Raw genomic sequence first — 115343 nt, 5'->3', positions numbered from 1 at the left:
CGTCCTGTTGTGCCTTGCGCTGCGCTGCCTTCACGATGTCGGCGGCGGATGCGATCTGTTCTGCCTTGATCGGCTTCAGGCGTAGAACGTCTTGATGACGATCAACCAGCGCCTGGAGCCGTGCGGGATTATCAAGCGCACTCCACTCTGCATGAAGTTCGCTGATTCTTTGCTTCTCGGCTGAAATCTTTCGATCTAGTTCACCGATTGCTCGCGCATCGCGCTCAGCGTCTTTCTTCATGATGAAGACAGTGGACGCGCTGACGGTTGCTGCGGCGAGCGCAAGCGCCAGAACGAGGCTTCTCATGGAGCGTTTCATGACGGGACCCCTTTCAGGCGAACGGCCGGAACGAGCGTGGCTGGATCGAGTGGAATGGATGGAGCGCCGGTGCGCAGCGCGGCACGCAGCTTGGCGGACCGGGCGCGCGGGTTGACGCGCGTCTCGTCCTCGGCCGGCAGGAGCGCCTTGCGGGTCAGCGACGAGAACGGCGGCTCGGCGGGATTGGCGACCGGGGCGTGGCGGGACCCGGCCTGCACCTTGGTGCGGTCGGCGAGGAACCGTTTCACGATCCGGTCTTCCAGGCTGTGGAACGAGACCACCACCAGCCGCCCGCCTTCGCGCAGGATCTCCTGCGCGGCGCGAAGGGCGCTGGCAAGCTCGGCCAGTTCGTCGTTCACCGCAATGCGCAGCGCCTGGAAGGCGCGCGTGGCGGGATGGATCCCGTCACGGCTGGCGCGGATCACCCGCTCGCAAAGGCTGGCAAGCTCCAGCGTCGTATGGAAGGGCCGGTCGGCGACAATGGCGCGGGCAAGCGCGCCGGCGCGGCGCTCCTCGCCGTAGGTGCGGAACAGGTGCGCAAGGCCGCTCTCGTCGGCATGGTTGACGAAGTCGGCCGCACTCGGCCCCTCCCCGCCCATCCGCATGTCGAGCGGCGCATCGAAGCGGAAGGAGAAGCCGCGGTCGGCCTCGTCGAACTGGAACGAGGACACGCCGATGTCGAGAACGATGCCGTCGACCTTGTCGTGCCCCGCCGCCCGCGCCAGATCGTCCAGCGCGCCGAAGCGACCTTCGGCCACGGTGAGGCCTTGCATTTCGGTCGCAAGCGTCGCGGCGCGCGCGATGGCGGCCGGGTCGCGGTCGATGGCGATCACGGCGGCACCGGCGGCCAGAATGGCGCGGGTGTAGCCGCCGCCACCGAACGTGCCGTCGACAATGGTCTCGCCCGGCTGCGGCGCCAGGGTTTCCATCACTTCACGCAGCATGACGGGGGTGTGGGCGCCCGGTGGGGTGATTTCCCATGTCATTGCGGAACACCGCCTGCGGGACCGCTGAAGGACTGGAGGGCGCGCTTCATCGCCTCGGCGCGATGCGCCTCGAACCGCTCCGGATCCCAGATCTGAAACTTGTAACCCTGACCGACGAACGTCACCTGCTTGGTGATTCCAGTGAGAGCGCGAATGTCTTCGTTCACAAGAAAGCGCCCCTCTGCATCGATCTTCATAATATCGGAGGCGCCGTACAGTGCGGTCGCCATCATGTCGTACTCGATCGTCAACTTCGGCAGACTGCTGAGCTTCTGCTCGATTTCCGCCAGCAGCGCATTACCTCCCGCATCAAGAGCCGGGACGTGCGGAGACCTGAAGGTATACAGACCCTCGAAGCCATCCTTGGCCAACGCAGAACGAAAGGACGCCGGGATTGAGACCCGCCCCTTCGCGTCCAGTTTGTTGGTGAAGTGCGAGACGAACCCATGCACCGCGGTCACCTCTTGCGGGATGAGCTGGGATACCATGGGCTTTCATGGGGCGTCAACGACTGATCAACCATATGGGGTGGCGGCGGATCCACTCCACAGCGCAGCCTGACTGGCAGCAAAGTGCCGCCCTCACCCTAACACACTGTTAATAAAGGCCTTGGAATGGCATGGCTGGGAAGTGGGGCAAAAGCCCAGCCCCGGACATTAATTTCCAGCCGCATTGAGCGGCGGCGCGCGCCCACACGGTGGGGCGGCGGCCCATGGCCCGGCAAGGCGCCAGACGGTACCGCCGGACGAAAAAAAGCCCGAGCGGTGAGCCCGGGCCTTTTGAGGGTGATGGCCCGCACCGAAGCGCGGGCCATCTGATGCCATCCGGACCGGAGTTCCGGCCCGGGGAGCCGCACCCAGGGGCACGGCTCCCTTTCTGGAAGGCCCGGGCGGGTGGCCCGAACCATTCTCAGCCAGAGGCCTAGCGGAACAGCGCCAGGACCTGGGTGTAGTTGGCGTTGGCCACCGACAGCGCTTCCACAGCGAGCTGCTGCTTGGTCTGAAGCGCCGTGAGGCGGGCTGCCTCTTCCTCCAGATCGGCTTCGACCAGTGAGGCAATCGCCGCTTCCTTTGCGTCGATCACCGCCTGCACGAAGTCGCCCTGCGACCCGATGCGGCTCTGGGCCACACCGATTGCGGTCTCTGCCGAGATCGCATCCTCGATCGCTGCATCGACGATCGAGATCGTCTCCGTCAGCGTCGTGATATCGGCCGCAGCGTCGGTCAGCGCACTGATGTCGATCGTGAGGACATCAGAGCTGGTACCGCCGACCGTCCGCGACAGGTCCAGGAACCCGTCACCAGTGGCATCCATTGCCGCGGTGACCGTCACGTCGAGGTCAATCGTCGAGACCGTCAGCGTGCCGCCCGCATTGTTGGCGACACCCGCCACGGTCGAGTACGTGGCGCTGTAGGACGCCGCCGCATTGTCGACCGACAGGAGGTTCGTGCCGTTGAAGTCAGCACTGTTGGCCAGGGTCTGCATCTGCGAGATGAGGCCGTCGACCTGCTCCTGCAGTGACGCACGGTCCGCCCCCATGGTGAGGCCGGAGACCAGCACGTCACGCAACGTCTGGAGGTTTTCCCTCACACCAGCCGCCGCGGCGGCCCCGACATCGAGTGCACCCTTGCCGGATGCAAGCGAGGTCTTGACCTGCCCGAGGATACCAACCTCGGAGCGGGCGGTCTGCGCAATCGACCAGTAGGCGGCGCCATCACTGGCGTCGGCGATCTTCATCTGGGTTGCGATGCGCTTGGTGGTGGTTTCAATGTCGTTATTGAGGGACCGAAGGGCAGTGAGCGCATTCATCGCGCCGACAGAATTGTTCATCGTCTGTTACCTTACTCTACGCATGGACGTCACAGCGCCCGTTTCTGATATGAGTGAATAATCATTTTCACCCGCTCAACTTTATAGACACCGGCCTACACGCCGGTATCTGCAGACAAAGCTGTCAACGCCTGGTAATACTTCATGTCCCCAGACATTATAACGGAACAAAGCAATTGGATGCGCTTTGTGGGTGATACGCTTCGCATCAGCGTCGTACACATACAACCACAAAGAGAGCAGTTTGTTTGGTGGAATTTTCGCAGTTCTGCGCGAAGCAGCTATACGCAGTGACTTGCCAACATTCAGCAGAAATACTGGCAGCAACGTTCTCAACACATGCAAAAATGCGATAGGAGAACGAAGCTAATGGGATGGGAGGGTGCCAGCCGGTCTGTAAGCCGGGTTTTGTATGGCTGGGGCGAACCCCAACGTGACGGCCATTCATCTGGGACGTTCGTTGCCGAACGCCTCACGCGACCTACCCGAGTGGCATCGGCCGGAAACAGCCTACCACCCCTATGCGGTCTTGCTCCCGGCGGGGTTTACCATGCCGCGTCCGTTACCGTCCGCGCGGTGGGCTCTTACCCCACCGTTTCACCCTTACCGGCACGCGAAGGAACCGGCGGTCTGTTTTCTGTGGCACTTTCCCTGGGGTCGCCCCCGCCGGGTGTTACCCGGCGCCGTGTTTCCGTGGAGCCCGGACTTTCCTCCCCGGCGACCTTTCAGCCCTTGCCGGAGCGGCCGTCCAACCGGCTGGCGAGTGGGTTCTGACTGGCCGCGCGGCAAAAGGCAATCGGCCACAAGCTGCGATGCCGGCAGAATCGGGCGGCTGACACGAAAAAGGGGTCCGGCGCTAGTGGCCGAACCCCAGTTGAGGGAGGAGCAAGCAGATATTCGCACAAATGAGTGAGTGAGGGGATAACAGAAAGCGAACAATCCTCCGTTGCTGCAAGTTTGACACAAGCTCCAAAGAGGCAGCACCCGATCGCGCAGTAATCTCAATATATTGCAACCGGGGATAACTTTCGGGTTGCGCCCGGTTTTTCCACTCAGTCTGTCAGAAACGCGCTGATCCGGCCCATTGCGTCGCGCAAACTGTCTTCGCTCCGTGCAAAACAGATTCGCACGAAGCCTTCACCGTTGGCGCCAAAGGCTGTGCCGGGGGCAGTCCCGACCTTCGCCTCGTCGATCAGTCGAAACGCAGCTTCGCGCGCATTGGTCAGCCCTGCAACCTTGATGAACGCGTAAAACGCACCGTCGGGTGCTGCGTAGGTGATGCGGTTGTTGCCTTCGAATGCGCTGCTCACCACGCTGCGCCCTGCCCGGGCGCGCGCGATGGTGTGTTCGACGAACCAATCGCCCTCGTTCAGCGCGACCACGCCAGCGCGCTGCATGAAGGGCGCCACGCCGGAGGTCGAGTATTGGATCAGGTTCTCGATGGTCTGCTTGAGCTCCACCGGCGCGTGGATCCACCCCATCCGCCAGCCCGTCATCGCCCAGTTCTTGGAGAAGGTGTTGACGTAGATGATCTTCTCATCGCGCTCCGCAATGTCGAGGAACGAGTCGGCGCGTGGCGCATCGCCGTAGACGAAACGGGCATAGATCTCGTCGGCAATGATCCACAGGTCGTGCTTGCGGGCAAACGCCAGCACCTGCTCCAGCTTGTCTCTGGTGGCGGTCCACCCGGTGGGGTTGGCCGGAGAATTGAGGAAGATGGCACGGGTCGCCGGCGTCAGCGCCGTTTCCAGATCCTCGATCACCAGATGCCAGACCGCATCCTCCTCGCGCATGGGCACCGGCACCGGCCTTGCACCCAGCGCGAAGGCTGCGCCCATCACGTTGGGCCAGGTGGGCGTCGGCACAAGGATCTCGTCCCCCGCCCCGGCCGTCAACGACAGGGCAAGCGCGATCGCCTGCATCCCCGAGCCGGTGACGAAGAAGCTGTCCGGATCGAACGGGCGGCCATAAAGGCGCTCGTGATAGGCCGCCAGCGCCTCGCGCAGCGGCGGGATGCCGCGCTGGTGCGTATAGAAGGTTTCGCCGTCGGCCAGCGCCTTCTGCGCCACTTCCACGATGAAGCGCGGCGTGGGCAGGTCGCCCTCGCCGGCCCAGAGGGGAATGACGCCCGGCTTGTCGCGCCCATGGTTCACCGCATCGATGATGCCGCTGACCGGAACCCCACGCGCTGCCGGACGTAGGCCGGCCAACAGATCGCCCATCTTAGTCTCCAACTTCATGCTGCCGCGGCCATTACATGCCGAAGGCGCCAAGACAACGCGGTGTTCACCGCTTCTTCACCTTGGGGAATTTAGCATTACATATGTTCCGGATCCGCCGCGATCCTCGCAATTGCGAAGAACTGCGGTGCACACGCAAACATTATCCGCTACGCTGCGCTGCAGGACAGTGAAGCCCATGGCGCGAAAGGAGACCCGGTGAGGCGTTTGCTATCGGCCGCATTCGTGCTGTCTCTCGGGACCGTCGCCTTTCTGGCTCTCGCGGTGCCGCGCCTTTCCACGGGCATTGACGAGCGGGCCATCCGCGTCGAGCTGCAGGCCGCCACCAGCGGCGACACGCTGGACCAGCGTGTCCGCGCTGCCCTCGACGAAGGCGACGTCGACGGGGCCGAGCAATATGCGGCGCTCGCCGGCGAACTGGGCAAGCCGCTGGCGCCAAGCACCGAAGACGCGCTGTTCGAAGCGCAGGGCACCATGGCGACCATCTTGCGCAACGCCACCGATTTTGCCGGCGCCTACGTGACCGGCAACGCCGACAGCGGGGCTGGCCTTGCCGGCGCCGTCGTGTCCGACCTTACCGTTGTGGGCGATGTGCGCGACATCATCTCCGAGGGCGGAAAAGCTGCCACCGGGCAGGAATATTCGGAGTTCCTGCTGGCGCTCGCCACCATCGGCATCGCGGCCGAAGGTGCGGTCATTGCCACAGGCGGCTCCTCGCTCGTGTTCAAGGCAGGCGTTTCGGTGCTCAAGGTTGCAAAGCGCACCGGCAACCTCACGCTGGCATTCTCCCAGCGCCTGGTGCGTCTTGCACGGGCAGCAACCGGCCCGGCCGCACCCGCCGTGGTGCGCACCGGCGGCAATGGCGCAGGCCTGACCCGAACCGCGGCACGGGCCGAGCTTTCCGCCACCGTCGGCGCGGTCAACACCATGGCAGGCAACGCCGGTGCGGCCAATGCGGTCAAGCTGATGCGTTTCGTGCGCACCGGCGATGATGCGAAAAACCTTGCCACCTTCACCGGCCGTTTCGGGCGCCGCTCGCGCGCCGTGGTGGAGCTGACAGGCAAGACGGCGCTGCGCAGCTTCCGCGTTGGCATTCGCGGGCTGCGGCTTCTGATTGCGTTCCTGTGGAGCATGGTCGCCTGGCTTGCCGGGCTCATTGGCCTGCGCATCCTGCGCGGCACCGTGATGGGCGTGGTCAATCTTGTTCGTGGCACGGTCTTCGCTGTTGCCCTTCCGGCCCGGTAACGGGTTTTCTGCACAAGGCCTCCAACGCCGGTTCCCGATGGCCCCTGATCCTTTCGTCCGATGTGTGGTGTGCTGCCCGCGGCGCAGCGCGTTTCATCCTGCCCATGCCGTGAGCATCTGATGGCGCTCTATCTCCCCATCGCGGAAATGCCGATCGGCATCCTGATGATCCTGGCGATGGGGGGCGCCGTTGGCCTGATCAGCGGCCTTTTCGGCGTCGGCGGCGGCTTCCTGATGACGCCGCTCCTGATCTTTTCCGGCATCCCGCCGGCTGTGGCGGTGGCCTCGGTGACACCGCAGATCGTGGCAAGCTCCACCTCCGGGGCACTCGCCTATTTCCGGCGCGGGCAGGTGGACCTCAAACTTGCGGCCATCCTCACCCTCTCGGGCGCCGTTGGTGCCTATGCGGGCGCGGAGCTTTTCGCGCTTCTGGGCTCCCTTGGTCAGCTGACGCTGGTCATCGCGATTTCGTACACCGTGTTTCTCGCCACAATCGGCGGGCTGACCCTCAACGAGTCGGTCCGCGCCATGTTGCGGGCCCGCGCCGCCAAGCGCCGCGGCGGCGTCCAGCCCCCCGCACGGCGGGGCGGCGGTCATGGCTGGATCCATCACCTGCCGCTCAAGGTGCGCTTTCGCCGCTCGCGCCTCTACATCTCGGTGCTGCCGGTGATCGGCCTCGGGCTCAGCATCTCGTTTCTGGGCACGCTGCTCGGCATCGGCGGCGGGTTCATCATGGTTCCGGCGCTGATCTACGTTCTGAAGGTGCCCACGTCGGTGGTGGTGGGGACGTCGCTGCTGCAGATCGTCGGCGTCATGAGCATCGCCACAGTCAGCCATTCGGTCGCCTCGCAGACGGTGGACGGCGTTCTGGCGTTCATCCTCATGATTGGCGGCGTGATCGGTGCGCAGATAGGCGCGTCGCTGGGTCAGGCCATCCGGGGCGAGCAGCTGCGCGCGCTCCTCGGCCTTCTGGTGCTGGCGGTGGGGGTCCGCTTTGCCCTCAACCTCGTGCTGCCGCCCTCCAGCCTGTTCTCCATCACGGTGCTCGGCCAGTGAGGCGCTGGCTTTCCCTGCCTGGCCCACGGGCCGCCTTTGCCGCGGCCTTTTTCATGATGGCCGCCCCCGCAGACGCGGAGCAGCTGGTCGTTTCGCTGTCCAATGATCTCGTCAACATCAGCTCCGAGTTTCAGGGCGCCAACATTTCCCTGTTCGGGGTGATCGAACGCGACGCGACGACCGTGTCGCGCGCCGGCGGCTACGAGGTTCTGGTGGTGGTCAACGGCCCGCCGCACGACGTGCTGGTGCAGAAGAAGGCGCGGCGTTTCGGCATCTGGATCAATTCCGACGGCGCCACCTTCAAGGCCATCCCGTCCTACTATGCGATGCTGACCACCGCCGGAACAGAAGCAATGGTGGCCGAATGGATCGAGGCATTGCCGCGGCAGGAGGGCGTCGCGGTCCCCGCCCGCCCCGTCACCGGCCGCAGCGCCGTTTTCTACAACGCCTTTACCGAAAAGCAGGCCGAGCAAGGCCTGCACCTGAAGCGGATCGGCGCCGTCGAGAAGCTGACCCGCACCTTCTTCCACACCAACATTCCCATCCCGGGCGTTGCCGACAACGGGGACTACCAGGTCGCCATCTACCTCCTCGCAGACGGCGTTCCGCTGGACGTGGCGCAAACCGGCTTCACCCTCGCCAAGGTCGGCGTCGAGCAGCGGGTGTTCGAATTGTCGCGCCAGTCGCCTTTGGTTTACGGACTGGCGGTGGTGGTCCTCGCGCTGGTCACGGGCTATGTGGGCGGTGTCGTCTTCCGCAGAAATTGAGGACCCATGTCCCGGCCAATATTGCCCATCGCCATCGGCCTTTCCGGACTGCTGCCCTTCATTGCCGCGGCCGTGGGCGTCGCAGTGCTGCCGCCGTTCCTGCAACCGATCGCCTTTTACACCGCCCTTGTGTACGGCCTTGCCATCCTGTGCTTCCTCGGCGGCGTTCACTGGGGTATCGCGCTCCAGGGCGGCAGTGGGGCGCGCTACATCTGGTCCGTGGTGTCTCCGCTTCTGGGCTTTGTGGCCGTGTTCGCGCCGCGGCCAGTGGCCCTGTTCGCGCTCGCTGGTGCGTTCATCATGATCGGCATCGTCGACATCGCGATCTTCCGGCGCACCGGGCCAAGGTGGTACGCCGGCCTTCGGGCCGTTCTCACGCTGGTTGTTTCGGTCTGCCTGATCTTCGTCGCGTCGCAGGCTGGCGATCTGCGGGTCGACCCGTTCGGCTCTATCGTCCGCCCGGCCTGAGCGCGCTTTCGTAAAGCGCAAAGGCGGCGCGCGCCGTGACGGTGAGGCTCGGCGCGGCATTTCCCAGCGCGTCGTCCAGTGTTTGCGGCCCCTGCGCGATGGCGAAAGCCGCGGTCACGCCGGCTGCACCCAGCGCATCGGGCTGAGCGGCAACGCGGCCTGCAAACGCAAGACACGGCACCCCGGCGGCCATGGCCATGCGCGCAATGCCCACCGGCCCCTTGCCGCCGAGCGATTGGCCATCCAGCGACCCTTCGCCGGTGACCACCAGATCAGCGCGGCGAATGGCCTCTTCCAGTTTGTGGTGGGCCTGCACCAGGGCGAACCCATCCGTCGCAGTGGTGGGTGAAATGGCGCTGAGGCCGGTCATCATCCCGCCTGCGGCGCCTGCAAAGGGCTCGGCCGCGTAGCTGCCCCGGCCAAGCGCTGCAGCCACCATATCGTCGAAATGGCCCAGCGCCGCATCGAACGCCGCCACTTCCTCCGGCTTCACGCCCTTCTGCGGCCCGAACACCGCGGCAGCCCCGTTGGGCCCGGTCAGCGGATTATCCACGTCGGCCGCAACGATGATGCGCGCGCGGCCTGCCCTCGGATCGAGTCCCGAAAGATCCACGCCGGCAACCCTCGCCAGCGCGCGACCGGCCGGGATGCCAAGGTCTTTGCCCGAAGCGTCGGCGAAACGACCGCCGAGCGCGTGGAGGGCCCCTGCCCCGCCATCGACGGAGATGCTGCCGCCGAGCGCCACCACAATCTCGTGGGCGCCCGCATCCAGCGCGGCCAGAATGAGATCGCCGACGCCGACGCTGCTGGCCTTGTCGGGGTCATAGCCAGCGTCCTTCGCGGCCGCATGTCCGGCGATGGCGGCCATCTCGATCACGGCACGCCCGGCCCCCGCATCATGGGCAAAATACGCCGGCGCGGTGCCGCCGAACGGGCCGCGCGCAACACCCTCGACGCGCGCGGTACCGGGGCCGGACAGGGCATCGATGGTGCCCTCGCCGCCGTCTGCAATGGGAAGGCAGACGAATGTGGCGTGGGCGGACAGCGCGCTTTGCGCAAGGCCGGCCGCTATGGCTGCGTTGGCTTCAGCCGCAGTCAGGCTGCCGCGAAACTTGTCGCAAGCAATGAGAATGTGCACCGCAATAGCCTCGAAGCGCGGCAGCGCGCAGCGACCGCGGGTGGTAAAGACGAGTGACCGGCGAACACCCGCCGCCGCGCCGGATCAGTCTTGCCGGAATATCAGGCTGGAACGCGGTTTGAAACGGTGGACACGGCCTGCGGCATACCGACCAGTGGGATCGACCAGCCGGCAGCCAGATCGTTCAGCATGGATCTGGTCCGGGCGCGGCTATCGGCAGTAAGGTTAACGTGAATTTCGGTGGCGCCGCCCCGGATTGCCCGCAAGATGGCGTCGCCGTGAACGGCGTAAAGATCTTCGCTGATACAGTCTGCCGCGCCGGCCAGAAGCGGTGTCCGCGCTCCATCCGGCTCACGACGAACAAGAATGAACGAACCGCGCTCGCAGCAGTCGAAGTCCTTGAGGCTGAAAACTGAGGTGAGATAGTAATTGCTGCTGTACCCCTGCCACCAGAACAGGTCGAGGGCACGGGGGGATCCCCCATCGGCGGCAGATGTAAAATCGTCGATCAGCATAAAGCCTCCGTTGCCAACTCACGCGGTTAGCGTCTTTTGACACGCTTCATCTTACCGCAATTCTAAAGGGTTGAACGAAGGTGGAACGTCGCCGCATACTTTTTACCAGCTATCCACCGGCTGTGGAAAACGGCGCCGAAATCTTGATCAACCGTGTACATGCTGGCGGATCGAAGACGAAGCACACTGTTTTTATCGGTGAGGACCCACGGAAAATTCATCCAGGCTAAGAATTTGGTAACGTTAAACCCATGCGGACAAATCGCTTTTTCGCCTTAGTGTTTTTCCGGGCGGAAATTCGAATCAGTCCGGCAATGTCAATCAAATCATTTATGCGTGGCCTGTGATTGGCCAGCACGTGTCGCCATGTCGCAACACCGCTCCCCCGCGACCGGAACGGACACGCCGCCAAAGCCTCAGACTCCGGCGGCCGCGTCGCCCGATTGTTTCCGGCAGAACAGTTTGGTGAGGGTCACGCGACACAGGCCTGACGGAAATAGCAGCAGTCCGTCTGGATTTTGAGCGAAGAAAATCTCACGGGCCTGTAATGTTCTTTCCATCAAAAGCGAAAATGCGCACGACTGCGGAACTGTTCCGCAAACCGGGTGCGGTGCAGGACCCTATTGCGCTGCCGCCAGAATTCTCGCAGCCGCGACCGTGGCACCGCTTTCAGCCACGATCTGTGGCGCGGCGGTGCGGATGGTGCGGGCCATCATCCGGTCGGCCAGAACGGCGGCAATGGCCGCACCGCCGCGGCCGCCATAGGCCCAGCGGGGAACCACCCGCGCAACGCCGGCGCGCACGGCCCGTGCGCTGTTGTCCGGCTGGTCGTGCGAGAACGGGACGAGGACCATGGGTGTTCCGGCGGCAATCGCGAGGGCAATGGTGCCGATCCCCCCCTGGTGCACGACCAGCGACGCCCGCGGAAACACCGACTGGTAGGGTGCGACCGCAGCGGCCATCAGATCCGGCCCCAGCGGCAGTCCCGCACTGTTTTCCGGCCGGCCGACAAGGAGGAGCGCCCGTTTGCCGAGCCGGCGTGCATGCGCGGCACTGTGAACGAAGAACCGCCGCGCCGCGTGCGCCGACGCCGACCCCAGCGTGAACACGATGGGCGGCGGGCCGTTGCCCAGAAACGCCTCGATGTCAGGCGCAAGCGGCGCCGCGCCGGTCTGGAGCACCTGGCCGGTCTGCACCGTGCCGGGCGGCGCATCGGCGGGAAGCCCCCCCAGAAGCGGCGAATACAAGGCAAGCACCCCGTCCGGCGAGTGCTGACCGGAAAAGACCGGATGGTCCGGATACTCGCCCAGCCCTTCGGCGCGTCGATAGGCGCGCAGCGGGGCCACCCAGCTTTCGATCCCCTTCCGGGCGCTTTTCAGAAGCCACGCGTTGTAAGAGGGCCGGCCCTTGATGAAGGGGAGCATCGGCAGCCGCGGCGGGTCCTCCGCACTGAACAGCATCGCCGGCTGGAACGCGCTTGAGAGCCAGGGAATGCCGGTGCGCGCAGCAACCAGCGGCGCAGCCAGCGCCAGGGTCACGCTGACCAGCACGTTCGCATCCGCGCAGGCCGCCATCAGGTCCGCATCGCTCTGCGCGATGGCGGGGACAAGATATTCCCTGTAAGCGAACGCCGGCCCCCGGGTGCGGTGCATGAAGCGCGCGTGAAATGTTGCGTCAGACGGGCGGTCCGGCCGCATTGGCGCATGGATCAGGCCCGCACCTTCGACAGCGCCGCGGTGGGCATCGTGGGTCGCAACCACCACGCGGTGCCCGCCTTCGCGCAACACCTTCCCTATTTCCAGAAAGGGCACGAGGTCGCCGAGCGACCCATGGCTGGCGAAGACAACCTTCACAAAAGGCTCCTCACGTCCCGCTCCGGAGCGCGCGCGGCAAAGGCGCCACGGCGCATGGCGTCAGTTGCCGGGAAACCAGCTGGTGTCGATCTGGTGCGAAAAATTATACTCGCAGATTTCACGCATCCGGTCGGGATCCAGCAGGATGATGCGGTTGCCCTGACGGCGCACCAGCCGGTCACGCTCGATGCGCGAAATCGTCTTCGACACATAGACGTTGGTGAGGCCGAGAAAATCGGCAAGTTCGCCCTGGGTCAGCGGCAAGCGGAAACCGTCGCCAACGTCGGGCACGGTCAGCGAAAGCCGGTCCGCAATCTCGAGGAGGAGATAGCACAGGCGCTCGTAAGCGCTGAGGCGCCCGATGGCGCGGATCCGGTCCAGCAGGACGGCCGACTCCTTGACCGTCATCGAGAACAGCAGCGCGGTCAGCCGCGGCGAGCGCACCATCAACGGTTCAAGCCCCGCTTTGGGGAACGGGCAGAGTGTGGCCGCCGTCACGCACTTGATGTCGTGCTGGGCCCGCTCCAGCGCAATTTCCGACAGATCGACAATGTCGCCGGGGTAAAACAGACGCAGAAGCTGGCGGCGTCCATCCGCCAGAATGGAATAGGAGACCAGCCAACCGCTCTTGACCACGAACATTTCCGTCACCGGGTCGCCCGTCCGCCTGACGAGTTGCTCCTTCTCGTAGGAGCGTTCGTCGGTTTCCAGCACCGCCAGAAGACGGCGATCGGCCTCGCTCAACTCGACGAATTTGCTGAGTTTCGAGAACAGGCAGCTTTCAGTCACGGTCGATGGTCTCTCAAACTCAGATGCCTTTGCCGGCAGCACTCACTCACCACACAGAGTAGTCGAAATCCGTTCGGTTTTTCACTGCAATCAACATTGCCCGCTATCGGTTTATCGAGCGGGGGGCGGCGAAGTCAAACGAACCGCGCCGGACACGGCGGGGAGAAACTCCCGGTGCCTTCCGGGCGCGCCCCGGCTATATTCCATTGCCTCGACGAACGAACCCGGTTCGATCCGGCCAGGGCCATAACGCCCGAGCGTTGCACGCTCATCGGCAATCGCTTACTAAAAGAGCTGTCTGAAGTTAAGGGCATTTCATGGCTCGCGCGTTCTTTGCCACCTTGATTGCGACAATCGCGGTCACCACGCTGATGTATATGAACGTGCGTTTAGACCTTTATCCCGAATTCGATATTCTTCAGGACATCGAGGGGTTCAACGCGCGGATCGGCCTGCCGGCCACCGAACAGGCGGTCTGGGTCACGCACCTTCTGATCGGCATCGGCCTTTACGGGCTGGTCTTTGCGCTGCTGGAGCCGATCCTGCCCGGCCGCGGCTTTGCCAGCGGCCTGTGGTTCGGCGTTCTCACGTGGCTGGCGATGATGCTGGTCTTCATGCCCATGTCGGGCCACGAGATCTTCGCGCTCGACCTGCCACCGGTGTTCATCACCATGACGCTTGGGCTCAACCTTCTTTACGGCGGCATCCTCGGCGTCAGCTACGCAGCGTTCGGCGACGAATAGCGCACGAAGCGCGGCCGCCGGCGCTGGATCAGACGGCGTCAGTCGGCAGCCTTGCGCCGCGCGATGGGTCGGGCAGGAAACAGCCGGTCGAGCTTGGCGGCGCCGATCACCGGCCCCGGCCCCTTGTAGGTTTCCACCTGGGCAATCACGTAGCAGCCGGCACGGGGCTGCTTCTCGATGTCGCTCAGCGGAATGTCCAGCGTCAGCGCGCCTCCGGTCCACATGCCGATGGGGCGCATCTCCCGCACCACGTTGTGGTAGGTGAGCTTGCGGCCGCGGTTCTCGCCCCCTCTGATCGGCACGACAACCTTTTCGTCGACAATGAAGACCCAGAGATTGGCCTTGTCGAACTGCGTTTTGGCCGCACCCACGTCCACATGCAAAACCCCGGAACGGATCTCCAGGTCGATGGGCACAGGCAGCGGATTACGGCCGGCGGCGCGCACGACGTCGAGGATCGCCTCGTGGTCGCTGCCGACCACGTCCTCGCGCCCGTTCACCACCATTTGCGGAGTGTAGACGTCGCGGTCGCCCCGTGCTCTCGAATATTCCATCTGGCGCCGGGTGGCCGGCTTGGTGGCCAGCGTGTCTTCCCAACCCAGAAAATCCCAGAGCTGGACGGGCAGCGTGACAGCCAGAATGCCGTCATCCTTTTCCAGCCTGTGCAACAGTGCGTCGGCCGCCGGGCAGGAAGCGCACCCCTGGCTGGTAAAAAGCTCCACAAAGGCGCTCGGCGCATCCGCAGCGTTCGCGGCCACCGGCGTGACGAAGGTGGCCGATGCGACGGTGAGCGCTCCGAGGATGACGTGAATCACGGCGCACTCCTTCCGAAATCGTGAGAGTTGGATGCCGATACGGCGCAACTTGCGCGGACCCGTGCCCGGCCATGACCGCAACTTAGGGGGTTGCGCCGGCGAACGCCAATCACTGACGGGTGATAGAAAATCTCGTCCGGCCGGTGCCGGTCGAAGCCAGTCACAACCGCGCCGTCTCGCTGCCCTCGGGGTTGACGAAGGGGCCGCCCGCCGCCCGCTCCTGGGTCAGCGCCCAGTGGACAGACGGGAACGCCAGATCGTCCCACGGCAACGCATCCTCCGGAAAAAGGCGCACGGCCTCGCTTTCCGGGCCCGGCGCAAACGACGCGGACCCAAGCCGGGCACGGTAGATCAGCTGCACCTGGCCGATCCGCTTGATGGTGTAGACCGCAAGCAGCCCCTCGATGGAAATGTCTGCCGTCGCCTCCTCGAAGGCTTCGCGGGCGGCCCCCTCTTGCGGGCTCTCGCCATGCTCCATGTATCCCGCGGGCAACGTCCATTTCCCGCGCGACGGCTCAATCGCCCGGCGGCAGAGGAGGATCTGGCGCTCGAAGCGCACCACGGCGCCGACCACGATCTTCGGGTTGTCGTAGGCCACATAGCCGCAGTGGTCGCAGAGCTGCCGGGGCAGCGTGTCGCCATCCGGCGTCGCCTCCCGGAATGACGGCTTCATGCGCCCGGAACCGGCGCGGCGTCCGCCAGAAGCGCGCGCATCGTATCGCCGAACGCACCGGCCAGCACCTCCTCGGTGAGCGGCCCCACGTGCTTGGCGCGGATCACCCCGTCCGGCCCGACGACATAGGTTTCGGGCACACCATAGACGCCCCACTCGATCACGCGCCGCCCATCCGGATCGACGCCGATGGCATCGTAGGGATTGCCAAGTTCAGTCAGAAAGTCGCGCGCTGCGGTCACGCGGTCCTTGTAGTTGAGGCCCACGGTCTGAAGGCCCGGCGTTCTGGCAAGCTCCATCAGGTATGGATGCTCCACCCGGCACGGTGCGCACCAGGACGCGAACACATTGACGAGCGTCACCTTGCCGGCAAAGTCGGCGCTGGCGACACCGGGGTGCGCGTCGGACAGCGGCGGAAACGCCGTGTCGGGGGCCGTCTTGCCGATCAGCGCGGACGGAACGACGGTGCGGTCCGCTCCGTCGGTCACACGAAAGGCGAACACGGCGGCCAGCGCAAGAAACAGCACCAGCGGCAGCGCCAGAAGAACGCGCGTGCTAGCGGTCACGGGCGGCACCCTGGCGTTCGGCGGCCCGTTCGGCGCGGGCAAGCGCCTTGCGGGCAGAGCGGCGATCGACCACCACCCAGGCGACGATGCCGCCCAGCGAAGCAGCCCCGATGGCATAGGCGCTGATGACGTAGGCGGCGTATTGCCCGGTCATCGCATGGCCTCGACCGTGCGCAGCCGCAGGCTCCGAGCGCGCCGCCGCAGGAGTTCGGAGCGCATGGCCGCCAGATGCACGGTGGCAAAGAACAGCATGAACGCCCCGCCCATCACGAACAGCGGCACCAGCATGGAGCCATCGATGGTCGGCCCGTCGAACCGCATGACGCTGGCGGGCTGATGCAGCGTGTTCCACCAGTCCACCGAAAACTTGATGATCGGGATGTTGATGACGCCGACAAGAATGGTGATGGCCGTGACGCGCGCCGCCCGCACCGGTTCGTCCACCGCACGCCACAGCGCAATCAGGCCCAGATACATGAAGAACAGGATGAGCATCGAGGTAAGCCGTGCATCCCAGACCCACCATGCGCCCCACATCGGCTTGCCCCAGACCGAGCCTGTGGCCAGCGCTGCAAAGGTGAACACCGCCCCGATGGGCGCCGCCACCTTGGCCGCAACGTCCGCCAGCGGGTGTTTCCACACCAGCGTGCCAAGCGCTGCCGACGTCATCACCATGTAGGTAAACATTGCCATCCAAGCCGATGGAACATGAATGTACATGATGCGTACCGTGGCGCCCTGCTGGTAATCCTCCGGCGAGGCCCACAGCGCATAATAGAGGCCGACGCCAAGGACGATTGCCGTCAGCCCGGCCAGCCACGGCACGAGCCGGTCCGCCAGGCTGGCGAAGCGGCCGGGATTGAGGATCGAAGGCGCGCGCGCGCCGCTGGTGAGTGTGGACATTCCGCCTCCTGTTGCGCCACCATAATGCGGCCGGCCCGGCCGGGGAAGCGGAACGCATTGGCGCACGTCAAACGGTTGCCGTGCCCGGTCATGTTCGCTAAACGGGTGGCCGACGTTGGGGCGTAGCCAAGCGGTAAGGCAGCGGTTTTTGGTACCGCCATGCGATGGTTCGAATCCATCCGCCCCAGCCAGCCTGCTGTTATGCTAATTTTCCCCTGCAATTACAACGGCCTAGCGATCTGGTTAGATTCGCTGCAGACCCATCTGCAGACCCAAGTGCAGACCCACGCATGCACCGCGTCTCAAACGGGCGCCTTGCGGGCATAGCCGAACACGTAGCGGTCGATATCCCCAGCGAGGGTCTCGACGGCGTCCAGGTCGATGTGCGGAGTGCTGAAGGCACGACGGTTCAAACCGTGGACCTCGAACATGGAACGCTCCTCGTCGAGGAAGTTGCGGAGGTGGTTCCAGCACACCATGCAGCGGTACTTGGGGACCATCGAAGGCCGTATGCTGCTGCATCCCGACAGGGGAAAGTGCCCCCCATAGCTGGGGGCGCTCCTAGGTACGAGGGGCACTTCTGGTCCGATCAGGTCGAGCTGAAGACCACTTTACCGACCTTGCCACGCCCGAGCGGGGCGACACGCTCTGCTCCGTTCGCCTCCATCCACTCGACTACCTTGGGCAGAGAGAGCCTTTCGGTCACCTTCCTCCGGGGGACCCTGCAGGCAGCCGAGATGTCGTTGTAGGTCACCTCGGAGACCCCACCGGCCTTCTCGCGGATAAAGAAGCCGAGGAGGCGTTCCAAGATCCCCTTCGCCGTCCGCAGCCGCCCAGTTGAACCCTCGTCATAGGCGATGAACCGCACCGGACGGTGACCGGGAAAGCCAGTCCGAAGGTGACGATCTAGACGGAAGATCTGCCCCGCCACGTACAGCCGCATCTCCCCACACCGACCATCTGCATCCGGGTTGCGGACGTTCCCGCGACTGGCTGCCTGGACCATAGAAGCCAGGAGCTGGCCGTCCTGATAGGCGTCGTAGTCGCCGCGCAGCGAGGGCCCCTGGGCGTCCTTCAGGTTCTCTGCGGTGGGCCGCCGGTCCTCTTCGTCGTCCTGAAGGGCCCGAACGTGGCTGATGTGGACGTCTCGAGGCTGGTGGAACTCCTCGAGCAGATAGACCGCATCGGCCGTCTTCCACTCGTTCGACCCGACATGCTGGCCCCAGTGGATCACCGACAACCTGTCTCCGAACTCCTCCCGCAGGGCGCGGGGGAAGTGGTTCTCCAACGCCTTCGGCAGGACGACCAACCCCGTTGCATGGTCACCGTGCATCGTCGACCGGATCAGCCACAGGACCCAGTCCTTCCAGACATCCAGCGCACCGTCCTCGTTCTCCACGATCTCCTTCACATAGAGCGTCTTCGGGTCGACCAGCGCCTTCGGCTTGTCGACGATGACTGGCTGCAGGTTGCAGTAGTCGATCACCGGGACCTCGGCGCACTCGCTGGAACGCCACGACGTGAACTGGTCGATCCCATCCAGCCTGCCCGTGGCATCAAGGAGGACAATTCCCGGCTGGATCTCGTAGCTGACGCAGTAGCCAACGAACTGGCCACCGTACCCGCGATCCGGCTGGTGCCTCGCCTTCACCACCTGTCCCTTGTCCAGGGCGACGATGAAGCCCATCGCGTTCTCGACCAGCTCCTTGCCCGCCTTCTGCAGCGGGGTGAGGGCCTTGTCTTTCTCGGCGAGCCATCGATCGGCGACACGGCTGACAGCCTCGCTTCGGTCGACCGGCAGCGGCACGTACCGCCCCTTGTGACCAGCCTCGCCCTTCACCTCCGTGTAAGCGGCGTCGATGAGGCCGGAGATCTCCTCAAGGTCGAGCGAGGTCTGGTCGCGGGTCTCCTCGTCGACCAGCATCGTGCGGTCATAGAGGTTGCGGAGCCTGTTGAGGTCGCCGATCGCGAGGGAGTAGTTCTCTACCCGGCCGGTCCACTCGTCGAGGACGATCAGCGACCGGCCCTCGGTGGCCTTCCAGCCGTTCTTGCCAACCCAGAAGCGCTGTGTGGCAATGAGGATCGGCCACTCGGGGAGGCCCAGGACTGCGACCCCCTCCCGCACGGTATCGTTTAAGGCGATCGGCGGATTGGTGGGCCGGATACCGTAGCTCTGGCAATCGGTCTCCCGGCGCCGGGGATCGGTGTCGACCCGATGCATCGACGTGAACACGTTCACGGTGGAGCGGAACGCCTCCTCCTCGGCGAACAGGTGCCGAGCGTCCTGCCAAATGTTCTCGGCCTGCTGGATGGTGTCGACGAGGATTACGGTGGTCTTGCCTTGGGTGCTCCAGAGGTGAGCGGCGTACGCCAGCGTGGCGGTCGACTTGCCCGATCCAGTTGGCGCTGCAGCAACCTGCATCCGCTTGATCCCTGTCTCTGCGTCCTTCTGGGCCTGATTGAAGAAGTGGTAGAGCGCTTTGCCCGTCTTCAGCATGGTGGGCGTCAGGTTTCCACCGCCTCGCCGGGCGTGGAAGCGCCGCGCGAGGTCGAGGAAATTGTCGATATCGGTCTTCATGGGGTGTTGTGCTTTCTCATGCGCGCAGCACGTCGCTCCCCGAAGCCCGATGGGCCGCGAGGTGACGCACTGCGCCGTTTCAGTTGTTGTGTGGGTGTTGTGGTTGCCGCCTTGCGGCGAGCCGTGGTCTTCGCGCGGAGACGAACTGTCGGCGAGCGCCTGCGGGTCAGTCGTCCATAACCAGCGCGAAGTCTTCGTCGAGGATGCCTTCGGCAATGCCGAGCAGCTGGACCTTCTGCTCTGGCGTCATCCGGCTGATGACCTTCTGAAGCGAGGACGTGGTCTTCTTGTCGTCCGAGCGGTCACCATCATCCTCCTTGTTGGAGGGGCTGCTATCGTCCCCGTCCGCGCCCTTCTCGGCTCCCTTCTTGGCCTTGTTGAAGGCGCGGCGGATCTCGCCGGGGGTCGAGGGCATCGCACGGTCACCATGCAACGTCGCCTGGACCTCCTCCCAGTTGTTGGCCAGCCACATGGCATTCGTCCGGTCGTTGCGGTGGAGGTCGTCGAAGCCGTGTTCGAGGCACCACTCGCTGAAGCCACGATTGCTGGCGTGGAGGTCCCGGCCGATCTGCAGCGCACGGCCGATCTTCAACCATCGTTCACGGCTCCTTCCGGCGTTGGCTTTTTCCTCAGCCCATGCCTCGCGACCGGCTTGGATCTCACCGCACTCAGCTTGTTCGCCTTCCTGCTCCTCAGCGGGCTCAGGAGTACGATCATGGGTGACCTCGTCTGCTCCGTCTTCGTCGAGCTTGGTCTCATCCGCCCGTTCTTCCGGGTCATACCGATTGCTCTGGTCCGGCAAGACGATGACGGAGTCAGTCTGACGGCCGGTTCTGGCTTTCTCAATCAGCTCGCTGGCAACGGTCTTGACCTCAGCCAGTTCGTCTTCGGTGGCCGCACCGATGTCGCCGCCATCGTTCTCGAGAAACTGCTTGGCGCGGCTCTTGTGGTAGTAGAAATTCTTCAGCAGCTCGTCGCAGGTGAGCTTTGTGCCGTGGATGTGTGCCATGGGATAGAATCCTTCGCCTTGGCGCCGGACGCGGCCAGAGGGCTGGCGTGCAGGCGCGTTTGATGAGGGCGCGGCCGTGGGCCACGAGATGATGGTGGTGATCCGCATCAAGTCCCCCGGCGCTGATGTCCGGGTGGGCGCGCTCTTGGATGGGCGCCAGGGACGTTGCGACACGTGGGCGGTCGCAGCAGCGGATCGGATTTGGGATACGCGTGAGTCGCGGTCGAGAGTTCGACGTCGAGATCGGACGGGCGGTGGTCAGCGCAGCGAAGCAAGGCCGCTGGACAGCTCCTGCCGCATCAGGATCCGACGCTCCTGCTCGGCTTTCTCCAGGTCCAGCAGCCGCATGCCGAGGGCCGCAAAGGCCTCGATCAACCACTGACCGAAGATCTCGGACTGCCTCACGGGAATGTACGGCGCCTTGGCCGTCTCGTTGCCGTGCCGGTCGAGGTAGCGGTGGCCGCCCTTCGGCACGATCTGTCGGACCAGACGAGCGACCTGGACCCGCATGGCATCGTCGGACTTCACACGCAGGGGCTGTTGCTCCTGCAGCATCCAGGCTGCGGCGACCACCGCCATGATCTCCTGCCAGTGGCAGTCGCGGTCGACCTTCACGATCTCGCGTGCCGCAGCCAATCGGGTCTGGCTCGAAGGACTACTCTGGGTCGCCTCGGTCTGCCGCCGGGCCTCGCGGACTCGGTCCCGCCACATCTGGTCGAGGACCTTCCACGCCCCGGCGTCGGGATTGTTGCGGAGGTACTTGGCGACGATCTCCTCGAACGATGCCAGCTCCTTGCGTCTGATCGCGGTCTGCTCAGGGTGACCCTGTTTCCTCACGGTGGCTCGGTGGGTCGTGCAGTACCGGCTGTAGCCGGCCGTCATCTTGGTGCAGCCGGAGACGGCGCACATGCGTTTGGGTGCAGTCATTGTAGGTGTTCCCCTGAGGTGTTCATGAGGGACGCCGGACCGCCGTGGAGGTGTCCGTGGCGGCCGCTTTGTCCCAAGGGTAGGGAATTGCCGTCTCCGAGGGTTCGTACGGTCATCGGGAGTACGCGTGGGGTACTCCCGTACCGCTCAACAGGAACATGCGCGAACGTCCGTCAGGGCGGACCTGCGGGCCACTCAGGGCTTTGAAGGAGCCGTGAAGGGTGATTGAGGGCATCGAGGTCGCGCACGGTGCGACAGACGCACACGGAAGACATTCGCCGGCATCCGCTCAGCAAGCCGGTTCATCGCGTCATTGAAGCGGGAGCTGTTGCATGGTGACCGTGCAACGGTGATGGCGGTCGCGGACCGGAGGAAGGATTACAGAGAAGTGCCCCCCGTACCTAGGAGCGCCCCCAGCTATCAGGGGCACTTTGTCCAGCGGAACCAGCGGACTCAGCGGTTTGGCACCCGAGGAGATCAGCGCTCGTTGTCAGGCGGCCTCCCAGGCCCTCAGCGCTCTCCCAGCACCCGCTGGATCCTCCTTGATCCTGTAGACAGTCTGTCGCGATACGCGCGCGCGCCGGGCGATCTCTGCCGGAGCAAGGCCCTCAGCCAGCATCCCCACGACGCTCTGGAGCTGTTGACGGTCGAAGCTGGGCTTCCGGCCCCGGTAGGTCCCCCGCTCCCTCGCAGCAGCGATCCCAGCGGCCTGAGCCTCCCGCGTCGTCTCCACCTGGGCCTCTGCCATTGCGGCCATGAAGCTGAGCTGCGCGTCCCGGACAGCCTTCGACATCGGGTCCTTGGCCGACCCGTCGAAGGTCATCGCGTTGATCACCGTCTTGATGGTGATCCCTCGGGCCAGCAGCTCCCGTACGGTCTCCGTCACGTCAGCGTAGTTGCGCCCCAACCTGTCGATCCATCGGACCACCAGCACGTCCCCAGCGCGTAGGACATCGAACAGCCTCCTTCCTTCCGGCCTCTCGTTCAGCGGCACGCTCACACCAGAGACGCCATGATCGGAAAGGACATCATCGAAGGTGAACCCGGCGGCTTCCGCCTGGGTCCGCTGGTGGCTGAGGGTCTGCTCGGTCGTCGAGACGCGGGCATAGAGGACGGTCTTGCTCATGGGGAGGATCCGGTGTCCGTAAGGGCGATGTCCGGTCTTATCAGCGTCCGAAAAGCCTAGGTCAACCCATACGGACGCTATTTCAGCTGCCTTAGGACCGTCCACTGGAGTATGCCCTAGCGGACATTCTTGTGAGGAGGTCTCAGTTAATGGTGCCTAAGCGCTCCTCAATTCGATCGCCATGCCGATGGTTCAGGAGTGGGAGCTGCATGCACGACCGTTTGATCGGTTGGATCCGCCGATCGAGACATCGATACATTATCTGGATCATTCCCCCCGGCTCTACGCCTCGCCGGTAGACATCAGGAAGCGCAGGGGCACGGGGGGGGACACGCGCCAGAAGCTCTTGTCTAGATACCCGCTCGCATCTCTGACCCAAAACTATCGGCTTGTACGTAATGGCGGCCGTCAGTGACCGCTTATATTCCGATATTCAGGACCATTGTAACTTTGACAGCCGATGGGTGTCAGCCGGCTGACGCCACAGCATCCGGTCCGCTTAGCGAACCGTTACGGGCGACACGAATGCGCCGATGGACCTTCCCCGGTACAGGCGTAGAGTAGCATCCCGAGTGGATCGTTGACGTCGGCGAGCATCACCACTTTCAATCGACGGTGTTCGATGTCCAGCAGTCCGAACCGGCTGCCGACGAAACGTGAGACGCGCATTGCCGATGGATTGCCACGGTTCGCCAAGCCCGGCTGACGGGCATAAACTTGGAACGGCGCAGATTGCACCGCGACACCGGGCTTATCGCGCGTATAATTTGACGGCATGAATGGGCAGCACGCAACCGCGATCGAATACATCCGCCTCATCGCGGGCGAACTCGCCGGCATTAAGAGGGCGAAGCATTACGCGCTGTGGCGTGATGGGGCGTCCGCCCGCCTGACTGATCAGCTGGGCCGTGTGCCGCCCTTCAGCTCGCATCGCGACCTCTGGATCCATACGGGCGACGGTAGACATGTACGGGCGACCGCCAGAACGGGCGAATGGGTCATCGACCGACTCGTCGAGAAGATGGCACCGGATGAAATTTTCGCTACCTTCGACGCTCAGGTCGCTACCAACTCCGCTTCCTACGTGGACGCTTCGCCGGTGTTTGGCATCGAGATCGACGCGATCTGCGACCTGGGAAGTGGGATCACCATTGTCCCGACGCTATCGGACGACCCGTTAGAGGCGCTGCGGCTCCTATCGCAGTTCCAGTCGGTCCACCTCCCGACAGGCACGGCCATACTTCGGCAGACCTTCATAGTTACCCCGGCATTCCACGTGCGCAGCACCGATGATCGTGAGTGCCCGGGGAAGAGCGATACCGCACCTCCGTCCCCCGAACGGGATAATGTCCGGGCGCGCGCGCGGTTGGCCTGCCTGCTGGCCAGCAACGGACCGGTCGAACTCCCGCTCACCGTGCTGGAGCCGCACCGTGACGCGCTGTTCGTCGCCCGCGAGAGAAATTCAGCAGGCCGCCCGTTCGCGGCACACCCGAAGTTCTCGCGCCCGGTGGCCGCCCAAGACGTGAAGCGGATCTACGGCGCATTGGCCGCGTTCGACGAACTCGACAGCCTGGCGCGTTCCATCGACCGACTCGGACGCGCAAGGCTGGCCAGCTCGCCCGTCGATCGCGCTCTCGAACTGGGAATCGCGTCCGAGATCGCGCTCATGCACGGGCATGGCGAGGGTAATGCCGAGATAACGCACAAGATCGGGACACGCGCGGCCTGGCTGCTAGGCAGAAACCCATCGGAGCGGGAGACGATCTTCGCCGAGACCAAGCGCCTCTACACCGCACGCTCGCAGGCGGTGCACACTGGCGTCCTTTCTCCCAAGTCAAAGGTCGACCTCGACGCCGCTGATGAGCTGGTCCGCCGCGTGCTGCGCGCAATACTCGAACACGGCCGATTCCCGATCTGGGCCAACCTGACCCTCGGCGGCGACGGGTCGCCTACGCCAATGAAGGCGGCCAAGTCATAGGAGCAGCATGGTGCATGCCCCTACCAGTCCTGATGATCAATCTTGCCGCGATCGCCGTCGCTGTCGCCCGCTCGCTTCAGAAGGTCAATCACAGCGGGTTAAAAGGGGAGCTATGGGAGCTCATGGTGCGAGAACTCCTCGAACTGCTCCTGCCGCCCGGCTGCGCGATAGGCACCGGGGAGATCGTTTCGGCATACGGGGGAACGTCGAACCAGAACAGCGTCGTGGTCGCGGACCGGGGTGTGCATTTGCCCGTGCTGATCAGGGACGCAGGCACATTTCCCCTTGAGGCTTGCGTGCTCACTCACCGCCGAGATCAAGAGCACTCCGACCGGCAAAGAGCTCCGCACGTTGCACGCCGCCGCCGTTCCGCTTTCCGCCGCGCTCACGCTCGGCGCTACCCTCGCCACGATGCCGCATCGTCCCGCATCGACCACCGCGTGATCCGGACGCTCCACACCGTGACGATGCGGGCGAGCCGCCGCCTCCACGGCGCGGACAACATAGGCGAAATGCGCAGATATGAGATCGAGGCGATCTTGGGAGCGGAAACCGGAGCGCGCCGAACGGCCACGTAGCCCGGCTGTCCTGGCTATTCGCGCGGATGGACCAAATCGGGCAATACGAGCTGGTCGACTACGAGGCGAAGCTGAATGCTCGAGTCGAAGCAAGCAGCGGGGGCGCCGACCCGTTGCCAGATTGATACTCTAGACCTTCCGCGTTTTTGCCGCCGAACTCGCGGCGGCCTTGCGCACTTTCGGTGCGATTACGTCCTTTTTCGTCGCTGACGACCTCCGCCCATTCTTGGCGTTGGCGACCCGGCGACGACCGGGGGAGGCATCGAGACCCCGAACGGCCACCTCGATAGGCCCGGCGGAGTTGGACGTGATACCAGCCGCCTCGGCCCGCAGCATCTCGATGGCCTTGCCGAACCGGATCCGCTCGCCGGAGCGAATATCTCGCCAGAACTTCGCGTCGCGGTGGTTGGTGATGACCAGCACCCCATGGCGCCGGCCAGACGGATAGAGGTATCGCTCCGACAGCTGGGTCGCGAGCGCGAACCTGAGGTCCGGCATCGTCCATCCCTTCTCGTTGTGCTTGACCTCAATCGCGACCTGGACCTGCACCTGTGTCGCGGTGAAGGTGATGTCGGGGCGGCGGTTAGCGGCGACCTGCGTCTCTCGATCGCACCGGAAGCGCCCGCCGCCCATGCGGGCGAGCGTCGTGCCGAGCCACTCCTGGACGGCTTCCTCATCCTTGGCCGTCTCGACCACTGCGCGTTCAGACATGTCCGCCTTGCGGAACTCCCAATCAAGGGTGTCCAGAAGCGAGCAGACCAGTGTGAGCAGATCGCTGCCGTTGGCTATCGGCGCTAGTTTCCGGGTCTCAAACGCGCGCACCTGGGCTTCAGTCCAGTTCGGCCGATCAGCCGCGCGTTCGGCGATCTCGCGCGCGCGCTCGCGTATATGGTGCGCGATCCGCGCGATCACCGGCCGCTCCGCGAGACGGACCACCGCGTAGTATGCCTGTTCGCCCTCGAGTCTCACGAGGCTCGAAAGCAACGCCTCGCGCGGATCGTGAATGTCGAAGGAACTGTCGTCATCCTCCTCGTCCCCGGACGGCGAGTTGGTGGCCCTTTGCTCGAGCAAATACGTCCGTTCGGCGAGCCTCGCGAGCACGTCCGGGCCCAGCACGGCCGGATCGACCACCGACCCGCGGTGCCGGTCGAACAGCGACCGCATCAGGGAGAACGCTTCGTGCCAGTGCTTGCCGGCCTCGAGATTGCCCAACAGGTCTTCGAGTGTCGCCACGCCGGCGGCAGGATCGAGCCGGAACCGCAGACGCAAATACGGACCGATCGAGATCCAGTCGCCCCGCTTACGGAAATTCGCGATGCGGCTGCCCGACAAACGCAGGAGAGCGGATCGTTCTTGCCGCGTCAGATCCAGCCGTCCGACGATCTCGGCAGCGGTTGAGATCCGCGCCACGTCGCGCGGAGCAGGACCTAATATCAGTTCTGTCAGCCCGCGCTGGAGCCGCGCCCCCAACGCCATCCGTTGCGACGCACGCTCGAGGAATGGTGTGTAATTCTGTGACTGCTTCCACTCGTTCGACATCTCGGCGAGCACAATCGGCGCTACCTGTTCGGGATGACATTGCAACAAGGTGTCCAGCCATGCCGGAATGCTTTGCCCATCGCGGCAGGCGTGCTCCGCGGCGCGGACGACCTCGTCGCGCTTCAACGCGTCCGCCCAATCCGGATTCTCCGTGGCCTCGATCCCGATGCCCGCGAAGGAGAGGACGACGTCGTATCGCGATTGATGGCCCTTTCCGTCGATCTTGGGGCGTTCCGAAGGGACCAGTCTCCATAAGAGCGTCATGCCGTCGCGGTAGCCTGTTGCAACTTCGTCGCCGAAAGCCGGTGCGAGCTTTCGCCACTGCAGCGCCGCGCCATCGTAGCCGCTGCCGAACTTCTGGCCGCGCAGCCATTCGGTCAGCCGGGCGAGCGGGTGCGCCCCAGGCCACTTGGCCAGCTTGCCTTCGTCATGCAGCTGACCCGGATCTGCCTGCAGTCCGGCCCGGAACGCCCGGAGTCCATCGCATGCCGCGGCCTGCCGGCGTTCCATTTGCAACTTGGTTTCCGTCATCTGGGACTCACGCTTCAGCATCTCCGGCGTCGGCTCGAACGGTTTGCGCGCGTCGGCGAGAACGGCCGAGAGCCCCGCATCACCGGCGATGCGCCTGGCGAGCGCGTCGAGATCGATCACTGAATTATCTTGGCGCGACAGACGGTAGAGCGCGTCAAGGGCGACCAGACGTTCGGATTCCTCGCCGCTGGCCAGGAGGTCCTCGAGCCAGCCTGCATCGCCGTCATCCACCTGCCAGGCCAGGTGGTCGAACCATCCCAGTTGACCAATGTGCCGGACAGGACGCTTCTCCGCCGCGACTTCAGCCGCGATGTCAGCGAGGAACACCGCGCGCTTGAGCGTGGGCCTCGCCGCGACGAGGGAACGGAGCGTCGGTCCCTCGTGGCGATCCTCGCGCTCCATCGCCACAGCGCGGATCAGGCTGATCAGTCCCGGGCGATGCGGTTTGCCGTCGAACGCGAGGATCGCGGCGCGGACAAGCGGTCCCAGTTGCTCGACGAGGGTAGCGTAACGCCTGGATACGGCAGGCCAGTCACCTAGGGGCGGCTCGAACGCTAGAGCCGCAAGCCCATCCACGAGCGTCTCCTGATCGGCGAGCAATCGGCAGGAGTCGAAGATGCTGGCCAGCTCGTCACGGAAGCCCTCCACCTGATAACGCCGCGCCGGACGCGTCCGCATAACGACCGTCAGCACCTCGTCTATAGTCAGGTGTTTGGGGAAAAGCGCCTGCGCGAACGCTGGAGCGAGCGTGCGATCGAGCGGGCCGGGGTCAGACTTGAAGCGCATGGCGACCTCCGCGAGCCCGGCATCGTCGCCAATGATGCCGAGCGCGCTGACGGCGCGGACCCGCAGATAGGGACTGCCGCCGGCATCGTGGGCGATCCGGCGCATGGCGTCCCGGCAACCAGCGATCGCCCCAAGCTCCACAATCTGCACCATCTCGAGCTGGAACTTGGGGCGCCGGTTGGTCTCCAATGCGGCGTTGATACTCGCTGCGAGAGCCGGATCCGCGAACATCCAGAGCGACCGGTGGTCGATGAAGCGAAACGGCGACTGCCCCTTGCGCTGCTGCTCCGCGAAGGTCTCTAGCAACTGGACACGGTCAGGTATCGACAGCGACCCGGGGTCGCCGGCCGCCAGCAGGACGAGAGGTTCGCGCTCGAGCAGGTGGTCGCGCAGACCAACGTGCTTTCCTGCGATCCACGCGGCGGCCGCGCGCAGAGATGGAGGAACCGTCGAGATCCCGAAGACCTCCGCGAGGAAGATTGCGTAGAGCTCGGAATCCGGCAGGTCGAGCTTCAGGAACCAGCAGGCGGCGAGATACTCCTGGGCGGATCGGTGATAGAACCGCAGCCTGCAGAACGTCGCCGGTGCGAAGACGCCGCGAAGCAGCAGACCCGTGACGTCGTCTGGCCTCCAGTCCGCGAGCACTGCGTACGGATCGACGCCGTCGCCGGTGTCAGCTTCGTCCGTAGGAAGCACGAGCTCCATCGTCTTGGCCAGTGTCATCGCCGCAGCCAGCCGCTCGACGCCAGCGCGGGCGTCCACGTCCGTGACGAGCCTGGCCGCCTCGCGCATCCTATCATGCTCGATCAGCCGCTCAGAGATAGCGAACTCGCTCATGTCGGTGAGTGATCCGAATTTGCCGTACCGTGCCCAATAGAGAGCCAGCGCGCGCAGGTCGCCCGGACGTTCAGCGTATCGCTCCAGTCCCTGCTTCACGATATCGTCAAGGAAACGGCCGGGCTCGACGTTCTTCAGCCCCGAGACGAAGGTAATGCGCTGGGCCGCGCTGAGGCTCGACATCGCGACGACGAGCACCTGGTCGTGGAGGCTGCCCGCGTCATCCTCCCCTTTATGCACGACGTCTGAGTTGCCATTGTCCGTCGGCTTTGCGAATAGCGCCTCGTCGGGATCGACCGGAACCGGGGCTACATGGTGCGCGATAACCGGAAGCGTGTGGGTGAATCGCTCGAGGTCCGCCGTTCCCTCCCAAGCCGATCCCCGGCACGATAGTAACACCCGTGCCCTGTCGAATCCGGCTCCGAGCGCGATCGCGAACCTGTTGAGCGCCGTATCGATGTCACGATGATTGATCCGTGCCTCGTCGACGGAGTCCAGAAAGAACCACCCCGGCGCGTCACTTGCCTGCCAAGCTGCGAACCGTCCCCGCTCGGTGATGTTGAGCGACGCCTCCACTCCGTCGCTCGCCAATCGCTCGATGGTCAGGAACTGTGCGAACGACCCGGCGCCGCGCAAAACGCTGACGCGCTCACGGAACTCCTGGGTCTTGCCACTCTCGGCGCCCGCGAGCACCACGACGCGCTTACGCTCCAGCAGATTGGCCCACTTGAGGGCCGACGACCCCAGCAGACCAAGCATGTCCAGATCGTCCAAGCCGTATCGGCGCGCGGCGTCGAGCGACACGAAGTCGCGATCGAGCTCGATGAACTTGGGTTTGCCGGTCGTCATGTCCCCAAGAGACTACAAGGCGCCCCATCAAGTTCCAAGCAGGACTGCCTGCATCTCAACGGCCTCGACGGTGTGTGCTCGATAGCAAAGATAATCGCTGGTCTCGCGCTCGAAACGGCTATCGCTTCGTCTCTTGAAGGGACCCCACAGCGGTGCTACACAAAGCCTCCGTCCGGGCATCCAAACCCCGCAGAAACGCTGGAAATAACGGGCACTCCGGGCTAGTCTTCTCCTAAGCACCGTGGCACCTACGGCAACCTAACCGCCTCGACACACGCCCTGCGCTGCTCTAGCGACGGGCCCTTCGAGTATCGGTCAGCAAGTGTTCCCTGCCTGGTGTGGCCCGTGACTGATTCAATGATGTGGAGCGGCTGCCCAGCTTCCTCCGCCTTGGTCGCGAACCATCGACGGAAAGAGTGGAAGTTTACCAGGGAGCGGCGGCGGCCGGGGAGTTGCTCATCCACGCCGACCTTCCTGCGGTAGTGCGTGAAGGCCTTCACCGCCGGCATTGATCGCTCACGAGGGTCTCCCGGCTCAAGCTCTGGATACTCAGGTGACCCATCGGGCTTGGTGAACAGATCCTGCACTGGCGTTTTGCCCTTCACCAACTCTTCAACGATCGCCTCGAGGCTGCTGTGGATCGGAACAAGCCTAGAGGATCTCTCCTTCTTCTGTGGACGGAAGCGGAAACAGCCGCCCTCCACGTCCGACACCTTGAGCTGCACGATCGCATCGATTCGCGCCCCTGTGAGCGCCGCGATCTTCATGAGCGGAAGGAGGGATCCACGTGCGGGGGCACCACTCAACAGCTTGCTGATCTCCGCGTCCGTGAAGGGCCGCTCCACTTGCCCTTCCCTACGCGTCTCCTCCTTGAGTGACTGGCCCCGCCAGATGTTGGCTTTCGCTTGGCCCCGGTTCACCAGCCACATCCAGTAGGACGATAGGCGGGAAATATACTTGTTGCATGTCCGATTGCTGATCCTCGTGCCAGCTTCTTTCTGAGCGCTCGCGGCCAAGGCAGGGAGATCGCCTATGAAGCGACCAGCTGTTCTACGGTCGATATGCGAGATGGTCGGCACGACGTTGTTTCGCTCGCACCACTCGGTGAGGTACTTGATCGCTCGGACATCATCGAGCTTGGTGCGGGCCTTATAGTCCCCGCGCTGTGCGTGATAGTCGGCCAGCAGGCTGTCGATGGGGATCAGCCCCATGGCTGCAATGGCGTGTACCGTCCTCGCCCGTTGATCACGATCTTCGGGATATATCGGATCCCCGTGGCGATCCGTGCCAATGGGCTGACCGAGGATCGCGTCCACGTGGTCGGAGACCACAAGGCTTCGTATCTCGTGTTCGTCGTCGTCGTCGACCGCCTCATCGACCCAGGCCTTCAGTGCCAGCGCGTCCTCGCGAGCGGTCTGCTTCGCGTCGAAAGCTTGCTGGCCAATCCCTTTCCGGGTGGCTTGGAAGAGCGTCAGGATCTCTGAGACGATAGGGCCCTTGAGGCGATTGGCCTCTTCAAGGCTGTCTGTGCGGAGAGGACGCTTCACCTTCGAGCCCAGATGGTCCTTCAAGTCCCTCGGGACGTTGACTGCCACCCTCCACGATCCGCCATGGAGTTCGAGATATCGGCGATCCCTTGCCGCCATGTGAGGCCCTCCACCGGGCCTGCTGAGAATGCTAGTTCAGACCCATTCCAGACCCATAGCGCAGACCCAAATCCGGTTGCAAGCCTTTGATTCTACTGCGTATCAATAGGTTATACGGTTGCAGTCTGAGGCGCCATCCGCCCCAGCCATGCGCACAGAAATCAGTAAAAACAATTACTTAGCCGCAACTCACCTTTTGATGCATAAGCACAGATGGCAGCAATCTCTCTGTCAGCTTGCCGCAACGCTGAATGAAAGGCCGCGGCTCCGCAGCTCGGGGGTCGGAAAAATACCTGTGCGAACCTTTTCTGCGTCACTAAAGTGAAAACAGCGCCTCGCATACTTGAAAGAAACTCAGACTCCAATTAGAGCAAAATAATGCCAATTGTCAGGCTACTCAGCATCTTCCTCAGCCTTTTGGTTCCGACTGTCAGTTGGGCTCAGACCGACCCATGGGCGGTCAATCTGAATTCGGGGTGGGGTTCGGCGGCGTTTACGTGCGATTTAGGTCCGGTAAATGATTTCTGCTTTTTGCTTATATGTCAGCCACCAAAATTATTGCTTGGCTGGTACGGCTCTGGAGGTGCTGGAGATTTACCGGAAGCGGTTTGGTTGATACAAGTCGACAACTTTAGCGAACCTCACAAATTGAAATTCTCTTACCCAAGCATTGCGCTGCCGAATAGCACACTGACTTCTGGTGCGACCCCAGAACTATTGGATCAAATATCAGCCGGCTCTGTTCTTTCAGTGCGATTTCCAGCCACATGCGAGACTAAAAATAGTACTGCCAACGAATGTTCCGATAATGCAACACGAAACTATCTTATGCTTTTCAGCTTGAGCGGATCCCGAGAGGCAGTTGAAACGTTGAGTGCTTCGTGCAGGTGAGAAACACTTTGCATCCACTAACTCTCTTTGTCTGATGTTATGGCCGAAAGCACTTTAAATTAAACTCGAGGCCCGACGCGTTGTTGTTCCGCTTAGAGTCTATTTGGGAATTTCGGTCAGTCGCTAATGCGTCGGAGGAGCAGGCCACCCATCTGGGCATGGATCATGGCGTCGGTGACACAGATGCGTTGCTCGAAACCGCGGCTGGCTGTCGAGCACGCCGGCACGGGGGCCGACTTCGCGACCGGATTGCTCGCGGTCGACCATCAGCGCCGTGTCGTGGATGGTGCGGAACAGCATTAGCCGGATGAACCGGCGAAATTACCAATAGTTCGCCTGCCAGGGCGGGAAGTTTTTAGGCAACATGCGCCAGCCGCCGCCTGAGCGGACCCATGTAGCGGATCGCATTGAGTACCTCCCGTAGGTCCGTCACGTGCTTGCGCCCCCGCCGGCCCTGCGTCGGCAGCAGCGGCACGATCCGCTCCCAACCCGTATCCGTCAGGTCGCACGATATCGCTTGGTCTTGCGTTCGATGGCAGCCAGCCGGCTTCGCGTTCGTTTGGTCCACATCTAGAGTGTGAATCACGAACCCGCGCGAAACGGAGTCCCTTTCTCAAACGGTCTCTGAGTGCGGTGCTGCCTTCGTCGCCACCGGGGATAGAACCGATCAGCAGATCCCGGCAGTGGCTTGAAACCATGGGGACACCGTCGGACTCATTGGGAGCACCCAGCCGCACCGGGCTCTCTCGCCCCGCCCCCGCGCGCCTATCGTTGCTGCAAGGCCCTGAGTGCATCCTTGTCGGCCAGGCGCAAGACCGCGACACCGCATAGAGCAAGACCCATCGCCAGCCCCGCCCCGGCCGCGAAATCGAGCAGCCGCGCGATGGCGATTTGCGAAACAGGCGAATGTTCGCCGATGAAGAGGACGAGCGCGAAGGTGATTGCGGCAGAACCGATAAGCTGAGATCTGGGCATCAAGCGCTGCGTGGCAAGAAAACCGGCAATGGCGGCCACCGTCACCAACAGGGTCGGCGGGTCGAGATCGCTGAGAAGGAATGCCGCCAGACTGCCGATCGCGGTGCCGATCACGCGTTTCAGGGCACGCGTGAAATAGCGATGATGCGGTGGCAGGCTCAGGAGCGCGAGGCACAGCGGGAACCAGAACCCGTGCTGCGTCAGTATGTTCTGCGCAACCCACGTCGCAAAAGCGATGCCGGTGGCGAACAGCACGCCGAACGTGATCGCATAGGTGCGCGACGGCGCTGAATCGGTCTCTTCTCCGGTGGTGCCGAATATCGTGACGACCCCGATGCTCCACAACAGTCCGCCGAGCTGAGCCGCGGCCACTTGCAGGCCATCTTCCGCAGGAACAAGGGAACTCGTGTAGATCGTCCAGACAACGACCGAGAAGATTGCTGGTGCAGAAATCCCGCGTCGGCCCGCAAGGCCGGCGACCATGGCAAGCGCTGCACCGATGGCCGGAGCGAAGGCGCTGAAATGCAGCGTCAGCAACCCCGCAAGACCCGACAGGATCACGAACGGCGCGGTATTGCGCGGGCCGCAGCGTCGCGACCCGATCGTGCCCGGGAGCGCGCCGAGGAAGCCGCCGATCGCCACAGTCGGCCCGAACAGAAAGCCCAGCGCGACCGGAAGCCCGAGGATGGCCACAACATTGATGGCGGCTTGTTTCCAGGGACGCGCATCGCCGTCGATCAACCAGAATTCAAGCGAGCGATAGTCCGGCTTCGGCGCGGGATCGGGACGCGCCCGCGCCACCTCAGAGTTTTTCCTTGAAGCGCTCAAGCGGCTGTCTCCCACAATACCCGCACTTTGCCACCGGCATCATTTCGGCGCGAGGTTTTCCAGCCGGGCTTTGCCCCGCAGCGCCAGGTCGGGGGCCCACGAAACTTCGATGCCGGCGGTCATCGTCTACTGCGCAAGAACCGTGGATCTTGTGAAGGGCCCGCAGGCTTTATGAATTCAGCTTTATGCTTCGCAGACGGCCTGAGCGGGCGGGACCAGGCCGTGCTGCCGCGACGTTTCCATAAGCGCAGTTAACACGAACAAGAATTGCCCTATGCACGTCGTTTTGGAGATTGCTCGAATACCTGTTCCAATCATATTCAACGAAACGAGTATCGCCAGCCCGACATTGTACGGATGCATTAAAGTATGATGGGGCAAGCGGCACATGGTAAGCATTTTAGGGTTCAACTATAGCCCTCTACTTCGAGTCTCCGCCCCAATTCATCAGGAACTGAAAGACAAGGGGCGTGATGCTCCGTATTCTTTATTGGCGCCGACAGATGTCGCGGAAACTTCGCGAAAATTTCTGGCGCCGTCGGACGCGAAAAGCGGGCCGCAGAGCTTGTTGACATCGGCAGGGGCCGACCGAGAGACAGATCCGCTGCAGTCTTCCGCCAGGTCGATGCTCCGCACGGCGGCGTCTGCACACGGACCTGAGATCCAGGTCGCAAAGCCTCAACCTCGCAACGAGTTTGCCAACATCCTGGCGAAAGGGGCTGTCGATACCGCCAATGCGGCGAAGGCGAACGGCCAATCCGGGATCGCCGGCGCATCGCAGGACGTCGTCGATCTGACGGAACACCTTCGGTATATCGAGGGTGCAGAGGTGACGCTCTACAACGCCGCCCAGGAAGTCCTGACCCTGTTCGGGATCGAGGCGCAGTACCGCGACCAGGCTCAGTTCGCGACAGACCTCTCGGACGAACTGATCATCCGCGGCGGATCCAGCGATACGTCCCAACTTTGGGACGGCAAGGGCAACTATAGCTACTCCGGCAACACCGTCGATGCGTCGCAGCACGGCGGGCCTCTCGACATCGTCTTCACCGGCGACAGCGAAGGCACGATTGACGGCGGCGCAAAGCCCGTGACCTTCATTGACATTGACGCCTTCACTCTGACGGGCGGCGACGACACCGTCGATGGCGCGGCCGACACCGCAGGCTTCACCATTTTCGCCGGCGCCGGCGACGACGCGGTGACGGGCGGCTCGGGTGCGGACACGCTGGCAGGCGGCCTGGGCGCCGACACGCTGAACGGCGGCGGCGGCGACGACACCCTGATCCTCGCAGCGGGCGACACTGCCACGGGCGGCGGCGGCGACGACCTCTTCAGCTTCGACCCCACCCTCACCGAGGGCGTCGGCACGATCACCGTGGCGGGCGGAAACGATGCAACGAACGGCAGTCCCGCCGATGCCGCGAATGGCAATGCCGGCGACATCCTCGACGGGACCGGCCTCACCAACCTCTATATCATCGGCGACGCCATCGACGACGGCACCGGCTCCTACTCCGGCACCTTCACGTACGAGAGTGCGGACGGCGACACCGTCACGGTGAACTATTCCGGCATCGAGAACTTCGTTGGATTTGCCGACGGCATTGTCGACGGCACCGCGGCAGCGGACGAAATGATGCTCGGCTACACCGACCCCTACGGCGACGCGATCACGACCGGGGACGACGTCATCGACGGCAAGGGCGGCGACGACACGATCAACGGGGACGCGGGCAACGACGTCATCTTCGGCGGCGACGGCAATGACAATATCGGCGCCGGTGACGGCAACGACACCGTCTTCGGCGGCGCGGGGGACGACTTCGTCGATGGCGGTGCGGGCAACGATTCCATCGACGGCGGCGACGGTGCTGATGCAATCCTCGGCGGTGCGGGCAACGACACCATCGGGGGCGGCGCGGGCAACGACGCTATCGACGGCGGCGAAGGCGACGACGCCGTCACAGGCGGCGAAGGCGACGACCTGATCTTCGGCGGCCTGGGGGCCGACACTGTCGGCGGCGGCGTAGGCGACGATACAGTCTACGCGAACGAAGGCAACGACTCCGTCGATGGTGGTGACGGGAATGACGAAATCTACGGCGGGGACGGCAACGACACAGTGAGCGGCGGCACTGGCGACGACTACGTCGCAGCCGGTGATGGCAACGATTCAGTCGACGGCGGCGACGGTGCGGATGAAATACAGGGCAGCGCCGGTAGCGACACCATCAACGGCGGCATAGGCAACGACACCATCGACGGCGGCGCCGACGACGATCTCATCTCCGGCGGCGACGGGGAAGATTTCCTGATCGGCGAGGCGGGTGCCGACACCATCAACGGTGGCGAAGGCAATGACGCCATTTATTCAGGCGACGACGCCGACACGGTCGACGGCGGCGCGGGTGACGATTTCGTGGTCGCCGGTGAAGGCAACGACTCCGTCGACGGCGGCGAAGGCGCCGATGAAGTGCAGGGCGGCACCGGCAACGACACCATCAACGGCGGCATCGGCAACGACACCCTCGACGGCGGCGCCGACGACGACCTCATCTCCGGCGGCGACGGGGAAGACTTCCTGATCGGCGAGGCGGGTGCCGACACAATCGATGGCGGCGATGGCAACGACGCCATCTACGCAGGCGACGACGCCGACACGGTCGACGGCGGCGCGGGTGACGATTTCGTGGTCGCCGGTGACGGCAACGACTCCGTCGACGGCGGCGAAGGCGCCGATGAAGTCCAGGGCGGCGCCGGCAACGACACCATCAACGGCGGCATCGGCAACGACACCCTCGACGGCGGCGCCGACGACGACCTCATCTCCGGCGGCGACGGGGGAGACTCCCTGATCGGCGACGCGGGTGCCGACACAATCGACGGCGGCGAAGACAACGACACCATCAACGGCGGCGAAGGCAACGATTCCATCGACGGCGGCAACGGTCGGGACTTCCTGATCGGCGGGGCGGGCGACGACACCGTGGCTGGCGGCGCGGGCGATGACCGGATCTACGCACTCGACGGCAACGATTCCGTCGACGGCGGCGACGGTGCGGACCTGACATTCGCCGGCGACGGCGCTGACACCGTCCTCGGTGGCGCTGGCGACGATACGATTTATGGGAATGCGGACAACGATTCCATCGATGGCGGAACGGGCAATGACACCCTTGGCGGCGGCGACGGCGACGACGTCATCAATGGCGGCGCAGGAAACGACAGCGTCGACGGAGATACCGGGAGTGATACCATCTATGGCGGATCCGGCGCCGACACGATCAACGGCGGAGACGGCGACGACCTTATCGTCTACGACGTGGCCGGCACCGACGGCGACGGAAGCCGCATCGACGGCGGCGCCGACAACGACACGCTGGAGCTGAACTTCTCGGCCGCCTCCGAAGCCGGCGACCAAACCTCAGTGGAGGCACAGCTTTCGGACTGGGTCTCGAACGGCACCTCGTCCGGCACGCTGAGTGCGATCGGCCTTTACGTCGAGAACATCGAGACGGTGGAACTGACACGCGAAGACGGCACGGTCCGAACCTTCACGCTTTGAGTGTCCGACCAAGAGAGGTCGCCCGCGTCGTCAGCTGATCCGCCGGAACGCCGCCCTGGCGTATTCCGGCGGAACGAGGCTCGGAGTTCATGTCCGGCGGGTGACGGTGACGTGGATACAGACGGCGGCGAGGACACCGGACGCCAGTCGGCTCTGGCAAGTGGCAGTGCGGCGGAAGGCCTTGAGGCGGCCGATGTGCTCGATGGCGTTTCGGCCGCCGCAGCGGAAGGGCGGGAAGCATCTCTCCCACCGCCCGCGCACCGAGCGCGGCTGGCACACCGCGGCCGGATCACGCGATCGGTTGCGCGCCGATGAGGTGCCCGAAACGCTCAGGATCAGCCGCATAAACCGGCCGCGGCACGCCACCCACCGTGATGCTTTCGCGCGGCTTTGCGGCGTAAGCCTTGTAGAACCCCTCCACCACCTGGCGCAGATCCATGAAGTTCGCGTGATTCTGGTAAAGCTGTGTCGATCGATATTTGAGTTCGAAGTGAGCCGCGACAAAATCGTGGATTGGCAGCACCTGCCCCGCCTTCAGGACATCGCGGATCCCGGCGGTGTCGACCCGGCGATGGCGGATGCCAAGGTGCCTGAGCAGCGCCATCATATAGCGTGACACCAAAAACATCGTCGGATGGTTCATGGTGTAGAACAAACGGTCGGTGGTCAGGAAACGGCGGATGATCGGCACGATCTTCACCGGCACCTGTGCATCACGCGCAGCAAGCTCCGCCAGCGCCTCTTCGTGGACATCGAACAGCCGCAGGTCGGCAAAGCCCTCCGGACTGAACAACTTCAGGCAGTCGGCCACCGAAAGCCCGCGCTTGTAAGCGTCGATGATGACGGAGCTGTGGTAGCTCATCGGACCGTCCACACGACCATCCCGCTGGCCGACATAGCAGCAGTCGGGCGTGAGGCCCGCGTAGTGCATGTTCGAGACAAGCAAGAGACGGTCGCCGAAATTGGCTTTCAGCGCCGCGGGCGACAGCAGCGGCTGCCGCGTTCGCTGGGCGAGTACCAGATCAGCCGTCGCAACCCGGTCGAGAAAGGCCTCCTGTGCCGCGGGATCGTTCCAGCCCACCACGTCGAGCCTGAATTGCTCGATCTCGGGATTGCCGAGCGCTTTCGTCAGAAATTGAGCAGTCGGACCCGAATGACAATTCTGAATTGTGGCGATCTTCAAACCGCGGTCTCCGGCAACAAGCGCGACAACGACAAACGGCGCCGCGAGGAACACAGCGCCCTCGCCCGCCACCCTAGCGGCTCGATCCGGAACAGGAACCCGAACGCGCGCTCAATGTCTTCCCGTGCGCCACAAACTGGTGGATTGCCGCTCTTGCACCACGCACCGCCGGCGCCCGGATCAGCGCCTCTGGCGGCATCCGGCCAACGAAAACCGCCCCTCAGTCCTGCCGGACAAAAGGGGCGGTTGGTATTTTTCGATCTGGTGTGGTGCGGGCGCCGTGGCGGATCACCGCCGCAAGCCGCGCCCGGCCCTTAGCGGATCCGCGGGACAACCGAGAATGCGTGCTCGTCGGCAATCCGGGCGATGTCGCACCGGAAGAAGCCGAGCTCGGCGAGTTCGCGATCGTTGAGCTGGGCCAGCTCGTTGAAGCACTGGTTGCGCACCATGCGGCGCTGCCTGGCGACCTCATAGCGCTCACGCAGCGAAGAGAGGCTCCAGCCAGCAAGGCCCGTGGGGAGTGTGGCGACGTTCAGTCGAGTGTTCATAACAAAATCTCCGTCGGCTTGAGGTCCCCTTCCGACCCATGGCCGAAAGACAAATTCCCCAGTTATGTGCAACGCAGCAATCCGTGCTGCTATGCACACAAGCTAGGAGACGGAGAGGGATTCGTCTTCGCCTGAAAATTCAATGGAGCCATGCATTCAGCGCAGATGCAGCGGCGCCACACCGTCGTTCAGCTGTCACAGATCCATGCTGCAGTGCATCAGGGCGCCAGAATAGGCATTGCATAAAAGCAATATGCGATTAAAGTTTAGGCTGGCATACGTCTTAGGCAGAGCGCTGATTTCCAGCCGTTGCGAGGCCACAGCACCATAGGAGCTGCGTCCCAACCGGTTGTCTATTTCATGGTTGCCAAGAGATCAGGCAGGTCTGCAACGCTGTCGATCACATGCCGTGCACCGGCGGCTGCGAGCTTCTCAGCGGCAACATCGCGCAGCTCGGAAACTGTTTTTGCCGGAAGCGCGGCCAGTTCCGCGTCAGATTTACCCACAAGGTTGCCCGATAGCGTCACGCCGATGCTGATGCAGCCCGCCGCAACCCCTTCCCGGATGCCGACTTCGGTGTCGTCGACCTTGATCACCTGCGACGGCGGATAGACCCCGAGCTCCACCAGATTCTTGTAGATGCCGAGGGGCGCCGGCCGGCCTTCGCTCACCTCGTCGGCGCAGACGCACGCATCCACCGTCAAACCGTGTTTCGCCGCCACCGGAAGCACCTTCGCCATGATCGAGCGGGTGTAGCCGGTGGTGGAGCCGATCTTCATACCCGCAGCACGGAAGCCATCGACGGCCGCCACAGCGCCTTCTATGGGAACCGCGTAGTCGGCGGCGACAGCCTCGTTCAGCGGCAGGAAAACGGCGTAGAGCGCATCGATATCCGCGTCGCGCGGTGCATGGCCGTGCGCGGCCTCGAAGGCGGCGGCAACGCGAGGCAACGCAAAGATTGCGGCAATGTGGTCGCGCTTTGCCGCGCCCATCGGACCGCGCGCCTCGGCAATGGTGATCTCCACGCCAAACTTGCCGAATGCATCGACGAACGCCCCCATCGGCGCACGGGATCCGAAGTCGACCAGCGTGCCCGCCCAGTCGAAGATCACGGCCTTGAATTCGCTCATCACCCTGCCTCTTGTGCGCCGAACAGCCCGGCCAGTGTTTCTTCTGCGATGCCAAACGCGGTGGAGGCGCCGCAGCCGGCCGCAACCACCACCACACGCGTTGCATCGTCCGGCGCCGCACGGTTGAGCCATGCCTTGCCGGAGGGATAGATGCCGATCCACTGCTCGGTGATACGCCGCGGGCCTGTGTTCACCACTGCGTCGAGTTCGCCCAGCATCAGCGTGTCGATGGCCGAGGAGCGGAACGGCTCCGGCGTCGGTGCATATTCGTGGCTGTCGCCGACCACAAGGCTCCCGTCGGCGGACTGCACCGCGATGAGATGCACCCCCATCGCGCGGTGTTCGGCCTGCTCGGCGTCGAGCCTTGCCGCCAGCGCACGGGACGCTTCAAGCTCGGTGTAGCCATGATAGCGCGCCAGGCCAAGATCGGACATGATTGCGGTGCCAAGCGGCACCCGCCGTTCCGGCGCCACCCGCAACATCTGGAGTTTGCACGGCATCGCCGCCATCGCCGCAATCTCGCGGTCGAACAGGGACAAGGCCTCGTTGCCCGGGCACACGATTACGGTTTCGGCCTCAAAAACGCCGGCCGTCGTCTCGATCCGCGGCGCCGCAACCGCCTTCACCTCGGCGCCGAACACGAATTTCACGCCATGCGCTTGGGCAAGCCAGCGCGTGAGCTGGCCGATGGCGGTGCGGCTCTCCACCCGCACTTCCAGCGGCGAATAGAGCGCGGCGGTGACATTGTCCGTCAGCACCGGGCATTTTTCGCGCGCCTCGCCGAGCGTGAGCCGCCGGCAGCCTTCCGCCATATCGGTGTCGAGGAACGCGTCGATCACCGCTTCGGCTTCCGGGCGGCGGGCGGTGACCAGCAGGCCTTCGTGCAAAATGGGAATGGCTGCCTCTGCGGCCACCTCGACCCACACGTCGCGGGCACGGCGGGCGTGGCGCCAGCAATCGCCGGACGCCTGCCCGGTGACTGTGATGAACCCGAAATTGCGGATGGATGCACCGACAGCCGCATGATCGCGCTCGACGACCCGGACGGTACGGCCACGGCGCACGGCAGCCAGCGCATGCGCGAGGCCGACAATGCCGGCGCCGACGATCAGAACATCGGTGGTGTCATTCATGCAGCGGCGCGGGGTCGGGACAGGTCGAGTTCCTCGGCGTGATGGCAGGCAACAAAATGCGCAGGCTCCAGTTCGCGCCACGCCGGCACCTCGGTCCGGCACCGCTGCGTGGCGTAGGGGCAGCGTGTGTTGAAGCGGCAGCCGGCCGGCGTGTCCAGAGGGGACGGCACCTCCCCTTCCAGCAAGACCGGATCGTAAGGGGCATCTGGGTCCGGGTTGGGCACGGCCGACAGCAGCGCGTGGGTGTAGGGGTGCCGCGGCGCGAAGAAGAGTTTCTCCGTCGGCGCGTACTCCATGAACTTGCCGACGTAGAGCACCGCAACCCGGTGGGAAATCTGCGCGACCACCGAAAGGTCGTGGGCAATGAAAAGGAACGCCACGCCAAGTTCTTGTTGCAGATCCTTCAGCAGGTTCACGATCTCGGCCTGGATCGAAACGTCCAGCGCCGAAACGCTTTCGTCGCACACCACAAAGTCGGGCTTGGCGACCAGCGCACGGGCAATGCAGATGCGCTGGCGCTGCCCACCGGAAAAGGCGTGCGGAAAGCGCCGCAGGTGCTCGATGTTGAGCTTGCAGCGGGCCGCGATCTCGCGCACCCGCGCGTCAATTTCGGCGCGTTTGTGCATGATCCCGCCTGCCGTCAGCGGTTCGGCGATGATGTCGCGCACCGTCATGCGCGGGTTGAGCGAGGAATACGGGTCCTGGAACACGAGGCTCATGTTGGGCCGGAAGCGCCGTAGCGTTTCACCCGAGAGCGTCGACAGGTCCACCGGGGCAGTCCCCTCCCCGTCCTGCTTGTGAAAGATGATCTGGCCGCCGGTGGGGTCGACGGCACGCAGGATCGCGCGGCCGACCGTCGTCTTGCCCGAGCCGGATTCGCCGACGAGACCCACCGTCTCGCCGCGCCTCACGTCGAAGGTGACGTCGTCCACCGCGCGCACTTCCGCGGTCACGCGCGAAAACAGGCCCGGCATGCGGACCGGGAAGCGGACTTCGAGGTTGCGGACCTCGATCAGCGGGCTTTGTTCAGCGCTCATGCGGCGACCTTGTGGCCGGCGCCCTCGCCATAAAGGTGACAGCGCACCGCGCGGCCGGGTTCGGGATGAAATTCCGGCGGGGCGGTGCGGTCGCAAAGGCCGGGGACGGCCTTGTCGCAGCGGGGATGGAAGGCGCACCCCGTCGGCCGCTGGGAGGGGTTCGGAATGTCTCCGGGCACGGGCTTCATTCGCGCGTCCAGCGCATCCATCCGCGGGATCGCGCCCAGAAGCCCTTGCGTGTACGGATGTTTCGGCGTGCGCAGGACATCGTGCGCGGCGCCGCGCTCCACTATGGTGCCAAGGTACATCACCGCCACATCGTCGGCGACCTGGGCGATCACGCCAAGATCGTGGGTGATGAAAAGCATCGCCATGCCGTGCTTTTCCTGAAGGCTGCGCATCAGCCGCAAGACCTGCGCCTGGATCGTCACGTCGAGCGCGGTGGTCGGCTCGTCGGCAATCAGGAGCCGGGGCTCGGCCGACAGGGCGAGCGCGATCATCGCGCGCTGCCGCATCCCGCCCGACAGCTCGAAGGCATAGGCGTCGATCCGCCCCTCGGGATTGGCGATGCCGACCTCCTTCAGCATCGCGATGGCAGCGGCGCGGGCGTCCTTGCGGGAAAGGCCGCGGTGGAGGCGGATGGTTTCCACCATCTGCGCGCCGACGGTGTAGACCGGCGAGAAGCTGGCCATCGGCTCCTGAAAGATCATGCCGATCTCACCGCCGCGCAGCTCCCGCATCCGGCGGCTTTTCACCGGAACCTTGGTGATGTCGAGCACCTCGCCATCCTTGGCGCGGTAGCGGATGGCGGTTTCCGCGCCAATCTGTGCCGAGCGCGGCAGAAGCTGCATCAGCGCCTTGGTGGAGACCGACTTGCCGGACCCGGACTCGCCCACAATGCCCAGCGTCCGCCCCTGCCCCACCGAGAACGAAACATCGTCCACGGCCCGCACCGCGCCCTCGTCGGAGCGGAAGGTGATGGAGAGGTTCCTGACGTCGAGCACGTTGTCCATGGCGGCGGCCCTCAGTTGTTTTCGCTGTAGGGGTCGGCGGCGTCGCGCATTCCGTCGCCGATCACGGTGAAGGCGAGCACCGCCACCACCACGAACACCGCTGGAATGAACAGCCATGGCGTCTGTTCCAGAACCCGGACCGACTGCGCCTGCTGGAGAAGCACGCCCCACGACACCTCAGGCGGCCGAAGCCCGAGGCCGACGAAGGAGAGCGCCGTTTCCGACAGGATCATGTACGGAAACGAGATCACCAGATCGACGATGATGAAGCTGGTGAACGAGGGCAGCATGTGCCGCGCGATGATGACCCGCGAGCGGGCCCCGGCGAGGCGGGCGGCGACCACATAGTCCTCATCGCGGATCGACAGGAGCTGCGAGCGGATGCGCCGCGCCAGCGTCGGCCAGCCGAACAGGCCGAGGATCAGCGTCATCGCGAAATAGACCTGCGTCGACGACCATTCCTTCGGCATGGCGGCAGCAAGCCCCATGTAGAGCGGAATGATGGGGATCACGCGGATCACCTCGGTGATGCGCTGGATCACCATGTCGATCGCACCGCCAAAATAGCCGGCGACACCGCCGATGATGAGCGCCAGAACGAACGAGATCATCACGCCCATGATGCCGATGGAGAGGCTCGTCCACGTGGCATAAAGGATGCGGCTGAAGACATCCCGGCCGATGGAATCGGTGCCGAACAGGTGAAGGCTGCCGGGCGCGTCGATCCCGAAAAGGTGCGTCCGCGTCGGGAAGAGGCCGAGCACCTTCACCGGCTCCCCCTCCACCAGAAAGCGGACGTAAAGGCGCGTTTCAGGGTCCGGCACGGCGATGGCGCGGAGGGTCACGGGGTCGCGCTCGGTCTTCACGCCGTGGATGAAGGGGCGAACGGAGCAGCCGTTTTCGTCGCAGAACAGCGGCATCTGCGGCGGGCCGTCGAGATACTGGGTGTCGCGCGTTGTGGGGCCGTAGGGGGCAATCACGCTGGCGAACATTCCGAGGAGCAGCATCGTGAGAAGGATGAATGCACCCGCCATCGCCGCCCGGTGCTTGCGAAAGCGCCACCACACCAGCGTCCACTGGCTGGCCGAATAATAGCGCAGGCGCTTCTTTTCCTCGCGCGCCCGCTGCCGCGCCTCGCCGGGGGTCAGCAGCTCCCCCTCGGGTGCTGCAACCGTTGCGCGGGCGCGGTGGGCCCGCAGCAGAACGAACAGCGTGAGGCCAAGGACGAGCGCCACAAACATCTCAGCCCCCCAGTTTGATGCGCGGGTCGAGGACCGCGAGGAGGATGTCGGAAACGAAGTTCATCACCACGATGATGAAAGTGAGGAGGAGCAGGATCGCGCCCGCCACATACATGTCGAGGTCGAGATAGGCCTTGAGGAGCAGGCCGCCGAGCTCGGTGAGGCCGAGCACGGCCGCGACGATGGGAAGCTCGGAGAAGATGCGGTTGACGTCGAAGCCGATGGTGGAGACCACCGGATTGATCGCGACCCGCGCCGGATACTTGATGAGAAGCCTGCGCTCAGGCACCCCGCGCGCCCTTGCTGCCACCACGGAGAGCTTGTTCAGCTCGTCCGACATTGTCGCCCGCACAGTCTGCAACTGGTAGGCGACCGCGGACCAGGCGAGGACGAACGCCGGCAGCCACAGGTGCGTGATGAGGTTCCACAGCTTGGCGAGCGACCAGGGCGCCCGCTCGTATTCGCGCGAGAACAGACCGCCGATGTCGGCCCCGAACCAGCGGTTGGCGAAGTAGAGAAGGACCAGCGCCAGCAAGAAGTTGGGCAGCGCAAGGCCGAGGTACGAGAAGATCGTGAGCCCGTAATCTGCCGCCGAGCCGCGTTTTACGGCAGCGTAGATGCCGACCGGGATCGACACCGCGTAGGTGATGAACAGCGTCATTCCGACCAGCATCAGGGTCAGCCAGATCTTGTCGCCAATCACGTTGGTGACGGAGGTTTCGAACGCGAACGCCTGCCCGAAATCGCCTTCGAGGACGATGCCGCCGATCCAGTTGAGGTAGCGCTCGGGCGCCGAGACATCGAGCCCCAAATCAACGCGGATCGCCTGCACGTCCGCCGCGGTGACGTTGACGCCGGTGCCGGAATATTTGCGGAAGGCGTAGCGGTCGGCGTAGTCGCCCGGCGGCAGCTCCATGATGACGAACACCATCATCGAGACGAGCACCATCGTCACCACCATGCCCAGGAGGCGCTCGATGATGAAGCGGATCATCGGGGCACCGTCATCTCGGCACGCGGGTCAGCGTCAGCTCTGCCACGCCTGCGGTGTCGAACAGGATGAGGCGGTTGTCGTCGAGCTCGATCTCGAAGGCGCCGACCTTTGCCAGAGCGTCCAGAAACGCGCGCTCGGCGTCCATCAGCGGCGCCGGGCAGGCGCGGCGGGTCAGGCGCGGGTTGCCGATGCTCATCTCGTGGCCGTCGACGCGGATGCCGGTGCTGAATGTGTTGCAGCCCGTGCTGCCGCGGACCGTGCCATCCACCGCGAAGGCAAGGGTCTGCTCGGCGGCGGCGGGGTTACCCTCGATGGTCACGACGCGGAATGTCTCGTCGATGAGATAGCCCACCGAGTGGGCGGCGACGCAGGTGGCCGCGAACGCAACGATGGCCGCGCCGAAAAGAGTGGCCGAAAGCGTCAAGGCGCCGTGGTGCATGGGACCCCTTCCCCCTCGGGCCGGTCGTTTATGAAGGCAACCGGTTTGCCACGGCTGCACAGCAAGTTTGCGGCCAGATCGGCCGGCAATCTGCAACAAGGGTGCGGCGGCCGCAGAGACCGCCGCACCTGTCAGTGTTGCCGTCGCCTACTTGGCGTCAGACAGGAACCACTGCTGCGGACGGTAGGGGTACGCCCAGTAGTAGTCGTAGGTCTTCGCCAGCAACGGCTTCACGTTCTTGAGGTCGTTGGAGTGCATGAACGGCCCGACGATATCGCCCACGGTGCCGATCTTCAGGAGGTTGTCGACGTGGATGTCGACGATCTTCGCACCGATCTCGCTGGACTCAGGCGACCCGAGCGGCTTCTGCACGAACTCGGCGGAAAGCTCGTAAAGCTCCTTCACCCACTCCGGCGGCTCGGTGCCTTCCGTGCCACCCGACGTCTTCCACGCTGCCCAGGCAAAGCCGTTGCCGGGGTTGAAGAAGTCGCCGAACGGCGGGACGAGGCCCATGGGGTTCTGCGCAATGGTCGGCCCGACCGAACGGTCGTACTTCCAGACCGTGAGGTCGAGGTCGTTGTTGTTGGCGGCGGTGCGGTACTCGTCCGACGTCACTTCGCGCAGGTCCACGCGGATGCCGACATTGCCCCAGTAGTCGCGCACCAGCTCGTGCATCTGCACAGGCGCGCCCTGGTTGGAGTAGGCCATGCGCAGGACCATCGGCTTGCCGTCCGGCCGCTCGCGCACGCCGTCGCCATCGCTGTCCGTCAGGCCCATCTCGTCGAGAAGGGCGTTGGCCTTGTCGGGGTCATACTCGGTGAAGGCGTTGAGGTTTTCCTCGGTGACGAAGTCCACCGTCTTCGGCTCCGCCGGCACGCCCTGCATCGGCTTGCCCTGGCCCAGATAGACGATCTCGTTGATCTCGTCGCGGTTCATCGCAACCGACATTGCCTGGTTGAAGCGCTTGTCGTTGAAGACCTCGGCCAGCACCGGGTCCTTGTGGGTGCGGTTGAACGAGTAGAACACGTTCTCGCCGAAGGTGGGCGCAAACGCGATCGTGTAGTCGCCCTTGCCCTCGTTCTCCTTCAGGAGCGGGAAGTCTTCCAGGAACAGACCCTGCTGCTTCCAGTTGATGTCGCCATTCATGATGGCGAGGTTCTGGACTTCCTTTTCGGGCGCGTAACGCTCGTCGATCCGGTCGATGTAGGGGAGCTGGTTGCCCTGGGTGTCGACCATGAAGAAGTAGGGGTTGGCGACCATGCGCCGGCCGTCCGAGCTGTCGGCGATGACGATGTGGCTCTCTAGCGTCGGCGTGACTGCGCGGCCGGTCGCCTTCGCCTTGTCGGCGTCCTTCAGGAGCGGGGTCGGAACGTCCTTCCAGTCCGAACCGCCATAGTACCAGTTGAGCGCCTCGGCGGTGTCGGCGAAGCCGGCTTCCTCAAGGGCAGCCTCATAGTCCGGGTTGAACTTCTCCATGAACTTGCCGAGGAGATGCTTGGGCTGGAACGGCTGGCTGAAGTCCACCGCAAAGCGGGCAAGGAGGCCGGGACCGGGCACGGGGAGCGTGAACGTCACCGTCTGGTCGTCGACGACGGTCACCTTCATCGGCTCGCCCTGGAAGAGCCAGCGGTCGGGCGTCGTCTCGTAGACGTCCTTGTTGAAGATGATGTCGTCGTACCAGAACGCGATGTCCTGCGCGGTGAAGGGCTCGCCGTCGGACCACTTGTGGCCCTTGCGCAGGTGGAAGGTCAGCTCGGTGCCATCGTCGTTGACCTCGAACGCCCTGGCGACGTTGGGCACCAGGGTCTGCAGGTCGTCCGAATAGCGCACGAGGTTGACGTGGCGGACCGAAAGAAGGTCCGACGTGCCGGACTCGGTCGCCTTCGACATGCCGCGCAGCGTGCCGCCATAGGTGCCGATGGCATCGTAGGGCGCGACCACGAGGGGCTCTTCGGGCAGGCGCTCTGCCAGCGGCGGCAGGTCTGCGTTGCCGAGGATCTCGCCGTTGAGCGCGGCGATGTCCGGGTTGGCGGCGAAGGTCAGCTCGCAGCCGGCCTTGTCCTCGAACTCCTGAAGCTCGAATTGCTGCGGATAGTCCGGCGTGAGGCCGTTCATGTCCGCCACGGTGACGGGAGGACACGCCGCGAAGGCGGTGGCCGAGAGCGCAAGGCTCGCGACGCTGGATAGCAAGACGGTTCGGATGGTATTCAAGTTTTCTGCTCCAGACGAGAGTCGGATTCTAATGCCACTTCGGCCGTCTTATCACGACCTTGTTTGACAAACTCATGACGGTCGGTCGCTGCAAGCAATGACCGGGCCGCTTCACTCGAAGGGCTATGAAATATTGCGTCCGCGGACGCATGTTCCACCACCCTGCCCTGTTCCATGACCACGATATAGTCTGCGAGGGTCCGCACAAGCGAAAGGTCATGGGCAATGAAGATCAGCGCTATATTCTGGCGCCGCGTCAGATCGTCGAGAAGGCGGATAATGTCGGCCCGCAGCGCCGCGTCGAGCGCAGACACCGCCTCATCGGCAATGAGAACGCGCGGCTCGGCAATCAGCGCGCGGGCAATGGCAATTCGCTGACGCTGCCCGCCTGAAAAGGCGTGGGGCCGGCGCTCCAGCGCATCCGGCAGGCCAACGCGGCGCAAAATGGCTTCCGCTCGCGCCCGCTTTTCGGCTGCCCGCAGCGGCAGGCGGTGGAGCGGTTCGGTGACGATGCGGGCAACCGTGTGGCGCGGATTGAAGCTGGTGGCCGGGTCCTGAAACACCATCGAGACGGCACGGCGAATTGAAGGCGCGCCCGGCGGCACGGGCTCGCCGTCCAGCATGATGGTGCCTTCCGCGGACAACAGGCCAAGGATTGCCCGCATCAGCGAAGTCTTGCCGGAGCCCGAGCGGCCGACAACGGCAAGCCGCTTGCCGCCGGCCACATCGAGCGCGGCGTCATCCACCACAACACGGCCGCCGCGCCGCACGGTCATGCCCGTGGCCGAGAGCACCGTGGTTCCCGAACCAGCGTCGCGCGGTGGCAGGACGATCCGGTTGCCGGCGGCAATGGCTTGGGCGGGCGCCGTGCGCGGGGTTGTCACCACCGCGGCCCCGCCCTCTTCGACAATTTTCCCGCCGTCCATCACCGCGATGCGGCTGGCGCGGCGGGCGACATTGGTGTCGTGGGTGATCAGCACAAGGGCCGCCCCGGCGTCCCCGGTCAACGCGAACAGAAGGTCCAGCACCTGGGCGGCGGCGACCGTGTCGAGCGCGCTTGTGGGCTCGTCCGCCACCACCACGCGCGGCGACAGCGCCAGCGCAATGGCAACCGCAACCCGCTGACGCTGCCCGCCGGACAATTCGTGCGGATAACGCGCCGGGCCGACCCCCGCCGCCGCAAGCCCCGTGCGGTCCAGAAGGTCCGCCACCCGCGCCGACCGTTCGGCGCTGGTGAGGCTGGTGTGAATACGCAGGGGTTCGGCAATCTGCGCACCGATCCGCATGACCGGATTTAGCGCGGTGGCAGGCTCCTGAAACACCATGGCAAGGGCCTGTCCGCGCAACGCAGTGCGCGCCTTCTCTCCCATGGCAAGAAGGTCCGCCCCCTCGAACAGCACCTTGCCGCCATAGCGGATACCGCGCGGCGGAAGGCCGATAATCGCCCGCCCCGTCAACGACTTGCCGGAGCCGGAGGCCCCCAGCATCGCAAAGGTCTCGCCCTCCCGGAGAGAAAACGAGACGCCGCCCACCAGCGCAGGCCCGCCGGCATGGGCGGTGAGGCTTTCCACCCGCAAGATTTCAGGCACGCTCATCGGCGCGCCGCCTGCGGGTCGAGCCGGGCCCTGAGGGTTTCGCCGAACGACGTGATCGCGAACACCGAAACGGCAATGGCAAGCCCGGGCCAGATCGCCAGTTGCGGGGCAAGCGCCACCAGCGTTTGCGCTTCGGCCAGCATCCGGCCCCAGGAGACTGTCGGCGCCTGCGCGCCGAGGCCGACGTAGCTGAGGCTGGCTTCTGCCAGGATCGCCACCGCCAGCTGGGTGGCGCACTGGGTGAGGATGATCGGCGCGACATTGGGCGCCACGTGCTCCAGCGCTATCCGCGCCTCGGACTTGCCGGCAAGGCGCGCGGCATCGGCAAAATCGCGCGTGAAGAGCGGCCGCGCGCTGGCAGCCGTCAGCCGGGCGAACACGGGAATGTTGAAAACTCCAATCGCGATGATCGCCCCGAACACGCCGGGACCGAACGCAGTTGCAAGAATAACGGCAATGATCAGCGCTGGAAATGCGAACACAAGGTCGCTGAACCGCATGATGGCAGCGTCCAGAACACCGCCGGCTGCTGCCGCCAGAAGCCCGAGCGCCGCCCCGACCGAAACGCCGATTGCAATGGATGCGGCCGCCACCCCGAGCGACGTTTTCGCCCCGGCCAGCAGCATGGACAGCACGTCCCTGCCATATTGATCGGTCCCGAGCGGGAAGCGTGCCGAAGCCGCGGCGAAGCGGTTGGCAATGTCCACTCCGTCCACCGGATGCGGCGTCCAGAACGCGGCCACCAATGCGGCAATCGCAAACAGCGCGAGCACGGAACCGGACATGGAGCCCTTCAAGACGCCCACCTCACGCAAACAGACCGTCAGCGTTCGTGCGCCTCCTGGGGTCGCACCAGGCGGCGAGCGCGTCGCACAGCGCGTTGACCAGCACGACCGCAGCCACCACCACAAGCACCACCCCTTGCACCACCGGCACATCGCGCTGCGCGACCGCCTGGAAGAGAAGACGCCCCAGCCCCGGCAGCGAAAACACCGTTTCGATCACGATAGCGCCGGCAGCCAGAAAGCCGAACTGGAGGCCGATGATGGTGAGTATCGGCGCCCATGCATTGCGAAGTGCGTGGCGGCGAACCGCCTTTGCGTGCGACAGACCCTTGGCCCGCGCGAGCGCCACATAGTCCTGATCCATCGCCTCCACCACCGCAGCGCGCACGATGCGAGTGAGGATCGCAGCTTGCGGCGCCGCCAACGCAATTGCCGGAAGGCAAAGCGCCGTCAGCGCCGGGCCGGGCCCATTGTCCCATCCCGGAAAGCCCCCCGCCGGCGCCACCCCGAGGACAATCGCGAACACCACAATCAGCATCAGGCCCAGCCAGATGTTGGGAATGGACAGGCCGATCTGGGCGCCCGCTCCCACCACACGATCCCGCCAGTTGCCGCGGTTCGTTGCGGCCCACACCCCGGCCGGGAGCGATATTGCCACCGAAATCAGCACCGCAATCAGCGCGAGGGGGACCGAAACCGCCGCCCGCTCGGCAATGAGCGCGGCCACCGGCACATCGTAGGTGGCGCTGCGGCCAAGATCGCCGGTCAACACACCGCCGGCGAAGGCAAAGAATTGCACCGCAAGCGGCCGGTCGAGCCCCATTTCGGCCCGAAGCGCGGCAAGTGCTTCGGGCGATGCGTTGATTCCCAGAAGCACTGCCGCCGGATCGCCCGGCAGCACCTGCATCGCCAGAAAGATCAGAAGACTGGCCGCAAACAGCGTGGCGACCAGCCACAAAAGACGGCTGAACGCAAAAAGCACGGGGCTACTGATGCCAGGAAACATCCGAAAGATCGTTGGCCTGGATCGGAGAATTGGCCCAGAGACCCTCGATTCTGGCGTCCCAGACACCGACCTTCGGCAGCTGGAACAGGAATGCGTTGACGGCATCGTCGGCAATAAGCTGCTGCGCTTCCTGCAAAAGCGCCGTCCGGGCGCTTTCGTCGCTCTCGCTGGCAAGCGCGTCGATCACCGCGTTGAAGCGGGCGTTCTCGACGTGGAAATAATAGTCCGGCCGGGCGTAGATGTTGATGTCCTGCGGTTCGGTGTGGGCGACGACGGTGAGGTCGAAATCCTTTCCCTTGAACACCTTCGACAGCCATTCGGCCCACTCCACGGGACGGATCGAAGCGTCAATCCCGACCGCACGCAGCTCGGCGGCAATGATCTCGCCTGAGCGGCGGGCATAGGACGTCGGCGGCAGAACCAGTTCGACCGCAAGATCGGTCGCCCCCGCCTCGGCCAGCAAAGCCTTCGCTTTTTCAGGGTCGTAGGGATTGACGCCGGTGAGATCGACATAGGCCGGATCGTGCGGCGGCATGTGCGATCCGATCGGCGTGGCGGTGCCGTACATGGCGCCATCCACCAGCGCCTGGCGGTCGATGGCAGCGGCGATGGCGCGGCGGACGCGCACATCGTCAAACGGCGGCCGGGCTGCGTTGATGGCGAGGATGGTTTCGCCTTCCGTCGTTCCGATCTTCACGGTGAATTTCGGGTTCGTCTCCAGAACCGGCAGCGATTCCGGTGAGCCGAAAATGGGAAAGGCGTGCACGTCACCGGCCAGAAGCGCGGCAAGGGCGACGGTCGCATCGGTGACGAAGGCGAATTCGGCCCGTTTCAGATGAGCCGGCGGGCCCCAGTAGCCGTCATTTCGAGTCAGGACAACGCGGTCGCCCCGGCGCCAGCGGTCAAATTGGAACGGGCCAGTGCCAACGGGAGTCTGCTTGTTGGTGTCCGCGCTGTCTGGATGAACCATCACCGCATCGCCCCACCCCAGCGCGTAGGGCAAATTCGCGTCCGGACGGGACAAGGTCAGCGTCAGCGACGTGGGGGAATCGGCCGTGACGTCGCTGATTGCGGCGAAAAGCTGGGGCTGCGCGTTCTCCGCGCCCTCTGCCCGCGCCCGGTCCAGCGCGAATTTCGCGACGGACGCGTCGAACGGCTTGCCGTCGTGGAAGGTGACGCCTTCGCGCAATCCGAATGTGACGGACTTTCCGTCCGGCGCGACGGTCCACCCGGTGGCAAGGGCCGGTGCGACGGTGCCGTCGCTGGTGATCCGCGTCAGCCCTTCGAACACGTTGGCGTAGAGAATTTCGTCGATGGCGGCCGCGGCGCCGGCGGTCGGGTCAAGGTGCGGCGGTTCGAGCCCCATGCCGATGACAATGCGGCCCGTTTCCGGTTGCGACCAGGCCGGAGCGGCCAGTGCGAGGGCGAACGGCAGCGCAAGGGCCGCCAACAGAACCGGACGTTTCATTCAAAGCTCCCAATTGCACCCTTTTTGGCCGGTGCCGGGGGAGTGACGCCGCAAACGGCCGCAATTTCAAGCCCCGCGAGGCTGATGAACGCAAAAATGCGCCACTTCGGGCGCGTTTTTGATCATTGGGTGCTGCACAAAAGAAAAGCCCGGCGGAATGAACCGCCGGGCTTTCCCCATCCGAGAGAGTGGATGGATCTTAGAAGTCGCGCTGCAGGCGGATGTAGGTGCCGAGGCCCTGGCCGTCCTGCGAGTTGGTCACGTCAGCGTAGCGGTATTCAACACCGGCTGCGATCAGGAAGCCGGACACCGGGGTGTAGGCAAGCTGTGCGTTGACGTTGAAGTCGTTGACTTCGCGGATGGTGTTGTCGTTCTGGAGGTTAACCCAGCCACCAGCCAGCGTACCGGCGACGGTCGGCGTGAAGGCGGAGGTCAGCGAAGCGCCGATGACGAGAGCTTCAGTCTTCTCGAAGTCGTTGCCATTGACGTTACCATTCTGGCGGACGCCCGTGCCGCGGTAGATACCGTCGGTGAAGAGCAGGTTGCCACGACCGCCGAAGCTGGCGTTGGTAGCACCACCGGAGAGGTAGCGCGTTGCACCCTGGCCGTAACCAGCGCCGATTGCGAACGAAGTAGCAGCACCGAAGGGCACGTTCACAGAGACGTTACCAGCAACCGCCCAGCCGAGCTCCTGCGTGGAGTCGATGAAGGTGGAACCAGCCGGGCCGTTGATCCGACGAGCGACGTCGAGCATGCGCAGGACACCGGAGAGCGAAGCGGAGCCCCAGCCCTGGTCAACCGCGAGGGTTGCGACCAGATCGGGAACCTTTGCACCAGCGTAGTGACCGGACAGCGACTGGCGGGGGCCAACACCGTTACCACCAGCGAAGAAGGTGGTGATGTTGCCGATGCCAGGGCGGCGGCGGGTCGTGTCTTCGATAGCAACCGCTGCGGAGAGACCATTGCCGAACTGAGCAATGTAAGCTGCCTGCAGGATGTTGGGGTTGTCACCAGCCGTGTCGAGGATGACTTCCGGGCCGCCAACAACGGAGACGAAGTTGGAAGCGTTACGACCAACGAGCAGGCCGCCGAGCTGGATGAAGCCCTGGTCGAGCAGCACGTTGTCGGTCGGGGTGCCGTCGATGCCCACGCCGCTGTCGCGGTTCATCTGCAGGTTCACGAAGGTGCGGAGCTGACCGAATTCAGTTTCGGTGAAGTGGTCCAGGGAGATCTGGCCACGTGCCTTCCACTGATAACCGGTGTCAGCGATATCGTCGTAACCGCGGTTCGCAAGGACAACACCGTTGTTGTCAAGGTCGAAGCGGTTGGTGAAGTCCACACGGACACGACCGCGGATGCGGAGGCAGCCTTCGGTGCCGGGGACGAAGAAGAAGCCGTCGCCGTAAGCGGAGCAGATCTGCACGTAGTCAACAGGCTCGACAACGACCGGAAGGTCTGCTGCCTGCGCCCCGGTCACCGCGAGAGCACCCGCAGCTGCACCGAGGACAAGACGTTTAATGTTCATGTCTCGATCTCCAAAGAGGTTCATTGTTTAGATCCTTTGACTTTCATTCCGGCGGTGACCATCGGGCCGAAAGTCGCCGGATCTTACTCGATTTGTAGGAAGCTGCTGCGCCCGTCCAAACCCGCGACCGGTTCGTTCCCCCGTCGCCCAGTGACATTGCGCATCAGGACCCCCGGCAGCAACGGAAAGCGTGAGGTTGAAAGTCCCTACCCCCCTCACATCGCTCGGCTTGTTGCATGGACAACACAAAATTGGCTCTGACCGGGCGAATTCTGGGTGTGACGGCAAGGATGGATTAACGATTTGGCCGTTGGGAGGCCTCTGCGCCGCCAGCGATCGCCGGCGGCGCGCCGAATCTGCTTGCTACCAGCTCGTCGCAAAAAGCACTGGAAATTCAGCGAGTTGCGCTTCCGCATCGGCAGAATCGGCAATTTCGGCACCGGTGAATCGCGCGGTCAACGGCCGATTCAGCCGCTCAAGACCCAGTTTTGGCCGCGCAAGCGCAATCCCTTTGCCCAAAAGACGGGACAGGGGCCGCACCGGCACCACCGCAAGCGCCAGATCGCGACCATCGTCACGCACGAAGGCGCGATAGGCAGCGTCGGCAACGGGAATCTCTTCCACCGCGCTTTTGGCAAAAAATTCGAGCCGGGCGTTTCTGGCAGCCAGCCCTTCTGTGAGGACGCGGGCTTTTGCAGCGCCGGAGCGCCAGTCCGCCAGCAACGCTTCCGGCGTCATCGCCGCGGCTTGTTCTGAAAGGGCAGCTTCGGCGGCAAAGTCCACCGGGCGCCGGTTGTCCGGATCGACCATGGAGAAATCCCAGCCGAAGGTGCCCTGGTAGATATCGGGTGCCGGCCGGCCGAAGGTTTTCAACAGCGCCTGGCCCAGACCGATCACGGCGCCGGCGCGGTGGACGTCGTCGAAGGCTTCAAGGCGATGGGTCTCGCGCGCCATCCGTTCCGCAGCGTCGGCAATGCTGGCCTCGAACGCAGCATCCTGCGCAGTCCAGCTCGTCTCTTCCTTGGCTTCGCGGACGGTCTTGATCGCCGCCTCGCGGAAACGGTCCACGAAATCCGGATCGGACCCGAGCGGCGCCGATGCAAACAGCATCTGGCCCAGCGCCCATTTCAGCCGGTCCGCAATGTCGCCGGGCAATGTCGGCCAGAAGGCGGCGAACCGTTCGGCGGCCGCCGGCTCGGTGAGGGCATAAAGGCGGGCGCGGGCATCTTCGCCGCGTTTGGTGTCATGGGTCTGCGTGGCCGCAAGACCGCTCTCGGCCGCAACGGTGAGGAATGGCGCCGTGCCGAATGCCGGGGTGGCGCTGCCGCCCACTTCGTTCAGGCCCAGATGGCGGTGGTGGCGGTAGAAGAGCGTGTCTTCCACAGCCTTGGCCATCAACGGTCCGCTGGTCTGCTGAAAACGCACGGTGAACTGGCGCTGGCTTTCGTGCGGCGACGGCGCGGCCAGAAGCGACGCGAGATCACCGAGGATCGCATCATCCTCCAGACCGTCGGACCGGGCGGCTTCCACCGCGTGGGCCAGGACCGTGCGGTCCGCCTCCGAGGCCGCGGCTTCCGTCACATAGGTGCGGTAGACCGGCATGCCGGCCAGAAGCGCGGACAGGCCCTCGCGCACGGTGAACGGGCCATGATCCCGCTTGACCGTGTCTGCCTTGAAGAGGGTGAGCGCAAGATCGGTCAGCCGCAGTAGTTCGCCAGCAAGGTTGCGGTTGATGATCTCGTGTTTGGCCGCGCGGGTCAGCGCCGCAATGTCATCGCTGGCCAGGGCCCCGTAGCGGGCGGAAAGGCTGTCGATGCCGTCGGGATCGCAAAAGAGCGACGCCATGGCGGCAATGAACTCGTAGCCCGTGGTGCCGAGAACCGGCCATTGCGGCAGCTTTTCGCCGGGCTCCAGGATTTTTTCCACCAGGATCGGTACGCCCGCCGCTTCGGCAAGCTGCTCGAGGTAGCCGGCGGGGTCGGCCAGCCCGTCCACATGGTCGACGCGCAGGGCATGAACCTTGCCGTCAGCCACCAGCTTCAGCGTCAGCGCATGAACATCGGCAAACACCGCAGGGTCCTCGACGCGAACACCCACAAGCCCGGTGATCTCGAAGAAGCGGCGATAGGACAGCCCGTCCCGGCCGATGCGCCAGTGCGCCAGCCGGTAATTCTGCGCTTCGTGGCAGGTGTGGACATCGTCGATGGCTTCGGTGCCGGGCGCCAGCGGCAGGTCGCTGCCCGGAATGCGCAGGACGCGGCCCCATTGCGGATGCTCGGCGAACACGATGTCGCCATCGGCCAGTGCAGTCCCGTAAGGCTTGCCTAGAAGCGGCAGGATCAGCTTGGGCGCCGTCCAGTCAATATCGAAATGGTTGGCGTGGGCGGAAGCCGCGCCATTCGTCAGCACATCGCGCCACCAGCCATTGTCTGACGAGGCCGCCATGTGATTGGGCACAATGTCGAGGAGGATTTTGATCCCCTCAGCCGCCATGGCAGCTGACATGCGGTCGAACGCTTCGGCGCCGCCCAGAACGGGATCCAGCACATTGTGGTCGGCCACGTCGTAGCCGTGGGTGGAGCCGGACGCCGCCTCGAAGATGGGCGAGGCATAAAGGTGGCTGATGCCGGCGCGGGCCAGCTGCGGTGCGAGCCGGGCGGCATCGTCGAACCCGATGCCTTCGCGGAACTGGATACGATATGTGGCGCCGATCATCGGGTGCGATTCATCGTGTGCGGACCTTGGCCATGGCGTTGAAGACGCGGGCGAGACGCGCCGATTGCGCGATCGCCGCAACGTCGAGGGGAAGGGTCTTGCGCCAGTTGGGGTGTTCGCGGTCGGTGCCCGGCAGGTTCACCAGCCGCCGTCCGCCCACAACATCCTCCAGCCGGATGGCGACCATGCGCGAACCGCTGCGAGCGGCGATGCGGTGGATCGCGACGACCAGATCGTCTGTGAGATCCCCTGCAGCGAGGGCTGGCGGCAGGCCGGCAAGGCCAAGCACCAGCGCCTTTTCGGCTTGGCGGTCGCGGGTCGCGCGGGCCATATCGGCGGCGGACAGGCCGCCAAGCTCGCGGCGGATGGCAATGTCGTCGCCACGCCACCAGGCTTCCAGCGGCGCAATGTCGTGGGTGGAAAAACACGCCAGCGAATCGGCGGGGTAGCGGGCCGGTGCCCGCATGGACGTCGCATCCCGCTCGAACGGCACGATGCGCATGGAAAAGATCCGCCGTGCGCCCATCCGCTCGCGAAATCCTTCGGGGACCACGCCAAGGTCTTCGCCGATGGCGATTGCGCTGTGGCGGTGGGTCTCATCCACCAGCACATCGGTCAGTCCGGGAAATTTGACGTAAGCCCCGTCCAGCGCAGAGGCATCGTCCGGAATGAGAAACAGGCGCTCGATGCCCATGGCATGGTCGATGCGCGCAGCACCGGCCGGGCCCATCACCGCGCCCATGACCGCGCGGTAGGGCGCAAAATCGCGTTCTTGCAGGACGGTGGGCGACAGCGGCGCAAGGCCCCAGTCCTGCCCTTCGGACGAGAACAGATCGGGCGGCGCGCCAACCCGTGCACCGCGCATGGCAAGGGCCGGATCGGCCCAGGTGGCCGCCCCGTCGGGCGCGGTGCCGACTGCAAGGTCGAGATAGAGGCCGAGCCGCATCCCGGCGTTTTCGGCAGCCGCCTGCGCCGCGTCCAGCTGGCTGGCCGCCACAAATTGCAGGAAGGTGTGGAACGCCACCTCGTCGGCGTTTGCGGCGCGGAACGCCGCCACCTCCGGGCTGTCGATGTGCCTGTAGGCGGCCGGCCAGGCGGGCCAGCCAGCGCCATGCCCCTTGGCAACCATCGCATGCGACAGCGCCTCGAAAAGCGCAAAGTCGGCCAGCGGCTTGCCGCCTATGGCCCGGTGCGCGGCCGCCGCCTCCCGGTCCGCGTCCGGCACGGAACGCCCGCCAGCCTGCCACACCGCGAAGATCTTGCGCAGGATCGCGAGCTTGGCTGCCGCGGCAGCGGTATAGTCCACCTGCTCGCTGGCGTCTGGAACTTCGATCCCTTCTCGCATGGCCGGGTCGTAGCCGGGCACATTGTCCACGGCCACAATCAGCGGATTGAGGAAACAGCGGTCGGACGGCGAAAAGGGCGACGCCCGCTCCGGCTCAGCGCTGAACAGCGCGTGGAGCGGGTTGAGGCCGATGAAGTCTGCCCCCGCCGCCGCAAATGGCGCGATCAGCGCTTGCAGATCGCCAAGGTCGCCGACACCCAGATTGCGCGGCGAACGCAGCTGGTAGAGCTGAAGCGCAACGCCGAAGATCCGCGCGCTGTCGAGAAATGGCGGAACGTAAGCCTGCCGCGGCTCGGCCGGCTTTTGCGGCGCCGCTTCGCCCAGAAGCGCCACCAGGGCTTCAAGCGTGGCGGCCGGCACGTCCGGCGCGCCGCCCCAGCGCGGTTCGAGCAAAATGCCAGCCGCTTCCGCCCGTGCCTTCAGAGCGGGACCGGCGCTCATCCGTTCACCAGCGTCACCACGCACGAATGCGCAGCCAGATGATTGTTGTCGGAAAGGCTGCCGCGGGCGACGGCGGCGAGCAGGCGGCCATCCGGCCCGGCGCCCTTGTCATCGGCGGTCAGGTTGATGGCCATGGCGAGCGTGCTGCCATCGCCAAGGCGCCAGTTGACCTCGATGACGCCGTCCTCGGCCTGCACGATCTTGCCTGCGTTGGGGCCGATGCCTGCAAGGCGCGGGGCAATCTCGGCCGCACGAACGCCAAGGAGGTGCTTGTAGATCGAATGCCACCCCTCCCCGTGGGGCGTGGCGAGCTTGCCCCAGTCGATCCGCGAGGCATCGAAGGTGGACTTTGCGTTGGGGTCCGGAATGTCGTTGCGGGTGTCGGGGTCGATGAACGCATCGAACTTGGAGAACTCGTTGCGGCGGCCCTTGCGCACCGCGTCCGCCAGTTCGCCGTGAAAGTCGCAGAAGAAGCAGAACGGGTTGGTCTCGCCCCACTCTTCCCCCATCCACAAGAGCGGAATCTGCGGGCCGAGCAACAGGGTCGCGGTCAGCACCAGCACCACGTCGTGCTCCGCCATGTCGATCAGCCGCTCGCCGAAGGCACGGTTGCCCACCTGATCGTGGTTCTGGTTGAAGATCACGAACGCAGTCAGCGGCTGCCCGGTCGAGGGGACGCCGCGCGGCTCGTTGCCATGCATTCGCGACGGCTCACCCTGGAAGATGAAGCCTTCGGCAAGCGCCCTTGCCAGCTTCTTCCAGTGATCCTCAACAAAATCGATGTAGTAGCCTTCGTTATCACCAGTGGCGATCGGGTGGATCACGTTGTGATAATCATCGTTCCACTCGGCGGTGAAGCGCTGGGGCTTGCCGTTCTCGTAGGGATGCAGCGCGATGATGTTGCGCTCGTCTTCGGTGTGGAGGTGGACAGGGCGGTCGAACGTCTCGCGGACCCGCCTTGCCATCGCCATCAGGAGTGGCTCGTCGGACGTGTCGTCGCGCACATGGTCGATGGCGTCGAAACGGAGGCCGTCAAGATTGTATTCGGTGAGCCAGGTGAGCGGGTTCTCGAGGAAGAAGTCGCGCACCGCGCCTTCGCCATAGGCGATGGCAGCGCCCCACGGCGTATGCCGTTCCGGGTCGAAGAATTTCGACGCATACTTGCCGAGATAATTCCCGTCCGGTCCGAAGTGGTTGTAGACGACATCGAGGAACACCATCAGCCCCAGATCATGTGCAGCGTCCACGAATGCCTTGAAGTCGTCCGGCGTTCCGTAGGTGTTGTGCGGCGCATACAGCAGCACGCCGTCATAGCCCCAGCCCCGCGCGCCGCCGAACTGGGCCACCGGCAAGACCTCCACCGCCGTCACCCCGAGGTCCGCCAGATGCGGCAGCTTCTCGATGGCGCTGCGGAAGGTGCCGCCCGGCGTGAACGTGCCGATATGCATCTCGTAAATGACCGTCTCTTCCCACGGGCGGCCCTGCCATGAGGTGTTGCGCCAGGTGTAGGCGCCGGGGTCGACGAGCTTGGACGGACCATGCACATCGCCCATCTGCGCCCGCGCTGCCGGGTCCGGCACCACCGAGCCATCGGGCAGGACGAATGCGTAGGCGCCGCCCACCGGCACCGCGTCGGTGACAAGCTCGAACCAGCCGCCGTCCTGGCGTTCCATCTCGAAATCGCCAGCGTCGGCGCGCAGGATCAGGCGGTCGTCATCGGGCGCCCAGAGACGGAAGCGCGCGCCCCCGTCCGTCAGCGTCGCGCCCCAGGTGGTCTGGAAAATGTGTGCTTGGCTCATGTGATCGCCGGGAGTTGGGCGCGCGGTGCGCCTTCAGATTAGCAGGATTGGTGGCGCGTCCGGCTGCGCTAGCCGAGACGGCCTGCGACAGCAAGAATGGAACGTGCCGGGATCGTGAACGGTGCGGCCCGCTCCGGACCTTCGCCGAACATGTGCACCGTGCCGTCGCGGGTGGAGACAATCTCGCGCCACGTCAGTGTTTCGAATGCATCATCAAGATCGAACGTCGCATCGTCCGCCCCGGCGTTGAGGAAGACGATGGCGCGGCGGCCGCTGGTGGCCGTCAGCATCATGCCGACGCTTCGGGCTTCGCCGTCGTGCCAGTCCGCCTCGGTCATTTCGGCGCCATCGGCCCGCAGCCATAGGACATCGCGCAACTCGTCTTCTTCGCCAAGGTCCAGCGGGGCGCCGTGGAGGAAATTGCGCTGGCGCCAGATGGGCATATTCCGGCGCAGCATGGTGAGCTTGCCGACGAACGCCTCGAAGTCGGCGTCGCGCTGGGCGCTGGCCTCCCAGCCCAGCCAGTTCATCTCGTTGTCCTGGCAGTAGGCGTTGTTGTTGCCGTTCTGGCTGCGGCCCACCTCGTCGCCCATCAGGACCATGGGCGTGCCCTGGCTGAGGAACAGTGTCGCCATGAAATTGCGGCGCATCTGCTCGCGCTGCTTGACGATGACGGGATCGTCCGTCGCGCCCTCCACGCCGAAATTCTGCGAGCGGTTGTCGCCGTGGCCGTCGCGGCCGTCCTCGCCATTCGCCGCATTGTGCTTCTCGGTGTAGCTGACGAGATCGGCCAGCGTGAAACCGTCGTGCGCGGTGATGAAGTTGACGCTCGCCCACGGGCGCCGGCCGCCATGGTCGAACAGATCCGCCGACCCGAGGAGATTGCGCGAAATGCACGGCAGGTGGCCGGCCTCGCCGCGCCAGAAGGAACGCACGTCATCGCGGTAGCGCCCGTTCCATTCGGCCCAGCCACCCGGAAAATTTCCCACCTGATAGCCGTCGTGGCCAAGGTCCCACGGCTCGGCAATCAGCTTGGTTGTGCGCAGGACGGGGTCCTGCATCATTGCATCCAGCCACGCGGCGGACTTGTCGTAGCCGCCGCCATCGCGCGCCATCGCTGGCGCAAGGTCGAAGCGGAAGCCATCCACCTGGCAGACTTCGACCCAGTAACGCAGCGAATCCATCACCATCTGCATGACCCGCGGATGCGCCATGTTGACGGTGTTCCCGCAACCCGTGGTGTCGTGATAATAACGCTTGTGCTCGGCGAGCATGTAGTAGCTGGCGTTGTCGATCCCGCGGAAAGACAATGTCGGCCCAACCTGGTTTCCCTCGGCAGTATGGTTGTAGACCACATCGAGGATGACTTCGATGCCCGCGTCGTGCAGGCGCCGGACCATGTGCTTGAACTCATGATGCTTGGCGCCGGGAGAAATATACCGCGCCGCGCATGCAAAAAAGCCGAGCGTGTTGTAGCCCCAGTAGTTCTTCAGCCCTTTCTGGACCAGAAACCGGTCATCCGCAAAATATTGCAGCGGCATCAACTCAAGCGTGGTGACGCCGAGCTTGACGAGATGGTCGATGGCGTGCGGGTCGGCGAGCCCGGCAAACGTGCCGCGCAGCTTGTCCGGCACGTCGGGGTTGAGGGCGGTGAAGCCTTTCACATGGGCTTCGTAGATTACCGTTTCGGCCCACGGCACGTTGGGGCGGTTGTGGTTGCCCCATGTGACCGCCTCGTCGACCACCACGCATTTGGGCACCACGGGGCCTGAATCGCGGCGGTCGAACGACATGTCCTCGCGCGACGAGCCGAGGCGATAGCCGAACATGGAATCATGCCACCGCAATTCGCCGCGGGTTGCGCGGGCATACGGGTCAAGCAGCAGCTTGTTGGGGTTGAAGCGGTGCCCCGCATCCGGCTCGTAGGGGCCGTGGACGCGGTAACCGTAGGCCTGGCCGGGCCGCACATCGGGCAGGTAGCCGTGCCAGATGTCGTGCGTCTTTTCCGGCAGCGCGATCCGGTCGGTCTCGCGCCGGCCGGAGCCTTCGAACAGGCACAGCTCCACCTTGGTGGCGTTGGCGGAGAACAGCGCAAAGTTCGTGCCCGAACCGTCCCACTGCGCACCGAGGTGGAACGGCGATCCCGTCTCGACCCGCATCAGCTAGTCGTCGGGCAGGAACACGAGGGCGCCGAGCGGCGGCAAGGTCACCTCTGCCGAGTGCGGCTTGCCATGGAACGGCGTCTCTTCCGTTTCGATCGCACCGAAATTGCCGACATTGGAGCCGCCATAGGCCTCCGCATCGGTGTTGATCGCCTCGCGCCACGTGCCGCCCTCAGGGAAGCCGATCCGGTAGTTCGGCCGGACCACGGGCGTGAAGTTGAGAACCACCAGAGCCGATCTCCCGTCCTTGTCGTGGCGGGCATAGACGAACACGCTTGCCTCGGCGTTGGATGCGTCGATCCACTCGAAGCCGGCGGGGTCGCAGTCCAGTGCGTGGAGCGCAGGCGTCGAGGCATAGACCTCGTTGAGGTCCTTGATCACGCGCTGGACGCCCTTGTGCATCGGGTCGACCAGAAGGTGCCAGTCGAGGCTCCGGTCGTGGTTCCACTCGCGGATCTGCGCAAACTCGCAGCCCATGAACAGGAGCTTCTTGCCCGGATGCGTCCACATGAAGGCGTAGTAGGCCCGCAGGTTGGCGAATTTCTGCCACTCGTCGCCGGGCATCTTGCCGATCAGCGAGCCCTTGCCGTGGACAACCTCGTCGTGGCTGAGCGGGAGGATGAAGTTTTCCGAGAACGCATAGTGCAGGCCGAAGGTGATCTGGCCGTGATGATGCTGGCGGTGGATCGGATCAAGCTGGATGTACTCCAGCGAGTCGTGCATCCAGCCCATGTTCCACTTGTAGTCAAAGCCGAGGCCGCCTTCGGGAACCGGACCGGACACCTTGGGAAACGCGGTGGATTCCTCGGCGGCGGTGAATGCACCCACGCCGTCTTCAGCGACACGGGTGTTGAGCGACTTGAAGAACTCGATGCTTTCAAGGTTCTCGCGACCGCCGTGGACGTTGGGCACCCACTCGTCGGCATTGCGCGAATAGTCGCGGTAGAGCATCGAGGCGACCGCATCCACGCGCAGACCGTCCACATGGTACCGGTCCAGCCAGAACAGGCCGTTGGCTTCCATGAAGTTGGCCACCTCGCGACGGCCGAGGTTGTAGATCAGCGTGTTCCAGTCCTTGTGGAAGCCTTCACGCGGGTCTTCGTGCTCGTAAAGGTGGGTGCCGTCGAAGGTGCCGAGGCCGTGCGGATCGGTCGGGAAGTGGGCGGGCACCCAGTCGATCAGGACGCCGATCCCTTCCTGGTGCGCCCGGTCGACGAAGCGGGCGAACCCCTCCGGCGTGCCGAAGCGCGATGTGGGCGCATAAAGGCCGATGGGCTGGTAGCCCCACGAGCCCGAGAACGGATGTTCGGAGACCGGGAGCAGCTCCACGTGGGTGAAGCCCATCTCCTTGACATAGGGGAGAAGCTGGTCGGCGAGCTCGTCATAGGACAGCATCCGCTCGCCATCGGCGCGGCGCCATGAGCCGAGATGCACCTCGTAGATCGAGACCGGAGCGCTGTGCGCGCTGGTGGCGGCGCGCGACTTCATCCACGACAGGTCGTGCCAGTCGTGCTCGACGAGGCCGTGGATGATCGACGATGTCTGCGGTGCCTGCTCCGACGCGAACGCGAACGGGTCCGACTTCAGCGGCAGGACGTTGCCCTGCGGGCCGACGATCTCGAACTTGTAGTAAAGGCCGCGCGGCAGGCCGGGGACGAAGATCTCCCACGCGCCCGCCTCGGTGCGGCGGCGCATCACATGGCGCCGCCCGTCCCAGCCGTTGAAGTCGCCGACCACCGAAACGCGCCACGCGTTGGGCGCCCATACGGTGAAGGCGGTGCCGTCGATCCCGTCCATGGTGGTGAGGTGCGCGCCGAACTTTTCGTAAAGCTTGCGGTGGCGCCCCTCGGCCAGAAGGTAGGTGTCGAATTCGCCGAGGATCGTGCCGAAGCGGTAGGGGTCTTCGGCCTCCCACTCATGCTTGCCGGACTTGTGGCGCAGCGTGTAGTGGCCGGGCGCCTTGTCCAGCACGATGGAATAAAGGCCGTCGGGATGGATGCGCTCCATCTCCTGCGCCTTGCCCTTTTCGGAGACCAGCGTTGCCGTATCGGCGTGGGGCGCGAAGACGCGCACCACGGTCCCGTCACCGAACGGATGCGGCCCCAGAATCGCGAACGGATCACCATGACGGCCGGTGACGATCGCCTCGGACACCTGAGGCGAAAGGTCGTCTGAATTGCGCGACTCAGCCATTGGTGGGCTCCTCGGTGTTGGTCTCGTCGGTCGGCGCATCGGCCCAGGCGCTGACGCCGCGGGGGTCTGCCAGCACATCGAGCACGCCCGCAAGCGGGATGCGCACCCAGGTGGGTCGGTTGGCCAGCTCGTAGCCGATCTCGTAGATCGCCTTGTGCAGGGTAAAGAGGTCGAGAAGCGCGCCGGTCAAGTCCGCGTCCGGCGCCTCGTCGCCCATGGTCGCAAGATACGACGCCAGGAAGCCGCGCCGCGTGCGGTCGCGCCACGCCAGCGCTTTCTCCCGTGCCTCCTCGCCGTGCACGTCGTGAATGTCGCGCCAGCGGGCGAGTGCCATGGCGGCGGCGTAGTCGAACGAGCGCAGCATGCCTGCAACATCGCGCATCGGGGCGGACTTGGCGCGGCGCTCTTCGAGCGTGCGGGCCGGCTCGCCCTCGAAATCGATGATCACGAGGTCGGACTGGGAGACCAGCACCTGGCCGAGATGATAGTCGCCGTGGATGCGGGTCTTGGTGCCGGACGGGGTGGCCGATTTCGCCTTGTTGTAGCGCGCGGCAATCTCGTCGCGGGATGCCAGCACCGCCTCGGCGTCGGCTTGCGCCTCCTCCGGCAGGCTGGCCATGCGGGTGGAGAGGCGCGCCAGCACCTCGTCGGCTTCCCTGATGGCGTTGTCAGCCCAGGTGTCGAGATCGTCGCCGGTGACGGCTTCGGGCTCGAATGCAGCGTTGCCGCCGGCGTTTGCCAGCGCGAGGTGCATTTCTGCGGTGCGCTGGCCTGCAATCTCGCCGATTTCCAGCGGGAAGGTCAGAAGCGGCTCGCTCTCCATCCCGTCAGTGGACATTTCCTGCTCGAAGAGGTCCGCCCCTTCCATGTGGCGCACCAGCGCGTCGAGGACGGCCGCCCACGCATCGCCCTGGTTCGGCACGAACTTGAAGGCCGCTGCCAGAACGGCAGGCTCTGCGCCCGCCCCGTCCGTCAGCTCGATGGTGCCGAGCAGCGCCGGGGTGTTCTCGAACCGCGCAACGTCGGTCAGCTGGCGGGCAATCTCCACGTCCGGCTGCTCGCCCTCGCGAATGCGGCGGTAGATTTTGAGGATGATCTGCTCGCCGAACACGATGGAGACGTTGGTCTGCTCCGCCCCCAGCGGACGCGGCGGGGCCAGCTCGCCAATCTCAGACAATGCGTCGGAGCCGGTGAACCTGACGCTTGCAGTGCCGGACGAACGGGTCTCGTTGCCCTGCATCAGGCGGACGAGTTCGGCGCCCAGCGCCTCGTCATAGGTGCCGTCCAGCAGGGCGCCGAGCTTGGCGACCGAGCGGACCTTGGCGAGCGTATAGGACAGCTTCGGCGCACCGGCGCGGATGTGCTCCTCGCCCCAGCGCACCGAAAGCGGCGCGAGGTAGGTCTGCGCGCCGCCGGCCATCGCAACGTCGAGCTTGGCGATGGCGAACTGGCCGGCATCGTCGAGCGTCGCCAGCGGGGTCAGCTTGACCGACTTGATGGTATCGCCCTTGCCCTGGAACCAGCGCTGCAACGGCAGGAACTGCGGCAGCGTGATTTCCTCAAGCTGCGATTTCTCGCGGCCGTCGAGTGCCCCGTCGATCCGGCCGTTGCGGGCCGTCAGCGTTAGGAAGTCGGGCAGCATCTCGGGCATGGTGGCGTGCCAGCGCGGCGCCTCTTCGGAGCCGGCGAGCAGGAACCAGAAAAAGCCGTAGGCCGGCAGCGTCAGCATGTACGGAAGGTCGCCGACGGGCGGGAACGGGGTGTTGCCGGACAGCTCCACCGGCACCCGGTTGCGGAACGCGGCAAGGTCCAGCTCCACCGCCTGCGCCGAGCGCGACAGGTTGGCGACGCACAGGATCGCCTCGTCCTTGTATTCGCGGACATAGGCGATGATCTTGCGGTTGCGCGGATAGATGAACGTCATCGTGCCGCGGCCGAACGCTTCATGCTGCTTGCGCACCATGATGATGCGCCGCATCCAGTTCAGCAGCGACGAGGGGTCGTGCTCCTGCGCCTCCACGTTGACGGCCTGGAAGCCGTACACCGGATCCATCACCGGCGGCAGGTAGAGCTGCTGCGGGTTGGCACGCGAAAAGCCGCCGTTGCGGTCGGCCGACCACTGCATCGGCGTGCGCACGCCATCGCGGTCGCCAAGGAAATAATTGTCGCCCATGCCGATTTCGTCGCCGTAATACATCACGGGCGTGCCGGGCATGGAGAGGAGGAAGCCGTTCATCAGCTCGATCTTGCGGCGATCGTTCTGCAACAGCGGCGCAAGGCGGCGGCGGATGCCAAGGTTGATGCGGGCGCGCTGCTCGGGCGCGTAGGTCCGCCACAGATAGTCGCGCTCCTCCTCGGTCACCATTTCGAGGGTCAGCTCGTCATGGTTGCGCAGGAAGATCGCCCACTGGGACTCTTCCGGGATTTCCGGCGTCTGGCGGATGATGTCGGTGATCGGGTGCCGGTCCTCCTGCGCCAGCGCCATGTACATGCGCGGCATCAGCGGGAAGTGGAAGCCCATGTGGCACTCGTCGCCCTCGCCGAAATAGGGGCGCGTGTCTTCGGGCCACTGGTTGGCTTCGGCCAGCAGCATCCGGCCGGTGTACTTGGAATCCAGCGCGCGGCGGATGTCCTTCAGCACCACGTGGGTCTCGGGCAGGTTCTCGTTGTTGGTGCCGTCACGCTCGACAAGATAGGGAATCGCGTCGAGCCGCAGCCCGTCGACGCCCATGTCGAGCCACTGGTTCATCACCTCCAGCACTTCTTCCAGCACCTTCGGATTGTCGAAGTTGAGGTCGGGCTGGTGGCTGTAGAAACGGTGCCAGAAATATTGCTCGGCCACCGGGTCCCACGTCCAGTTGGACTTCTCGGTGTCGAGGAAGATGATGCGCGTCTCGTTGTACTTGTCGTCGGTGTCGGACCACACGTACATGTCGCGCTCGGGGCTGTCCTTGGGCGCGTTGCGGGCAGCCTGGAACCACGGGTGCTGGTCCGACGTGTGGTTGATGACGAGTTCGGTGATGATGCGAAGGCCGCGCGAGTGCGCCTCCTTCACCACCTTGGCGAACATCTCCACGTCCCCGTATTGCGGGTTGACGGTGGTGTAGTCGGCAATGTCGTAGCCATCGTCGCGCAGCGGCGACGGGTAGAACGGCAGGAGCCAGATCGCCGTCACACCGAGCGCCTGCACATAGTCGAGCTTGGACAACAGGCCGGCGAAGTCGCCGTAGCCGTTGTTGTCGCCGTCCATGAACGCCTTGATGTGCAGCTGATAGATGATCGCGTCCTTGTACCAGTCGGTAATGGTGCGATCGATGTCGTCGGCGTTGGTGACTTCGGCTTCGGAGACCGGAGCAATAGCGTCCATTAAATACGGCCTGTGGGGTTGATCAGACGCCAGATGAAGTACGGGCGCTGCTGCGGGTCGATGAAGACGTGCTGGATCTTGCCAGTCCACGTGAAATTATAGCCGGCGACAAGATCCTCGACCTCGACGGAGGCGTCGTCGCCAAGGCCAAGCTCCCAGAGCGGAACCTCGAAGTTGCCGCCCTGCCCGTTGTGCGGGTCAAGGTTGACGGCGAACAGCAGGAAGGACGAGCGGTCCGCCGTGCGCTTGCCGTAGTAGAGGATATTGTCGTTCCAGATGGTGTAGAACTGGAGGTTGGTGAACTCCTGCAACGCCGGGTGTGTGCGGCGCAGCTGGTTCATCAGCGCAACGTCCTGGCGGATGTTGCCCGGCCGGTCCCAGTCCCACGCCTTGATCTCGTATTTTTCGGAGTTGAGATATTCCTCCTTGCCGGGGATCGGCGTCCCCTCGCAAAGCTCGAAACCCGAATAGACGCCGTAATTGCCCGCCAGCGACGCCGCCAGCACCAGCCGCGCCTGGAAGCCCGGCCGGCCTGAGGTCTGCAGGTAGACCGGGTTGATGTCCGGCGTGTTGACGAAGAAGTTGACGCGCATGGTGTGGCGCTTCTCGGTCGTCGTCAGCTCGGTCATGTACTCGGTCAGCTCGGCCTTCGTGTTGCGCCAGGTGAAGTACGAGTAGGACTGCGCGAAGCCCACCTTGGCCAGCCGGTGCATGACCTTGGGCCGCGTGAACGCCTCGGCGAGGAAGATCGCGTCCGGATGCTTCTTCTGAACGTCCGCAATCACCCATTCCCAGAACGGGAATGCCTTGGTGTGCGGGTTGTCGACGCGGAAGATCTTAACGCCGTGCTCGATCCAGAACAGGAAGATGTCGCGCTGCTTGATCCACAGCTCCGGCAGAGGCTCGTCGCCTGCGTAGAAGCGGACGTTGACGATGTCCTCGTACTTCTTGGGCGGGTTTTCAGCGTAGCGGATCGAGCCATCGGGCCGCCAGTCGAACCAGTCGTGGTGTTCCTTGATCCACGGGTGGTCCGGTGAGCAGTTGAGCGCGTAGTCGAGCGCAATTTCGAGGCCCTGCTGCCGCGCAGCATCAACCAGACGCTTGAACGCATCGAAGCCGCCAAGCTCGGGGTGGATCGCGTCGTGGCCGCCCTCCTCCGCGCCGATGGCGTAGGGGCTGCCCACATCGTCCGGACCGGCCGTGAGGGAGTTGTTCTTGCCCTTGCGGTTCTTTCTGCCGATGGGGTGGATCGGCGGGAAGTAGAGCACATCGAAGCCAAGACCGGACACGTAGGGCAGCCGGTCGATCACATCGTCGAACGTACCGTGACGGTTGACATCGTTGGACATCGATCGCGGAAAGATCTCGTACCATGCCGAGAACACGGCCGCGGTCCGGTCGACCGTGAGGTCGAGGATCTTGTTGTAGCGGGTCAGATTGCCGCGGTGGCCGGCGCGCTGCATCAGCCCGGCGGTGTCCTCGGTCATCATTTCGGCAAAGCGGGCGCTGTCGTCGGCATCGGCCATATTGGCGGCCAACGCCTTCAGCGCGGCCTGATCCTCGGCCGAACCGCGCCCGGCGCCGACGGACGCGGCCAGAAGGTCGGCGCCTTCCTGCAGCTCCAGAGCGATGGGCACACCGGCGGCATGCTTCTTCGACACCTCGTAGCGCCACATGCCCCACAGATCGCGCCAGGCGATGACGGTGTATTCGTGGCGCGCATTCTCGGTGGGGGTGAAATGGCCGCGCCAGCGCTGATTGTCGAACACGGTCAGCGGGGCTTCCTGCCATGCCTCGTCGCCAGCCTTGCGCCACAGAATTGCGGCGTCCACCTCGTCATGGCCTTCGCCGAAAACGTCAGCCTCGATGATGAACGGACGGCCCACAACGGTCTTTGCCGGAAAACGGCCACCGTCGATCTCGGGATCGATCCCTTCTATCGCGACGCGCTCCAGCGCCATGTTCGCGATCAGGCTGGCTTCGCTGCCCGGCGTGGAGGGCGCAGCCGCTGGCGGAGCGGCCACGGGCGCAGTCGTCGTGCGGTTGTTCATGTGGGAGCTCGGGTTGGTTGGCAGATTCATGTACAGCGATAACGGCGACGCCGCATGTTGGTTCAGTTTAATTTTCGGAACGAACGCATGATAATTCTGGCGCGTCTCGCAACCCGTCATGTTCGTGGCAAGAGGACCGCACCGAGCGTCAGGCTATAAAGCAAATACCCGGCCAGCGCGACCCAGGTCACACCCGTAAAGCTGAGAAATGGCGGATTGCCGGAAACCAGATGCGCCACGAAATAAAGTGCAATGACCCAGAGCACGACGCCGTATGCAACAGCGCCAAACACCCATGAAAGGCCCGGCGCTGCACGCTTGAAAACGGGCAGCACGATGAACAGACATACAGCCGGATAGAGAAGCACACCGCTGATCCAGTGCACGATCTTGCCGTAAAGCAACAGGTTGTCGATGGGGCCGAACACGGCCTGCAGCGCCGAGGCCGACAGCGCCTCAGGCACGAACCGCTCGAAGCCGAGCGCGGGCGCAATCGCCTGCCCGGAGATTTCGAGCGCGATGGTCGCCACCACGCCGCCAACGAGCATGAAAAGGAGACGCTCGACGCCGCTGGCGGGCGCCGGTGACCGGCTGTCCTCGTGGGGAATGATGGGCATCGGCCAAAACCTTTCGCAAGCGGCCCGAAGTGGCCACACCCTGGGCCCGCCTTCGCGCGTTGGTGCCATCATACGCCCTTCTTAGCGGATGTTTCGGCACACCATTCGACGCGACCCGGTTTCCCTTTTGGCGCAGCACGCCATCTCCCCACCAAAGAGGCTGTACTCCAGCCACCCTGCCGCCAGGATGACTCGGCAGAGACCTGCGCAAGAGACATGGAGCGATCAATGAGCGATCCCAATGGCCTGCTGGCCGGCCAAACCGCAATCGTCACCGGCGCCAGCTCCGGCATCGGGGCAGGCTGCGCCGTCGCGCTGGCAGAAGCCGGCGCGGCAGTGCTGGTCAACTATCATTCCGACAAGGAGGGCGCCGACGCGGTGGTCGCCAAGTGCGAAGCTGCCGGCGGCCGCGCCCTCGCCTTCCAGGCCGATGTGGCAAGCGAAGACGACATCGCCGGAATGTTTGCGGCCGCCGTGGAGGCGTTCGGCGCGGTCGACATTCTGGTCTCCAACGCCGGGATGCAGATGGACGCCAGCTTCACCGACCTCACCAAGGCCGACTGGGACCGCGTGATCGCCGTCAACCTCACCGGCGCGTTTCTGGCGATGCAGGCGGCCGTGCGCCAGTTCCGCGCGCAGGGCATGCGCACCTCAAGGGCGCTCGGCAAGATCATCGTCATGTCCAGCGTGCACGATGTCATTCCCTGGGCGGGTCATGCCAACTACGCCGCCTCCAAGGGCGGACTCTCGATGCTGATGAAGACCGCAGCGCAGGAGCTGGGGCAGGAGAAGATCCGCGTCAACGCCGTGTCGCCGGGTGCCATCGCAACCGCCATCAACAAGGAGGTGTGGAGCGACCCGGCGCAGGCCGAAGCCCTGAAGAAGCTGATCCCCTACGGCCGCATCGGCGACGCGAAGGACATAGCGGAAGCTGTCGTCTACCTCGCCTCGGACGCAGCCGACTACGTGACCGGCTCGACCCTGGTGGTGGACGGCGGAATGGAACTTTACCCCGAATTCCGGGACAACGGCTGATGGATCTCGCGCCCGCCCGGACCGACAGCTTCCCCGCCATTGCCGACTATGGCGTGATCGGCAACCTCGAAACCGTCGCCTACATCGCAAACACCGGAGCGGTGGAGTTCTTCGCCTACCCGAACTTCGACTCACCCACCATCTTCGCGGCCATGCTCGGCCGCGAGGCGGGCGCGTTCACCCTGCGCAACGACATCGCGCCCACGGGCACGCAGCAATATCTGCCGGACACCAACGTCCTCGTCACACGATTTGACGACGGTGCCCGCGTTCTGGAGGTGACCGACTTCATGCCGCTGGGTGGCCGGAACGCCTCCAATCAGCTTGTCCGCATTGTCACGTGCCACAAGGGCGAAGTGCGGGTGAACGCCGTGTGCGCCCCACGGCCCGATTATGGCCGCCTGACGCCCGAGCTGAGCCGCGACGAGAGTGGGACCACCCTCTTCACCGCCGAGCGCGGCCCTGCCCTTCACCTTGGCAGCAGTGCGCCGGTGACATTTCAGGACGGGGCCGCCAGCCTGAGCGAGACCCTCGGCCCCGGCCAGTCCCTCGTCCTCAGCCTGATCTGCGACGGGATGGACGCTGAACCGGTGACGCCCGCGCACGCCGAAGACGCGCTGGCCGATACCATCGCCGCCTGGCGGGAATGGGCCGCCAAAAGCACGTATACCGGCGTCTGGCGCGATGCGGTGACCCGCTCGGCGCTGGCGCTGAAGCTGATGTTCTCCGCCAAGCACGGCTCCATCGTGGCGGCGCCCACCTTCGGCTTGCCGGAGGCCATCGGCGGAACGCGCAACTTCGATTACCGCTACTGCTGGGTGCGCGACAGCGCGTTCACCGTCTACGCCATGCTGCGGCTCGGCTTTCGGGAGGAAGCCGAAAATTACCGCGGCTGGATCGGCGCGCGGATGGAAGAATGCGATGAGGGCGCCCTGCAGCTGATGTACCGGCTCGACGGCAGCACCGACGGGCTGGACGAGGAAACCCTCGGTCATCTTCAAGGCTACCGCGGCTCGACCCCGGTGCGGATCGGCAACGCCGCCTTCAGCCAGACTCAGATCGACATCTACGGCGAAATTGTCGACAGCCTCTATATCACCCACAAGGAGCTCGGCACGCTCAGCGACGGCGGCTGGGCCGCCCTTGCGCGCAGTGTGGACTATGTCTGCGCCAACTGGCGCACGCCGGGCGCCGGCATCTGGGAAATGCGCGACACCAGTGATCTCTTCATCGACGCTGTGCTGATGACCTGGGTCGCGACCGACCGCGCCATCCGCCTTGCCGACAAGACCGGCAACGCGCCCAACCCGAAATGGGCCGAAACCCGCGACGAAACCCGGCAGTGCCTCCTCACCGAGTTCTGGGACGAGACGGCGGGCACCTTTACCCAGCGCCCCGGCTCCGGAACCGTGGACGCGGTAACGCTGATGATGCCCCTCGTAAAATTCCTGCCAACCACCGATCCGCGCTTCCGGCGCACCATGGACACCATCGAGGCACGGCTGGTGGATGGCCCGCTGGTGCGGCGCTACGAAACGGAAGCTGCGGCGGACGACGGCTTCGAAGGACCCGCCGAGGGCGCATTCGTCACCTGCTCGTTCTGGTGGATCGAGTGTCTGGCGCGGTCATCGCGAGTGGACGAGGCGAAGGCGCTTTTCGAGAAGATGCTCGGCCACGCCTCCCCGGCGGGGCTTTACTCCGAAGAGCTGGGACCGGACGGGCTGCACCTTGGCAACACACCGCAGGCGCTGTCCCACCTTGCGATGATTTCGGCCGCTATCGCCCTCGACCGCGCCATGACGAACGGCGGCAAGCCCTTCTAGCGTCCGGCGCGCGCAATCGGGCAGGGCTTTGTTTCTCGGGCGACGGCGCTGTGGTAGGTCCAGCTTTGCAATGCCGTAAATTCTTCTGCGCCCGGCATCCGGGCCGAAGGGAGCACGATGGACATCAATCCTGCCCACAACCAGTCCGTCGAAGATCTCGACAGGGACAACATCTTCCACCCGTTCACCAGCCCCAGCGGGCACCTGAACACGGGTCCCCGGATCATGACATCGGGCGCGGGCGTCCGCGTCACCGACAACCGCGGCAATACCTTCATCGACGGCCTTGCCGGGCTCTGGTGCGTGAATGTCGGCTACGGCCGGCAGGAGATTGTCGACGCCATCGCCGATCAGGCCGCGCGCCTGCCCTACTACCACTCGTTTGCCTCCATGGGCACCGAGCCCAGCGCCTTCACCGCGGACACCATCCGCCGCATGGCGCCCGGCAACATGGCGCGCGTGCTGTTCGGCTGCTCCGGCTCGGATGCCAACGACACGCAGGTCAAGCTCGTCTGGTATTTCAACAACCTGATGGGCCGGCCGCAGAAAAAGAAGATCATCGCGCGCAACCGCGCCTACCATGGCGTGACGGTCGCGTCCGGCTCGCTGACCGGGCTCGCGCCGGTGCACGCCGCGTTCGACCTGCCGCTGCCGCAGGTGGTGCGCGTCCGCTGCCCCCACCACTACCACGAAGCCGAACAGGGCGAGAGCGAGGAAGCCTTCGCCGACCGTCTGGTCGCCGAACTCGAAGCCACCATCGTCGCCGAGGGGCCGGAAACGGTCGCAGCCTTCATTGCCGAGCCTGTGATGGGCGCGGGCGGCGTGGTTGTCCCGCCGCCGGGCTATTTTCCCAAGGTGAAGGCGGTTCTGGAGAAGTACGACATCCTCTTCATCGCCGACGAGGTGATCTGCGGCTTCGGCCGTCTCGGCACGCCCTTCGGGTGCGATTATTTCGGCGTCGAGCCGGACATGATCTCGGTCGCCAAGGGCATCACCTCCGGCTACCAGCCGCTGTCTGCCGTGCTGGTGGGCGAGAAGGTGTGGGCCGCCGTGCGCGACAAGTCCGACCATCTTGGTGTGTTCGCCCACGGCTACACCTACACCGCGCACCCCATCGCCTGCGCCGCGGCCAACGCCAACCTTGCGATCATGGAACGGGAAAACCTGTTTGCGAATGCGGGGGCCGTCGGCGCCTATTTCCAGGAGCAGCTGCGCGCCCGCCTCGGGGACCACGACCATGTGGGCGAAATCCGCGGCATTGGCCTGATTGCAGGGGTGGAGCTGGTAAGGAACCGCGCGACGTCGCAGAATTTTGCGGCGAGCGAAGGCATCGGCAAGGCTTTCGCCGCCGCAGCGCTGGAGAACGGGCTGATCGTGCGTGCGATGCTGAACGATTCCATCGCCATGTCTCCGCCGCTGATCCTGACGCGGGACGATGCCGATGCCATCGTCGAGCGCTTCGCTGCGGCGCTTCACGCCATCTCGCCGCAGCTCTCCAGCGCCGCTGGCGCCTGACCCCGGTTCGTGCGGGCCGGCCGCAAGGTCAGGCCCGCACGATGCAAGCTGACTAACCTCCCGTCCGTGGAGGTTTGAGCGCCTGCGATCGCAGCAGGCGCGCGCCGACAACTCCCCGCTGTCACCACCGCCGCCGACGGGCCATGGCCCGCGCGACCTGAGGCGCCTTGCGCCTCACCCATGTCGCGCGCTGCCATGTCCGCCGGCGCCGTGTCATGTCCTGTATTGCGGAGGGAGAACGGCGTGGCGTCCGTGCGTCGAAGTCTTGCCTCGTCCGAGGCCACAATCAACACGCTGCTTTCGGGCACCGCCTGGTCCGGCCCCCTGGGCTTCGGCTTTGCCAGCGGGTTCGGCGGCAACACCGTCACCGCCGTCAACGGTGAGATGCCATCGGCCGCGCTTGTCGGCGCCGTGACCGCGGCTTTTGCCCAGATTGGCGCGTTCACCAACCTCAACGCCCGGTGGACCACCGCAGCCGCGGCGGATGTGCGCGTTGTCACGGCCGAGGGGCTTGCCTTTGCCGGCGGTCAGACCCTCCCCCTTGGCGCCTACGGGTTCTATCCGGGGAGCGCTGCCGGCGGGGACATCGCCTTCGGCCGATCCATTACCGCCGACCTCGCGCCGGGCTCCTACGGCTTTCGCACCGTGCTCCACGAGATCGGCCACGCGCTCGGCCTCAAACACCCGCACGAGCCTGCGCCCTACGGCGCCCTCCCCGCCAGGTACGACAGCGTGGAGAACAGCGTGATGAGCGTCCGCTCCGTCCCCGGTGCCTCGCTCACGGCGGGCCTCGGCAACGAGCCCGGCGGTTTTGCGCGCACCTACATGCCCGCCGACATTGCCGCCCTGCAGCACCTTTACGGCGCCAATTTCCGCGACAACGGGAACACACACTACCGCTTCGACCCGTTCGAGCGGGTCACCCTGCGCACCATATGGGACGGTGGCGGCCACGACACTTACGACTTTTCCACCTTCGTCACGCCGCTGGACATCAGCCTTCTGCCGGGCGGGCACTCGCGCACCGGGCAGGAGCCGCAGCTCAACCGCGCTCAGGAACTTTCCGCCAGCGCATCGCCGATCCGGGCCGAGGGCGCCATTCACAACGCCGCGCTCTACCGGGGCCGGGCGGCATCGTGGATCGAGGATGCCATCGGCGGCCACGGCAGCGATACCATCACCGGCAACGGCGCCCACAACCGGCTGGAAGGACGCAGCGGCAGCGACCTGATCCACGGCGGCACCGGGCACGACCGCGTGTTCGGCGGGACCGGGGCCGATACGCTCACCGGGCAGGCCGGCAACGACCGCCTGCTCGGCGATAGCGGCGCCGACGTGCTGGCCGGCGGGACCGGCGACGATCTCCTCCTGGCGGCCGGCGAACCGGACCGGCTTTATGGCGGCAGCGGCAACGACACCCTCCAGGGTGGCGCGGCTGACGACCTTGTGGACGGCGGCGGCGGTCACGACCGTGTCCATGGCGGCCCCGGCAACGACCGCCTCTTCGGCGGGAGCGGCAATGACACCCTTGCCGGTGAAGCGGGCAGAGACAGCATCATCGCCAGCGGCGGCAATGACATCCTGTTCGGCGGAGATGGCGACGACGCGCTGTTCGCCTTCGACGGGGACGACACGCTGTCCGGCCAGAACGGCAACGACCATCTGGACGGCGGGCGCGGCAACGACCGCCTGAACGGCGGCGCCGGTGCGGACCGCATGGTCGGCGGCCATGGCAACGACGTCATTCTGGCCGAGGCCGGCAACGACTGGCTGATCGGCGGCACCGGCACCGACATTCTGGGCGGTGGCGACGGCACCGACGCCCTCTTCGGCCTTGGCGGCAACGACACGCTCTACGGCAACACCGGCCGCGACCATCTGGACGGCGGTGCGGACCGGGACCGCATCCACGCCGGCACGGGCGATGACTGGATGCTCGGCGGTTCCGGCAATGACACGCTGTATGGCGAGGCCGGAAACGACCGCCTGATCGGCGGCGACGGCGATGACTACCTCGTCGACGGGCGAGGCATCGACACACTCACAGGCGGTGCCGGCCGCGACACCTTCCATTTTTCCAGCGGCGGCACCGCGACCGATGTCTCGTCCGTCGACCGGGTGCGTCTGCCCTTCGGCGCCGTGCTGGAGGACGCGCGGACGGCAGGCGCAAACGTGGTGTTCGACCTGCCTGGCCCAGCCGATCTCATTCTCGAAAACGTATCGCTCGCCGACCTTCACGCCGGCATGTTCATCTAGGGCGTTTCTCGCTCTGGCCTGCGGCAGGCTGCACCTCACCGGCGAAGACCACCTCCCACACAGGGACGTTGCCGGTGAAGCCGCGGATGGTCTGGTCACCGCGGGAGACCATCGCATCGGGCATCACGTCCGCCACGGTCTGGTCGACGAGAATCTGCACGTCGAGTTCCTTGGCAAGCGCCTCCAGCCGCGCTGCCCGGTTCACGGTGTCTCCGTAAACGGTAAAAGCTTGGCGCTGGGTCGAGCCCACGCTTCCGGCCGCAATGGACCCGGCTGCGATGCCGATGCGCAGGAAAAAGCCGAAATCCTTTCCGCACTCGACCAGCGCCTGAGCGGTCAAAAGTGCCGCCTTCTCGGGCGCACCGGTGCGGATCGGCGTGTTGAAGGTGGCCAGCAGACCGTCCCCGGTGAACGAGATGATGACGCCGTCCCGCTCACTCACCTCGTCCGCGCACACGGCAAAGAAGCGGTTGAGATCGGCAATCACGTCCGCCGGACCGCGGCTTTCTGCGTAGGCGGTAAAGTCGCGGATATCCATGACCAGAACCGCGCCATCCCGCAGGTTGGGCTCCAGCGCGGACGGGTCGTCGATCAACCGGTCCGCGACGGAGGCGGGCACGAAGCGGCCGAGTTGCTGGAAGATCCGCGCCCTGGCCTCGCGCTCCTCCTCCCGCTGATCCTGGGCGTGGACCTGCGCCACGAAGATCCGCCGCGCCCGCACCACGGTGAGCGACAGCACCGCCGAGACGATGATCAGCGACAGGATCTCGATGAGCCTTGTGCCCCGCCCGATGAAATCGGGTGAAAACACCAGCGCTTCATACTCCGCGGCGGTGGGGTTGGCGGGAAGGTTCGCCCACGACAGCGGATTTTCGATCCCCCACGTCACCAGCATGAAGGCGCCCCACCAGCCGGCAGCCGCCACGGCCCCTGCAAACAGCACCAGCGAGGGGGACAGCGAAAGGGCGGCCAGCGCAATAAACGGCATCAGCACATGGGCCGTGACGCTGATATAGATGTAGCTCTGCGGCACGTCGCCATCGACACCCAGCGGCAGAACGACAACCAGCGCGCAGATCGCCAGAATGTCGAACGCGGACATCACATATTTCAGCCACACCGTATCCCAGCGGGTGCCGATCATGGCGAAATGGACGACACCCACCAGCGTCAGCGCGGCAATCAGCCCAACGCCTTTGATGGTGGGCGAGAAGTCTGACAGGAGCAGCGACGCGACATAGTAGGCGCCGGCAAGGGCGAAGGCGATGGTGCGGCAGATAATGGCAAGCTGGAGGCCGCGCTGCTCGGCCCGCGCGACGCGGAAGGCGGCATGTTCGTCAAGCGCGGCAGCAGTGCTGAAGCTGCCGAGCGAGCGGCCAAGAAGGCGCAGCGCATTTTTCGGACGCCACTGCATCAGCCACCGGCGCCGTCGCGCGACATTGACCGCGCGGTCGTCTCGGTCGCCCTGCCCCAACACGCTGCACCCCATCGCCCGAGGGCACACGCCCCGATAAAGGCTCATATGCGCTTCGCTGCGCCAATTACCATCGCCGTGAGGCTGGGTTGCGCGAAAGCCGGCGCGGATTGGATGATAGCCGGGCGGCCGCAAATGGCCGCCCGGCCGTCACAAGGTCAGCGCGTGAGGCGCTTGTACTTCACACGGCGCGGGACGATCGCATCCGGCCCGAGGCGGCGCTTCTTGTCCTCCTCGTAGGACTGGAAGTTGCCCTCGAACCACTCCACGTGGCTGTCGCCCTCGAACGAGAGGATGTGCGTCGCCAGCCGGTCGAGGAAGAAGCGATCGTGCGAGATGACCACGGCGCAGCCTGCGAAATCCTCCAGCGCATCTTCGAGCGCGGCGAGGGTTTCGGTGTCGAGGTCGTTGGTCGGCTCGTCGAGCAGGAGGACGTTTGCGCCGGACTTCAGCATCTTGGCCAGATGCACGCGGTTGCGCTGCCCGCCCGACAGGTTGCCGACCTTCTGCTGCTGGTCGCCGCCCTTGAAGTTGAACGCACCGACATAGGCGCGGCTGTTCACTTCGCGCTTGCCGAGGCTGATGACATCGTTGCCGCCGGAGATTTCCTCCCAGACGTTCTTCTTGCCATCCAGCGAGTCGCGCGACTGGTCGACGTAGCCGAGCACGACGGTGTCGCCGACCTTCACCGCGCCCTCGTCCGGCGCTTCCTTGCCCACCAGCATGTTGAACAGCGTCGACTTGCCGGCGCCGTTGGCGCCGATGATGCCGACAATGCCGCCCGGCGGGAGCTTGAACGTCAGGTCGTCGATCAGGAGCTTTTCGCCGAACGCCTTCTTCAGGTTGTCGACGTCGATCACCGTGTCGCCGAGGCGCGGGCCTGCGGGGATGACGATCTGTGCGTCGCCCGAGGCAACACGCGCCTCGTTGCGGGCCATCAGCTCTTCATAGGCCTGGATACGGGCCTTGGACTTGGTCTGCCGTGCGCGGGGGGACGACTGGATCCACTCGCGCTCGCGGGTCAGCGCGCGCTGCTCGGCGGAGGCTTCGCGGCCTTCCTGCTGCATGCGCTTGGCCTTGGCTTCGAGGTACGCGGAGTAGTTGCCCTCGTAGGGAATGCCGCGGCCGCGGTCGAGCTCCAGGATCCAGCCGGTCACGTTGTCGAGGAAGTAGCGATCGTGGGTCACGATCAGAATGGCGCCGGGGTATTCGCGCAGGTGGTTTTCCAGCCATGCGACGGTTTCGGCGTCGAGGTGGTTGGTGGGCTCGTCGAGGAGGATGAGGTCGGGCTGTTCCAGCAGCAGGCGGCAGAGCGCCACGCGGCGGCGCTCACCGCCGGAGAGAACCGTCACGTCCGCATCGTCGGGCGGGCAGCGGAGCGCATCCATCGCCTGGTCGATCTGGCTGTCGAGGTCCCAGAGATTCTCGGTGTCGATCTCGTCCTGGAGGCGGGCCATCTCGTCGGCCGTCTCGTCGGAATAATCCATCGCAAGCTCGTTGTAGCGGGCAAGCTTTGCGGTCTTGGCGGCGACGCCGTCCATGACGTTCTCGCGAACGGTCTTGGCCGGGTCGAGGTGGGGCTCCTGCGGCAGGTAGCCGACGGTCGCGCCATCGGCGAGCCATGCCTCGCCGTTCCACTCCTTGTCGATCCCCGCCATGATGCGCAGGAGCGTCGACTTACCGGAGCCGTTGGGGCCGAGCACGCCAATCTTGGCGTCCGGGTAGAATTGCAGGTGGACGTTGTCGAGCACCTTCTTGGTGCCGTAAATCTTCGACAGACCCTGCATGTGGTAAATGAACTGGCGTGCCATCCGCTCCGTACCGTGCCGTTAGGATGTGATGCGCCGCCGACCGGCGGGGCCGGTCGCTCTCCCGAGCAACGACCCTCGCAGCGCGGCGCTTTGTTTGTAGAACGGGCTGTCTCTAACCCCGCCAGCCGCCGGCGGCAAGGTGCCCAGCGACACTGCGTGCGTCAGGGCCAACGCGTTCAGGCGCCAATCGCGCGACACTTGAAAATTGCGCAGCGAACAGGCTGAAGCAGCCAACGGCGTTTATGCCGCGTCAAATCTTGTGGTTCGGGGATGGTCACCGGGTGCATGAACCCGCTAAAATGGTTTACAAAGCCGTAAAATAAGCGGCATCGCCCGACCCTTGGCGTGAAGATGTGGGAGCGACCAAGATGACGCAGAGTGAAATGAACGAGGCGGGCGCCACCCGCTACGGCACCGTTTCCGCCGCAATGGAAAAGCCGCCGGTTGTTCTCGTTCCCATTTTCGGTGCACAGGCGACGGTGTTCGGCTTCGACCCAGCGTGCGACCGGATCGACCTGCGCGAAACCATCTCCCTGCTCGACCTTGAATTCCACGATGCTCGCGGCGGCTGCACCATTGTGGTGAAGTTCGGCACCAGCGCGCGCCAGACGCTGACGCTTGCGGGCGTCGCGCGATCGCATGTCAGCGAAAAGAATTTTCTCAACATGGCCGCACCGTCGCGCACCTCGGTGGTGCGCCGACAGGTACCGCGGTGGTCCCCGGCCTTCCCGGGATCGGCCGGCATGGCATCGCCCAGCCTGGCCTGAAACAAGAAAAACCGCAGCCAACCCGTTGGCTGCGGTTTTTTCTTTTCAGGCCGGTGCACCACCGCGCACCAGCCTGCGATGCGGGTCTCAGCCGAAGCGGACTTCGGTGATCTCGTAGGCACGGGCCCCGCCGGGCGCGGTCACTTCCACACTGTCTCCAACGCCCTTGCCAATCAACGCACGCGCAATCGGCGAGGAAATCGAGATACGGCCCTGCTTAACGTCGGCCTCGACATCACCAACAATCTGGTATTTCCGCTCCTGCTCGGTGTCTTCGTCGACCAGGGTCACATGCGCACCAAACTTCACAGTATCGCCGGAAAGCTTTTTCAGGTCGATCACTTCGGCACGCGAAAGCATGTCTTCGACTTCCTGAATCCGGCCCTCGTTGTGGCTCTGCGCCTCTTTCGCCGCATGATACTCGGCATTCTCAGACAGATCACCATGCGCACGCGCTTCGGAGATGGCGGCGATAATCTTGGGCCGTTCTTCAGATGTGCGCAGCTTCAGTTCACGCTCCAGAGAAGCGTAACCGTCAGCCGTCATCGGGATCTTTTCCATCGCCAAAAAACTTTCTTCAGAGCCGCGTCGCCGCGAATCAGACCAATGTCCACCAGTTGATGCGCAAATTGCAAGCGCTCAAGTTGCCGGTGACGCGCTCAAGTAGGACTGCATGGGACGAACCTCAAGATCGGTCGTTCCCGTGAGGACGATGCCCTCCACCGCCGCAAGCGCGCCGGCAAGTGTGGTGTAATAGGGCACCTTGTGGAAGAGGGCCGCGCGCCGCATCTGGCTCGAATCCGCAATGGCCTGCGGTCCTTCAGCGGTGTTGAGCACGAGCTGCACGTCCCCGTTTTTCACCGCATCGACGATGTTGGGACGCCCCTCGGACATCTTGTTGACCTTCTCGCACGCAATGCCGTGAGCGGCAAAGTCACGCTGGGTGCCCGACGTGGCGATGAGCTTGAAGCCGTGGTCAACGAGCCTGGTTGCGGCTGCCCGGATCGCTTCCTTGTCCTCGTCGCGCACCGAAATGAACACCGTGCCGGTCTTCGGCAGACCATTGCCAGCGCCAAGCTGCGCCTTGGCAAAGGCAGAGGCGAAGGTGAAGTCGATCCCCATCACCTCGCCGGTGGATTTCATCTCCGGGCCCAGCACCGTGTCCACCTCGGGAAAGCGGGCAAAGGGGAACACCGCTTCCTTCACCGCCACATGGCGCAGCGTCTGCTGCGAGAGCCCGAAGGTCGACAGACGCTCGCCAGCCATCACGCGCGCTGCAATCTTGGCAACGGGCACGCCGATGGTCTTCGCCACGAATGGCACGGTGCGGGAGGCGCGCGGGTTCACCTCGAGAATGTAGATCGTCTCGTCCTTGACGGCGAACTGCACATTCATCAGTCCGACCACGCCCAGCGACAGCGCGAGAGCCGTGGTCTGCGCCCGCATCTGCTCGACGACGGAGTCGCTCAGCGTCCGCGGCGGCAGCGAACAGGCGGAGTCGCCCGAATGGATGCCGGCTTCCTCGATGTGCTCCATCACGCCGCAGACGAACACGTCCTCGCCGTCGGACAGGGCGTCGACGTCCACTTCCACGGCCTGGCTGAGATAGCGGTCGAACAGCAGCGGGTTCTTGCCGAGCAGCATGTTGATCTGCCCGGTCTTGTCGTTGGGGTATTTGGCGCGGATGTGGCCGGGCACCATCTGCTGCAGCGGGCCGAAGAGGTAGCGGTCGAGCTGGTCCTCGTCGCGCAGCACCTCCATCGCGCGGCCGCCCAGCACATAGGACGGGCGCACCACAACGGGCAGCCCCACGTCATGCACCACCAGCCGCGCCTGCTCCACCGAGTAGGCGATGCCGTTTTCCGGCTGCCGCAGGTTCAGCTTGTGGAGAAGCTTCTGGAAGCGGTCGCGGTCCTCGGCAAGGTCGATCGCGTCGACGCTGGTGCCGAGGATGGTGTGGCCGGCATCCACCAGACCCTGCGCAAGCCCGAGCGGTGTCTGCCCGCCAAACTGGACGATGACGCCCATCAGCCTGCCGGACGACCGTTCCACCGCCAGCACCTCAAGCACGTCCTCAAGGCTGAGCGGCTCGAAATAGAGGCGGTCGGACGTGTCGAAGTCGGTCGAGACGGTTTCCGGATTGCAATTGACCATGATGGTCTCGACGCCGGCTTCCGCCAGCGCATAGGCCGCATGACAGCAGCAATAGTCGAACTCGATGCCCTGGCCGATCCGGTTCGGCCCGCCGCCCAGAATGACCACCTTGTTGCGGTTCGACGGGGCAGCCTCGCTCTGCGGCGCCCCCTCGAACAGGCTTTCGTAGGTGGAATACATGTACGCCGTTGGCGCGGCGAACTCGGCCGCACACGTATCAATCCGCTTGTAGACGGGGTGAACGCTCAACCGGTCGCGCAGCGCCTGCACGGACTCCACGCTCACGTTGGCAAGCGCAGCCAGGCGCTGGTCGGAGAAGCCGGCGGCCTTGAGGGTGCGCAGGTTGGCCGACGTCTGCGGCAAGCCGTGCGCCCGCACCCTCGCTTCAAGGGTAAGGATGGCCTCGATCTCGACGAGGAACCACTTGTCGATGCCGGACGCTTCGTGGACCTGATCCGCCGTGAAGCCGCGCCGCATCGCTTCGGCAACCTTCAACAGCCGGTCGGGCCGCGGCACGCCGATGGCAGCGCGGATCGCCTGATTGTCCTCGCCCTTGCCGAGCCCCTCGATTTCCACCTCGTCGAACCCGGAGAGGCCGGTTTCGAGGCCGCGCAGCGCCTTCTGCATGGATTCGGCGAACGTGCGGCCGATGGCCATGACTTCGCCCACCGAGCGCATGGACGTGGTCAGCACGCTGGACGCGCCGGGGAATTTCTCGAACGTGAAGCGCGGGATCTTCACAACCACATAATCGATGGTCGGCTCGAACGAGGCCGGTGTGGCGCCGCGCGTAATGTCGTTGTCCAGCTCGTCCAGCGTGTAGCCGACGGCGAGCTTCGCCGCCACGCGGGCGATTGGGAAGCCCGTTGCCTTGGACGCCAGTGCCGAAGAGCGGGAAACGCGCGGGTTCATCTCGATGACCACCATGCGCCCGTCGTCGGGGTTGATGGCGAACTGGACGTTGGAGCCGCCGGTCTCCACGCCGATGCGCCGCAGCACCGCGATGGAGGCGGAGCGCATCCGCTGATATTCCTTGTCGGTCAGCGTCAGCGCCGGGGCGACGGTGATCGAATCCCCCGTGTGGACGCCCATCGGGTCGATATTCTCGATGGAGCAGATGATGATGGCGTTGTCCGCGCGGTCGCGGACCACTTCCATCTCGTACTCCTTCCAGCCCAGCACGGACTCCTCGATCAGGACTTCCGTGGTGGGCGAAGCGTCGAGCCCGCCTTCCACAATGTCGAGGAATTCGGCGCGGTTGTAGGCAATGCCGCCGCCCTGCCCGCCCAGCGTGAACGAGGGGCGGATGATGGCCGGCAAGCCGATGGTTTCCATCGCGCGCATGGCGTCGGGCAGGTTGTGGGCGATCCGCGAGCGCGGCGATTCAAGGCCGATCTCGTCCATCGCCTTCTTGAACTTCTCGCGATCCTCGGCGGTCTCGATCGCTTCGGCGTCGGCGCCGATCATTTCCACGCCATAGCGCTTGAGGACGCCGCTGGCCTGCAGGTTCAGCGCGCAGTTGAGCGCGGTTTGCCCGCCCATCGTCGGCAGGAGCGCGTCGGGACGCTCCTTGGCGATGATCTTCTCGACAATGTCGGGGACGATCGGCTCGATATACGTGGCGTCGGCCAGCTCCGGATCAGTCATGATCGTCGCCGGGTTCGAGTTCACCAGGATGACCCGGTAACCCTCTTCCTTGAGCGCCTTGACCGCCTGCGTGCCCGAATAGTCGAACTCGCAGGCCTGGCCGATCACGATCGGACCTGCCCCGATGATGAGGATCGATTGGATGTCGGTGCGTTTGGGCATTCTTACCGCTGACAAGGAAGGAGGACGCGCCCGCTATAGAGGGTGCACCGGCAGTGCGGCAACCCGCTCAGTCGTCATCGTCCTCATCGGCAGGGGTGGTATCGAGGTCTTCTTCGGTGTGCATCGCCCACTGGACGGTCCGGCCGTCGAACTCTTCGACACCGCAGGCGATCGCGTAGCAGGCCAGGCGCACCGTGCGCGGTATCTCCACATCCTTCCCGTCACGGTTGCCGCGTTCATAATACTGGATCATGCGGCGCTTCAGTCCGAGCCGGTCAGCAAGCTCGCGCTGCTTCCAGCCATTCGCCTTGCGCCAGGCTCGGAATTGCTCGGGTGTCATATTCAACCTTTTTTAGCGCAAATAGTGCGCCGCCCCCTTCCAATTGCGCACGATGTGCGTATATTGAATTGGCAAGGCGCACTGAATGCGGGAGACGTAGACGGGAATTCAAGCGAACGCCAGTCGTTTTCATCGCTGCAACACACTCAAGGGGAAGGAATAACAATGATGCTCAATCATCTCGTACTCGGGCAGTCTCTTTTGAAGGCTCCCCTCAACAAGCCGTCGCAGCGTACCGGCCCCCAGGCCCGCTCGCATCACGCGATGGTGTCGTGGCTGAAACATGAGCTGGCCTCACTTTTCACGCCCTTCAAACGGAACCAAGTGTCCTGATAGCGCACTGTCTTGCCCGAGGGCTGATTCACAGCCGCGGAGGTGACGGATGCGCTGGGAAGGCCGCGAGCGAAGCAAGAACGTAGACGACAGGCGCGGCCGGGGCGGTGGAAACATCTTCGGCCGTTCCTCTCGTGGTGGACCGTCGATCCGCATTCCCCGAGGGGGCGGCGGCGGTGTTCGTCGCGCAGGCGGTGGCTCGATCATTCTGGTGATCGTCGTTGCCATCGGCCTCTGGATCTTTGCAGGCATCAACCCGCTCCAGCTTCTGGACATGCTTTCACGAAGCCAGGGCGGTGGCGGCCCGGTCGCCAGCGCGCCGTCGCAGGCGCGCACGCCTGAGCAGACCGCCATGGACGATGAGCGCGCGGCCTTCATGGCCGTGGTCCTGAAAGAGACGGAAAACACCTGGAGCCGCATCTTCCAGGAGAGCGGGTCACGCTACGACCCGCCGCAGCTCGTGCTCTACTCCGGCTTCGTGCAGACCTCCTGCGGCTTCGGCAGCGCGGCCGTCGGCCCTTATTATTGCCCGGCGGATCAGAAGGTCTATGTCGACCTTTCCTTCTTCGACATGCTGTCGCGCAAGCTCGGCGCGCCGGGCGACTTTGCGCAGGCCTACGTGCTGGCGCATGAGGTCGGCCACCATGTCCAGAACCAGACCGGCGTGCTTGGCCGCTTCAACGAAGCGCGTCAGCGTATGGGCGAACGCGCATCGAATGCCGAAAGCATCAAGGTCGAGCTTCAGGCTGACTGCTATGCTGGCGTCTGGGCCCATGCGGCCGACAGGACCGGCATTGTGGAAGATGGCGACATCGACGAAGCGCTGGGCGCGGCGGCTGCCGTGGGCGACGACATGATGCAGCGGCGCAGCCAGGGCTATGTGGTGCCGGAGAGCTTCAACCACGGCACGGCCGCCCAGCGGTCCAAATGGTTCCGCACCGGCTATCAAAGCGGCAACCCTGCCGATTGCGACACGTTCGCAGCACTTTGACCAGATGCGCCGCCCGGAACGGGGCGGCGCATCGGTTCAGCCGATAGGCCGAACCATCATCCGCACCGTCTTCCCCTCGCTGGGGTTCAGCCGTTCGTGGATCGGCTCGAAGCCGAGACTGGCATGGAACGCCATCGACTGCGGGTTGGGCGGGTCCGAGTTCACCTCGCTGCAAACCCGCGGCTGGCCGAGCGCGGCGGCGCGGGCAAACGTGTCCTCATAGAGCGCGCGTCCGATGCCGCGGCCTTTTGCGGTCGGCGCCACCACAATCCGGTCCACGTACATGAAGCGGTCGAACTGGCCGCTGAACCACTGGTAGTTGCCGCTCTCGTAGGGCGCGCCACTCTGAAGCGTCAGGCACAGGCCTTCGACGCCCTCGCCGCGCACGACACGCAGCTGGCCCATGGCACACAGCGACCGCAGGGCGTCGGCGTCCAGCGCGTTCACCGCCGGCACGGCGGCGTTGTTGAGCGCCAGTACCTCTTCGATGTCATCGGGCAGGACAGCGTCTTCGACAATCATGCGTTCGCCGCCGCGTGCTCACGCACCATGTCGAGAAAACGGTCGAACAGATCGTAGCTGTCCTGCGGTCCGGGTGATGCTTCCGGGTGATACTGGACCGAAAACGCCGGCCGGTCGGTGAGCGCCAACCCGCAATTGGTGCCGTCGAACAGGGACCGGTGAGTCTCTTTCGCATTCTCCGGCAGCGTGCCTGCGTCCACGGTGAAGCCATGGTTCATCGAGACGATGGACACCCGGCCCTTCTCGATGTCGAGCACGGGATGGTTGGCGCCGTGGTGGCCCTGTTTCATCTTCTTGGTGCTGGCGCCGATGGCATTGCCGATGAGCTGGTGACCAAGACAGATGCCGAACGTGGGAATGCCCTTGCCCAGCAGGCCGCGCAGGGTTTCGCCCACGACCTCTCCGGTCGCCCCCGGATCGCCGGGGCCGTTGGACAGGAAGATGCCCTCGGGCCTTGCCGCCATCACCTCCTCCAGCGTGGAGGACGCCGGCATCACGGTGACGTTGGCGCCGCGCTCGGAGAGAAGATTGAGGATGTTGCCCTTGATGCCGTAGTCGAGCGCAACGATGCGCGGGCCGGTGCCGGACGCATCGCCATAGGTGCCGGCATCCCAGCCCCAGGCTCCTCTGGTCCAGCCCCGTGCTTCTCGCCCGCTCACCGTGGTCGCAAGTTCGGCGCCGGCCATGTCGGGTGCCGTCCGCGCCATTTCGCGCAGCGCCTCGATGTCGAAGTCACCGTTCGGATTGTGGGCCAGCGCGCAATTGACCATCCCGCCATCGCGGATGCGTGCGGTTATGGCGCGGGTGTCGACGCCGGTGATGGCGACGATGCCGCGGGCTGCAAGCCATGCGCCGAAAGTTTCGCGCGAACGCCAGTTCTGCGGCGCGGTGATCGGCGCCCGCAGCACGCAGCCCCGTGCGGCAAGCGACGCCTCCACGGCAACGGTCTCCACATCATCCTCATTCGCACCGACATTGCCGATATGCGGAAAGGTAAAGGTGACGATCTGACCGGCGTAGGACGGGTCGGTCAGGATCTCCTGATACCCGGTTACCGACGTGTTGAAGCACAGCTCGCCGACTGCCGTTCCCTGCGCCCCGGCGCCCTCTCCCATCAAAACCAGACCATCGGCAAGAACCAGACAGGCGGTGGCTTTGGGCTCTACCCAAGGACTGACGGCGAACATCTCAACTCCCATGCGTGCGGCGAATTTCCTCTCTAGTCCATCACAGCCACTTTTGAACAGATCCGATTTACCAGCTTGTCAACGAACCGGCCGCCGCGGAGACGCAACCCTTGCGTTCGAAGCGCATTGACCTCATATGTCGGCACCACTGAGCCGAACGGTCGATAAAGATGGCCGTTTCCCGTTGACGCGGAGCCACATGACATGGCTGCATGATCAACACATTTGGTGTGGCACTCAATTAATGTTAACCGCCCCGCCGTCCGAGACCCTGTCCAACAGGTGTGACCATGAATGTGCGTGAAGAACTGCAAGGCGCGATCCGAGTGGCTGGCGACAGCGACGACCGAAAACGCTTGTCCACACTGCGCCTGATCCAGACGGCCATTCGCGACCGGGATGCGGCGCACTGCGCCGGCAACGGCGAGAAGATTTCCGGCGGTGAGATTGCCGCCCTGCTAAAAACCATGATCAAGCAGCGCGAGGAGCAGGCCGAGGCCGAGCGGCTCGCCGGCAACGCCGAAACCGCCGGGCAGACCGTTCGCGAAATCGAGACCATTCGCGAATTCATGCCGCCGCTGATGGATGAAGGCGCCATGGAAAGGGCCTGTACGCAGGTAATGTCCGAAATTGGCGCTGCCGGCCTTCGGGACGTCGGCCGCACCATCACCGCACTGAAGAAGCGATACCCCGGCCAGCTCGACCTTGGACGCGCCAGCTGCCTCGTTCGCGGGATGCTCCGCTAGCCCACCGGACCGAACCCGCCAAATTCCTGCCGCGAAGGCCTTTGCCCGCGACGTGATTTGATAGCGGGGAAAATTTTGTTAAATCTTAACCACGCCCTCGCGTCATGGTCCCGCAGAGCACATCATGCCGCGGACTTCGAACGAGGCTCAGCCCTTGCGCTTTACACAAGACTTTCTGGCCAGCCTTCGAGAGCGCGTGCCGCTGTCGGAGATCATCGGCCGCGTGGTCACGTGGGACCGGCGCAAGTCCCAGCCGGGCAAGGGCGACCTGTGGGCCTGCTGCCCGTTTCATGAAGAGCGCACGCCGTCCTTTCACGTGGATGACCGCAAGGGCTTTTATCACTGCTTCGGCTGCCAGCAGTCCGGCGACCATCTCCGCTTCCTGACCGACCACCAGGGCCTCGATTTTCCCGAGGCAGTGAAGGCGCTGGCCGAGGCTGCCGGCGTGGCGCTGCCGGACACGCCGCAGGTGGACGACAAACGCGAGCGCCAGCGCAGGGCAGGCCGCGATGCGCTGGACGCCGCCGCCGCGCTCTATACCAAGACATTGTGGGGCCCCGGCGGCCGTGCGGCGCGCGACTATGCCGCCGACCGGGGGCTGACAGAGGCGACGTTGCGCGCCTTCGGCTTCGGCCTCTCCCCCAGCCCGCAGGGTTTTCTCACGCGCAACCTCTCAGCCGAGGGCCTGTCCGAGGCTGACCTGGAGCGCGCGGGCCTCTTGGCGAAGACGGACGGGGGCGGGATGCGCGAGCGTTTCCGCGGCCGGCTGATGGTGCCGATCCACGACGGGCGCGGCCGCATGGCCGGGTTCGGCGGCCGCACACTGGAAAACCGCGAGCCCAAATACCTCAACTCGCCCGAGACGCCGCTGTTCGACAAATCGGCGCTATTGTACAACGCCCACCGCGCCCGCGGCCCCGCCCACCGCGCCAACCGCCTTTTTGTGGTGGAGGGCTACCTCGATGCCATCGCGCTGGCCCAGGCTGGGCTGGAGATGGTTGTGGCCAGCCTCGGCACATCGCTGACCGAACAGCAGATCAAGCTCGCGTGGCAGCTCGCCGATGAGCCTGTGCTTTGCTACGATGGAGACAGCGCCGGCAGGCAGGCTGCGGACCGTGCCCTGTCGCGGATCGTGCCGCTTCTGACGGCCGGCAAGTCGTTCTCGATCCTGACACTGCCCGAGGGTCAGGACCCGGACGATCTCATCCGCGCTGGCGGCGTCGAGGCCTTTGAGCAGCGGGCGGCGAGCGCCGTGCCGCTGGTCGATGCCCTGTTTGCGCGCGAGGCCGCCATTGGCGCCAACACGCCCGAGCGGATGGCTGCGCTCGAAACCCGTCTGCGTGCGCTGGCCGGCGAGATTGCCGACGACCGCCTCACTGCCCTTTACCGCAACGCATTCGACGAGCGCCTCTACCAGCTCCGCCGGACGGCCCTGCGCGGCCCCCGCGACAACCCGGCCGGCCAGGGCGGACAGGGCAGTGCCGGCAAGAACGGCCGGTTCAGCCCCAAAGGTGGCCGCCGCGGTGCGCCGCAGAACGACATGCCGGCGGCATCCACCGCGCCGCTCTCCGCCCCGGCCGATGTCAGCAACGCGCTGATGGAGCTGGAGCGCATCGTTCTGGGGCTTTTCATCCTGCGGCCGACCCTTCTCGACATGCATGGCGAGCGTCTTTACGGGGCCCGTTTCCTCTCCAGCGTGCACCAGACGTTCGCCGCAATGTTGCTCGAGGCCTACGGCGCCACACTTTGTGACGAAAGTGCGACACTCATTTCGGCGCTGCCGGAGCGGGCGCGGATGTGTCTCAACGAGGTCTGGGGCGACGCGGGAGACGGCCGCGGCAAGCGTCTGATAAACAGGTTTTCAATCCTGTCCAGCAATCCGAGCGACCGCTTCATCGGCCAGTGCATTGATGTCTTCTTGCTGAAATTGCAGATGCGCGGGCACGAAGCGGAACTGGCGGCGGCGTCCGACGCCGTGGACGACGGAAACGAAGCCGCCGAGTCGAGGCTAATATCCCTATCAATGGCCATCGGGGAGCAGCGGCGTATTCTGGAAGATGCCGAGCGCGCCCTCACTGACGAGGCCGCACAGCTGCGCAGGCGCGCCGCTTCCGGCGAGGACATGACACGGCCGCATGACAGCCTCCTGTAAACACAAGCCTTGCACGCGGCCAATCCTGCGTTATCTATCGGTTTTCCCAAAGCGCTGTCTTGGGTGTGTGGATGCGGTTCGTAACCCGGTGTCCCACGCACTGGCCGGCGTGTTTGTGATGCCTATCTTGCGCAGCGCGGGCTGTGCCCAGCGTGCGGCCTAACCCCGATCGGGAGGACTGTTTTGGCGACCAAAGCGAATGCAGCGGACGAAAAAGAGACTTCCAACGAGGGCAGCGATGGCCCGCTTCTGGACCTCAACAATGCAGCGGTCAAGAAACTCATCAAGACCGCGAAAAAGCGCGGTTACGTTACCCACGACGAACTGAATGAAGTCCTGCCCTCGGAGGAAGTCACCTCCGAGCAGATCGAGGACATCATGGCGATGCTCAGCGACATGGGCATCAACGTCGTCGAGCACGAAGAGCAGGAAGAGAGCGAAGAGGGCGAGTCGCGCGAGCTGACCGCCGAGACGCAGACCAAAGCCGTCGCCAAGACCACCACCCGCGAGCCGACCGAGCGGACCGACGATCCGGTCCGCATGTACCTGCGCGAGATGGGCTCGGTGGAGCTTCTGTCCCGTGAGGGCGAAATTGCCATCGCCAAGCGGATCGAAGCTGGCCGCAACTTCATGATTGCGGGGCTTTGCGAAAGCCCGCTCACCTTCCAGGCCATCACCATCTGGCGTGAAGAGCTGATCGAGGAAAAGGTCCTCCTGCGCGAGATCATCGACCTCGAAGGCACCTACGCCGACCCCGAGGGCAAGGCGCATCTGGCCGAGCCGGAAGATCCGCCCCAGCGCGACCAGCACGGCAACATCAAGGGCGCCGAGCAGGACGGCGAAAACAAGAACAACAGCAACGTCATTTCTCTGGCAGGCGCCCGCCCCGGCCAGCCGAACACCGAGTCGGACGACAGTGACGACGACGACGAGTTCGAAAGCTCCATGTCCCTCTCCGCGATGGAGACGGAGCTGAAGCCGAAGGTGCTCGATACGTTCGAGCAGATTGCCGAGAACTACAAGAAGCTGCGCAAGCTGCAGGAGCAAGTGGTTGAAAGCCGCCTTGCGGACGAGGACGGTCTCTCCCCCTCACAGGTGAAGCGGTACAAGAAGCTGCGCGAGGAGATTGTCACCAGCGTCAAGTCGCTGCTCCTCAACCCGCAGCGGATCGAAAGCCTCGTCGAGCAGCTTTACGACATCAACAAGCGCCTGATTACCCAGGAGGGCAGGCTGATGCGCATTGCCGACAGCTACGGCATCGACCGTGTCGGCTTTGTGAAGCATTATCAGGGCTACGAGCTTGAGCCGGGCTGGCTGGAGCGGGTCGGCGCCCTTCCCGGCCGCGGCTGGAAGACCTTCGTCGCCAACGAAACCGACACCGTCACCGAGCTGCGCAACGGCATTCAGGAAATCGCCGGTCAGGCTGGCCTCGAAATCACCGAGTTCCGCCAGATCGTCCAGAAGGTACAGAAGGGCGAGCGCGAAGCCCGCCGTGCCAAGAAGGAAATGGTCGAGGCCAACCTGCGCCTCGTGATTTCCATTGCCAAGAAGTACACCAACCGCGGTTTGCAGTTCCTAGATCTCATCCAGGAAGGCAACATCGGCCTGATGAAGGCCGTCGACAAGTTCGAGTACCGGCGCGGCTACAAATTCTCCACCTACGCCACGTGGTGGATCCGGCAGGCGATCACCCGCTCGATCGCGGACCAGGCGCGGACCATCCGCATCCCGGTCCACATGATCGAGACGATCAACAAGATCGTGCGCACCTCGCGCCAGATGCTGCACGAGATCGGCCGCGAGCCGACCCCGGAGGAGCTTGCCGAAAAGCTCGCCATGCCGCTGGAAAAGGTCCGCAAGGTCCTGAAAATTGCCAAGGAGCCGATCTCGCTCGAAACGCCCATCGGCGACGAGGAAGACAGCCACCTCGGCGACTTCATCGAGGACAAGAACGCGATCCTGCCGATCGACGCGGCGATCCAGTCCAACCTGCGTGAAACCACCACGCGGGTGCTGGCGTCCCTCACCCCGCGTGAGGAGCGTGTGCTGCGGATGCGCTTCGGCATCGGCATGAATACGGACCACACGCTGGAAGAAGTCGGCCAGCAATTCTCGGTGACCCGCGAGCGTATCCGCCAGATCGAGGCGAAGGCGCTGCGCAAGCTGAAGCACCCGTCCCGCAGCCGCAAGCTGCGCTCCTTCCTCGACAGCTGACACAACCGCCGCCCGGACCACCGGGCGGCGGTTTTCTTGACCGCCCCCGCGACGTGCGCGCATGCCGCCCCGCGGTCGCAGGCAGCACGGCGCCGCCAATTCTGCGCGGGATTTCCGGCTGACAAAGGCGGCAACCTCCCATTGTCCGCCACCAGAATTCGAACCACTATGAATTGTGCCAGGCAGCAGCCCGGCCACCACGGCAACTGTGCGGACTGAAAGCCTGTGCCCATGAACGAAGCCGCAAGACTGAGCGACTGGCTGCTGCGCGACGGCGTGAATCTCGACCTGTCGGCCATGGTGGAGAGCCTTGCACTGCGCCTCACCGCGCTCGGCTTCAAGATCGACCGGTTCTCTGTCGGGTTCGGCCTCCTCAACCCGTCGCTTCTCGCAGCCAGCATCCTCTGGCGGCCGGAATCCGGCATCGAGTTCACCCGGTTCGGCTACGACAATCGCAACTCCGGCATGTATGAACGCAGCCCGTTCAAGGTTGCGTTCGAGACGCAGGCGCCGGTTTATATCAATATCGACAAGACGCCGGACGAGGCGTTCGGAATTGTGCCGGAGCTGCGGGCCGGCGGCATCCGGCACTATACCGTCATCCCGCTCCCCCATTCCGGGCGCGACCTGTTGTTGATGACGCTGGCCACCAAGGACGCCGAAGACTTTCCGGCCGAAGCCCATGCGCTTCTCGCCGCCATTGTGCCCGCCCTATCGGCGGTGGTGCAGATCCGCACCTTGCAGGCCACGTTTCGCGATGTGCTTGCTGCCTATGTGGGCAAGGGTCCGGCGCGTCAGATCATTGACGGGACCATCCACCGCGGCGAGGTCACCAAGATGCGTGCCGCGATCCTTGTCGCGGACCTGCGCGGCTTTACGCATCTGTCCACCCAGCTTCCCGCAGGCGTCACCGCCGAGATGATCAACCGCTACTACGATGTGGTGGTCCCGCCGATCACCGAGCGGAACGGCGAAATCCTGAAATTTATCGGTGATGCGGTGCTCGCCACGTTTCCCACCGAGGGAAAGGGCGATGCTGCGGCCGTCCTCACCGCGCTGGACGCTGCCCGTGCCATGCTGGACACCGAAGTGCCGCCATTTCACAGCGAGGGGCGCGAATTCCCGATCCGCTTTGGCGTCGCGATCCATCTGGGAGATGCAGTGTTCGGCAATGTGGGCTCAGGGGACCGGCTGGATTTCACGGTCATCGGGCGCGACGTGAATGTTGCGGCGCGGCTTGCGTCCCTGTGCAGCCATCTGGGTGAGGAATATCTGGTCTCTCAGGAAGTGGCGGCCATCGGCGTCAGCCACGGGCGCGCGATGCAGGACGCGGGCGAACACCCGGTCCGGGGCCTTGCGCAGCCCCTGCGCGTCTTCGTCCCCGGTCCGGCGAAACACGCTGCCGCCGGGCAGGAGCCGGCGCCGGCGGCAGAGCTTTCGTCCATCGGCTGACCGGCGTGTCAGCGCTCAATCGCCGAGCACACTCTCCACCGCCAGCCCCAGCGACAGGAGCGCGGCGTCCGCACCCGGCAGCCCGTCAATTTCAAGGCCGGTCGGCAGCCCTTCGGCGGTCGGCGCCATGGGGAGAGAGAGGCCCGGCGCGCCAATCACCGAGCCGGCATCGGTGTTGCGGATGAAGGTCGGGAAGGTGGGCACGGCCTCGCCATTCAGCATCACCGTCTTGTCGGAGCCCTCGATCGGCTGGGCTTCCAGCGGCGTGGTGGGAAAGATGATGGCGTCCAGCGCATTGCTCTGAAACAGGGCCGCATAGTCGGCAATCATCGTCTCGCGCACGGCGAGCGCCTCTTCATATTCAGCTTCCGACACACCGACGCCCAAAACGCCGCCTGCAAAGATGTTGGATACGTCCGGGCTGGCGATCTTTGCCGCAAGGTCTTCCAGCGCAAGGTCGGTGTTGGCGGCAAGGTAGGCGCCAAGGTCGCGCCGTGCCTCGAACAGCGCGATGGGAAAGCCTGCCGCGCCGCCATCGGCCAGCGTCTTCGACATGTCGACGTCGACAATTGTGGCGCCCGCCGCCTTCAGCCGTGCAATGGCATCGTCGAGCGAAATCTTCACGCCCGCCGACAGGTTGTCCGCCTGCGGATGGGCGAGACCCAGACGCACGGCTGAAAGGTCGAGCGGGACCTCGCCGCCCTCCCCGGCCAGAATGGCGTCGATCAACACCACTTCGCCAACCGTGCGCGCCATCGGCCCGGCGGTGTCACGCGTTGTGGAGATGGGCACGATCATCTCGCCGCTGTAGCGCCCGGTGGTGGGGCGAAAGCCGACAATGCCGTTCAGCGCTGCCGGAATGCGCACGGAGCCGCCGGTGTCGGTGCCGAGCCCGAACGGCACGACGCCGGCGGCGATGGCCGCTGCGGTGCCGCCGGAGGACCCGCCGGCAAAGCGCGCCGGGTCGACCGCGTTGCCGACCGCGCCAAACTCCGCGTTGTTGGAGGTGATGCCGAAAGCCAGCTCGTGCATGTTGGTCTTGCCGATCAGCACGGCGCCGGCCTTGCGCAGCGCCGCCAGCACAGGCGCGTCGACCGCGGGCACATAATTTCGCAGCGCCGGGGTGCCGGCCGTTGTGGGAAGCCCGGCGGAGGCAATATTGTCCTTCACCACAAAGGGTACGCCGGCCAGCGGGCCGGCGGCGCCGGCTGCCGCGTCAATGGCCGCGGCCGCCTTGCCGGCGCCCACGGCGTCGAGTGTGATGAAGGCATTGAGGCCTGCGATCTCGCGCGTCCGGTCCAGCGCGGCCTCAACCACATCCACCGCCTTGACGCTGCCGTTGCGCACGTTGAGCGCGATTTCGCCGGCATTGACCAGCGCCTGTGCGCCCGCCTCCACCGGCAACATCAGTGCTGCAAGCGCCACCGCGCCAGAGCGGGCAAGCCGCAGGAGCGGAGCCGCGTGCCCCATACCGACCGGCCGAGCCGCAGGCCTCGCCAATGTCCGCAGCCCAGTCGATTCATGCATGGATTGATCCTTGTCGCGCCAATGGATTGTCGGTCACGACGAAGGCAAGTCAATTGCCAGCGCCGCGCAAATCGGGTCGGCCTGGCAAAATGGTCGTCCGCAGTTGCGCGGCGGCGCCGAGACGCCGCCGCGTGCCGGGGTCAGCGCAGTTCGAAGCGCTCCAGGCCGATGGACGCACCGGCGCCGACGGAGCCCGATACGCTGACCGGCTGCAGCGTGATGGCCTTGCTGTTGCCACCGACAAGCGCGTTGAGGCCGACACCGCCGACAACTTCGACTGATGCCCCTGCGCCCAGATACGTGCCGCGAAGCTGGTTGGCGACATCGCCGTCCGTCTTCGTGGTCAGCACCGCCCACACCATCGTCAGTTCCTTGGTGATGGAAAGATCCACGCCAACGCTCTTGATCTGGCCGGTGTAGGTGTAGGGGTTGCCGGTTTTCGGGTCGAACACGCAATCGAACTCTTCGTCGGTGTAGACGACCAGATTGGTGGTGCCCGTCAGCTTGCAGGTGAGAACCCCCATATCGACGCCGTCAGCCGCTTCAGCGGACTGCACGCCGAGCGCCGCGACGGCCGCGGCTAGTAGGATCTTTGATGACTTCATGGCTGCGGCTTTCTGCTTTTGTTGGGAACAAGGGTGCCGCCTCCACCATCGGGTCGGCACGGCGGGACAATACTGCCGCGCCATTCGTCGAGCTAGTCAAAAGGTGTCATCCGAGGCGCCCGGCATCGCCGGTTCCCGCGCCTGTCCACGCAATTGGCGCGGCGTGCCAACGGATGAAGCTGCGCAAAATTGCCCCTCACGCGAAAGCCACCGCGCAAGGGGTCTCCTTGGCACGGTTGCCGGCGTCAGCATACCCAAGGTGATGCGGCCCGCTTGCAACATTGCTAGGGTTCGGCGCGGCACCGCTGCGGCTCCGTCCTGAAACAATTCTGGCTGGCCGGCGAGAAACCGCCCCTTCCGCCGCTCAGGCCGGGCCGACCACGATCAAAGGTAAGACACGATGAAAAACGCCGTCATTATCGGTGGAACGCGCGGGATCGGCGCCGGTGTCGCGGACACCCTGCGCCAGAAGGGGTGGCGGATCACGGCCACGGGTGTTTCCCATGCCGAGGTCGATGCCTATGCCGAAGCCGTCCCCGATGCGAAGGCCGCAGTGCTCGATGTTCGGGACACCGCAGCAGTCACACGCTTTTTCGAAGGCCTCGACCGGGTGGACGGCCTTGTGAACTGTGCCGGCATTCTCGCCCGCGGCAAGGAATACGAGATCGAGACGTTCGAGACGGTCATCGATATCAACCTGACGGGCACCATGCGCACCTGCGTGGCGGCGCATCCGCTGCTCGCGAAGTCGGGCGGCGCAATCGTCAACACGGCCTCCATGCTGAGCTATTTTGGCGGACCGCTGGTGCCGGCCTATTCGGCCTCCAAGGGCGGCGTGGCGCAGCTCACCAAGGCACTGGCGGGGCGCTGGGCCGCCGACGGCGTGCGCGTCAACGCAGTCGCGCCGGGCTGGATCGAGACCGAGATGACAACCGCGCTCAGGGCCGATCCGGTCCGCAACGATCCGATCGTCAACCGCACGCCGCTGCACCGCTGGGGCAAACCCGGCGAAGTGGGCGCGCTGGTCAGCTGGCTGTTGTCGGACGAAGCTTCATTCGTGACAGGCTGCGTCTACCCTGTCGACGGTGGTTATTCTGCGATGTGAGGAGGCGGCCATGCCCGTACAAACCGAAGAAAAAGACAAGCGAGTCCCCTACCAGCTGCCCTTCCCCAAGGATGCGCAGACCGAAATCGTCATTCCGGACGCGATCGCAGAGGACGAGCGGGTGTGGGTTCCGCAAGCCGAGAACGTTGCGTTCCGGCCGCTGTGCCTCAACCGGTCGCAGGGCTACTGGATGAACCTTCTGCGCGTGCGCAAGTCCGGTGTGCTGTCGCGCCACCGGCACCCCCAGCCGGTTCACGGCTGGGTGCTGAAGGGAAGCTGGTATTATCTGGAGCACGACTGGGTGGCGCGTGAAGGCGGCTATGTGTTCGAACCGCCGGGCGAAACCCATACGCTCGTCGTTCCGGACGATGTGGATGAGATGATCACCTACTTTCAGGTGAACGGCGTGATGCTCTACGTGGACCCGTTCGGCAACACCATGGGCTATGAAGACGTCTTCACCAAGATCGAGATGTGCCGCAAGCACTATACCGACGTCGGCCTTGGCGAAGACTACGTGGACCAGTTCATCCGCTAGCCGATTGCCGTTTCTGACAAGGGGCGGCCGCTGACACTCAAAAGGCCGGCAAAACCGGCGCCGGCCGATCAGTGCAAGGGGGGCGCCGGATCGACCGGCGCCCCCACCGCTTAGCGGATGACGAGTTCTGGGCCCATGAACGTCGTCGGGAGCCAGGTCGACACGGCTGGAATGTACGTCACGATGATCAGGAAGATCACCAGGATGCCGAGCCAGGGCATCGCAGCCCGCACCACGTCCAGCATCGGCATTTTCGCGACGCTCGACGTGACGAAGAGGTTGAGGCCGACCGGCGGCGTAATCATGCCGATCTCCATGTTCACGACCATGATGATCCCGAGGTGGATCGGGTCGATCCCCAGTTCCATCGCGATCGGGAACACCAGCGGCGCCACGATCACGATGAGCCCGGACGGCTCCATGAACTGACCACCGATCAGCAAGATGATGTTCACGATGACGAGGAACATGACCGGCCCGAACCCGGCGTCCAGCAGGAGCGCGGTGATTTCCTGCGGGATCTGCTCGTCGGTGAGGACGTGCTTCAGGATCAGCGCATTGGCGATGATGAACATCAGCATGATGGTCACCTTGCCGGACTCCAGCAACGCCCGCTTCGTGTCGCGGTGGAACCACACCGTCAGGAGCGCCTGCGGCTTGTCGAGGAGGGTCAGCGGGCGGCGCGGTGGCGAAACGGCCGCCGCCGAGAGCGAGCGCGCTTCTGTCAGCGCGCCGGGCGCGTCCCCGGCGTTCTGCGCGAGCGGACCCATGTCGCGGTAGACGAAGTTTGCGACCAGGAACGAGTAGACCGCCGCAACCGCCGCCGCCTCGGTCGGCGTGAAGACGCCGCCATAGATGCCGCCGAGAATGATGACGATGAGGAACAGTCCCCACATCGCATCGCGCGCCGACGCCAGAATTTCGCGAACCCCGGCGAACGGCTCCTTCGGCAGCTTTTTCACGCGCGCGGCGATGTAGATGCCGATCATCAGCATGACGCCGGCAAGGAGACCCGGAATGACGCCCGCGAGGAACAGCCGGCCCACCGACACGTCCACCGCTGACGCATAGACCACCATCACGATCGACGGCGGAATGAGGATGCCGAGCGTGCCAGCATTACAGATCACGCCGGCAGCAAAGCTTTTCGAGTAGCCGACCTGGCGCATGCCGGCGATGCAGATCGTGCCGATCGCCACCACCGTTGCGGGCGAGGAACCCGACAGCGCCGCGAACAGCATGCACGCGAACACCGAGGCGATGGCGAGGCCGCCCCGCACATGGCCAACGGACGCGATCGCGAAGCGGATGATGCGCTGCGCCACCCCGCCGGTGGACATGAAGGTCGATGCAAGGATGAAGAACGGGATCGCAAGCAGTGTGTAGTGGCCCGCGAAGGCGTTGAAGAGCTGCTGCGCGACCGAGGCCAGAGACGTGTCCGACAGGACGATCATGAACAGCATCGAGGCGAAGCCGAGCGCGATGGCGATCGGCACGCCGATGAGCATCAGCCCGATGACGAGGATGAAGAGGATTGCGACGTCCATGGTCTCAGCTCTCCCTTCTCGCTGCGTCCGCCACCATCTCCTCGGCCTCGTGGCTGGCGATGAGCGAGTCGGACCTGTCGGTCAGGATGAACCAGCCTTGCTGGAGGAAGCGGAACAGAAGGAGCGCCATCGAAATCGGAAGCACGGCGTAGGGGATGAAGCGCGGCAGCTTCTCGTAGGCCTCGCCCTCGTTGAGGACCGGTTCGATGAAACGCAGCCAGTCCGGCATGCGGATGTCGTTCACCTCGTACCACGCCTGGCTGCCGACGAATGGCGCCCAATAATCCCACGCGCCTTTCAGAAGAAGGGCGGTGAACGCGATGCAGACGGCGACCGACAGGAGGCCGAGCACCTTGCGCGCCCCCGGCGAAACGGCGCGGATCACCACGTCGACGCCAAGCTGGCCGCCGATCTTGACGATGTAGGCAGCACCAAGAAGGACCAGCCACGCGAACAGGAAGACGGTCGTCTCGAGGGCCCAGAGAAGGTTCGAATTGAAGACGTAGCGAGCGATCACATTGGCGAAGGTTATGATCGTCATCAGGCCGAGAAGCAGCGCGATCAGCGTTTCCTCGATATCGTTGACGATCCGTCCCAGCGCGCTTGTCGGCTGGTAGGTCATTTCTTTTTCCTGAATTCTTCTTGGAGGCTGTGACTGGAAAAACGCCCCGCGGATGACCGCGGGGCGAACTGCCTCAGTTGGTGACGGCGTTCGAGGCGACGGCCTCTTCGATCACCTCGGCCCCGATCTCATCCTCGAACTGCGCCCAGACCGGCTTCATGGCCTCGACCCACATCGCGCGCTGCTCAGGCGACAGATCGCGCACGGTCCCGCCAGCGGCGATGATCGCCTCGCGCGACCCGTTCTCCACGTCGACGACGGCGGCGTTCCGCTCGGTCGTGACCTCGTTCATGATCGTCGTGAGCTGATCGCGCACATCAGCGTCCAGACCGTCCCACCAGTCGGTCGAGACGACGACCATGTAATCCAGCACGCCGTGGTTGGTCGCGGTGACCCCGTCCTGCACCTCGAAGAACTTCTGCCCGTAGGTGTTGGACCAGGTGTTCTCCTGACCGTCGACAACGCCGGTCTGCAGCGCGCCATAGACTTCCGAGAACGCCATCTTCTGCGGGTTGGCGCCGAGCGCTTCGAACTGCGCCTGCAGAACGTCCGACGGCTGGATGCGGAACTTGAGGCCCTTGGCATCAGCCGGCTCGAGCAGCGGCGTGCTCGCTGACATCTGCTTCATGCCGGAGTGCCAGTAGGCAAGGCCGAGAAGGCCCTTGCGCTTCATGGACTCCAGAAGCGCCTGGCCCCCTTCGGACTGCTGGTAGCGGTCGACGGCGGCAATGTCGGTGAAGACGAACGGCAGATCGTAAAGGCGCAGCTTCTTGGTGAAGGTCTCGAACTTCGACAGCGACGGCGCCGCCATCTGCACGTCGCCCAGAAGCATCGCCTCCAGCACCTTGTCGTCGTCGTAGAGCGTGGAGTTCGGATAGACCTCGACGCAGGCCTTGCCGTTCATCTCCTCGTTGACGCGATCCGCGAAAAGCTGGGCAGCTATGCCCTTGGGGTGCTTGTCAGTGTTGGTGACGTGCGCGAACTTGATGACGGTCTCGCCGCTTTCGCAGGCAGCGAAGGCCGGAGCGGCCATGGCGACCGTGGTGAGCGCGCCAACGAGAATGGTTGTGACTTTCAAGATATTTCCTCCGGTTATTTTGTGTGACGCCTTCTGACGGACGCATCCGCATCGAGCGGTTGGCACACAAAGAGGGGCTGGCCGTCGCGCCGCAACGCGGATCGCACGGCGTTTTTCGTGCCGTGGAAGAAAAATGACCGGGGTGTTTCAAACCCTGCCCACCGGGGCAGTCCGGGTGGGTGGACGAGGGAACATCCGGTGGAGCGGGTGAGCGGCCGAGCCCGGCCGGGACGCTCAGCTGGAGAAATTCTCGCGCTTCAGTCCGTGCTTCTGCATTTTCTCGTACAGCGTTTTGCGCGCGAGCCCGAGCGCTTCGTAGGTGGCCCTGAGGCTGCCATTGTGCGCTGTGAGCGCCGCGGTCAGCACGTCCCTCTCGTAGCGATCGAGCATCTCGATCAAGGTCGTGCCAGACGTCTCGAAGGGCATCGGATCGCTCTCCAGACCCAGGACGAAGCGCTCGGCGGCGCTCTTCAGCTCCCGTAGGTTGCCAGGCCAGTCCCGCCGCCCCACGGCGAGCAGCGTGGCCGCAGAGATCGGCGGCACCTCGCGGCCGAAGCGCCGTGACGCCTCGGCGGCGAACTGCAGGAAAAGGCGCGATGCGTCGCCGGGGCGCGAACGCAGCGGCGGCAGGCGCAGCGTTACGGGATTGACGCGATAGAGCAGGTCGTCGCGAAACGCACCCTGTGCGACCAGCGCTTCGAGCGAGGTTCGGCTCGAGGCGATGAACCGGACGTCAAGGGCCGTGCGTTCGGAGGTCCCCAGCGGCTCGATCGCCCGGTCCTCCAGAACGCGCAGGAGCTTGATCTGCAGCGCAAGCGGCGCAGAGCCGATCTCGTCGAGGTAGACTGTGCCGCGCCGCGCATGCTCCAGCCGCCCGGTGCGTGCCCGCACATGCCCGTCAAACCCCTGGACGTAGCCGAACAGCTCCTGCTCGGCGTGCGCCGCCGGCAGCGCGGCAAGGTTGATGGTGACGAACGGCATCTCCCGCCGCGCCGAATGCGCGTGGATCGCCCGTGCGGCAAGCTCCTTTCCGGTCCCCGTCTCGCCGACGAGCAGCACGTCGAGATCGCTCTCAGCCACCGCTCGCAGCTTGCGCCGCAGCTCGACGATGGCATCGGCCCGGCCGGAGATCATCGCCTCCAGCGGATCGTCGGGCGCCGGTCGTTCCCTCAGCGCGCGAACCTCAAGGGTCAGGCGGCGCTTTTCGAGGGCGCGGCCCGCGGACCGCACCAGCCGCTCCACCGCAAACGGCTTCTCGATGAAATCGTAGGCGCCCTTGCCGATCGCTTCGACGGCGAGCGGGACATCGCCGTGCCCGGTGATCATGATCACCGGCAGCTCGGGATCGATCTTCATCGCGGCCTCAAGGAAGGCGATCCCGTCCATTTTCGGCATGCGGATGTCGGAGACGACCACGCATTCGGCGTCGCGCGACAGCCGGTCCAGAGCACGCTCGGCCCGGGCATACGAGACGACGGACAATCCCTTCAGCTCCAGCGACTGCTGGACCGAAACGCGAATGTCCTCCTCGTCGTCGATGAGAATGACCTCACCCCTCAACGCTCTCCCGCCTGTCCTCTTCGGCTGCAACGAGCGTCAGCTCGAACAGCGCCCCTCCCCCGCTCCGGTTCTCGGCCCGCATGTGGCCGCCGAAATCCTTGATGATGTTATACGAGATCGAAAGCCCGAGGCCGAGCCCCTTGCCGACCTCCTTGGTGGTAAAGAAGGGATCGAAAATCCGCTCCAGATTATCCGGCGAAATTCCCATCCCGTTGTCTTCGACCGTGAGGATCGCTGCCGCGCCACGGCGCCGGACGTCGATGCCGATCTCGGCAGCCCGGTCCGGGGGGACGGCATCGATGGCATTGCCGACGAGGTTCATGATGACATGCTGGAGGCGGACCGTTCCACCCATCACCCTCACGTTCCGGTCCCCGCGAACCGTCACCACCGCGCCGGCGCCCTTGATCCGGCCATCAAGAAGGTCGAGTGCTTCCTTCAGCGCGTCGTCAAGATCGACAGGCGCTACCGTATCCTTCGACCGCCGCGCAAACCGTGTCAGCTGGCGGGACAGCTGCGCCATCCGCTCGGTCAATCGCTGGACCCGGTTGAGGTTCTCGGCCGCCTTGTCGCCCGCCCCGGCTTCATAGAACGCGATCGCGTTTTCCGAGTAGGTCCGGATGGCGGTCAGGGGCTGATTGAACTCGTGGCTGAGCGCCGCGGACATCTGTCCAAGCGCTGCGAGCTTGCCGGCCTGGATCAGCTCGGCCTGCATCTTGCGCTGATCGGCCTCCACCTCGCGCCGCTCGATGATCTCGGCCTCGAGCTGGCTGTTGGCCCTTGCAAGTTCGGCGGTCCGCGCCGCGACCCGCTCCTCAAGATGCAGATGGTCACGCTCGCCGGCGCGCAGCCGTTCGATGAGAAGACGGCGCCGCTGCCAGACCAGCGCGACGATGGCAAGGATCAGCGTGACGCCGGTGAAGGCCGTGAACGTCGTCGCGGCGAGCCGTGCGCGGACCGGTGCGGTATCGACGAGAAGCGTGATCGTCCAACCTTCGGTCGCAAGCGGCTCGCTCAGTTCGAGGTAGCGCCGGGTCGGGTTTCCGCCGCGATCGGCGGGTGCCAGCACCAGGTTGTGACCGTCCGCCCATAAAGGGGACGCCGGTTCGATCGGGGCGTTGCGGATCCGGGCCGGATCGAACTGACGGGTTCTGGCGATCCGGTCCATTTCGTCAGCCGGCAGCGGCGCGCGGGCGGTCATGCGCAGCAAAGGATTGCCGGCGAGGATGATGATGCCGGCCGCATCGGTGACGAAGACCTGCTCCGTCGCGAGCCGCAGGAGCCGCTCCAGTTCGTCCACGGCAACCTTGACGACGACCGCGCCGACGATCCGGCCGTCGTTGCGGACCGGCGCCGCGAAGAAATAGCCCCGTTCCCCGCTCGTCGTCCCCAGCGCGAAGTATCGTCCGAGCCGGCCATCCATCGCCGCGGTGAAATACGGCCTGTACGCGAAATTCCGGCCCACGAACGAGACCGGCTCGTCCCAGTTCGACGCCGCGATCGTCGTCCCTGTACCATCGAGAACGTAAACCACGGACGCCCCCGTCATGTGGGTCCAGGGCTCGAGAAGCGTGTTGGCCGCAGCGGTCCCCCGGCCAGACCCGTCCACGAGGAGGTCGACGATCCGCGGATCGCGGGCAAAGAGGGCGGCGAGCGGTCGGTACCGTGCAAGCCACCCTTCGACAGCGTCGGCCCTGCGGTTCAGGACGAGACGATTCTCGCGCGCGAATTCATCGTAATATTGGGAGACGAAGCGGCCGACAAACAGGGACGCTGCCCCGAGAGCGACAATCACCACCATGGCGATAATGGCCGCCCGCCGCAGCTTTGCAGGCTCGGCACCGCCTCGCCGCAGGGTATCGCTTCCGAACGATGTCGAGATGATCGCCCCCTTCCGCCATGCCATGCCAACAGGGACAGCGCGCCGATAGTCGCCCGCGCTTTGCAATCGCGCAATGTCGTTCAAAGGGCGCGGCACCGATGCAACCGGCGGCGGCGGTCTGGCGCATGGAACGCGCGAGGAAACGATGGGCGAAGGGCTTTCCGCCCCATTCCACGGGGCGGGATCACAAATGGGGCTGTGGCTCTTTCAGCGTCAGGCGAAGATCACGTTGAATGCGCGAAGGTCGGTAACGATGTGGACGGGCGCAGAGGGAGCCGTTGCCTCGGTCAGGGCGTTTTCGAAATGAGCGGCCAGCTCCTCATCCGTGGTTGCGCCGCGTTTGCCGATGAAGACCAGCTCGGTGGCCGGCTCGGTGGCCGGCTCGTTGCCAGCTTCATCCGGCTGGCACAGGCGAAGCCAGGCGCGGCGTCCCGTCATCTGGAGAACGCCGTAATCACCGCTCGGCAGGTCAAGCCGGACGAGGCCCTTGGCACGGTAGATGTCCGTCGGCAGATGTTCGGTTGCCCGCTGGAGGGCGTTGAACGACCAGCGCCGCTCACTGCGAAAGGACCACGCCTCGAACATGTGGCTGTGGTCCTCGCCGTGGTCGCCGCTGACAGGCCGCAAAGGCGACGGTCCCTGCATCTCGTCGAAGATCAGCGCCAGCGGCACCTTGCCATGCTCGGCGGTCACGATCCGCGCACGCCCCGCGACCGCCGTCACCCGCGCCCGGAGCGCCGCCAGCGCTGGCGGCGAAACAAGGTCCGCCTTGTTGATGACGACAAGGTCGGCGGTGGCGATCTGGTCGTAGGCGAGCGTGCCGTAAGCGGCATCCTCGGAGGCCGCCAGCTCGGCGTCGAGCAACGTGATGAGGCCAACAACGTCGACGAGGCCCAGCACTGCGGGGTTGGAAAACGTCTCCACCACCGCGACAGGCTTGGAAACCCCGCTCGTCTCGATGACGATGTGTTCGGGCGGCTCGGCGCTTTCCAGGAGCTTGAAGACCTCGCTCAGAAGGTCGTCGCGGATCGTGCAGCAAACGCATCCATTGGCAAGGCTGACGGTCTCGCCCTCAATGGCGACGATCAGTTTCGCGTCGATGTTGATGGCGCCGAAATCGTTGACCAGCACGGCGATCCGGCGGTCCGTCGCCGTGGTCAGGATATGGTTGAGAAGCGAGGTTTTCCCCGCCCCCAGAAAGCCACCGATGATGGTGACCGGCATTGGCTGTACCATGCCGGTCAATAATCCTTGATGGCGTTATCGAACAGGGACGACTGAAGATCTTTCACGTTTTTGGTGGGCGTGGTGGATTCGGGGGAAACGACGTTGGGTTGCCATGCGCGGCCATGGATGCCGGCCTTGCGCACCGTCACCGCATCCTTGGAAATATTGAAGACCATCAGGTCTTCGCCGACCTGGTACTTGCCGTCCCAGTGGCTGGCGACGCCATTGTAGAAATCCTGCCATTCCTGCGGGTCGATCGGCGAGTGGCAGGTGACGGCAAGGCTCGGGTTGGTGAGCTGCAGGATCTTGCCGAGCGCTTTTGCCGGCGTGTGCGAGGCGGCGACAATTCCCTTGGCAATGTCTTCCCGCTGGCCCGTCGCCTGGCTGTAGCGCTCCACCGAGGGCGCCGTCTCATGAACGAGAAGGTCCACGTTCTGCGCATTCTCGACCAGAAAATGGTTGGGCTGCGTGTCGCCGGACCAGACGAACGAAAGCCCATTCCAGTCGACCCGGTAGGAAATCGCCCCATCGGCAATGTGAAGCGCCGGGAAGTGGGTGATCTTCACACCGTTCTTCTCGTAGGCAACGCCCGGATTCTGCCGGTAATCAAGTTCGGTGATGTCGAGTTCGTAAGCCTTGCCGACATTGAGGGTGGCCTCGAAAGTCGGGCGGTGCCACTGGGTGAGCGTCTTGATCCCCTCGATATTGGCTTTGGTGCCCAGCTCCGGACGCGGGCCGGACGGACCGTAGACTTCGAGCGGGACATAGCGGTCCGACGCGGGGCCGAAGGAGTAGACCCAGGCGAGATCCGACGTGTGGTCGGTGTGCAGGTGGGTGAGGAAGATCTTCGTCATCCGCGAGGATGGAACCTGCATCGTGTTGTAATTGATGCCGCTGCCGGGGCCGATGTCGAACACGAAGCTCTCACCGTTGCCAAGCTCGACGAAGATGCTCGCGCCCTTCTGTTCGTGGCGGATGATGTTGCCCCAGCCGGTGCCCATCAGCGTGACGCGCATCTCGTCAGGGTCGAGCTCTTCGCCGGGATAAAACCAGATGTCGGGACGGGCAATCACGGTCTTCAACCGGGTGACGCCCTCATCGGCGGTTACCGGACGTCCTCTGCCGATGCCGTGCCGGCCATTCCAGCAGCGGCCACGCCACCAGCAACAGCACCGCCGCCCTTCAGAAAATCGCGGCGATCCAGACCCCCTCTGTTGCCCGATACTTTGTCGGGAGTAGGGTTTTCGTCATTATCTGACGCTGACATAGGTTTATTTCCAATAATAGATCATAATCGTCAGCAGCAATGTATGCATATTAAATAATTAGCATCAATATATTAAAATTAATAACATTATTAGTTTGGTAACTTCGCGAATTGGCCGATCATACTTGCGCTTTGGCACGGTCAGGACGGCAAAATTGGGTTGCACGAAAGCGCAAACGCATCCGCCCGCGTCATACCTCAGGCTTGGAGCGAACCAGACTGCGACCATCACGAACAGCCTCTTGAGCGCTCTGGACCGGATGGCCCGGATTGCGGACAGCCATCATTGCCGGGAAGGCTTGATCCGCTCTGAGATAGTCGCCGGCGACGACGCTGGAGAGATGGCGGTCAGGCCTTGCGGCGCGGCAACACGGTCCGCTGCTTCAGGTCTGCGGCAACCTTGAGGGTTGCGGCCACGACCAGAATGCAAAGCACCGCTTTCGACACCGCCCCCATCGTCCCTTCAATCAGCATCGCATGGACCACGCTGCAAACGACGATCACCGCCGCAAAGGTCAGATGGAACAGGCGCCAGACCGGCGGGCGCAAGCGCAGCCGGCGGCGAAAGCCGGCAGCCAGCGCTGCCGCAATCACCGCCCACATGGCGACAACGCCCCAGAGGGAGAACGGCGTCGGCGAACGAAACAGAAGGGCGTCGATCACGTCCGGCGGGCTGGTCAGCCACAAGCCCGCGACATGGAGTGCGACCGCCGCGACCAGAGCCGTCCCGACCCAGCCATGGAGAATTCGCCCGCGCCGTGGTGACAGACCCGGCAGATACCCGCCAGCCAGCAGCGGCTGGACGAGGAGAAGCGCCATGCCGACGACACCCGCGAACCCGGCCGCGATGTAGACCGGGTCGCGCCAGGCGAGCAGCGGGCTGGCCGCCGCGACGGCAATCGGCACGGCGAGAGCCGCCGCGAGCGCCGCCCAGATCAGCAATGCGCGGGCACGCCTCACGCGGTCAGGCGGACTGCAGCACGAAGTCGGCGGTGAGGCTGGTGTCGCGCGCGCTCGACATCACGGGGCGGAGGAAAACGGTCTGGAAGCCGTTGGCGTCATATTCCGCGTCGTAGGCGAGGTGGGCGTGGGGCTGGCCAAAGGCTGGCACGATCTGCGGCATCTCCATGCGGAACACACCGTCGGCGCCGGTCAGCGTGGCACCATGGCTGCGCTGGTCGCGCTCATGGCCCTCGGTGGTGTGCGCCCAGACCTGAATGCGGACGCCTTCGAGGGGCACACCGTCGCCCGCGCGCCGCACGGTGCCCGTCATCCAGAAGCCGCCGCCGCCAATGCGCGGCACAACCGGCGCGCCGGGCCGGTAGTTGTTGGCGCCGCCGCGCATCGTCGTCGTCGGCGCGAGACCGGCGGCTCTGGCGGGGGCGATGAGGCCGAAGGCGCCGGACGTCATGGCAGCTGCGGCCGTGGTGGCGCCTGCCACGAGAAGGGCGCGGCGGGTCTGCAGGACTTTCGTCATCTCGGTCTCTCCTCCTGTGCGTGGCCTGAAAACCGGGTTTCGGCCACGCTCTTCGAGTTCGGACTGTGCGCGTTGTGACGTCTGCGCCTTAGTACAACCCGCATGTGGGGAGAAGGTGTCGCGGTTGCGGCGCGCCCATGGGTCGCGCCCCTGAGAGGGCCGGGGTTGCCTCAGCGGTAGATGAGGGTCGGCAGCCACATGGTGATGGCGGGAATGAAGGTGACAAGCACCAGAACGATGCCCAGCGGGACGAGGAAAGGCGCCGTCGCCGTGACGCACCGTTCAAACGGCACCTTGGACACACGCGACAGCACGTAAAGCACCATCCCGATCGGCGGTGTCAGAAGCCCGATCATCAGGTTCAGCACCATGATCACGCCGAAATGCACCGGGTCGACACCCATCTTCACTGCGATCGGCAGCAGCACCGGCACGAGAATGGTGATTGCCGCCACCGTTTCCAGAAAGCAGCCAACGATCAGGAGGATCAGGTTGATGAGAATGAGGATGACGATGGGGTTGTCCGACGCCGACAGGAGAAGCGCCGCAAATTGTTCCGGCACGCGGTTGGAGGTCAGCACCCAGGCGAAGATCGAAGCGGCACCAACGATGAACAGCACCACCGCTGTGGTCTCGATGGTATCGTAGGATACGCGCAGGAACCGGCGCCACGTGAGGGTGCGGTAGACGACGATCCCCAGAAAGAGCGCCCAGACGCAGGCGGCAATGGCAGCTTCGGTGGGCGTGAACGCGCCGGTCAGAATGCCGCCGACAATGATGACTGGCGTCAGCAGCGACAGGAACGCCTTGCGGTAGGTGGTGCCGAGGCGGCGGATGGAGAAGCGTGCATCCCGCGGATAATTGCGAATGCGAGCATAGAAGAACACCATCACCATCAAGGACAGCGCCATGACGAGGCCCGGAACGAAGCCGGCCGCAAACAGCTGGCCGATGGACGCACCTGCGACCACGCCGTAGATGACCATCGGCAGCGAGGGCGGGATGATCGGACCGATGGTGGAGGATGCCGCCGTCACGCCGACGGAAAATCCCGGATCATAACCCGCGTCGCGCATGGCCTTGATCTCGATGGCGCCGAGGCCGCCGGCATCGGCAACAGCCGCGCCCGACATGCCGGCAAAGATCACCGAAGCGCCGATGTTCACGTGCCCCAGCCCGCCGCGCATCCAGCCCACCAGCGCCTTGGCAAACTCGAAGATCCGCTCGGTGATCCCGGCGGTGTTCATCAGGTTGCCGGCGAGAATGAAGAACGGCACCGCCAGCAGCGGAAACGAATCCACGCCGTTGATCATCCGGTGCGCAACGACCATCGAGGGCACCTGCCCCGTCGCGAGGATGAAGATGGCCGATGAGCCTGCAAGGGCGATCGCGACCGGAAAGCCGAGGGCGATGGCGCCGAAGAGCAGACCAAAGAGAAGGACAAGTTCCACGTCGGATCTTTCTTGAGTGGCGTCCACGTTGCGGGGGACGAGGTAGAAACAAGGCTTGGCGGAGCGGGCGAGCCACGCGGGCCGTCAGTCCGTGGACGGAGTGACGTCGTAGCTGTCCGGATCAACCAGACGGCTTGTTCCGCTGATCATGTGGCGGGCCGCAACGACGATGGCGTACATGGTCATCAAGGCAAAGCAGGCCGTCACGCCATAATAGACCCACGACTTCGGCACATCGATCGACACCATCATTTGGAAGGTGCGACCGGAGAGCTGGTAGCTGAACCAGGTGAGCGCCCCGTAGAAGACGACGGATACCACGTCGACGATCGTCTGCAGGATCCGCCGCAGCGGGCGCGGAAACCACCGGTACAGAATCTCGACCGCAATGTGGCTTCCCTTCCGCACCGCCATGATCGAGCCGATGAAGGTCACCGCAATCAGCAAAAAGCGGGCGATCTCCTCGGTCCACCCCAGGGAATCGTTCAGAATGTAGCGGGTGAAGAATTGCAGGAACACCACGCCCGCCAGCGCCCAGAACACCACCAGGACAGGCGCGTCGTCCCACTGGATGTCGGACAGGTCGATGGGCTCGTCTTCCGGGGCATCGGCCGGAACCGCTTGGTCGTTCATGCGGGCTCTGCCTCGCGCCATGCCTTGGACATAGCATCCCCATTCTCAGGCTTGTGGTGTGTGTGAGCTTCGCGGCAACAAGGTGCGGCAGCCGCCGCATGGGCCGGAAACATCCAATCCGGCCCACCGTTGGCGCTGATCCTGGCCGCCCCGGTCAGGTCCGCCGGGACACGAATGCGGCCGCCTCCTTGCGAAAGAAGGCGGCCGCACTTCAGCGTGTATGGGCTAGTTGATCGCCTGAAGGCGGTCGTAGGTTTCCTGGTCCCAGGTTGCCATGTCGCCGTTGTGCATCTTCTTGGTCGCCTCGATGAACGGACCGCGGTCAACCTCGTTCACCACAACGCCCTCGCCCTCGAACCACTTCACCAGCTCGGCTTCCTTCTGGCGGATCTGGTCGGTGGCGCAGGCCGAAGTGTCCTTCAGCACGCCGCCGAGCGCGGTCTGATCTTCTTCGGACATCTGGTTCCAGGCCGGCCCGCCGACGATGGTCAGAAGCGCATCGGTAATGTGGGCGGTGAGGTTGATGTCCTTCTGGACCTCGTAGAACTTCTTGGCCTGAATGGTGGGCAGCGGATTTTCCTGCGCATCCACCGTCCCCTGCTGAAGCGCGAGGTAGACTTCGGCGAAGGCGATGGGCGTCGGGTTCGCGCCGGTGGCCCGCGGGAACATCATGTAAAGGGGTGCGTTCGGCACGCGGATCTTCAGCCCCTCCATGTCTGCCGGCTTCAGGATCGGCTTGTTGGAGGTGACGTGGCGGTTGCCGTAATAGGTCATCGCGGCGATGTGGTTGCCGGTGGCCTTGGTATAACCGTCGCTCAGCTCCTGGAAGAGGTCGGAGTTGCGGTAGGCATCCCAGTGCGCATAGTCGCGGAACATAAAGGGCGACCCGCCGATGGCGATGGGCCCGTATGCACGCCCTGCAAAGAGCTGGCCGGTGTAGATGATATCCACCGTGCCGATGCCGAGCCCTTCGTTGATGTCGACTTCCTTGCCGAGCGAGGATGCCGGAAACACCTCGATGCCGTAGCGGTTGTCGGTCGCCGCAAGCAGCTTGTCCGACGCTGCGACAGCGCAGGTGTGATAAGGCTCGCTGGACTCGTACACATGCGCGAACTTCAGCATCGTCTGTGCCGATGCGGAGCCGGCCATCAGCGCCACACTGGCGACCGCCGTGGCAGCAAGCATTGTGCGGATCATCATTCAGTATCCTCCCGATTGATTTTTATCGTTTGCTGGCGGCAGCCTATGGCGTTCGGCAAGGGCACTCAAGCCGCATCAACCCGGCAGGCACCGCGTAACGCGACAACAAACAATTCTCTGCGGGCTGAGGTCCCCCTTCCCCGACACCGCCGCGACGCGCAAATTTTACGCGCGCAATTTATTTAACGATCTTTTGCGCGACGCTCGTTGTGTATGATGCGCCAATCCAAGGCGAAGGCAATCGTGTCCGACATAAAAATCAAGAACATGGAAGAATTCGCATCGGTTGCGGGCGTCTCGCGACCGACGATCTCCAAATATTTCAACGATCCGGCCAGCGTCCGCCACTCTACGCGCAAGCGGATCGAGGGAGCGCTCGCCCGATACGATTATCGGCCCAATATATATGCAATAAATCAGAACAGGCGCCTGACGAAAACCATCGGCATCATGGTTCCGCAGCTGGTCGACCCGTTCTTTGCCGAAATTGCACGCAGTATCGAATGCATGTGCATCGCCGAGGGATTTCGCCCCCTACTCCTCAGCTCCCACGGCGACGTTACCCTCGAAAACGAAAACCTCGACACGCTGCGCGCCCTGAAGCCTGCTGGCGCACTGATTGCGCCGCTGGGCCGTGCGTCTGACAAGGCCGCCATCAAGGCCATTTGCGCCGACGTTCCCACCGTCATCTTCGACAGCGAGATGGAGGGGGTCGATGCCGCGTTCATCGGCTCCAACAACGATCAGAGCATCGCGCTGATCGTCGATCACCTGTGCCGAACCGGCGAGCCGCCCTGCTTTTTCGAGATGGCGACACCGCCCAACCCCAACGCGCTCAAGCGCCACCACGCCTTCCGCAATGCGCTGAACGCACAGGGGCTGACGCCGCACATCGTCCAGGCCGAAGGGGGCGGCTGGGATTTCGAGGGCATCGGCCTTCGCGAGGGGAGCCGTCTGATCCGGCAGAACGGCTTTGCGACCAACACCGTCCTTTGCAGCAACGACCGCCTTGCCATCGGCCTCATCGCCGCCGCCTACGAGAACGGCCTGCGCGTGGGGGCCGGCAGCGGCTGCGCCATGCGGATCGCAGGCCACGACGACCACCCCTTTGCCCGTTACACCTGCCCCGCGCTCACAACCGTGAGCCAGGAATATGACGCCATCGCCGCGCGCAGCTTCGAGACCCTGTTCGAGATCATCGACAACGAGGGGACGGCAAAGGGCCGAAAGCCGACCCTTTTCGACGGCCGCCTGGTTCTGCGCCAATCGGCCTGACCGCCTAAAATTTGACGCGCGGAAAATTCATATTGACTCGGTAGTTTTTAGCCTCCTACTCTCGCTTCCAAATAAAAAGCTACATGGGAGGTACGTTATGCGACTGGGCCAAGTATTGGGTTCCGTGTCGGTGCTGGCTATGTTCGCCACCGGCAGTGCCCTTGCACAAACCACTGTCACCATTGCCACCGTCAACAACGGCGACATGATCCGCATGC

At 64.7% G+C, this 115343-nt stretch carries 90 protein-coding genes, 1 tRNA gene and 1 other RNA gene (2 of these 92 cut by a window edge); 23 read left to right on the top strand and 69 right to left on the bottom strand.

Annotation, left to right across the window (positions count from 1 at the left end; genetic code table 11):
• From RDV64_RS12130 to RDV64_RS12105, 6 genes are all read right to left on the bottom strand, one after another.
• A protein-coding gene (locus RDV64_RS12130) for a hypothetical protein (RefSeq protein WP_309195182.1) crosses the window boundary here: on the bottom strand, window positions 1-319 show its 5' portion. It extends 17 nt beyond the left edge of the window; only the first 319 of its 336 coding nucleotides appear in the window; it begins with the start codon at window positions 317-319; its stop codon lies beyond the left edge, outside the window.
• On the bottom strand, window positions 316-1305 hold the full coding sequence (rsmH, locus tag RDV64_RS12125) for a 16S rRNA (cytosine(1402)-N(4))-methyltransferase RsmH (protein ID WP_309195181.1): 990 nt from the start codon (window positions 1303-1305) through the stop codon (window positions 316-318). Before rsmH ends, RDV64_RS12130 begins: the two co-directional genes overlap by 4 nt.
• Window positions 1302-1793, bottom strand: a complete 492-nt coding sequence (locus tag RDV64_RS12120) for a division/cell wall cluster transcriptional repressor MraZ (protein ID WP_309195180.1) — start codon at window positions 1791-1793, stop codon at window positions 1302-1304. Before RDV64_RS12120 ends, rsmH begins: the two co-directional genes overlap by 4 nt.
• Window positions 1794-2226: 433 nt before the next feature.
• Window positions 2227-3135, bottom strand: a complete 909-nt coding sequence (locus RDV64_RS12115) for a flagellin (RefSeq protein ID WP_309195179.1) — start codon at window positions 3133-3135, stop codon at window positions 2227-2229.
• A 381-nt stretch (window positions 3136-3516) separates the two neighbouring features.
• An RNA gene (gene rnpB, locus RDV64_RS12110) (RNase P RNA component class A) lies at window positions 3517-3895 on the bottom strand.
• Window positions 3896-4187: 292 nt separating this feature from the next.
• Entirely contained in the window at window positions 4188-5357 is a 1170-nt protein-coding gene (locus RDV64_RS12105) for a pyridoxal phosphate-dependent aminotransferase (RefSeq protein ID WP_309195178.1), read from the bottom strand.
• Between the two features lie 216 nt (window positions 5358-5573).
• On the opposite strand from RDV64_RS12105, the gene RDV64_RS12100 reads away from it, so the two are divergent.
• From RDV64_RS12100 to RDV64_RS12085, 4 genes are all read left to right on the top strand, one after another.
• A complete protein-coding gene (locus RDV64_RS12100; protein WP_309195177.1) occupies window positions 5574-6620 on the top strand; it encodes a hypothetical protein in 1047 nt (348 codons plus the stop codon).
• 120 nt (window positions 6621-6740) lie between these two features.
• Window positions 6741-7676, top strand: coding sequence for a sulfite exporter TauE/SafE family protein (locus RDV64_RS12095; protein WP_309195176.1), 936 nt, complete (start codon window positions 6741-6743; stop codon window positions 7674-7676).
• 53 nt (window positions 7677-7729) lie between these two features.
• Window positions 7730-8443 carry a TIGR02186 family protein gene (locus RDV64_RS12090; RefSeq protein ID WP_309195175.1) on the top strand — a complete coding sequence of 238 codons (714 nt, stop codon included), beginning with the start codon at window positions 7730-7732 and terminating at the stop codon, window positions 8441-8443.
• Between the two features lie 6 nt (window positions 8444-8449).
• On the top strand, window positions 8450-8911 hold the full coding sequence (locus RDV64_RS12085; RefSeq protein ID WP_309195174.1) for a DUF3429 domain-containing protein: 462 nt from the start codon (window positions 8450-8452) through the stop codon (window positions 8909-8911).
• On the opposite strand, the gene RDV64_RS12080 is transcribed toward RDV64_RS12085, so the two are convergent.
• The 4 genes from RDV64_RS12080 to RDV64_RS12065 all read right to left on the bottom strand — a co-directional run bounded on the left by RDV64_RS12080 (window position 8892) and on the right by RDV64_RS12065 (window position 13206).
• Window positions 8892-10049, bottom strand: a complete 1158-nt coding sequence (locus RDV64_RS12080) for a glycerate kinase (protein ID WP_309195173.1) — start codon at window positions 10047-10049, stop codon at window positions 8892-8894. The genes RDV64_RS12085 and RDV64_RS12080 overlap by 20 nt on opposite strands.
• A 101-nt stretch (window positions 10050-10150) precedes the next feature.
• On the bottom strand, window positions 10151-10564 hold the full coding sequence (locus tag RDV64_RS12075; protein ID WP_309195172.1) for a hypothetical protein: 414 nt from the start codon (window positions 10562-10564) through the stop codon (window positions 10151-10153).
• 620 nt (window positions 10565-11184) lie between these two features.
• Window positions 11185-12417: a glycosyltransferase gene (locus RDV64_RS12070; RefSeq protein WP_309195171.1), complete on the bottom strand. Its 1233-nt coding sequence runs from the start codon at window positions 12415-12417 to the stop codon at window positions 11185-11187.
• A gap of 60 nt (window positions 12418-12477) precedes the next feature.
• Window positions 12478-13206, bottom strand: coding sequence for a Crp/Fnr family transcriptional regulator (locus RDV64_RS12065; protein WP_309195170.1), 729 nt, complete (start codon window positions 13204-13206; stop codon window positions 12478-12480).
• Between the two features lie 317 nt (window positions 13207-13523).
• Between RDV64_RS12065 and RDV64_RS12060 the strand changes: the two genes are divergently transcribed.
• Window positions 13524-13949 (top strand): DUF6789 family protein, encoded by a 426-nt coding sequence (locus RDV64_RS12060; protein WP_309195169.1) that lies wholly within the window; start codon window positions 13524-13526, stop codon window positions 13947-13949.
• A gap of 38 nt (window positions 13950-13987) precedes the next feature.
• On the opposite strand, the gene RDV64_RS12055 is transcribed toward RDV64_RS12060, so the two are convergent.
• From RDV64_RS12055 to RDV64_RS12035, 5 genes are all read right to left on the bottom strand, one after another.
• Entirely contained in the window at window positions 13988-14764 is a 777-nt protein-coding gene (locus RDV64_RS12055) for a DUF1223 domain-containing protein (protein WP_309195168.1), read from the bottom strand.
• Between the two features lie 160 nt (window positions 14765-14924).
• Window positions 14925-15437, bottom strand: a complete 513-nt coding sequence (locus tag RDV64_RS12050; protein ID WP_309195167.1) for an NUDIX hydrolase — start codon at window positions 15435-15437, stop codon at window positions 14925-14927.
• Window positions 15434-16003 (bottom strand): DsbE family thiol:disulfide interchange protein, encoded by a 570-nt coding sequence (locus RDV64_RS12045; protein WP_309195166.1) that lies wholly within the window; start codon window positions 16001-16003, stop codon window positions 15434-15436. Before RDV64_RS12045 ends, RDV64_RS12050 begins: the two co-directional genes overlap by 4 nt.
• Window positions 15993-16157, bottom strand: coding sequence for a heme exporter protein CcmD (gene ccmD / locus RDV64_RS12040; protein ID WP_309195165.1), 165 nt, complete (start codon window positions 16155-16157; stop codon window positions 15993-15995). The genes RDV64_RS12045 and ccmD overlap by 11 nt, the downstream gene beginning before the upstream one ends.
• Window positions 16154-16906 (bottom strand): heme ABC transporter permease, encoded by a 753-nt coding sequence (locus RDV64_RS12035; RefSeq protein WP_309195164.1) that lies wholly within the window; start codon window positions 16904-16906, stop codon window positions 16154-16156. Before RDV64_RS12035 ends, ccmD begins: the two co-directional genes overlap by 4 nt.
• A 116-nt stretch (window positions 16907-17022) precedes the next feature.
• On the opposite strand from RDV64_RS12035, the gene RDV64_RS12030 reads away from it, so the two are divergent.
• A tRNA-Gln gene (locus RDV64_RS12030) sits at window positions 17023-17097 on the top strand.
• Between the two features lie 111 nt (window positions 17098-17208).
• Here the strand turns inward: RDV64_RS12030 and RDV64_RS12025 are convergent.
• From RDV64_RS12025 to RDV64_RS12005, 5 genes are all read right to left on the bottom strand, one after another.
• A complete protein-coding gene (locus RDV64_RS12025; RefSeq protein ID WP_309195163.1) occupies window positions 17209-17406 on the bottom strand; it encodes a hypothetical protein in 198 nt (65 codons plus the stop codon).
• An 89-nt stretch (window positions 17407-17495) separates the two neighbouring features.
• A complete protein-coding gene (locus RDV64_RS12020; protein WP_309195162.1) occupies window positions 17496-19484 on the bottom strand; it encodes a DEAD/DEAH box helicase family protein in 1989 nt (662 codons plus the stop codon).
• Window positions 19485-19650: 166 nt separating this feature from the next.
• Entirely contained in the window at window positions 19651-20493 is an 843-nt protein-coding gene (locus RDV64_RS12015) for a hypothetical protein (protein ID WP_309195160.1), read from the bottom strand.
• A 258-nt stretch (window positions 20494-20751) separates the two neighbouring features.
• Window positions 20752-21420: a hypothetical protein gene (locus RDV64_RS12010; RefSeq protein WP_309195159.1), complete on the bottom strand. Its 669-nt coding sequence runs from the start codon at window positions 21418-21420 to the stop codon at window positions 20752-20754.
• Window positions 21421-21910: 490 nt separating this feature from the next.
• Window positions 21911-22546 carry a recombinase family protein gene (locus tag RDV64_RS12005; RefSeq protein ID WP_309195158.1) on the bottom strand — a complete coding sequence of 212 codons (636 nt, stop codon included), beginning with the start codon at window positions 22544-22546 and terminating at the stop codon, window positions 21911-21913.
• A 775-nt stretch (window positions 22547-23321) separates the two neighbouring features.
• Here RDV64_RS12005 and RDV64_RS12000 point away from each other — a divergent pair.
• Window positions 23322-24524 carry a HEPN domain-containing protein gene (locus RDV64_RS12000; protein ID WP_309195157.1) on the top strand — a complete coding sequence of 401 codons (1203 nt, stop codon included), beginning with the start codon at window positions 23322-23324 and terminating at the stop codon, window positions 24522-24524.
• A gap of 32 nt (window positions 24525-24556) precedes the next feature.
• Window positions 24557-25102: a DUF6602 domain-containing protein gene (locus RDV64_RS11995; protein WP_309195156.1), complete on the top strand. Its 546-nt coding sequence runs from the start codon at window positions 24557-24559 to the stop codon at window positions 25100-25102.
• A 129-nt stretch (window positions 25103-25231) separates the two neighbouring features.
• On the opposite strand, the gene RDV64_RS11990 is transcribed toward RDV64_RS11995, so the two are convergent.
• The 4 genes from RDV64_RS11990 to RDV64_RS11975 all read right to left on the bottom strand — a co-directional run bounded on the left by RDV64_RS11990 (window position 25232) and on the right by RDV64_RS11975 (window position 33984).
• The gene (locus RDV64_RS11990) at window positions 25232-29644 is read right to left on the bottom strand and encodes a hypothetical protein (protein WP_309195155.1); all 4413 of its coding nucleotides are present in this window, start codon (window positions 29642-29644) and stop codon (window positions 25232-25234) included.
• Between the two features lie 248 nt (window positions 29645-29892).
• Complete coding sequence (locus RDV64_RS11985; RefSeq protein WP_309195154.1) at window positions 29893-31290, bottom strand: tyrosine-type recombinase/integrase; 1398 nt, start codon at window positions 31288-31290, stop codon at window positions 29893-29895.
• A gap of 1246 nt (window positions 31291-32536) precedes the next feature.
• Window positions 32537-32656: a hypothetical protein gene (locus RDV64_RS23855; RefSeq protein WP_375143745.1), complete on the bottom strand. Its 120-nt coding sequence runs from the start codon at window positions 32654-32656 to the stop codon at window positions 32537-32539.
• A gap of 290 nt (window positions 32657-32946) precedes the next feature.
• Complete coding sequence (locus tag RDV64_RS11975; protein WP_309195153.1) at window positions 32947-33984, bottom strand: FUSC family protein; 1038 nt, start codon at window positions 33982-33984, stop codon at window positions 32947-32949.
• A 625-nt stretch (window positions 33985-34609) separates the two neighbouring features.
• On the opposite strand from RDV64_RS11975, the gene RDV64_RS11970 reads away from it, so the two are divergent.
• The gene (locus RDV64_RS11970; protein ID WP_309195152.1) at window positions 34610-37552 is read left to right on the top strand and encodes a calcium-binding protein; all 2943 of its coding nucleotides are present in this window, start codon (window positions 34610-34612) and stop codon (window positions 37550-37552) included.
• A gap of 289 nt (window positions 37553-37841) precedes the next feature.
• On the opposite strand, the gene RDV64_RS11960 is transcribed toward RDV64_RS11970, so the two are convergent.
• The 23 genes from RDV64_RS11960 to RDV64_RS11850 form a co-directional block, all read right to left on the bottom strand.
• A complete protein-coding gene (locus RDV64_RS11960) occupies window positions 37842-38807 on the bottom strand; it encodes a WcbI family polysaccharide biosynthesis putative acetyltransferase (RefSeq protein WP_309195151.1) in 966 nt (321 codons plus the stop codon).
• Window positions 38808-39049: 242 nt separating this feature from the next.
• Window positions 39050-39283 carry a DUF1127 domain-containing protein gene (locus tag RDV64_RS11955; protein WP_309195150.1) on the bottom strand — a complete coding sequence of 78 codons (234 nt, stop codon included), beginning with the start codon at window positions 39281-39283 and terminating at the stop codon, window positions 39050-39052.
• A gap of 353 nt (window positions 39284-39636) precedes the next feature.
• Window positions 39637-40413: a phosphonoacetaldehyde hydrolase gene (gene phnX / locus RDV64_RS11950; protein WP_309195149.1), complete on the bottom strand. Its 777-nt coding sequence runs from the start codon at window positions 40411-40413 to the stop codon at window positions 39637-39639.
• Complete coding sequence (locus RDV64_RS11945; protein WP_309195148.1) at window positions 40413-41546, bottom strand: TIGR03364 family FAD-dependent oxidoreductase; 1134 nt, start codon at window positions 41544-41546, stop codon at window positions 40413-40415. The genes phnX and RDV64_RS11945 overlap by 1 nt, the downstream gene beginning before the upstream one ends.
• Window positions 41543-42583 (bottom strand): ABC transporter ATP-binding protein, encoded by a 1041-nt coding sequence (locus RDV64_RS11940; RefSeq protein WP_309195147.1) that lies wholly within the window; start codon window positions 42581-42583, stop codon window positions 41543-41545. Before RDV64_RS11940 ends, RDV64_RS11945 begins: the two co-directional genes overlap by 4 nt.
• Window positions 42580-43596 carry an ABC transporter ATP-binding protein gene (locus RDV64_RS11935; RefSeq protein WP_309195146.1) on the bottom strand — a complete coding sequence of 339 codons (1017 nt, stop codon included), beginning with the start codon at window positions 43594-43596 and terminating at the stop codon, window positions 42580-42582. The genes RDV64_RS11940 and RDV64_RS11935 overlap by 4 nt, the downstream gene beginning before the upstream one ends.
• Window positions 43597-43607: 11 nt before the next feature.
• The gene (locus RDV64_RS11930) at window positions 43608-44831 is read right to left on the bottom strand and encodes an ABC transporter permease (protein WP_309195145.1); all 1224 of its coding nucleotides are present in this window, start codon (window positions 44829-44831) and stop codon (window positions 43608-43610) included.
• A gap of 7 nt (window positions 44832-44838) precedes the next feature.
• Window positions 44839-45831 (bottom strand): ABC transporter permease, encoded by a 993-nt coding sequence (locus tag RDV64_RS11925; protein ID WP_309195144.1) that lies wholly within the window; start codon window positions 45829-45831, stop codon window positions 44839-44841.
• A 10-nt stretch (window positions 45832-45841) separates the two neighbouring features.
• Entirely contained in the window at window positions 45842-46270 is a 429-nt protein-coding gene (locus RDV64_RS11920) for an META domain-containing protein (RefSeq protein WP_309195143.1), read from the bottom strand.
• Between the two features lie 147 nt (window positions 46271-46417).
• A complete protein-coding gene (locus RDV64_RS11915) occupies window positions 46418-48481 on the bottom strand; it encodes an ABC transporter substrate-binding protein (RefSeq protein WP_309195142.1) in 2064 nt (687 codons plus the stop codon).
• A complete protein-coding gene (gene nikE / locus RDV64_RS11910; RefSeq protein WP_309195140.1) occupies window positions 48478-50076 on the bottom strand; it encodes an ABC transporter ATP-binding protein in 1599 nt (532 codons plus the stop codon). The genes RDV64_RS11915 and nikE overlap by 4 nt, the downstream gene beginning before the upstream one ends.
• Window positions 50073-50861, bottom strand: coding sequence for an ABC transporter permease (locus tag RDV64_RS11905; protein ID WP_309195139.1), 789 nt, complete (start codon window positions 50859-50861; stop codon window positions 50073-50075). Before RDV64_RS11905 ends, nikE begins: the two co-directional genes overlap by 4 nt.
• A 22-nt stretch (window positions 50862-50883) precedes the next feature.
• The gene (locus RDV64_RS11900; RefSeq protein ID WP_309195138.1) at window positions 50884-51843 is read right to left on the bottom strand and encodes an ABC transporter permease; all 960 of its coding nucleotides are present in this window, start codon (window positions 51841-51843) and stop codon (window positions 50884-50886) included.
• Window positions 51844-51847: 4 nt separating this feature from the next.
• Window positions 51848-53335 carry an ABC transporter substrate-binding protein gene (locus RDV64_RS11895; RefSeq protein ID WP_309195136.1) on the bottom strand — a complete coding sequence of 496 codons (1488 nt, stop codon included), beginning with the start codon at window positions 53333-53335 and terminating at the stop codon, window positions 51848-51850.
• Window positions 53336-53534: 199 nt separating this feature from the next.
• Window positions 53535-54860, bottom strand: a complete 1326-nt coding sequence (locus RDV64_RS11890; protein ID WP_309195135.1) for a porin — start codon at window positions 54858-54860, stop codon at window positions 53535-53537.
• 363 nt (window positions 54861-55223) lie between these two features.
• The gene (treY, locus tag RDV64_RS11885) at window positions 55224-57575 is read right to left on the bottom strand and encodes a malto-oligosyltrehalose synthase (RefSeq protein ID WP_309195134.1); all 2352 of its coding nucleotides are present in this window, start codon (window positions 57573-57575) and stop codon (window positions 55224-55226) included.
• 10 nt (window positions 57576-57585) lie between these two features.
• Window positions 57586-59361 carry a 4-alpha-glucanotransferase gene (gene malQ, locus RDV64_RS11880; protein ID WP_309195133.1) on the bottom strand — a complete coding sequence of 592 codons (1776 nt, stop codon included), beginning with the start codon at window positions 59359-59361 and terminating at the stop codon, window positions 57586-57588.
• Window positions 59358-61160 carry a malto-oligosyltrehalose trehalohydrolase gene (treZ, locus tag RDV64_RS11875; RefSeq protein WP_309195132.1) on the bottom strand — a complete coding sequence of 601 codons (1803 nt, stop codon included), beginning with the start codon at window positions 61158-61160 and terminating at the stop codon, window positions 59358-59360. Before treZ ends, malQ begins: the two co-directional genes overlap by 4 nt.
• A gap of 68 nt (window positions 61161-61228) precedes the next feature.
• On the bottom strand, window positions 61229-63319 hold the full coding sequence (glgX, locus tag RDV64_RS11870; RefSeq protein ID WP_309195131.1) for a glycogen debranching protein GlgX: 2091 nt from the start codon (window positions 63317-63319) through the stop codon (window positions 61229-61231).
• Window positions 63320-63322: 3 nt separating this feature from the next.
• On the bottom strand, window positions 63323-65515 hold the full coding sequence (glgB, locus tag RDV64_RS11865) for a 1,4-alpha-glucan branching protein GlgB (RefSeq protein WP_309195130.1): 2193 nt from the start codon (window positions 65513-65515) through the stop codon (window positions 63323-63325).
• Window positions 65508-68882, bottom strand: coding sequence for a maltose alpha-D-glucosyltransferase (gene treS, locus RDV64_RS11860; protein ID WP_309195129.1), 3375 nt, complete (start codon window positions 68880-68882; stop codon window positions 65508-65510). The genes glgB and treS overlap by 8 nt, the downstream gene beginning before the upstream one ends.
• A complete protein-coding gene (locus RDV64_RS11855; RefSeq protein ID WP_309195128.1) occupies window positions 68882-70933 on the bottom strand; it encodes an alpha-1,4-glucan--maltose-1-phosphate maltosyltransferase in 2052 nt (683 codons plus the stop codon). The genes treS and RDV64_RS11855 overlap by 1 nt, the downstream gene beginning before the upstream one ends.
• Before the next feature lie 116 nt (window positions 70934-71049).
• Window positions 71050-71622 carry a hypothetical protein gene (locus RDV64_RS11850; RefSeq protein ID WP_309195127.1) on the bottom strand — a complete coding sequence of 191 codons (573 nt, stop codon included), beginning with the start codon at window positions 71620-71622 and terminating at the stop codon, window positions 71050-71052.
• A 156-nt stretch (window positions 71623-71778) separates the two neighbouring features.
• On the opposite strand from RDV64_RS11850, the gene RDV64_RS11845 reads away from it, so the two are divergent.
• The 4 genes from RDV64_RS11845 (at window position 71779) to RDV64_RS11830 (ending at window position 78179) form a co-directional block, all read left to right on the top strand.
• Window positions 71779-72585 (top strand): glucose 1-dehydrogenase, encoded by an 807-nt coding sequence (locus RDV64_RS11845; RefSeq protein ID WP_309195126.1) that lies wholly within the window; start codon window positions 71779-71781, stop codon window positions 72583-72585.
• Window positions 72585-74408 (top strand): glycoside hydrolase family 15 protein, encoded by a 1824-nt coding sequence (locus tag RDV64_RS11840; protein ID WP_309195125.1) that lies wholly within the window; start codon window positions 72585-72587, stop codon window positions 74406-74408. The genes RDV64_RS11845 and RDV64_RS11840 overlap by 1 nt, the downstream gene beginning before the upstream one ends.
• Window positions 74409-74525: 117 nt before the next feature.
• Window positions 74526-75923: an aminotransferase gene (locus tag RDV64_RS11835; protein WP_309195124.1), complete on the top strand. Its 1398-nt coding sequence runs from the start codon at window positions 74526-74528 to the stop codon at window positions 75921-75923.
• A gap of 243 nt (window positions 75924-76166) precedes the next feature.
• A complete protein-coding gene (locus RDV64_RS11830; protein WP_309195123.1) occupies window positions 76167-78179 on the top strand; it encodes a M10 family metallopeptidase in 2013 nt (670 codons plus the stop codon).
• Here the strand turns inward: RDV64_RS11830 and RDV64_RS11825 are convergent.
• Both RDV64_RS11825 and ettA read right to left on the bottom strand, forming a co-directional pair.
• Complete coding sequence (locus tag RDV64_RS11825) at window positions 78172-79701, bottom strand: adenylate/guanylate cyclase domain-containing protein (RefSeq protein ID WP_309195122.1); 1530 nt, start codon at window positions 79699-79701, stop codon at window positions 78172-78174. The genes RDV64_RS11830 and RDV64_RS11825 overlap by 8 nt on opposite strands.
• A 110-nt stretch (window positions 79702-79811) precedes the next feature.
• Complete coding sequence (ettA, locus tag RDV64_RS11820; protein WP_309195121.1) at window positions 79812-81464, bottom strand: energy-dependent translational throttle protein EttA; 1653 nt, start codon at window positions 81462-81464, stop codon at window positions 79812-79814.
• Between the two features lie 368 nt (window positions 81465-81832).
• Here ettA and RDV64_RS11815 point away from each other — a divergent pair, with 368 nt between their 5' ends.
• Window positions 81833-82231, top strand: a complete 399-nt coding sequence (locus RDV64_RS11815; protein WP_309195120.1) for a hypothetical protein — start codon at window positions 81833-81835, stop codon at window positions 82229-82231.
• Between the two features lie 87 nt (window positions 82232-82318).
• Here RDV64_RS11815 and greA read toward each other — a convergent pair whose 3' ends face one another.
• The 3 genes from greA to RDV64_RS11800 all read right to left on the bottom strand — a co-directional run bounded on the left by greA (window position 82319) and on the right by RDV64_RS11800 (window position 86534).
• Entirely contained in the window at window positions 82319-82792 is a 474-nt protein-coding gene (greA, locus tag RDV64_RS11810; protein WP_309199490.1) for a transcription elongation factor GreA, read from the bottom strand.
• 78 nt (window positions 82793-82870) lie between these two features.
• Window positions 82871-86194 carry a carbamoyl-phosphate synthase large subunit gene (gene carB / locus RDV64_RS11805; RefSeq protein WP_309195119.1) on the bottom strand — a complete coding sequence of 1108 codons (3324 nt, stop codon included), beginning with the start codon at window positions 86192-86194 and terminating at the stop codon, window positions 82871-82873.
• Between the two features lie 67 nt (window positions 86195-86261).
• Window positions 86262-86534, bottom strand: coding sequence for a helix-turn-helix transcriptional regulator (locus RDV64_RS11800; RefSeq protein WP_309195118.1), 273 nt, complete (start codon window positions 86532-86534; stop codon window positions 86262-86264).
• A gap of 382 nt (window positions 86535-86916) precedes the next feature.
• Here RDV64_RS11800 and RDV64_RS11795 point away from each other — a divergent pair, with 382 nt between their 5' ends.
• Window positions 86917-87858 (top strand): neutral zinc metallopeptidase, encoded by a 942-nt coding sequence (locus RDV64_RS11795; RefSeq protein WP_309195117.1) that lies wholly within the window; start codon window positions 86917-86919, stop codon window positions 87856-87858.
• Between the two features lie 36 nt (window positions 87859-87894).
• Here the strand turns inward: RDV64_RS11795 and RDV64_RS11790 are convergent, their stop codons facing one another.
• Together RDV64_RS11790 and carA are read right to left on the bottom strand one after the other, a co-directional pair.
• On the bottom strand, window positions 87895-88380 hold the full coding sequence (locus RDV64_RS11790) for a GNAT family N-acetyltransferase (protein ID WP_309195116.1): 486 nt from the start codon (window positions 88378-88380) through the stop codon (window positions 87895-87897).
• A complete protein-coding gene (gene carA / locus RDV64_RS11785) occupies window positions 88377-89567 on the bottom strand; it encodes a glutamine-hydrolyzing carbamoyl-phosphate synthase small subunit (protein ID WP_309195115.1) in 1191 nt (396 codons plus the stop codon). Before carA ends, RDV64_RS11790 begins: the two co-directional genes overlap by 4 nt.
• A 290-nt stretch (window positions 89568-89857) precedes the next feature.
• Here carA and RDV64_RS11780 point away from each other — a divergent pair, with 290 nt between their 5' ends.
• The 4 genes from RDV64_RS11780 (at window position 89858) to RDV64_RS11765 (ending at window position 96131) form a co-directional block, all read left to right on the top strand.
• Window positions 89858-90313 carry a GatB/YqeY domain-containing protein gene (locus RDV64_RS11780; protein WP_309195114.1) on the top strand — a complete coding sequence of 152 codons (456 nt, stop codon included), beginning with the start codon at window positions 89858-89860 and terminating at the stop codon, window positions 90311-90313.
• 124 nt (window positions 90314-90437) lie between these two features.
• On the top strand, window positions 90438-92465 hold the full coding sequence (gene dnaG / locus RDV64_RS11775) for a DNA primase (protein WP_309195113.1): 2028 nt from the start codon (window positions 90438-90440) through the stop codon (window positions 92463-92465).
• Between the two features lie 183 nt (window positions 92466-92648).
• Window positions 92649-94679: an RNA polymerase sigma factor RpoD gene (gene rpoD, locus RDV64_RS11770; protein WP_309195112.1), complete on the top strand. Its 2031-nt coding sequence runs from the start codon at window positions 92649-92651 to the stop codon at window positions 94677-94679.
• Between the two features lie 231 nt (window positions 94680-94910).
• Window positions 94911-96131, top strand: a complete 1221-nt coding sequence (locus RDV64_RS11765; protein WP_309195111.1) for an adenylate/guanylate cyclase domain-containing protein — start codon at window positions 94911-94913, stop codon at window positions 96129-96131.
• Window positions 96132-96146: 15 nt separating this feature from the next.
• Here RDV64_RS11765 and iaaH read toward each other — a convergent pair whose 3' ends face one another.
• Together iaaH and RDV64_RS11755 are read right to left on the bottom strand one after the other, a co-directional pair.
• Window positions 96147-97601, bottom strand: a complete 1455-nt coding sequence (gene iaaH, locus RDV64_RS11760; RefSeq protein WP_309195110.1) for an indoleacetamide hydrolase — start codon at window positions 97599-97601, stop codon at window positions 96147-96149.
• A 197-nt stretch (window positions 97602-97798) separates the two neighbouring features.
• Window positions 97799-98263: a DUF992 domain-containing protein gene (locus RDV64_RS11755; protein ID WP_309195109.1), complete on the bottom strand. Its 465-nt coding sequence runs from the start codon at window positions 98261-98263 to the stop codon at window positions 97799-97801.
• Between the two features lie 400 nt (window positions 98264-98663).
• On the opposite strand from RDV64_RS11755, the gene RDV64_RS11750 reads away from it, so the two are divergent.
• Both RDV64_RS11750 and RDV64_RS11745 read left to right on the top strand, forming a co-directional pair.
• Window positions 98664-99368 (top strand): SDR family oxidoreductase, encoded by a 705-nt coding sequence (locus tag RDV64_RS11750; RefSeq protein ID WP_309195108.1) that lies wholly within the window; start codon window positions 98664-98666, stop codon window positions 99366-99368.
• A gap of 10 nt (window positions 99369-99378) precedes the next feature.
• The gene (locus RDV64_RS11745) at window positions 99379-99906 is read left to right on the top strand and encodes a 2,4'-dihydroxyacetophenone dioxygenase family protein (RefSeq protein ID WP_309195106.1); all 528 of its coding nucleotides are present in this window, start codon (window positions 99379-99381) and stop codon (window positions 99904-99906) included.
• Window positions 99907-100016: 110 nt separating this feature from the next.
• On the opposite strand, the gene RDV64_RS11740 is transcribed toward RDV64_RS11745, so the two are convergent.
• The 13 genes from RDV64_RS11740 to RDV64_RS11685 form a co-directional block, all read right to left on the bottom strand.
• A complete protein-coding gene (locus RDV64_RS11740; RefSeq protein WP_309195105.1) occupies window positions 100017-101453 on the bottom strand; it encodes a TRAP transporter large permease in 1437 nt (478 codons plus the stop codon).
• 4 nt (window positions 101454-101457) lie between these two features.
• Window positions 101458-102075, bottom strand: coding sequence for a TRAP transporter small permease (locus RDV64_RS11735; RefSeq protein WP_309195104.1), 618 nt, complete (start codon window positions 102073-102075; stop codon window positions 101458-101460).
• A gap of 73 nt (window positions 102076-102148) precedes the next feature.
• Window positions 102149-103153, bottom strand: coding sequence for a TRAP transporter substrate-binding protein (locus RDV64_RS11730; RefSeq protein WP_375143744.1), 1005 nt, complete (start codon window positions 103151-103153; stop codon window positions 102149-102151).
• A 234-nt stretch (window positions 103154-103387) separates the two neighbouring features.
• On the bottom strand, window positions 103388-104713 hold the full coding sequence (locus tag RDV64_RS11725) for a sigma-54 dependent transcriptional regulator (RefSeq protein WP_309195102.1): 1326 nt from the start codon (window positions 104711-104713) through the stop codon (window positions 103388-103390).
• Complete coding sequence (locus tag RDV64_RS11720; protein ID WP_309195101.1) at window positions 104703-106619, bottom strand: ATP-binding protein; 1917 nt, start codon at window positions 106617-106619, stop codon at window positions 104703-104705. The genes RDV64_RS11725 and RDV64_RS11720 overlap by 11 nt, the downstream gene beginning before the upstream one ends.
• A 189-nt stretch (window positions 106620-106808) precedes the next feature.
• On the bottom strand, window positions 106809-107831 hold the full coding sequence (locus RDV64_RS11715; protein WP_309195100.1) for a GTP-binding protein: 1023 nt from the start codon (window positions 107829-107831) through the stop codon (window positions 106809-106811).
• 5 nt (window positions 107832-107836) lie between these two features.
• Window positions 107837-108895, bottom strand: coding sequence for a guanitoxin biosynthesis MBL fold metallo-hydrolase GntH (gene gntH, locus RDV64_RS11710; protein ID WP_309199488.1), 1059 nt, complete (start codon window positions 108893-108895; stop codon window positions 107837-107839).
• Between the two features lie 32 nt (window positions 108896-108927).
• Window positions 108928-109089: a twin-arginine translocation signal domain-containing protein gene (locus RDV64_RS23850; protein ID WP_375143743.1), complete on the bottom strand. Its 162-nt coding sequence runs from the start codon at window positions 109087-109089 to the stop codon at window positions 108928-108930.
• Between the two features lie 348 nt (window positions 109090-109437).
• Window positions 109438-110049 carry a ferric reductase-like transmembrane domain-containing protein gene (locus RDV64_RS11705; RefSeq protein WP_309195099.1) on the bottom strand — a complete coding sequence of 204 codons (612 nt, stop codon included), beginning with the start codon at window positions 110047-110049 and terminating at the stop codon, window positions 109438-109440.
• 4 nt (window positions 110050-110053) lie between these two features.
• Complete coding sequence (locus RDV64_RS11700; RefSeq protein WP_309195098.1) at window positions 110054-110566, bottom strand: twin-arginine translocation pathway signal; 513 nt, start codon at window positions 110564-110566, stop codon at window positions 110054-110056.
• A 170-nt stretch (window positions 110567-110736) separates the two neighbouring features.
• A complete protein-coding gene (locus RDV64_RS11695; protein WP_309195097.1) occupies window positions 110737-112017 on the bottom strand; it encodes a TRAP transporter large permease in 1281 nt (426 codons plus the stop codon).
• A gap of 84 nt (window positions 112018-112101) precedes the next feature.
• Window positions 112102-112650, bottom strand: coding sequence for a TRAP transporter small permease (locus RDV64_RS11690; protein WP_309195096.1), 549 nt, complete (start codon window positions 112648-112650; stop codon window positions 112102-112104).
• Window positions 112651-112875: 225 nt separating this feature from the next.
• On the bottom strand, window positions 112876-113850 hold the full coding sequence (locus RDV64_RS11685) for a sialic acid TRAP transporter substrate-binding protein SiaP (RefSeq protein ID WP_309195094.1): 975 nt from the start codon (window positions 113848-113850) through the stop codon (window positions 112876-112878).
• A gap of 243 nt (window positions 113851-114093) precedes the next feature.
• Here RDV64_RS11685 and RDV64_RS11680 point away from each other — a divergent pair, with 243 nt between their 5' ends.
• On the top strand, window positions 114094-115125 hold the full coding sequence (locus RDV64_RS11680) for a LacI family DNA-binding transcriptional regulator (RefSeq protein ID WP_309195093.1): 1032 nt from the start codon (window positions 114094-114096) through the stop codon (window positions 115123-115125).
• 97 nt (window positions 115126-115222) lie between these two features.
• A protein-coding gene (locus tag RDV64_RS11675) for a sugar ABC transporter substrate-binding protein (RefSeq protein WP_309195092.1) crosses the window boundary here: on the top strand, window positions 115223-115343 show its 5' portion. The gene runs 1190 nt beyond the window's last position; 121 of the gene's 1311 nt are visible here — the first part of the coding sequence; it begins with the start codon at window positions 115223-115225; its stop codon lies beyond the right edge, outside the window.

Source organism: Acuticoccus sp. MNP-M23, from assembly GCF_031195445.1.
GTDB lineage: Bacteria > Pseudomonadota > Alphaproteobacteria > Rhizobiales > Amorphaceae > Acuticoccus.
This window is presented reverse-complemented; position numbering and strand designations above follow the sequence as displayed.

Bases quoted from the DNA above. Each gene is read 5' to 3' on its own strand.
- rsmH (WP_309195181.1), bottom strand. From the start codon at position 1,305: ATGACATGGGAAATCACCCCACCGGGCGCCCACACCCCCGTCATGCTG.
- RDV64_RS12120 (WP_309195180.1), bottom strand. From the start codon at position 1,793: ATGGTATCCCAGCTCATCCCGCAAGAGGTGACCGCGGTGCATGGGTTC.
- RDV64_RS12115 (WP_309195179.1), bottom strand. From the start codon at position 3,135: ATGAACAATTCTGTCGGCGCGATGAATGCGCTCACTGCCCTTCGGTCC.
- RDV64_RS12105 (WP_309195178.1), bottom strand. From the start codon at position 5,357: ATGGGCGATCTGTTGGCCGGCCTACGTCCGGCAGCGCGTGGGGTTCCG.
- RDV64_RS12095 (WP_309195176.1), top strand. From the start codon at position 6,741: ATGGCGCTCTATCTCCCCATCGCGGAAATGCCGATCGGCATCCTGATG.
- RDV64_RS12090 (WP_309195175.1), top strand. From the start codon at position 7,730: ATGATGGCCGCCCCCGCAGACGCGGAGCAGCTGGTCGTTTCGCTGTCC.
- RDV64_RS12085 (WP_309195174.1), top strand. From the start codon at position 8,450: ATGTCCCGGCCAATATTGCCCATCGCCATCGGCCTTTCCGGACTGCTG.
- RDV64_RS12075 (WP_309195172.1), bottom strand. From the start codon at position 10,564: ATGCTGATCGACGATTTTACATCTGCCGCCGATGGGGGATCCCCCCGT.
- RDV64_RS12060 (WP_309195169.1), top strand. From the start codon at position 13,524: ATGGCTCGCGCGTTCTTTGCCACCTTGATTGCGACAATCGCGGTCACC.
- RDV64_RS12050 (WP_309195167.1), bottom strand. From the start codon at position 15,437: ATGAAGCCGTCATTCCGGGAGGCGACGCCGGATGGCGACACGCTGCCC.
- ccmD (WP_309195165.1), bottom strand. From the start codon at position 16,157: ATGACCGGGCAATACGCCGCCTACGTCATCAGCGCCTATGCCATCGGG.
- RDV64_RS12035 (WP_309195164.1), bottom strand. From the start codon at position 16,906: ATGTCCACACTCACCAGCGGCGCGCGCGCGCCTTCGATCCTCAATCCC.
- RDV64_RS12025 (WP_309195163.1), bottom strand. From the start codon at position 17,406: ATGGTCCCCAAGTACCGCTGCATGGTGTGCTGGAACCACCTCCGCAAC.
- RDV64_RS12020 (WP_309195162.1), bottom strand. From the start codon at position 19,484: ATGAAGACCGATATCGACAATTTCCTCGACCTCGCGCGGCGCTTCCAC.
- RDV64_RS12015 (WP_309195160.1), bottom strand. From the start codon at position 20,493: ATGGCACACATCCACGGCACAAAGCTCACCTGCGACGAGCTGCTGAAG.
- RDV64_RS12010 (WP_309195159.1), bottom strand. From the start codon at position 21,420: ATGACTGCACCCAAACGCATGTGCGCCGTCTCCGGCTGCACCAAGATG.
- RDV64_RS12005 (WP_309195158.1), bottom strand. From the start codon at position 22,546: ATGAGCAAGACCGTCCTCTATGCCCGCGTCTCGACGACCGAGCAGACC.
- RDV64_RS12000 (WP_309195157.1), top strand. From the start codon at position 23,322: ATGAATGGGCAGCACGCAACCGCGATCGAATACATCCGCCTCATCGCG.
- RDV64_RS11995 (WP_309195156.1), top strand. From the start codon at position 24,557: ATGATCAATCTTGCCGCGATCGCCGTCGCTGTCGCCCGCTCGCTTCAG.
- RDV64_RS11990 (WP_309195155.1), bottom strand. From the start codon at position 29,644: ATGACGACCGGCAAACCCAAGTTCATCGAGCTCGATCGCGACTTCGTG.
- RDV64_RS11985 (WP_309195154.1), bottom strand. From the start codon at position 31,290: ATGGCGGCAAGGGATCGCCGATATCTCGAACTCCATGGCGGATCGTGG.
- RDV64_RS11970 (WP_309195152.1), top strand. From the start codon at position 34,610: ATGCTCCGCACGGCGGCGTCTGCACACGGACCTGAGATCCAGGTCGCA.
- RDV64_RS11955 (WP_309195150.1), bottom strand. From the start codon at position 39,283: ATGAACACTCGACTGAACGTCGCCACACTCCCCACGGGCCTTGCTGGC.
- phnX (WP_309195149.1), bottom strand. From the start codon at position 40,413: ATGAGCGAATTCAAGGCCGTGATCTTCGACTGGGCGGGCACGCTGGTC.
- RDV64_RS11945 (WP_309195148.1), bottom strand. From the start codon at position 41,546: ATGAATGACACCACCGATGTTCTGATCGTCGGCGCCGGCATTGTCGGC.
- RDV64_RS11940 (WP_309195147.1), bottom strand. From the start codon at position 42,583: ATGAGCGCTGAACAAAGCCCGCTGATCGAGGTCCGCAACCTCGAAGTC.
- RDV64_RS11935 (WP_309195146.1), bottom strand. From the start codon at position 43,596: ATGGACAACGTGCTCGACGTCAGGAACCTCTCCATCACCTTCCGCTCC.
- RDV64_RS11925 (WP_309195144.1), bottom strand. From the start codon at position 45,831: ATGATCCGCTTCATCATCGAGCGCCTCCTGGGCATGGTGGTGACGATG.
- RDV64_RS11920 (WP_309195143.1), bottom strand. From the start codon at position 46,270: ATGCACCACGGCGCCTTGACGCTTTCGGCCACTCTTTTCGGCGCGGCC.
- nikE (WP_309195140.1), bottom strand. From the start codon at position 50,076: ATGAGCGTGCCTGAAATCTTGCGGGTGGAAAGCCTCACCGCCCATGCC.
- RDV64_RS11905 (WP_309195139.1), bottom strand. From the start codon at position 50,861: ATGTCCGGTTCCGTGCTCGCGCTGTTTGCGATTGCCGCATTGGTGGCC.
- RDV64_RS11895 (WP_309195136.1), bottom strand. From the start codon at position 53,335: ATGAAACGTCCGGTTCTGTTGGCGGCCCTTGCGCTGCCGTTCGCCCTC.
- RDV64_RS11890 (WP_309195135.1), bottom strand. From the start codon at position 54,860: ATGAACATTAAACGTCTTGTCCTCGGTGCAGCTGCGGGTGCTCTCGCG.
- treY (WP_309195134.1), bottom strand. From the start codon at position 57,575: ATGATCGGCGCCACATATCGTATCCAGTTCCGCGAAGGCATCGGGTTC.
- malQ (WP_309195133.1), bottom strand. From the start codon at position 59,361: ATGAGCGCCGGTCCCGCTCTGAAGGCACGGGCGGAAGCGGCTGGCATT.
- treZ (WP_309195132.1), bottom strand. From the start codon at position 61,160: ATGAGCCAAGCACACATTTTCCAGACCACCTGGGGCGCGACGCTGACG.
- glgX (WP_309195131.1), bottom strand. From the start codon at position 63,319: ATGCGGGTCGAGACGGGATCGCCGTTCCACCTCGGTGCGCAGTGGGAC.
- glgB (WP_309195130.1), bottom strand. From the start codon at position 65,515: ATGGCTGAGTCGCGCAATTCAGACGACCTTTCGCCTCAGGTGTCCGAG.
- treS (WP_309195129.1), bottom strand. From the start codon at position 68,882: ATGGACGCTATTGCTCCGGTCTCCGAAGCCGAAGTCACCAACGCCGAC.
- RDV64_RS11855 (WP_309195128.1), bottom strand. From the start codon at position 70,933: ATGAACAACCGCACGACGACTGCGCCCGTGGCCGCTCCGCCAGCGGCT.
- RDV64_RS11850 (WP_309195127.1), bottom strand. From the start codon at position 71,622: ATGATGGCACCAACGCGCGAAGGCGGGCCCAGGGTGTGGCCACTTCGG.
- RDV64_RS11845 (WP_309195126.1), top strand. From the start codon at position 71,779: ATGAGCGATCCCAATGGCCTGCTGGCCGGCCAAACCGCAATCGTCACC.
- RDV64_RS11840 (WP_309195125.1), top strand. From the start codon at position 72,585: ATGGATCTCGCGCCCGCCCGGACCGACAGCTTCCCCGCCATTGCCGAC.
- RDV64_RS11835 (WP_309195124.1), top strand. From the start codon at position 74,526: ATGGACATCAATCCTGCCCACAACCAGTCCGTCGAAGATCTCGACAGG.
- RDV64_RS11825 (WP_309195122.1), bottom strand. From the start codon at position 79,701: ATGAGCCTTTATCGGGGCGTGTGCCCTCGGGCGATGGGGTGCAGCGTG.
- ettA (WP_309195121.1), bottom strand. From the start codon at position 81,464: ATGGCACGCCAGTTCATTTACCACATGCAGGGTCTGTCGAAGATTTAC.
- RDV64_RS11815 (WP_309195120.1), top strand. From the start codon at position 81,833: ATGACGCAGAGTGAAATGAACGAGGCGGGCGCCACCCGCTACGGCACC.
- greA (WP_309199490.1), bottom strand. From the start codon at position 82,792: ATGGAAAAGATCCCGATGACGGCTGACGGTTACGCTTCTCTGGAGCGT.
- carB (WP_309195119.1), bottom strand. From the start codon at position 86,194: ATGCCCAAACGCACCGACATCCAATCGATCCTCATCATCGGGGCAGGT.
- RDV64_RS11800 (WP_309195118.1), bottom strand. From the start codon at position 86,534: ATGACACCCGAGCAATTCCGAGCCTGGCGCAAGGCGAATGGCTGGAAG.
- RDV64_RS11795 (WP_309195117.1), top strand. From the start codon at position 86,917: ATGCGCTGGGAAGGCCGCGAGCGAAGCAAGAACGTAGACGACAGGCGC.
- RDV64_RS11790 (WP_309195116.1), bottom strand. From the start codon at position 88,380: ATGATTGTCGAAGACGCTGTCCTGCCCGATGACATCGAAGAGGTACTG.
- carA (WP_309195115.1), bottom strand. From the start codon at position 89,567: ATGTTCGCCGTCAGTCCTTGGGTAGAGCCCAAAGCCACCGCCTGTCTG.
- RDV64_RS11780 (WP_309195114.1), top strand. From the start codon at position 89,858: ATGAATGTGCGTGAAGAACTGCAAGGCGCGATCCGAGTGGCTGGCGAC.
- dnaG (WP_309195113.1), top strand. From the start codon at position 90,438: ATGCCGCGGACTTCGAACGAGGCTCAGCCCTTGCGCTTTACACAAGAC.
- RDV64_RS11765 (WP_309195111.1), top strand. From the start codon at position 94,911: ATGAACGAAGCCGCAAGACTGAGCGACTGGCTGCTGCGCGACGGCGTG.
- iaaH (WP_309195110.1), bottom strand. From the start codon at position 97,601: ATGGGGCACGCGGCTCCGCTCCTGCGGCTTGCCCGCTCTGGCGCGGTG.
- RDV64_RS11755 (WP_309195109.1), bottom strand. From the start codon at position 98,263: ATGAAGTCATCAAAGATCCTACTAGCCGCGGCCGTCGCGGCGCTCGGC.
- RDV64_RS11750 (WP_309195108.1), top strand. From the start codon at position 98,664: ATGAAAAACGCCGTCATTATCGGTGGAACGCGCGGGATCGGCGCCGGT.
- RDV64_RS11745 (WP_309195106.1), top strand. From the start codon at position 99,379: ATGCCCGTACAAACCGAAGAAAAAGACAAGCGAGTCCCCTACCAGCTG.
- RDV64_RS11740 (WP_309195105.1), bottom strand. From the start codon at position 101,453: ATGGACGTCGCAATCCTCTTCATCCTCGTCATCGGGCTGATGCTCATC.
- RDV64_RS11735 (WP_309195104.1), bottom strand. From the start codon at position 102,075: ATGACCTACCAGCCGACAAGCGCGCTGGGACGGATCGTCAACGATATC.
- RDV64_RS11720 (WP_309195101.1), bottom strand. From the start codon at position 106,619: ATGGCATGGCGGAAGGGGGCGATCATCTCGACATCGTTCGGAAGCGAT.
- RDV64_RS11715 (WP_309195100.1), bottom strand. From the start codon at position 107,831: ATGGTACAGCCAATGCCGGTCACCATCATCGGTGGCTTTCTGGGGGCG.
- RDV64_RS23850 (WP_375143743.1), bottom strand. From the start codon at position 109,089: ATGTCAGCGTCAGATAATGACGAAAACCCTACTCCCGACAAAGTATCG.
- RDV64_RS11700 (WP_309195098.1), bottom strand. From the start codon at position 110,566: ATGACGAAAGTCCTGCAGACCCGCCGCGCCCTTCTCGTGGCAGGCGCC.
- RDV64_RS11690 (WP_309195096.1), bottom strand. From the start codon at position 112,650: ATGAACGACCAAGCGGTTCCGGCCGATGCCCCGGAAGACGAGCCCATC.
- RDV64_RS11685 (WP_309195094.1), bottom strand. From the start codon at position 113,850: ATGATGATCCGCACAATGCTTGCTGCCACGGCGGTCGCCAGTGTGGCG.